The organism is Pseudomonas sp. Z5-35, from assembly GCF_051131945.1.
GTDB lineage: Bacteria > Pseudomonadota > Gammaproteobacteria > Pseudomonadales > Pseudomonadaceae > Aquipseudomonas > Aquipseudomonas marvdashtae.
In genome coordinates this window covers 4,312,342-4,424,101 of the sequence record NZ_CP071640.1, presented here as the reverse complement: position 1 = coordinate 4,424,101, position 111,760 = coordinate 4,312,342, and the positions used below count along the sequence as shown (strand labels likewise).

Annotated in this window: 109 protein-coding genes and 3 pseudogenes (2 of these 112 running past the window's edge); 82 read left to right on the top strand and 30 right to left on the bottom strand. The window is 60.8% G+C overall.

Annotated features, from left to right (window positions below):
• The 12 genes from J3P95_RS20325 to J3P95_RS20270 form a co-directional block, all read left to right on the top strand.
• Positions 1-1,020: the 3' portion of a CheR family methyltransferase gene (locus tag J3P95_RS20325; protein ID WP_434579921.1), read on the top strand. It extends 243 nt beyond the left edge of the window; only the last 1,020 of its 1,263 coding nucleotides appear in the window; its start codon lies off the left edge, out of view; the stop codon is at positions 1,018-1,020.
• A complete protein-coding gene (locus J3P95_RS20320; protein ID WP_434579922.1) occupies positions 1,020-1,691 on the top strand; it encodes a chemotaxis protein CheW in 672 nt (223 codons plus the stop codon). Before J3P95_RS20325 ends, J3P95_RS20320 begins: the two co-directional genes overlap by 1 nt.
• The gene (locus tag J3P95_RS20315) at positions 1,688-3,952 is read left to right on the top strand and encodes a hybrid sensor histidine kinase/response regulator (protein ID WP_434579923.1); all 2,265 of its coding nucleotides are present in this window, start codon (positions 1,688-1,690) and stop codon (positions 3,950-3,952) included. The genes J3P95_RS20320 and J3P95_RS20315 overlap by 4 nt, the downstream gene beginning before the upstream one ends.
• Entirely contained in the window at positions 3,949-4,959 is a 1,011-nt protein-coding gene (locus J3P95_RS20310; RefSeq protein WP_434579925.1) for a chemotaxis response regulator protein-glutamate methylesterase, read from the top strand. Before J3P95_RS20315 ends, J3P95_RS20310 begins: the two co-directional genes overlap by 4 nt.
• Before the next feature lie 39 nt (positions 4,960-4,998).
• On the top strand, positions 4,999-6,000 hold the full coding sequence (locus J3P95_RS20305) for a diguanylate cyclase (protein ID WP_434558479.1): 1,002 nt from the start codon (positions 4,999-5,001) through the stop codon (positions 5,998-6,000).
• A 269-nt stretch (positions 6,001-6,269) separates the two neighbouring features.
• A protein-coding gene (gene prfB, locus J3P95_RS20300) for a peptide chain release factor 2 (protein ID WP_186611153.1) occupies positions 6,270-7,365 on the top strand; the annotation gives its coding sequence in 2 pieces (ribosomal slippage) (positions 6,270-6,341 and positions 6,343-7,365; 1,095 coding nt in all).
• A 108-nt stretch (positions 7,366-7,473) separates the two neighbouring features.
• Positions 7,474-8,976 (top strand): lysine--tRNA ligase, encoded by a 1,503-nt coding sequence (gene lysS / locus J3P95_RS20295; protein WP_434558478.1) that lies wholly within the window; start codon positions 7,474-7,476, stop codon positions 8,974-8,976.
• Between the two features lie 100 nt (positions 8,977-9,076).
• Positions 9,077-9,793 (top strand): TetR/AcrR family transcriptional regulator, encoded by a 717-nt coding sequence (locus J3P95_RS20290; protein WP_434558477.1) that lies wholly within the window; start codon positions 9,077-9,079, stop codon positions 9,791-9,793.
• Between the two features lie 27 nt (positions 9,794-9,820).
• Positions 9,821-10,375 (top strand): hypothetical protein, encoded by a 555-nt coding sequence (locus J3P95_RS20285; protein WP_434558476.1) that lies wholly within the window; start codon positions 9,821-9,823, stop codon positions 10,373-10,375.
• A 36-nt stretch (positions 10,376-10,411) separates the two neighbouring features.
• Positions 10,412-11,689 (top strand): flavohemoglobin expression-modulating QEGLA motif protein, encoded by a 1,278-nt coding sequence (locus tag J3P95_RS20280; protein WP_434558475.1) that lies wholly within the window; start codon positions 10,412-10,414, stop codon positions 11,687-11,689.
• Between the two features lie 62 nt (positions 11,690-11,751).
• On the top strand, positions 11,752-12,657 hold the full coding sequence (locus J3P95_RS20275; protein ID WP_434579929.1) for an alpha/beta hydrolase: 906 nt from the start codon (positions 11,752-11,754) through the stop codon (positions 12,655-12,657).
• The gene (locus J3P95_RS20270) at positions 12,654-12,983 is read left to right on the top strand and encodes a hypothetical protein (RefSeq protein WP_186611159.1); all 330 of its coding nucleotides are present in this window, start codon (positions 12,654-12,656) and stop codon (positions 12,981-12,983) included. The genes J3P95_RS20275 and J3P95_RS20270 overlap by 4 nt, the downstream gene beginning before the upstream one ends.
• A 77-nt stretch (positions 12,984-13,060) precedes the next feature.
• Here the strand turns inward: J3P95_RS20270 and J3P95_RS20265 are convergent, their stop codons facing one another.
• The 3 genes from J3P95_RS20265 to J3P95_RS20255 all read right to left on the bottom strand — a co-directional run bounded on the left by J3P95_RS20265 (position 13,061) and on the right by J3P95_RS20255 (position 14,946).
• Positions 13,061-13,852 carry an OmpA family protein gene (locus tag J3P95_RS20265; protein ID WP_434558473.1) on the bottom strand — a complete coding sequence of 264 codons (792 nt, stop codon included), beginning with the start codon at positions 13,850-13,852 and terminating at the stop codon, positions 13,061-13,063.
• A 49-nt stretch (positions 13,853-13,901) separates the two neighbouring features.
• Positions 13,902-14,315, bottom strand: coding sequence for a DUF4398 domain-containing protein (locus J3P95_RS20260; RefSeq protein ID WP_014336761.1), 414 nt, complete (start codon positions 14,313-14,315; stop codon positions 13,902-13,904).
• Between the two features lie 286 nt (positions 14,316-14,601).
• Entirely contained in the window at positions 14,602-14,946 is a 345-nt protein-coding gene (locus J3P95_RS20255) for a pilin assembly protein (protein WP_186611161.1), read from the bottom strand.
• A 193-nt stretch (positions 14,947-15,139) separates the two neighbouring features.
• Here J3P95_RS20255 and ppc point away from each other — a divergent pair, with 193 nt between their 5' ends.
• The 7 genes from ppc to J3P95_RS20220 all read left to right on the top strand — a co-directional run bounded on the left by ppc (position 15,140) and on the right by J3P95_RS20220 (position 22,553).
• Positions 15,140-17,770, top strand: a complete 2,631-nt coding sequence (gene ppc, locus J3P95_RS20250) for a phosphoenolpyruvate carboxylase (RefSeq protein WP_434558472.1) — start codon at positions 15,140-15,142, stop codon at positions 17,768-17,770.
• Between the two features lie 290 nt (positions 17,771-18,060).
• The gene (gene adk, locus J3P95_RS20245) at positions 18,061-18,711 is read left to right on the top strand and encodes an adenylate kinase (RefSeq protein ID WP_434558471.1); all 651 of its coding nucleotides are present in this window, start codon (positions 18,061-18,063) and stop codon (positions 18,709-18,711) included.
• Between the two features lie 94 nt (positions 18,712-18,805).
• The gene (gene tsaB / locus J3P95_RS20240) at positions 18,806-19,486 is read left to right on the top strand and encodes a tRNA (adenosine(37)-N6)-threonylcarbamoyltransferase complex dimerization subunit type 1 TsaB (protein ID WP_434579932.1); all 681 of its coding nucleotides are present in this window, start codon (positions 18,806-18,808) and stop codon (positions 19,484-19,486) included.
• A 329-nt stretch (positions 19,487-19,815) separates the two neighbouring features.
• The gene (locus J3P95_RS20235) at positions 19,816-20,124 is read left to right on the top strand and encodes a hypothetical protein (RefSeq protein WP_434558469.1); all 309 of its coding nucleotides are present in this window, start codon (positions 19,816-19,818) and stop codon (positions 20,122-20,124) included.
• Positions 20,124-20,984, top strand: coding sequence for a DUF72 domain-containing protein (locus tag J3P95_RS20230; RefSeq protein ID WP_434579934.1), 861 nt, complete (start codon positions 20,124-20,126; stop codon positions 20,982-20,984). The genes J3P95_RS20235 and J3P95_RS20230 overlap by 1 nt, the downstream gene beginning before the upstream one ends.
• A gap of 32 nt (positions 20,985-21,016) precedes the next feature.
• The gene (locus J3P95_RS20225) at positions 21,017-21,838 is read left to right on the top strand and encodes an isocitrate lyase/PEP mutase family protein (protein ID WP_434579936.1); all 822 of its coding nucleotides are present in this window, start codon (positions 21,017-21,019) and stop codon (positions 21,836-21,838) included.
• Positions 21,839-21,854: 16 nt separating this feature from the next.
• On the top strand, positions 21,855-22,553 hold the full coding sequence (locus J3P95_RS20220) for an extensin-like domain-containing protein (protein WP_434579938.1): 699 nt from the start codon (positions 21,855-21,857) through the stop codon (positions 22,551-22,553).
• Positions 22,554-22,556: 3 nt separating this feature from the next.
• On the opposite strand, the gene J3P95_RS20215 is transcribed toward J3P95_RS20220, so the two are convergent.
• Complete coding sequence (locus J3P95_RS20215) at positions 22,557-23,177, bottom strand: energy transducer TonB (RefSeq protein ID WP_434558465.1); 621 nt, start codon at positions 23,175-23,177, stop codon at positions 22,557-22,559.
• A gap of 91 nt (positions 23,178-23,268) precedes the next feature.
• Here J3P95_RS20215 and J3P95_RS20210 point away from each other — a divergent pair, with 91 nt between their 5' ends.
• Positions 23,269-24,051: a class I SAM-dependent methyltransferase gene (locus J3P95_RS20210; RefSeq protein WP_434579940.1), complete on the top strand. Its 783-nt coding sequence runs from the start codon at positions 23,269-23,271 to the stop codon at positions 24,049-24,051.
• Positions 24,052-24,065: 14 nt separating this feature from the next.
• Here the strand turns inward: J3P95_RS20210 and J3P95_RS20205 are convergent, their stop codons facing one another.
• Positions 24,066-24,701 carry a TetR/AcrR family transcriptional regulator gene (locus J3P95_RS20205; protein WP_434558463.1) on the bottom strand — a complete coding sequence of 212 codons (636 nt, stop codon included), beginning with the start codon at positions 24,699-24,701 and terminating at the stop codon, positions 24,066-24,068.
• A 94-nt stretch (positions 24,702-24,795) separates the two neighbouring features.
• On the opposite strand from J3P95_RS20205, the gene J3P95_RS20200 reads away from it, so the two are divergent.
• Both J3P95_RS20200 and J3P95_RS20195 read left to right on the top strand, forming a co-directional pair.
• The gene (locus J3P95_RS20200) at positions 24,796-25,896 is read left to right on the top strand and encodes an efflux RND transporter periplasmic adaptor subunit (protein WP_434558462.1); all 1,101 of its coding nucleotides are present in this window, start codon (positions 24,796-24,798) and stop codon (positions 25,894-25,896) included.
• A gap of 6 nt (positions 25,897-25,902) precedes the next feature.
• Positions 25,903-28,968 carry an efflux RND transporter permease subunit gene (locus tag J3P95_RS20195; RefSeq protein ID WP_434579942.1) on the top strand — a complete coding sequence of 1,022 codons (3,066 nt, stop codon included), beginning with the start codon at positions 25,903-25,905 and terminating at the stop codon, positions 28,966-28,968.
• A 139-nt stretch (positions 28,969-29,107) separates the two neighbouring features.
• Here J3P95_RS20195 and J3P95_RS20190 read toward each other — a convergent pair whose 3' ends face one another.
• The 4 genes from J3P95_RS20190 to plsB form a co-directional block, all read right to left on the bottom strand.
• A complete protein-coding gene (locus J3P95_RS20190) occupies positions 29,108-29,797 on the bottom strand; it encodes a DUF4197 domain-containing protein (RefSeq protein ID WP_434558460.1) in 690 nt (229 codons plus the stop codon).
• Between the two features lie 32 nt (positions 29,798-29,829).
• Positions 29,830-30,234, bottom strand: a complete 405-nt coding sequence (locus tag J3P95_RS20185; protein ID WP_434558459.1) for a YbaY family lipoprotein — start codon at positions 30,232-30,234, stop codon at positions 29,830-29,832.
• A 93-nt stretch (positions 30,235-30,327) separates the two neighbouring features.
• Positions 30,328-30,702, bottom strand: coding sequence for a hypothetical protein (locus J3P95_RS20180; RefSeq protein ID WP_434558458.1), 375 nt, complete (start codon positions 30,700-30,702; stop codon positions 30,328-30,330).
• Positions 30,703-30,891: 189 nt separating this feature from the next.
• Positions 30,892-33,390, bottom strand: a complete 2,499-nt coding sequence (gene plsB, locus J3P95_RS20175; protein WP_434558457.1) for a glycerol-3-phosphate 1-O-acyltransferase PlsB — start codon at positions 33,388-33,390, stop codon at positions 30,892-30,894.
• A 238-nt stretch (positions 33,391-33,628) separates the two neighbouring features.
• Between plsB and J3P95_RS20170 the strand changes: the two genes are divergently transcribed.
• Positions 33,629-33,838 (top strand): cold shock domain-containing protein, encoded by a 210-nt coding sequence (locus tag J3P95_RS20170; RefSeq protein ID WP_434558456.1) that lies wholly within the window; start codon positions 33,629-33,631, stop codon positions 33,836-33,838.
• 88 nt (positions 33,839-33,926) lie between these two features.
• On the opposite strand, the gene J3P95_RS20165 is transcribed toward J3P95_RS20170, so the two are convergent.
• The 3 genes from J3P95_RS20165 to dapE all read right to left on the bottom strand — a co-directional run bounded on the left by J3P95_RS20165 (position 33,927) and on the right by dapE (position 36,347).
• Positions 33,927-34,304, bottom strand: coding sequence for a hypothetical protein (locus tag J3P95_RS20165; protein ID WP_434558455.1), 378 nt, complete (start codon positions 34,302-34,304; stop codon positions 33,927-33,929).
• Between the two features lie 82 nt (positions 34,305-34,386).
• Entirely contained in the window at positions 34,387-35,196 is an 810-nt protein-coding gene (locus J3P95_RS20160; protein ID WP_434579945.1) for a putative RNA methyltransferase, read from the bottom strand.
• Positions 35,196-36,347 carry a succinyl-diaminopimelate desuccinylase gene (gene dapE, locus J3P95_RS20155; protein WP_434558453.1) on the bottom strand — a complete coding sequence of 384 codons (1,152 nt, stop codon included), beginning with the start codon at positions 36,345-36,347 and terminating at the stop codon, positions 35,196-35,198. The genes J3P95_RS20160 and dapE overlap by 1 nt, the downstream gene beginning before the upstream one ends.
• A 196-nt stretch (positions 36,348-36,543) precedes the next feature.
• Here dapE and tcdA point away from each other — a divergent pair, with 196 nt between their 5' ends.
• Entirely contained in the window at positions 36,544-37,356 is an 813-nt protein-coding gene (gene tcdA, locus J3P95_RS20150) for a tRNA cyclic N6-threonylcarbamoyladenosine(37) synthase TcdA (protein WP_434558452.1), read from the top strand.
• A 101-nt stretch (positions 37,357-37,457) separates the two neighbouring features.
• On the opposite strand, the gene J3P95_RS20145 is transcribed toward tcdA, so the two are convergent.
• The 4 genes from J3P95_RS20145 to J3P95_RS20130 form a co-directional block, all read right to left on the bottom strand.
• On the bottom strand, positions 37,458-37,862 hold the full coding sequence (locus J3P95_RS20145) for a SufE family protein (protein WP_434558451.1): 405 nt from the start codon (positions 37,860-37,862) through the stop codon (positions 37,458-37,460).
• The gene (locus J3P95_RS20140) at positions 37,859-39,064 is read right to left on the bottom strand and encodes an aminotransferase class V-fold PLP-dependent enzyme (protein WP_434579947.1); all 1,206 of its coding nucleotides are present in this window, start codon (positions 39,062-39,064) and stop codon (positions 37,859-37,861) included. The genes J3P95_RS20145 and J3P95_RS20140 overlap by 4 nt, the downstream gene beginning before the upstream one ends.
• A gap of 70 nt (positions 39,065-39,134) precedes the next feature.
• Entirely contained in the window at positions 39,135-40,169 is a 1,035-nt protein-coding gene (gene dapD / locus J3P95_RS20135) for a 2,3,4,5-tetrahydropyridine-2,6-dicarboxylate N-succinyltransferase (RefSeq protein WP_434579949.1), read from the bottom strand.
• Positions 40,170-40,202: 33 nt separating this feature from the next.
• Positions 40,203-40,565, bottom strand: coding sequence for an ArsC family reductase (locus J3P95_RS20130; protein WP_434558448.1), 363 nt, complete (start codon positions 40,563-40,565; stop codon positions 40,203-40,205).
• A 369-nt stretch (positions 40,566-40,934) separates the two neighbouring features.
• Here J3P95_RS20130 and J3P95_RS20125 point away from each other — a divergent pair, with 369 nt between their 5' ends.
• Together J3P95_RS20125 and J3P95_RS20120 are read left to right on the top strand one after the other, a co-directional pair.
• Positions 40,935-42,098, top strand: coding sequence for a type III effector protein RopAA (locus J3P95_RS20125; protein WP_434558447.1), 1,164 nt, complete (start codon positions 40,935-40,937; stop codon positions 42,096-42,098).
• Positions 42,099-42,281: 183 nt separating this feature from the next.
• Positions 42,282-43,928, top strand: coding sequence for a Na+/H+ antiporter (locus tag J3P95_RS20120; protein ID WP_434579952.1), 1,647 nt, complete (start codon positions 42,282-42,284; stop codon positions 43,926-43,928).
• 134 nt (positions 43,929-44,062) lie between these two features.
• On the opposite strand, the gene J3P95_RS20115 is transcribed toward J3P95_RS20120, so the two are convergent.
• Positions 44,063-44,434: a helix-turn-helix domain-containing protein gene (locus J3P95_RS20115; protein ID WP_434558445.1), complete on the bottom strand. Its 372-nt coding sequence runs from the start codon at positions 44,432-44,434 to the stop codon at positions 44,063-44,065.
• Positions 44,435-44,439: 5 nt separating this feature from the next.
• On the bottom strand, positions 44,440-44,742 hold the full coding sequence (locus tag J3P95_RS20110) for a type II toxin-antitoxin system HigB family toxin (RefSeq protein ID WP_434558444.1): 303 nt from the start codon (positions 44,740-44,742) through the stop codon (positions 44,440-44,442).
• A 559-nt stretch (positions 44,743-45,301) separates the two neighbouring features.
• Here J3P95_RS20110 and J3P95_RS20105 point away from each other — a divergent pair.
• Positions 45,302-45,664 (top strand): annotated as a pseudogene (locus J3P95_RS20105) (DUF6124 family protein); the annotation flags it as partial.
• Positions 45,665-45,909: 245 nt separating this feature from the next.
• On the opposite strand, the gene J3P95_RS20100 reads toward J3P95_RS20105, so the two are convergent.
• From J3P95_RS20100 to map, 5 genes are all read right to left on the bottom strand, one after another.
• A complete protein-coding gene (locus tag J3P95_RS20100) occupies positions 45,910-46,212 on the bottom strand; it encodes an XRE family transcriptional regulator (protein ID WP_057448352.1) in 303 nt (100 codons plus the stop codon).
• A gap of 10 nt (positions 46,213-46,222) precedes the next feature.
• A complete protein-coding gene (locus J3P95_RS20095) occupies positions 46,223-46,564 on the bottom strand; it encodes a type II toxin-antitoxin system RelE/ParE family toxin (protein WP_434558443.1) in 342 nt (113 codons plus the stop codon).
• Between the two features lie 167 nt (positions 46,565-46,731).
• Positions 46,732-47,931 (bottom strand): succinyldiaminopimelate transaminase, encoded by a 1,200-nt coding sequence (gene dapC / locus J3P95_RS20090; RefSeq protein WP_434579955.1) that lies wholly within the window; start codon positions 47,929-47,931, stop codon positions 46,732-46,734.
• Positions 47,932-47,970: 39 nt separating this feature from the next.
• Positions 47,971-50,673 carry a [protein-PII] uridylyltransferase gene (locus J3P95_RS20085; protein ID WP_434579957.1) on the bottom strand — a complete coding sequence of 901 codons (2,703 nt, stop codon included), beginning with the start codon at positions 50,671-50,673 and terminating at the stop codon, positions 47,971-47,973.
• Positions 50,674-50,721: 48 nt separating this feature from the next.
• Positions 50,722-51,504: a type I methionyl aminopeptidase gene (gene map, locus J3P95_RS20080; protein ID WP_053118843.1), complete on the bottom strand. Its 783-nt coding sequence runs from the start codon at positions 51,502-51,504 to the stop codon at positions 50,722-50,724.
• A gap of 373 nt (positions 51,505-51,877) precedes the next feature.
• Here map and rpsB point away from each other — a divergent pair, with 373 nt between their 5' ends.
• From rpsB to ispD, 23 genes and pseudogenes are all read left to right on the top strand, one after another.
• Positions 51,878-52,615 carry a 30S ribosomal protein S2 gene (gene rpsB / locus J3P95_RS20075; protein WP_186635005.1) on the top strand — a complete coding sequence of 246 codons (738 nt, stop codon included), beginning with the start codon at positions 51,878-51,880 and terminating at the stop codon, positions 52,613-52,615.
• 192 nt (positions 52,616-52,807) lie between these two features.
• Positions 52,808-53,671 carry a translation elongation factor Ts gene (gene tsf, locus J3P95_RS20070; protein WP_024619613.1) on the top strand — a complete coding sequence of 288 codons (864 nt, stop codon included), beginning with the start codon at positions 52,808-52,810 and terminating at the stop codon, positions 53,669-53,671.
• A gap of 210 nt (positions 53,672-53,881) precedes the next feature.
• A complete protein-coding gene (pyrH, locus tag J3P95_RS20065) occupies positions 53,882-54,622 on the top strand; it encodes a UMP kinase (protein ID WP_434558440.1) in 741 nt (246 codons plus the stop codon).
• On the top strand, positions 54,622-55,179 hold the full coding sequence (gene frr, locus J3P95_RS20060) for a ribosome recycling factor (protein ID WP_434558439.1): 558 nt from the start codon (positions 54,622-54,624) through the stop codon (positions 55,177-55,179). The genes pyrH and frr overlap by 1 nt, the downstream gene beginning before the upstream one ends.
• A gap of 13 nt (positions 55,180-55,192) precedes the next feature.
• Positions 55,193-55,948: a polyprenyl diphosphate synthase gene (gene uppS, locus J3P95_RS20055; RefSeq protein ID WP_434558438.1), complete on the top strand. Its 756-nt coding sequence runs from the start codon at positions 55,193-55,195 to the stop codon at positions 55,946-55,948.
• Positions 55,948-56,754 (top strand): phosphatidate cytidylyltransferase, encoded by an 807-nt coding sequence (locus J3P95_RS20050; protein ID WP_434558437.1) that lies wholly within the window; start codon positions 55,948-55,950, stop codon positions 56,752-56,754. The genes uppS and J3P95_RS20050 overlap by 1 nt, the downstream gene beginning before the upstream one ends.
• Complete coding sequence (gene ispC, locus J3P95_RS20045) at positions 56,751-57,941, top strand: 1-deoxy-D-xylulose-5-phosphate reductoisomerase (protein ID WP_434558436.1); 1,191 nt, start codon at positions 56,751-56,753, stop codon at positions 57,939-57,941. Before J3P95_RS20050 ends, ispC begins: the two co-directional genes overlap by 4 nt.
• Before the next feature lie 52 nt (positions 57,942-57,993).
• On the top strand, positions 57,994-59,346 hold the full coding sequence (gene rseP, locus J3P95_RS20040; protein WP_434579960.1) for an RIP metalloprotease RseP: 1,353 nt from the start codon (positions 57,994-57,996) through the stop codon (positions 59,344-59,346).
• 74 nt (positions 59,347-59,420) lie between these two features.
• Entirely contained in the window at positions 59,421-61,796 is a 2,376-nt protein-coding gene (bamA, locus tag J3P95_RS20035; protein ID WP_434558434.1) for an outer membrane protein assembly factor BamA, read from the top strand.
• A 45-nt stretch (positions 61,797-61,841) separates the two neighbouring features.
• On the top strand, positions 61,842-62,345 hold the full coding sequence (locus J3P95_RS20030) for an OmpH family outer membrane protein (protein ID WP_434558433.1): 504 nt from the start codon (positions 61,842-61,844) through the stop codon (positions 62,343-62,345).
• Positions 62,346-62,348: 3 nt separating this feature from the next.
• Positions 62,349-63,404 carry a UDP-3-O-(3-hydroxymyristoyl)glucosamine N-acyltransferase gene (lpxD, locus tag J3P95_RS20025; RefSeq protein ID WP_434579961.1) on the top strand — a complete coding sequence of 352 codons (1,056 nt, stop codon included), beginning with the start codon at positions 62,349-62,351 and terminating at the stop codon, positions 63,402-63,404.
• Positions 63,405-63,509: 105 nt separating this feature from the next.
• On the top strand, positions 63,510-63,950 hold the full coding sequence (fabZ, locus tag J3P95_RS20020) for a 3-hydroxyacyl-ACP dehydratase FabZ (RefSeq protein ID WP_003184897.1): 441 nt from the start codon (positions 63,510-63,512) through the stop codon (positions 63,948-63,950).
• Positions 63,947-64,723, top strand: coding sequence for an acyl-ACP--UDP-N-acetylglucosamine O-acyltransferase (gene lpxA, locus J3P95_RS20015; protein WP_434579962.1), 777 nt, complete (start codon positions 63,947-63,949; stop codon positions 64,721-64,723). The genes fabZ and lpxA overlap by 4 nt, the downstream gene beginning before the upstream one ends.
• A 2-nt stretch (positions 64,724-64,725) precedes the next feature.
• Positions 64,726-65,856 (top strand): lipid-A-disaccharide synthase, encoded by a 1,131-nt coding sequence (gene lpxB, locus J3P95_RS20010; RefSeq protein ID WP_434579964.1) that lies wholly within the window; start codon positions 64,726-64,728, stop codon positions 65,854-65,856.
• Complete coding sequence (rnhB, locus tag J3P95_RS20005; protein WP_434579966.1) at positions 65,853-66,491, top strand: ribonuclease HII; 639 nt, start codon at positions 65,853-65,855, stop codon at positions 66,489-66,491. The genes lpxB and rnhB overlap by 4 nt, the downstream gene beginning before the upstream one ends.
• Before the next feature lie 103 nt (positions 66,492-66,594).
• A complete protein-coding gene (dnaE, locus tag J3P95_RS20000) occupies positions 66,595-70,116 on the top strand; it encodes a DNA polymerase III subunit alpha (RefSeq protein ID WP_434579967.1) in 3,522 nt (1,173 codons plus the stop codon).
• Between the two features lie 150 nt (positions 70,117-70,266).
• Positions 70,267-71,214, top strand: a complete 948-nt coding sequence (locus tag J3P95_RS19995) for an acetyl-CoA carboxylase carboxyltransferase subunit alpha (RefSeq protein WP_434558427.1) — start codon at positions 70,267-70,269, stop codon at positions 71,212-71,214.
• Positions 71,215-71,283: 69 nt separating this feature from the next.
• Positions 71,284-72,610, top strand: a pseudogene (gene tilS, locus J3P95_RS19990) (tRNA lysidine(34) synthetase TilS).
• Positions 72,611-72,884: 274 nt separating this feature from the next.
• On the top strand, positions 72,885-74,516 hold the full coding sequence (locus tag J3P95_RS19985) for a CTP synthase (RefSeq protein WP_186611207.1): 1,632 nt from the start codon (positions 72,885-72,887) through the stop codon (positions 74,514-74,516).
• A 4-nt stretch (positions 74,517-74,520) separates the two neighbouring features.
• On the top strand, positions 74,521-75,366 hold the full coding sequence (kdsA, locus tag J3P95_RS19980; protein WP_434579969.1) for a 3-deoxy-8-phosphooctulonate synthase: 846 nt from the start codon (positions 74,521-74,523) through the stop codon (positions 75,364-75,366).
• A gap of 154 nt (positions 75,367-75,520) precedes the next feature.
• On the top strand, positions 75,521-76,810 hold the full coding sequence (eno, locus tag J3P95_RS19975; RefSeq protein WP_186611208.1) for a phosphopyruvate hydratase: 1,290 nt from the start codon (positions 75,521-75,523) through the stop codon (positions 76,808-76,810).
• Between the two features lie 171 nt (positions 76,811-76,981).
• The gene (gene ftsB, locus J3P95_RS19970) at positions 76,982-77,260 is read left to right on the top strand and encodes a cell division protein FtsB (RefSeq protein WP_024779031.1); all 279 of its coding nucleotides are present in this window, start codon (positions 76,982-76,984) and stop codon (positions 77,258-77,260) included.
• Positions 77,257-77,964, top strand: a complete 708-nt coding sequence (gene ispD / locus J3P95_RS19965; RefSeq protein ID WP_434558426.1) for a 2-C-methyl-D-erythritol 4-phosphate cytidylyltransferase — start codon at positions 77,257-77,259, stop codon at positions 77,962-77,964. The genes ftsB and ispD overlap by 4 nt, the downstream gene beginning before the upstream one ends.
• A gap of 59 nt (positions 77,965-78,023) precedes the next feature.
• Here the strand turns inward: ispD and J3P95_RS19960 are convergent, their stop codons facing one another.
• Complete coding sequence (locus J3P95_RS19960) at positions 78,024-78,920, bottom strand: LysR substrate-binding domain-containing protein (RefSeq protein WP_434558425.1); 897 nt, start codon at positions 78,918-78,920, stop codon at positions 78,024-78,026.
• Positions 78,921-79,027: 107 nt separating this feature from the next.
• On the opposite strand from J3P95_RS19960, the gene J3P95_RS19955 reads away from it, so the two are divergent.
• The 8 genes from J3P95_RS19955 (at position 79,028) to rpoS (ending at position 86,250) form a co-directional block, all read left to right on the top strand.
• Entirely contained in the window at positions 79,028-80,140 is a 1,113-nt protein-coding gene (locus J3P95_RS19955; RefSeq protein ID WP_025212132.1) for an S-(hydroxymethyl)glutathione dehydrogenase/class III alcohol dehydrogenase, read from the top strand.
• A gap of 91 nt (positions 80,141-80,231) precedes the next feature.
• Positions 80,232-81,077 (top strand): S-formylglutathione hydrolase, encoded by an 846-nt coding sequence (fghA, locus tag J3P95_RS19950; RefSeq protein WP_434558424.1) that lies wholly within the window; start codon positions 80,232-80,234, stop codon positions 81,075-81,077.
• A gap of 43 nt (positions 81,078-81,120) precedes the next feature.
• Positions 81,121-81,594, top strand: coding sequence for a 2-C-methyl-D-erythritol 2,4-cyclodiphosphate synthase (gene ispF / locus J3P95_RS19945; RefSeq protein ID WP_434558423.1), 474 nt, complete (start codon positions 81,121-81,123; stop codon positions 81,592-81,594).
• Positions 81,591-82,649 (top strand): tRNA pseudouridine(13) synthase TruD, encoded by a 1,059-nt coding sequence (gene truD, locus J3P95_RS19940; RefSeq protein WP_434579972.1) that lies wholly within the window; start codon positions 81,591-81,593, stop codon positions 82,647-82,649. The genes ispF and truD overlap by 4 nt, the downstream gene beginning before the upstream one ends.
• Entirely contained in the window at positions 82,637-83,386 is a 750-nt protein-coding gene (gene surE / locus J3P95_RS19935; protein WP_434558421.1) for a 5'/3'-nucleotidase SurE, read from the top strand. The genes truD and surE overlap by 13 nt, the downstream gene beginning before the upstream one ends.
• A 41-nt stretch (positions 83,387-83,427) precedes the next feature.
• Positions 83,428-84,063 (top strand): protein-L-isoaspartate(D-aspartate) O-methyltransferase, encoded by a 636-nt coding sequence (locus tag J3P95_RS19930; RefSeq protein ID WP_161796107.1) that lies wholly within the window; start codon positions 83,428-83,430, stop codon positions 84,061-84,063.
• Between the two features lie 226 nt (positions 84,064-84,289).
• A complete protein-coding gene (locus tag J3P95_RS19925; protein ID WP_434558420.1) occupies positions 84,290-85,135 on the top strand; it encodes a peptidoglycan DD-metalloendopeptidase family protein in 846 nt (281 codons plus the stop codon).
• Positions 85,136-85,242: 107 nt separating this feature from the next.
• Entirely contained in the window at positions 85,243-86,250 is a 1,008-nt protein-coding gene (rpoS, locus tag J3P95_RS19920; protein ID WP_186611216.1) for an RNA polymerase sigma factor RpoS, read from the top strand.
• Between the two features lie 488 nt (positions 86,251-86,738).
• Here the strand turns inward: rpoS and fdxA are convergent, their stop codons facing one another.
• From fdxA to J3P95_RS19905, 3 genes and pseudogenes are all read right to left on the bottom strand, one after another.
• The gene (fdxA, locus tag J3P95_RS19915; protein ID WP_030139464.1) at positions 86,739-87,062 is read right to left on the bottom strand and encodes a ferredoxin FdxA; all 324 of its coding nucleotides are present in this window, start codon (positions 87,060-87,062) and stop codon (positions 86,739-86,741) included.
• A gap of 142 nt (positions 87,063-87,204) precedes the next feature.
• A complete protein-coding gene (gene mutS, locus J3P95_RS19910; protein ID WP_434563919.1) occupies positions 87,205-89,772 on the bottom strand; it encodes a DNA mismatch repair protein MutS in 2,568 nt (855 codons plus the stop codon).
• 405 nt (positions 89,773-90,177) lie between these two features.
• Positions 90,178-90,530, bottom strand: a pseudogene (locus J3P95_RS19905) (DUF6124 family protein).
• A 555-nt stretch (positions 90,531-91,085) separates the two neighbouring features.
• Here J3P95_RS19905 and J3P95_RS19900 point away from each other — a divergent pair.
• From J3P95_RS19900 to J3P95_RS19820, 17 genes are all read left to right on the top strand, one after another.
• Positions 91,086-91,820 (top strand): LexA family transcriptional regulator, encoded by a 735-nt coding sequence (locus J3P95_RS19900; protein ID WP_434563917.1) that lies wholly within the window; start codon positions 91,086-91,088, stop codon positions 91,818-91,820.
• A 553-nt stretch (positions 91,821-92,373) separates the two neighbouring features.
• Positions 92,374-92,724, top strand: a complete 351-nt coding sequence (locus tag J3P95_RS19895) for a phage holin family protein (RefSeq protein ID WP_434558419.1) — start codon at positions 92,374-92,376, stop codon at positions 92,722-92,724.
• 46 nt (positions 92,725-92,770) lie between these two features.
• Complete coding sequence (locus J3P95_RS19890) at positions 92,771-93,283, top strand: hypothetical protein (protein ID WP_434558418.1); 513 nt, start codon at positions 92,771-92,773, stop codon at positions 93,281-93,283.
• 3 nt (positions 93,284-93,286) lie between these two features.
• The gene (locus J3P95_RS19885) at positions 93,287-93,898 is read left to right on the top strand and encodes a phage baseplate assembly protein V (RefSeq protein ID WP_434558417.1); all 612 of its coding nucleotides are present in this window, start codon (positions 93,287-93,289) and stop codon (positions 93,896-93,898) included.
• 10 nt (positions 93,899-93,908) lie between these two features.
• Positions 93,909-94,241, top strand: coding sequence for a phage baseplate protein (locus J3P95_RS19880; protein ID WP_434558416.1), 333 nt, complete (start codon positions 93,909-93,911; stop codon positions 94,239-94,241).
• On the top strand, positions 94,238-95,233 hold the full coding sequence (locus J3P95_RS19875; protein WP_434558415.1) for a baseplate J/gp47 family protein: 996 nt from the start codon (positions 94,238-94,240) through the stop codon (positions 95,231-95,233). The genes J3P95_RS19880 and J3P95_RS19875 overlap by 4 nt, the downstream gene beginning before the upstream one ends.
• Positions 95,230-95,865, top strand: coding sequence for a phage tail protein I (locus tag J3P95_RS19870; RefSeq protein ID WP_434558414.1), 636 nt, complete (start codon positions 95,230-95,232; stop codon positions 95,863-95,865). Before J3P95_RS19875 ends, J3P95_RS19870 begins: the two co-directional genes overlap by 4 nt.
• Entirely contained in the window at positions 95,866-97,404 is a 1,539-nt protein-coding gene (locus tag J3P95_RS19865) for a phage tail protein (RefSeq protein ID WP_434558413.1), read from the top strand.
• Between the two features lie 81 nt (positions 97,405-97,485).
• Positions 97,486-97,923, top strand: coding sequence for a phage tail protein (locus J3P95_RS19860; RefSeq protein WP_434558412.1), 438 nt, complete (start codon positions 97,486-97,488; stop codon positions 97,921-97,923).
• 89 nt (positions 97,924-98,012) lie between these two features.
• Positions 98,013-98,222 carry a hypothetical protein gene (locus tag J3P95_RS19855; protein WP_434558411.1) on the top strand — a complete coding sequence of 70 codons (210 nt, stop codon included), beginning with the start codon at positions 98,013-98,015 and terminating at the stop codon, positions 98,220-98,222.
• Between the two features lie 2 nt (positions 98,223-98,224).
• The gene (locus J3P95_RS19850) at positions 98,225-99,391 is read left to right on the top strand and encodes a phage tail protein (protein ID WP_434558410.1); all 1,167 of its coding nucleotides are present in this window, start codon (positions 98,225-98,227) and stop codon (positions 99,389-99,391) included.
• Complete coding sequence (locus J3P95_RS19845; protein ID WP_434558409.1) at positions 99,391-99,897, top strand: phage major tail tube protein; 507 nt, start codon at positions 99,391-99,393, stop codon at positions 99,895-99,897. The genes J3P95_RS19850 and J3P95_RS19845 overlap by 1 nt, the downstream gene beginning before the upstream one ends.
• 80 nt (positions 99,898-99,977) lie before the next feature.
• Complete coding sequence (locus J3P95_RS19840; RefSeq protein WP_434558408.1) at positions 99,978-100,553, top strand: phage tail assembly protein; 576 nt, start codon at positions 99,978-99,980, stop codon at positions 100,551-100,553.
• 212 nt (positions 100,554-100,765) lie between these two features.
• Positions 100,766-102,730 (top strand): phage tail tape measure protein, encoded by a 1,965-nt coding sequence (locus J3P95_RS19835; protein ID WP_434579977.1) that lies wholly within the window; start codon positions 100,766-100,768, stop codon positions 102,728-102,730.
• Positions 102,730-103,113 (top strand): phage tail protein, encoded by a 384-nt coding sequence (locus J3P95_RS19830; protein ID WP_434558406.1) that lies wholly within the window; start codon positions 102,730-102,732, stop codon positions 103,111-103,113. The genes J3P95_RS19835 and J3P95_RS19830 overlap by 1 nt, the downstream gene beginning before the upstream one ends.
• Complete coding sequence (locus tag J3P95_RS19825; protein ID WP_434558405.1) at positions 103,106-103,318, top strand: tail protein X; 213 nt, start codon at positions 103,106-103,108, stop codon at positions 103,316-103,318. The genes J3P95_RS19830 and J3P95_RS19825 overlap by 8 nt, the downstream gene beginning before the upstream one ends.
• 9 nt (positions 103,319-103,327) lie before the next feature.
• Positions 103,328-104,344: a phage late control D family protein gene (locus J3P95_RS19820; protein ID WP_434558404.1), complete on the top strand. Its 1,017-nt coding sequence runs from the start codon at positions 103,328-103,330 to the stop codon at positions 104,342-104,344.
• A gap of 82 nt (positions 104,345-104,426) precedes the next feature.
• Here J3P95_RS19820 and J3P95_RS19815 read toward each other — a convergent pair whose 3' ends face one another.
• The gene (locus J3P95_RS19815; protein ID WP_434558403.1) at positions 104,427-105,236 is read right to left on the bottom strand and encodes a lipopolysaccharide biosynthesis protein; all 810 of its coding nucleotides are present in this window, start codon (positions 105,234-105,236) and stop codon (positions 104,427-104,429) included.
• A gap of 63 nt (positions 105,237-105,299) precedes the next feature.
• On the opposite strand from J3P95_RS19815, the gene J3P95_RS19810 reads away from it, so the two are divergent.
• The 5 genes from J3P95_RS19810 to recX all read left to right on the top strand — a co-directional run bounded on the left by J3P95_RS19810 (position 105,300) and on the right by recX (position 108,541).
• A complete protein-coding gene (locus tag J3P95_RS19810) occupies positions 105,300-105,845 on the top strand; it encodes a glycoside hydrolase family 19 protein (RefSeq protein ID WP_434558402.1) in 546 nt (181 codons plus the stop codon).
• Positions 105,842-106,357, top strand: coding sequence for a lysis protein (locus J3P95_RS19805; protein WP_434579979.1), 516 nt, complete (start codon positions 105,842-105,844; stop codon positions 106,355-106,357). Before J3P95_RS19810 ends, J3P95_RS19805 begins: the two co-directional genes overlap by 4 nt.
• Before the next feature lie 71 nt (positions 106,358-106,428).
• Positions 106,429-106,929 carry a CinA family protein gene (locus J3P95_RS19800; protein WP_434558400.1) on the top strand — a complete coding sequence of 167 codons (501 nt, stop codon included), beginning with the start codon at positions 106,429-106,431 and terminating at the stop codon, positions 106,927-106,929.
• Between the two features lie 83 nt (positions 106,930-107,012).
• A complete protein-coding gene (recA, locus tag J3P95_RS19795; protein WP_186635122.1) occupies positions 107,013-108,065 on the top strand; it encodes a recombinase RecA in 1,053 nt (350 codons plus the stop codon).
• An 8-nt stretch (positions 108,066-108,073) separates the two neighbouring features.
• The gene (recX, locus tag J3P95_RS19790) at positions 108,074-108,541 is read left to right on the top strand and encodes a recombination regulator RecX (RefSeq protein ID WP_186611241.1); all 468 of its coding nucleotides are present in this window, start codon (positions 108,074-108,076) and stop codon (positions 108,539-108,541) included.
• Positions 108,542-108,586: 45 nt separating this feature from the next.
• Here recX and J3P95_RS19785 read toward each other — a convergent pair whose 3' ends face one another.
• Together J3P95_RS19785 and J3P95_RS19780 are read right to left on the bottom strand one after the other, a co-directional pair.
• A complete protein-coding gene (locus J3P95_RS19785) occupies positions 108,587-109,705 on the bottom strand; it encodes a TIGR00730 family Rossman fold protein (RefSeq protein WP_434558399.1) in 1,119 nt (372 codons plus the stop codon).
• A gap of 330 nt (positions 109,706-110,035) precedes the next feature.
• Complete coding sequence (locus J3P95_RS19780) at positions 110,036-110,458, bottom strand: quorum-sensing-regulated virulence factor family protein (RefSeq protein WP_186611243.1); 423 nt, start codon at positions 110,456-110,458, stop codon at positions 110,036-110,038.
• 183 nt (positions 110,459-110,641) lie between these two features.
• Between J3P95_RS19780 and J3P95_RS19775 the strand changes: the two genes are divergently transcribed.
• Entirely contained in the window at positions 110,642-111,385 is a 744-nt protein-coding gene (locus J3P95_RS19775) for a tRNA-uridine aminocarboxypropyltransferase (protein WP_434558398.1), read from the top strand.
• A gap of 216 nt (positions 111,386-111,601) precedes the next feature.
• A protein-coding gene (erdR, locus tag J3P95_RS19770) for a response regulator transcription factor ErdR (protein ID WP_434558397.1) crosses the window boundary here: on the top strand, positions 111,602-111,760 show its beginning. The gene runs 495 nt beyond the window's last position; the window shows 159 of its 654 coding nt (coding positions 1-159); its start codon is at positions 111,602-111,604; the stop codon falls past the right edge of the window.

Genomic DNA, 111,760 nt, shown 5'->3' with positions numbered 1-111,760 from the left:
GCCCGGCTGGCCACCCAGCGTCTCGCCGAGATCAAGCATCTGCGGGCGCTGCGCATTCTCAGCCTGCCGTGCTCCACCGGCGAAGAACCCTACTCGATCGCCATGGCCTTGCTCGACGCGGGGCTGGGACCTCATCAATTCAAGGTCGATGGGATGGACGTCAGCCCGCTGTCGATTGAAAAGGCCAGGGGGGCGCGTTACGGCAGGAACTCCTTCCGTGGCGCCGACCTGGGTTTTCGCGAGCGCTATTTCAGTGCCGAAGCGGACGGTTATAGCCTTGACGAGCGTGTACGCGGGCAAGTGCGCCTGCAAGTGGGAAATCTTCTGGATCCGTCCCTGCTGGTAAACGAGGCCCCCTACGATTTCGTGTTCTGCCGCAACCTGCTGATCTATTTCGACCAGCCGACCCAGCAGCAAGTGTTCGCGGTTCTCAAGCGCCTGACCCATGAGGACGGCGTGCTGTTCATTGGTCCTGCCGAGGGCAGTCTGTTGGGGCGCCTGGGCATGCGCTCGATCGGCATCGCCCAGTCGTTTGCCTTCAGCCGCCAGGGCGCGCCGGAGCCGCAACCGCTGCCGGCCCTGATGCCGACGCCGCTGCCGATTCGCCAACCGCCACCGCGAGTCGCTCCGCCGGTGATTCGGCCCCGGCCGTTTGCTGGCGGGGTCACGCCAATTGCCGCACCGAAAAGCAGCGACGCCGCGACCTTGTTGGCCAATATTGCCGCCCTGGCCAACGGCGGCAAAAGCGCCGAGGCCCGCGCCGCCTGCGAACAGTACGTGGGCAGCCATGCGCCAAACGCCCAGGTCTTCTATTGGCTGGGCTTGCTCAGCGACATGGCCGGCAGTGCACTCGAGGCCCAGGGTTTCTATCGCAAGGCGCTGTATCTTGAGCCGCAACACGCCGAGGCGTTGGTGCACTTGGCGGCGCTGCTGGCTTCCCAGGGAGACGCGGCCGGTGCCCGTCGATTGCAGGAGCGCGCGGCACGCAGTGGGCGCGCGGCTGACAGTGAGCGTAGATGATGAGCGGTTCGGCTTTCTATAACGTGACCCATGACGATGCCCAGGCCATCGATGACTGCTGGAACCGCATCGGCGTTCACGGCGACAAGTCTTGCCCGCTGCTGGTTGAGCATATTCACTGCCGCAATTGCTCAGTGTATTCGGCCGCCGCCACCCGTTTGCTCGACCGTTACGCCCTGCGCCAGGACGCCCGTGACTTGGCCTATGCCCCGGTGGACGCCGATGTCGTCACGCGCTCGCTGCTGATGTTCCGCCTGGGCGAAGAGTGGCTGGGCCTGGCTACCCGCAGCCTGGTGGAAGTGGCGCCGTTGCAGCCGATCCATTCGTTACCTCACCAGCGCTCCCGGGCCTTGCTCGGGGTTGCCAATGTGCGCGGGGCCTTGGTGGCTTGCCTGTCGCTGGTTGACTTGCTCGGGCTGGAGCCCGGCTCGGCGGCGCCCTCGGGAGGTCGGGTCATGCCGCGCATGCTGATCGTCGGCGCGCAAGGCGGGCCGGTGATGATGCCGGTCGATGAGGTGGACGGGATCCATGCCATTGATGAACGTATCCTGGCGAACGCTTCGCAATCGACCGGCAAATACACCCGTGGTGTGTTGCAGTACAACGGCCGTAACCTGCGTTGGCTCGATGAAGAACAGCTGTTGTCCGCCGTGTCCCGGAGCTTGTCATGACCCCCGACCAGATGCGCGACGCCTCGCTGCTGGAGCTGTTCAGCCTGGAAGCCGAAGCCCAGACCCAAGTGCTGAGTGCCGGCCTGCTGGCGCTGGAACGTGATCCGACCCAGGCCGACCATCTGGAATCGTGCATGCGCGCGGCTCATTCCCTCAAGGGTGCCGCGCGGATCGTCGGGGTCGATGCCGGGGTCAGCGTGGCTCATGTGATGGAAGATTGCCTGGTCAGCGCCCAGGAACGGCGCCTGGTGTTGCGCGCCGAACACATCGATGCCTTGCTGCAAGGCACTGATCTGTTGACCCGTATTGCGACGCCCGGCAACAGTGTCGGCGCCGAAGACGTCGAGGCCTATGTCGCACTGTTGGGCCGTTTGCTTGACCCTGCCGCGACGCCGGCGCCGACGGTCGCGTTGCCGAAGGCCGACCTATCCGCCGAGCCCATTGCTTTCGAAATGGCCGAGCCCGCGCCCACGGAGCCCGTAGGACCGCCCACCAAGAAAAAGCGCGTCACCGAAGAGGGCGAACGGGTCTTGCGAGTCACCGCCGGGCGCCTGAACAGCTTGTTGGACCTGTCGAGCAAGTCCCTTGTGGAAACCCAGCGCCTCAAGCCTTGGCTGGCGACCATGCAGCGGCTCAAGCGCCAGCAAGGCAACGGCCTGCGCGCCTTCGAAGACTTGAATGTGCACCTCAAGGACCACGTCCTGAGTTTGCAGGCCCAAGAGGCCCTCGGCGATGCCCGGCGCCTGCTGGCCGAGACCCAGCAATTGCTGGCGCAGAAAATCGCTGAACTGGACGAGTTCGCCTGGCAGGCCAGCCAGCGGGCGCAAGTGTTGTACGACACAGCGCTGGCCTGTCGCATGCGCCCGTTTGCCGATGTGCTTTCGGGGCAGGCGCGCATGGTTCGCGACCTGGGCCGCAGCCTGGGCAAACAGGTACGCCTGGAAATCGAGGGTGAGAAAACCCAGGTCGATCGCGACGTACTGGAAAAACTCGAAGCGCCGCTGACTCACTTGCTGCGCAACGCCGTGGACCATGGCATCGAGACGCCGGAACAACGAGTGTTGGCCGGCAAACCCGCCGAAGGCCTGATCCGCCTGCGGGCCTCGCACCAGGCCGGCCTGCTGGTGTTGGAACTGGCGGACGACGGTGGCGGCGTGGACCTGGAGCGGGTACGCCGTAGTGTCGTGGCGCGCGGCCTGTCCCCCGAGCACACCGCCGCCAGCCTGAGTGAAGAAGAGCTGCTGGCGTTTCTGTTCCTGCCCGGCTTCAGCCTGCGGGACAAAGTGACCGAAGTGTCCGGGCGCGGTGTCGGCCTGGATGCGGTCCAGCATATGGTCCGGCAGTTGCGCGGCGCGGTGGTGCTGGAGCAGACGGCTGGTCAGGGCAGTCGTTTCCACCTTGAAGTACCGCTGACGCTTTCGGTGGTGCGCAGCCTGGTGGTGGGAGTCGGCGGCGAAGCCTACGCATTTCCCTTGGCCCATATCGAACGCATGTGCGACCTGGCGCCCGAGGACATCGTCCAGGTCGAAGGCCGCCAACATTTCTGGCACGAAGGTCGCCATGTCGGCTTGGTTGCCGCCACTCAACTGCTCAATCGCCCGGCGACGCCGAACAGCGACCAGACCCTCAAGGTCGTGGTGATCCGTGAGCGGGAGGCGATTTATGGCGTGGCGGTGGAACGGTTCATTGGTGAGCGGACCCTGGTGGTCCTGCCCCTGGACGAGCGCCTGGGCAAGGTCCAGGACATTTCCGCCGGCGCCTTGCTGGACGACGGCTCGGTGGTGTTGATTGTCGATGTCGAAGATCTCTTGCGCTCCGTGGAGAAGCTGCTCGATGCCGGCCGACTGGAGCGCATTGCCCGGCGGAGCGACGCCCAGTCGCCGCGCAAGCGGATCCTGGTCGTCGATGACTCGCTGACCGTGCGTGAGCTGGAGCGCAAGCTGTTGCTCAATCGCGGCTACGACGTGGCCGTGGCCGTCGACGGCATGGACGGCTGGAATGCGTTGCGCGCGGAAGATTTCGACCTGCTCATCACCGACATCGACATGCCACGCATGGACGGTATCGAGTTGGTGTCGCTGCTGCGACGCGACAGCCGCTTGCAGTCGCTGCCGGTGATGGTGGTTTCCTACAAGGATCGCGAAGAAGATCGTCGCCGTGGCCTCGACGCCGGGGCCGACTATTATCTAGCCAAGGCGAGTTTTCACGACGACGCCTTGCTGGATGCCGTGGTCGAATTGATCGGAGGAGCACGGGTTTGAAGATCGCCATCGTCAATGACATGCCCCTGGCGGTCGAGGCCCTGCGCCGCGCGCTGGCGTTAGAGCCTGCGCATCAGTTGGTCTGGGTGGCCGCCAATGGCGCTGACGCTGTGCAGCGGTGCGCCGAATACACCCCCGACCTGATCCTGATGGACCTGTTCATGCCGATCATGGATGGCGTGGAAGCGACGCGGCGGATCATGGCCGACACCCCGTGCGCCATCGTGGTCGTGACCGGTGACAGCCAGCAGAACGTCCATCGGGTATTCGAGGCAATGGGCCATGGCGCCCTCGACGTGGTCGATACGCCGGCCCTGGGCGTCGGCAGGCCGGAGGACGCCGCGGCACCGCTGTTGCGCAAGATCGCCAACATCGGCTGGCTGATCGGCGAGCGCGGGAACGCTGAGCGCGCCATGCCGGCCGCACAACGAGCGCCGTTGTCACGCAACAGCCTGGTGGCGATCGGCTCGTCGGCGGGTGGCCCGGCTGCGTTGGAAGTGCTGCTCAAGGGGCTGCCGCGTGACTTCGCCCCAGCCATTGTGCTGGTCCAGCACGTGGACGAAGTGTTTGCCGCCGGCATGGCCGAATGGCTCAGCGGCGTGTCGGGCCTGGACGTCCGGTTGGCCCGGCATGGCGAGACGCCGCAAGGCGGCACGGTGTTGCTGGCGGGAACCAACCACCATCTGCGCCTGCTGAAAAACGGCACGCTTGCCTACACCGCCGAGCCGGTCAATGAGATCTATCGACCCTCCATCGATGTGTTTTTTGAAAGTGTCGCGCATTACTGGAACGGCGATGCGGTGGGGGTATTGCTCACCGGCATGGGCCGCGACGGTGCGCAGGGGCTTAAACTCATGCGCCAGCAAGGCTGCGTGACCATCGCCCAGGACCAGCAGAGCAGCGCGGTGTATGGCATGCCGAAGGCGGCGGCTGCCATCGACGCGGCGGCGCAAATTCTCGCGCTGGATAAAATAGCGCCACGCTTGGCGGAGATTTTCACCCAATGACCAACCCCCGCACCCCAGGCAGTATTCAGGTGAGCCTCCATGAATGATTTACAACTCGACGATTTCAAGCGCGACGAGAACGCCGCGATGGTCTTGCTCGTCGACGACCAGGCGATGATCGGCGAGGCAGTGCGGCGCGGGTTGTCGAATGAGCAGAACATCGATTTCCACTTCTGCTCCGACCCTCACCAAGCCATCGCCAACGCCGTTCGTATCAAGCCGACGGTGATTCTCCAGGACCTGGTTATGCCAGGCCTCGACGGCCTGAGCCTGGTGCGGGAATACCGCAACCACCCGGCGACCCGTGACATCCCGATCATTGTCCTGTCCACCAAGGAGGAGCCGCTGGTCAAGAGCGCGGCGTTTGCCGCCGGGGCCAATGATTACTTGGTCAAGTTGCCGGATAACATCGAGCTGGTGGCGCGCATCCGTTATCACTCTCGTTCCTACATGATGCTGTTGCAGCGCGACGCAGCTTATCGCGCCTTGCGGATCAGCCAGCAGCAGTTGCTTGACACCAACCTGGTGTTGCAACGGCTGATGAACTCCGATGGCCTCACGGGGCTGTCCAACCGCCGGCACTTCGATGAATACCTGGAGCTGGAATGGAGGAGGGCGCTGCGGGACCAGACCCAGCTGTCGCTGTTGATGATCGACGTGGACTACTTCAAGTCCTACAACGACAACTTCGGACACCTGGAGGGCGATGAAGCCCTGCGCAAGGTCGCCACGGCGATCCGCGAGTCGTGCAGCCGCCCCTCTGACCTACCGGCCCGCTATGGCGGCGAGGAGTTCGCCCTGGTTCTGCCGGGCACCGCGCCGGGCGGCGCCCGGTTGATGGCCGAGAAACTGCGCCAGAGCGTGGTCGCCCTGAAAATCCCTCATGCCACGCCTGACGGTGGCGCGAACCTGACCATCAGCATTGGCGTCTCGACCTTCACCCCACAGCAGGGCGGCGATTGCCGGCAACTGATTTCGGCGGCGGACAAGGGGCTGTACCTGGCCAAGCACAATGGGCGTAATCGGGTGGGGGTTGAATAAATCCCTGCTTGGCGAGATTGCTTTTGTGGCGAGGGAGCTTGCTCCCGCTGGGGCGCGCAGCGGCCCTGAAACCAGTTGGCTCGGTGTGCCAGGTCGATTGAGGGGGCCGTTTTGGGGCTGCTGCGCAACCCAGCGGGAGCAAGCTCCCTCGCCACAGGGGCCGTACGCTCAATCTCATTCCCCCTAAAGCCGCCAGGCGGGCTGCCGCTGGCGCTTGATTACGTTATACTCGCCGGCTTTCAAAAGTTCGCCAACGAGTGCTGCCCGCCATGGAAATCAACCCGATCCTGAACACCATCAAGGACCTGTCCGAGCGCTCCGAAACTATTCGGGGGTATCTTTGACTACGATCAAAAGCATGAGCGCCTGACCGAAGTCAATCGCGAGCTTGAAGATCCGAATGTCTGGAACAACCCTTCCTACGCCCAGGAGCTGGGCCGCGAGCGCTCTGCGCTGGCGCAGATCGTCGAGACCCTGGACGAGATGTCCAGTGGCCTGGCCGATTGCCGCGACCTGCTGGACATGGCCGTCGAAGAGAATGACGAAGGTGCGGTCGGCGATGTTGTCGCCGAACTGACACGTCTCGAAGAGGCCCTGGCCAAGCTGGAATTCCGTCGCATGTTCAGCGGCGAGATGGACATGAACAACGCCTACCTGGACATCCAGGCCGGCTCCGGCGGCACCGAAGCCCAGGACTGGGCCAACATCCTGCTGCGCATGTACCTGCGCTGGGCTGACAAACGCGGTTTCGACGCCACCATCATGGAACTGTCCGCCGGTGAAGTCGCCGGGATCAAGGGCGCCACCGTGCACATCAAGGGCGAATACGCCTTTGGCTGGTTGCGTACCGAGATCGGCGTGCATCGCCTGGTGCGCAAGAGCCCGTTCGACTCCGGCAACCGTCGGCACACCTCCTTCTCGGCGGTATTCGTCTCGCCGGAAATCGATGACAACATCGAAATCGAGATCAACCCTGCCGATCTGCGCATCGACACCTACCGCTCCTCCGGTGCCGGTGGCCAGCACGTCAACACCACCGACTCGGCCGTACGGATTACCCACGTACCGACCAACACCGTGGTCAGTTGCCAGAACGAACGCTCCCAGCACGCGAACAAAGACACCGCGATGAAAATGCTGCGGGCGCGTTTGTACGAGCAGGAAGTGCAGAAGCGCAATGCCGCGTCCCAGGCCCTGGAAGACACCAAGTCGGACATCGGCTGGGGTCACCAGATCCGTTCGTACGTGCTCGACGCTTCGCGGATCAAGGATTTACGCACCAGCATCGAACGCAGCGACTGCGATAAAGTGCTCGACGGCGATATCGATGAGTACCTGATCGCCAGCCTCAAGCAAGGGCTGTAACGCGACACCCACGCGGCGGGCAGGCACGCTTCCTCGGGAGCGAGGCTTGCCCGCAAACTCCGGCCCCGGGGCCGGGGGCAACGAACCTGTGATGGAAACCTTAAAGACATGAGCGACCTAGAACTCGACCCGCAAGCCCTGCAACAGGAAGAAAACTCCCTGATCGCCCTGCGCAAGGAAAAGCTTGCTGCCGAGCGCGCCAAGGGCCAGGCCTTCCCTAACGACTTCCGCCGCGACGCGTATTGCGACGTCCTGCAGAAGAAGTACGCGGACAAGACCAAGGAAGAGCTGGCCGAGGCGGCGATTCCAGTAAAGGTCGCCGGTCGCATCATGCTCGATCGTGGTTCGTTCCTGGTGATCCAGGACATGACCGGTCGCATCCAGGTCTACGTCAACCGCAAGACCCTGCCGGAAGAAACCCTGGCGGCCGTCAAGACCTGGGACCTGGGCGACATCATTGCCGCCGAAGGCACCCTGGCCCGTTCCGGCAAGGGCGACCTGTACGTCGAAATGACCAGCGTGCGCTTGTTGACCAAGTCCCTGCGCCCGCTGCCGGACAAACACCACGGCCTGACCGACACCGAGCAGCGCTATCGCCAGCGCTACGTCGACCTGATCGTCAACGAAGACGTGCGCCACACCTTCCGCGTGCGCTCGCAGGTCATCGCCCACATCCGCAGCTTCCTGATGAAGCGTGACTTCCTCGAAGTCGAGACGCCGATGTTGCAGACCATTCCTGGCGGCGCGGCGGCCAAGCCGTTCGAGACCCACCACAACGCCCTGGACATGGAAATGTTCCTGCGTATCGCGCCGGAGCTGTACCTCAAGCGGCTTGTTGTCGGTGGATTTGAAAAGGTCTTCGAGATCAACCGCAACTTCCGTAACGAAGGCGTCTCGACCCGGCACAACCCCGAGTTCACCATGCTCGAGTTCTACCAGGCCTACGCTGACTACAAAGACAACATGGACCTGACCGAAGAACTGTTCCGCGAGCTGGCGCAGTTGGTATTGGGCACCACCGACGTGCCGTACGGCGACAAAGTGTTCCACTTCGGCGAGCCGTTCGTGCGCCTGTCGGTGTTTGATTCGATCCTCAAGTACAACCCTGAGATCACCGCCGCCGACCTGCAGGACATCGACAAGGCCCGTGCCATCGCCAAGAAGGCCGGCGCCAAAGTCCTTGGCTTCGAAGGCCTGGGCAAGCTGCAAGTGATGATTTTCGAAGAGCTGGTCGAGCACAAGCTGGAACAGCCGCATTTCATTACCCAATACCCGTTCGAAGTCTCGCCGCTGGCCCGTCGCAACGACGAGAACCCAAGCGTGACCGACCGTTTCGAGCTGTTTATCGGTGGTCGTGAAATCGCCAACGCCTATTCCGAGCTCAACGATGCCGAAGACCAGGCCGAGCGCTTCATGGCCCAGGTGGCCGACAAGGACGCGGGTGACGACGAAGCCATGCACTACGACGCCGATTTTGTCCGTGCCCTGGAGTACGGCATGCCGCCGACGGCTGGCGAAGGCATCGGGATCGATCGCCTGGTGATGTTGTTGACCAACTCACCGTCGATCCGGGATGTCATCCTCTTCCCGCACATGCGGCCCCAAGCGTAAGTGTTTCAGTTAAAAAGCCGCCTCGATGGGCGGCTTTTTATTGCCTGTCTGGTACAAACGTATCAAATGGTTACTTCTGACTAGCGAGGAAAGACCTGTCGTGAATCGTGCAATGGCTCCAGAAGGTGCAGCGGGCGTCGCCACTGCTGTCGCTGAAAGTGTTCAGTACCAGGGCCGCAAGGCCAGCCGACAGGGCAGTGAACAGCGCCGCCAGGAGATTCTCGACGCGGCCATGCGCATCGTGGTGCGCGATGGCGTGCGGGCGGTGCGACACCGCGCGGTGGCTGCTGAAGCGGGCGTGCCGCTGTCGGCCACCACTTACTATTTCAAGGACATCGATGACCTGCTCACCGATACCTTCGCTCAATACGTGGAACGTAGCGCGGCCTTCATGGCCAAGCTGTGGACCAACAATGAAGGCCTGTTGCGCGAAATGGTCGCCTATGGCGACGGCAGCGCGGCAGCACGCTCGCAGCTGGCGGACGACATCGCGCGGATGACGGCGGACTACGTGCAGCATCAATTGCAGAGTCGTCGCGATTACCTGATGGCCGAGCAGGCGTTCCGCCAGGAAGCGCTGCTCAACCCGCGCCTGGCCGAACTGGTACGCTCCCATCAGCAAATCCTGCTGCACGGGACGTGTCAGTTTTTCCAGGTTTTGGGCTCGCGTGAGCCGCAACAGGATGCCAAAGTGTTGACGGCGATTATCGGACGGATGGAATATCAGGGCTTGCTCAATGGCGCCGAGCCGGTAGCCGATGAAGACATGCTTGGCATCCTGACCCGTTACATGCACCTGGTACTGGCGTCGGTGTAACCCGAACTGTTGCCATAGGGAGTTCAAATGAAAGCCTGGCGTGCCGTCGTGCTGGCCGTGTCGTTGCTGTTGCTCAGTGGTTGCCTGGTGTCGTTCAAGGCGCCGTTGCCCGACAGCGAAGCCGCGCCCAATGGCCTGCTTGGCCAGTGGACCAGCACCAATGCCTGGGGTGAACCGCTGAACCTGGAGCTGACGGAGGTCGGCAAGCATCGCTATCAGGCGATCAGCTACTTCAGGGCCAAGCCCCAGGAGCGCGAAGCCATTCCCCTGACCGTCTCCCGTCACGGCAGCCGCTGGTACCTGTCGGCCAAGGTGCCGGCCCGGTATGGCGGACATTTTGTCATCGCCGGCTTCGAACTGACCGACAAGCAGGAACTGGTGGTCTACAACCTGGACTTGGACCAAATCAACCAGGCGATCAGCCAGAAGATCCTCAGCGGCCAGCCGAACCAGAGCGAGGAAGGCGACGGCGTGTTGGTGGACAGTGACATGGACAAGGTCTTCAGCTATCTCGACAACCCGGCGAACTCCGATGTGTTCTCGGAAGCCGTGCGCTACCAACGACTGACCCAACCCCAATAACTGCAACAAACGGACGTTTTTTCACAGGAGTTCCGGGTGGACGATTACCAGCAGACGATACGCAACTTGTCCGATCGCATTGTGCTGGCGCAAACGCCGATTCGCATTCTCGACGCGGTGAAGTGGGACGAGAGCATCCGCAAGGGCTTTCTCAAGGCCAAGGGCAAGGAAATGCCTGCCGTGGACCGCGACTATTACCTGAACCGACCGCTGGCGTTCGATTCGAGCAAGGTGAAGCTGGAATTCCAGAACATCGAGCGCGACATCACCCGCCAGCTTGGGCAGTTCAACCCGGTGGGCCAGATCATGCGGCGCATGTGCAAGGAGTACCGCATGGTGGTGCGCATGCTCGAAGCGCGCGGCACCGAGGATTTCGGGCTAATTTCCCAGGAACTGTACGGCGCCGCCTCCGACGCCTTTCATGCCGGTGACCCGACCCTGGCCGACCTGGGCCTGATGCTCTCCGATTATCTGAATAACATCGACGGCCGTGGCGACCTCAAGGACGAACCCAAGGAGCTCAGCGCCAAGGAAGCCGTCAGCCTGTTGCAACACCGCCTCAACCGGGTGTTTGGCGAAGCCGAGGAAACCATCCGCGTGTTCGAGTCCGACGGCATCGTGGCCGACGCGGCGGCGGGCGCCGACTACATCAAGATTCGCACCGATGCGATGTTCAATGAGCGAGACGTGCGGGCCCTGGAAGTCCATGAGGGATTGGTGCACGTCGGCACCACCCTGAACGGTTTGAACCAGCCGATCTGCACCTTCCTGTCCAAGGGCCCACCCTCGTCGACGGTGACCCAGGAAGGCCTGGCGATCCTGATGGAAATCATCACCTTCGCCTCTTACCCGAGTCGCCTGCGCAAGCTCACCAACCGCACCCGCGCCATTCACATGGTGGAGGAGGGGGCCGATTTCCTGCAGGTGTTCGAGTTCTTCCGCGAGCAAGGTTTTGAAATGGCCGATAGCTATGGCAACGCCAGTCGGGTTTTCCGTGGCTCGGTGCCGACCGGTCTGCCATTCACCAAGGACTTGTCCTACCTCAAGGGCTTCATCATGGTTTACAACTATATTCAGCTGGCCGTGCGCAAAGGCAAGCTGGAGCAAGTGCCGCTGCTGTTCTGCGGCAAGACCACCCTTGAGGACATGCGCACGTTGCGGCAACTGGTGGACGAAGGCCTGGTCGTCCCGCCCAAGTACCTGCCCGAACAATTTCGCGACATGAACGCGCTGTCGGCCTGGATGTGCTTCTCCAACTTCTTGAACCATCTGAGCCTGGACCGGATCGAAGCGGATTATTCCAACATCCTTTAAGCATCACGAAGTCCAACCACAGGGGGACTGCGTTCAACTTCTGACTTGCGAGGCTGCACCGGATGCGAACCCTCGGCATCATTTGCCTGTTGTTGGCCCTGAGCGGTTGCAGCTCCCTGCTGTTCTACCCGGAGCGCGGCCTGCCTTTCACGCCGGAGCGGGCCAAGCTCGAATACCGCGACGTCACCCTGACCACCGCTGACGGCCTGAAGCTGCGCGGTTGGTGGTTACCGGCCAAGCCGGGCGTCGAGGTCAAGGGCACGGTGCTGCATCTGCACGGCAATGGCGGCAACCTGGCCTGGCACCTGGGCGGGAGCTGGTGGTTGCCCGAGCAGGGGTATCAAGTCTTGATGATCGATTACCGTGGCTATGGCGTCTCCGAAGGTGAGCCGAGCCTGCCGGCGATCTACCAGGACATCGACGCGGCGTTCCAATGGCTCGACCAGTCGCCCGACGTCCAGGGCAAGCCGCTGGTGTTGCTCGGCCAGAGCCTGGGCGGCGCGCTGGCGGTGCATTACCTTGTCGAACATCCCCAGCGCCAGCGGCAGCTCAAGGCGGTGGTGCTCGACGGCGTGCCCGCCAGTTATCGCGACGTCGGCCGTTTTGCCTTGGGCACGTCATGGCTGACCTGGGCGTTGCAAGTGCCGCTGTCATGGTGGGTGCCGGACGGTGACAGCGCCATCGGCTCGATGGCGCAACTGACTGGCGTGCCGAAACTGATCTACCACAGCCTCGACGATCCCATCGTGCCCCTTTCCAATGGCATCCGCTTGTATCAAGCTGCGCCGCCACCCCGGGTCCTGCAATTGACGCGGGGCGGGCATGTACAAACCTTCGCCGACCCGACCTGGCGAACCGTGATGCTGCGTTACCTCGACGATCCCCAGCACTTCGACGGCCTGCGCCTCCTGGGCGAGGTTGCGAATTACCCGAAATCATCCGTTGAATCACCCGAGAACCCGCAATGAGCGAAGAACGTAACGCCATCCCCCTGATCATCACCGGCATCTGCAGCATCCTCGGCACCGTCGCGGTGCTCTGGTATTACGGTTACCTGCATTTCGCCAAGCCCGAGGATGCGTTGCTGCTCGACCAGTTCACCATGCTCAAGACCGTCCCGGGTGAAGATTACAAAGTCGCCCTGGAGCCTGCGCCACAGGTCGCCCAATGTATCGATGGCGTGCTGGTGTTGTTCGACACCGAGCAGAAAGGCCTGACTGGCGTGCTGATCAACCAGAAGAAGCGTGCCGTGCGCTGCATGGGCCAGGAAACGCCGCAAAAACTGCAGCCCTGAGCGACTCCATTGTGTGAGCAATAAAAAGCCCCGCCTGAGCGAACCCAGGCGGGGCTTTTTGTCATGCGGTCAGCCGATCATTGCGCGCTCATGGTCGAACGCGGGGCGACTGGCTGGTTGTCGTTGGAGATGGTCACTTCCACACGACGGTTCATGGCACGGCCCGAGACGCTGGTGTTGTCTGCCACCGGGAATTCCTTGCCGTAGCCCTGGGTCACGATGCGGGCTGGGTCGACGCCCATTTTTACCAGGGCGGTACGCACGGAACTGGCGCGGCGCTCGGACAGCGACTGGTTGTACGCGTCGGAGCCGGTGCTGTCGGTATAGCCTTCGATGATCACTTTGCGATCCGGGTTTTCCTGGAGGAACTGCGCCAGTTTGCTCACGTTGGTCATGCCGCTGGTGCGCAGGTCGGACTTGTTGGTGGCAAACAGCACGTCGCCGAAGGTCACCAGCGTACCGCGCTCGGTCTGCTTGGCGTTGAGGCTGTCCTGCAGCTGCTTGATCTGCGCGTTACGTGCGTCGAGCAGGGCGCGGGCGCGTTCGTCACCGGCGTTTTTCAGCTCGGCTTCGGCGTTGCGCAGGGCGATGGTCTGCTTGGCCACCTCGACACGCTGGTTGGTCAGGTAGGCCAGTTGGTCAACCTTGGCTTCGTCTTCCTTGTCCAGGTAGGCCTTGTCGGCCTTGGCCAGGAATTCGGCGGCGTCCTTGGTTTCCAGGGCGGCGACTTTAGTGGCGGCTGGATCGGCCTGCAGGCCGTTGTAGTTGGTGCGGGCCTGTTCCAGGTTCGCGTTCGGGTCGTGGGAGCAAGCGGCCAGGGCTACGCAGGCGGCGAGCAGGGCGGGCATCATGAAATGTTTGTGCGTCATAGTCTGTCGTCCTTTTATCGTTGAGAAGTACGTCGTGGCGTGGACAGGTTTACTGAACCTTGTTCATGCCTTCCTGACGCAGTTCCTGAACCCCTTTCTGGGAATCCTTGAGTGCTTGTTCGGCTTTGGCGGCCTGGGCCTTGCGCTCGGCGACGCGGGCGTCCCACTCGGCCTGTTCGGCCAGACGCTTGGCCTCTTCGTAATTCTCGTCGTGCATGGCGATCTCGGCCTGCTTGAGCTTGTCCTGGGCCGATTTCATTTCCACTGCAGCGAACTCGGTACCGCCGGCGCTGACGGCGCTGTTGACCGCCGATTGCGTGACTGCGTACTGCTCAGAAGGTGGATTGCCGGCACAACCGGCCAGGATGAAGCTGCTACCGATAGCCAGGGCAGCCAACTTCAGGCCGCGCAGGCCAGTGGATGAGGGTTTGGCAGTGCAGGTATTCATAGGCTTCAACTCCATTGGAAAACTCCTGAAAAAAACACTTATCCATGCTGGGACCGAAGCCGTGACGTCTGTTTTGGCGCTGGCGCCAGGGCGCGTTTATTTAAACGGCCGTTCCAGTATGGTTACTCGGTGTGACCCGAGGCGTTTTTCAAAAGTTCAGGCAGGGATGGCCAATCGCCAAAAGAAATGCTGACTGATCGGTCAGGCGCGAAAAAGCTGAACTTTCACGGCATGCGGCGGTATGCCCGGCACCTTGAAACCCAGTGCAGTGCCGGGAATCGCGCAAAAATGGAGGAGGGGATCAGTGCCTGGACTTGTCGTTCTGCGAAGAAAGTTGCTGCAAGTGACGGCGGGACAGCGCGAGAAAGCGCGGGGTTGGCCCGACATCTTCATACAGGGGGTCGCCTTCCTCGTCGGTGGCGACGACGTGTGAACCCTTGATGTAGGGAAAGCTCGCTTCGAGCTCCTCCAGCGCAGCGCCGATCAATTCACCGAGCAGTTCCTCAGGCTGGCGCTTGGGATACATGTCGCAGATCGCCGCCAGTCGCGCAGCGGCCTCCACGTCCAGATGAATCGAGTAGCCGGTCTGGGTCAGGTGACCCTTGGCGTTTTCTTCCCAATGCTGGGCGAGTTCACGGATTTTCATGATGGCCTCAGTGGGCCTGCTCGTGGCAGGCGCGATAGTGACAAGCCGTTGTGTGGCTTATTCATGAGACTAGCTTTGTCCGACAAGGTTTAAAGTCCCTTCGTCGCTTGTCATAAACGACCGGCATCGGCACTCTCTTCTCAGGAGCTGTCTTCTACAAAGCTGTCCGGACCTTTTTGCTGGAGAACTGCCGATGACCGATATCGATGCCCGCTTGCGTGAGGATGTCCACCTGCTTGGCGAACTGCTGGGCAACACCATTCGCGAGCAGTACGGGGACACCTTTCTCGACAAGATCGAGCAGATCCGCAAGGGCGCGAAGGCTGACCGTCGCGGCTCCATGGACGCCGAGCTGAGCGCCAGCCTCAACCAATTGAGCGAGGATGAGCTGCTGCCGGTGGCGCGCGCGTTCAACCAGTTTCTCAACCTGGCCAACATCGCCGAGCAGTACCAACTGATCCATCGGCGCGAAGAATCCAAACCAGCTCCGTTCGAAGCAAGGGTGCTGCCCGAATTGCTGGCGCGCCTGCGAGCCGAAGGCCATGGCGCCGAATCCCTGGCCCGGCAGTTGGCGCGGCTGGATATCGAACTGGTGCTCACCGCCCACCCGACGGAAGTGGCCCGACGTACGCTGATCCAGAAGTACGACGCCATCGCTGCGCAGCTGGCAGCCCAGGACCACCGCGACCTCACCAGCGCCGAGCGTGCGCAGATCCATACGCGCTTGCAGCGGTTGATCGCTGAGGCCTGGCACACCGAAGAAATCCGCCGGACCCGACCCACGCCGGTGGACGAGGCCAAGTGGGGCTTCGCGGTGATTGAGCATTCGCTGTGGCACGCCATCCCCAATTACCTGCGCAAGGCTGACCAGGCCCTGCACGCCGCCACCGGGCTGCGCCTGCCACTGGAATCCGCACCGATCCGCTTTGCTTCGTGGATGGGCGGCGACCGGGATGGCAACCCGAACGTCACCGCCGCGGTCACTCGCGAGGTGTTGCTGCTGGCGCGCTGGATGGCGGCGGACCTGTATTTGCGCGACGTCGACCATCTGGCCGCTGACTTGTCCATGCAGAAAGCCAGCGAGGCCTTGCGCGCCCAGGCCGGTGACAGCGCCGAGCCCTATCGCGCTGTGCTCAAGCAATTGCGCGAACGCCTGCGGGCCACGCGCAATTGGGCCCAGGCTTCCTTGAAGGCCACGACGCCGGCCACCGCCGAGGTGTTGCAGGACAATCGTGAACTGCTCGATCCGCTGGAGCTGTGCTACCAGTCGCTGCATGACTGCGGCATGGGCGTGATCGCCGACGGACCGCTGCTCGATTGCCTGCGTCGGGCGGTGACCTTCGGCCTGTTCCTGGTGCGCCTTGACGTGCGCCAGGACTCGACGCGCCATACGGCGGCGATGACCGAAATCACCGATTACCTGGGACTGGGGCGTTACGAGGAATGGAACGAGGAACAGCGCATCGGTTTCCTGCTTGATGAGCTGAACAACCGTCGTCCCCTGTTGCCGCCCTATTTCCAGCCATCGGCCGACACTGCCGAGGTCCTGGCGACATGCCGGGAAGTCGCGGCGGCGCCAGCGGCGTCCCTGGGTTCCTACGTGATCTCGATGGCCGGCGCGGCTTCCGATGTGCTGGCGGTGCAGTTGCTGCTCAAGGAAGCCGGTGTGCTGCGACCGATGCGGGTGGTGCCGCTGTTTGAAACCCTCGCTGACCTGGACAACGCCGGGCCGGTGATCGAAAGGCTGTTGCTGCTGCCGGGCTATCGCTCGCGCCTGCAAGGACCGCAGGAAGTCATGATCGGTTACTCCGACTCGGCCAAGGACGCCGGGACCACGGCGGCGGCCTGGGCGCAATACCGCGCCCAGGAGCGGTTGGTGGACATCTGTCGCGAGCAGCAAGTCGAACTGCTGTTGTTCCATGGTCGCGGTGGCACCGTCGGCCGTGGTGGCGGCCCGGCGCATGCGGCGATCCTGTCCCAGCCGCCGGGTTCGGTGGCCGGACGTTTCCGCACCACCGAACAAGGCGAAATGATTCGTTTCAAATTTGGCCTGCCGGACATCGCCGAACAGAACCTCAATCTGTACCTCGCCGCGGTGCTCGAAGCGACCCTGTTGCCACCGCCGCCGCCCACGCCCGAATGGCGGCACCTGATGGACGAACTGGCCGCTGACGGCGTCAATGCCTACCGCGCCGTAGTGCGGGAGAATCCGCAATTCGTCGAGTATTTCCGCCAGTCCACGCCGGAGCAGGAGCTCGGCCGGCTGCCGTTGGGCAGCCGTCCGGCCAAGCGTCGTGCCGGTGGTATCGAAAGCCTGCGGGCCATTCCGTGGATCTTCGGCTGGACCCAGACCCGCCTGATGTTGCCGGCCTGGCTCGGCTGGGAAACGGCCCTGGGCAAGGCGCTGGAGCGGGGCGAGGGCCAACTGCTCGCGCAGATGCGCGAGCAATGGCCGTTCTTCCGGACTCGCATCGATATGCTGGAGATGGTGCTGGCCAAGGCCGACGCCGACATCGCGCTTTCCTACGACGAGCGCTTGGTGGAGCCGGCGCTGTTGCCGCTGGGTGAGCATTTACGCGACCTATTGTCGCAGGCCTGCTCCGTGGTCCTGGGGTTGACCGGCCAGTCGCAGCTGCTGGCACATAGCCCAGATACCTTGGAATTCATCAGCCTGCGCAATACCTACCTCGACCCGCTGCACCTGTTGCAGGCCGAGCTGCTAGCCCGTTCGCGGCAACAGGATGTGGCTCAAGGCAGCCCCGTGGAACAGGCGTTGCTGGTGTCTGTGGCAGGGATTGCCGCCGGTTTGCGCAACACCGGCTAACTCCCGAAGGGTCAAAAAACCGCGCGCCCGGCATGTCCGGGCATCGCTGTTTGCAGGGGCAGGGAGGTCGACCAGGCGACAGTTTGTTGCCCGGTTGCGACGCTCATCACCCCCTACGAAGGTCGCGTGCGGCGCGGGTTACTCCGACTTTCGGCGGCTTGTGTGGGTCGGGCCCGCTGTGTATCTTGATCAGCCTTTGGCCGTTTGGGCGGTCACGATCAAGTTTTTCGAAGATTGGCCCCACGAGGCGAATCCGAGCGTTTTACATAAAAAAATTGAGGAGCACATCGATGCGCGTCATTCTGCTGGGAGCTCCCGGGGCCGGTAAAGGTACTCAGGCAAAGTTCATCACCGAAAAATTCGGTATCCCGCAAATCTCCACTGGCGACATGCTTCGCGCCGCGGTCAAGGCTGGCACTCCATTGGGTGTTCAGGCCAAGAGCATCATGGATGCCGGCGGCCTGGTATCGGATGACCTGATCATCGCCTTGGTCAAGGATCGCATCGCTCAACCCGACTGCGCCAATGGCTTCTTGTTCGATGGTTTTCCGCGCACCATTCCGCAGGCTGATGCCCTGGTGACGGCGGGTGTCGAGTTGGATGCGGTGGTTGAAATTGCCGTTGAGGACGAGGAAATCGTCCAGCGTATTGCCGGTCGACGCGTGCATGAGCCTTCCGGTCGCGTCTACCACATCGTCTACAATCCGCCGAAAACCGAAGGCAAGGACGACGTGACGGGTGAGGAGCTGGTGCAGCGCAAGGACGACACCGAAGAAACCGTGCGTCATCGCCTGTCGGTCTACCATTCGCAGACCAAGCCACTGGTAGAGTTTTACCAGAAACTGTCCGCCAAGAACGGCGGCAAACCGAAATACAGCCATATCCCGGGCGTCGGTTCGGTTGAAGCGATCACTGCCAAGGTGCTTGCAGCCTTGAGCTGAAAAGCCTGATCAGTTGCATCAATTCCGGCCCGCTTGCGGGCCGGAGTTGTTTATACTGGCGCACTTTTTTCCCGCCTGATTTACGGACACATCGATGAGCACCTTGCTGGCCCTGGACACCGCGACTGAAGCTTGCTCCGTTGCCCTGCTGCATGACGGCAAGGTCACGAGCCATTACGAGGTGATCCCACGCCTGCATGCGCAAAAATTGCTGCCGATGATCCAGCAATTGCTCAGCGATGCCGGAATCACCTTGCAAGCCGTGGATGCGATCGCCTTTGGTCGTGGCCCGGGGGCGTTTACCGGCGTGCGCATCGCCATTGGCGTCGTGCAGGGCCTGGCCTTTGCCTTGGAACGCCCAGTCTTGCCGGTGTCGAACCTGGCGGTGCTGGCCCAGCGGGCCCTGCGTGAGCACGGCGCGCGTCAGGTGGCAGCGGCCATCGACGCGCGCATGGACGAGGTGTATTGGGGCTGCTACCAGGACGTCGACGGCGAGATGCGCTTGCTAGGCCGCGAAGCGGTACTGCCACCGCAGGTCGCCTCGTTGCCGGAAGGCGCTCAGGGTGATTGGTTCGGCGCCGGGACTGGCTGGGGCTACGGCGAGCGAATCGGCCTCAGCGTTATCGCCCAGGACACCTCGATGTTGCCTCATGCCGAAGACCTGCTGACCCTGGCACGCTTCGCCTGGGAGCGCGGCGAAGCCATCCCGGCCGATGAAGCGCAGCCGGTGTATTTGCGCGACAAGGTCGCCACGCCCAAGTCCGAGCGGCCCTGATCTCATTTTCAAGTGAAAGCCCTTGTGGCGAGGGAGCTTGCTCCCGCTCGAGTGCGTAGTGCTCGCAAAGTGGTGGGTCATACACTTAGCTGAGGGCTGCTTCGCACCCCAGCGGGAGCAAGCTCCCTCGCCACAAGGGCATCGACTTATCTCTGGCAAGGTCAAAAAGTTACTCCCCCATCCATAAGTCACACCCAACATTGCCAGTCGTCACTTTTTTCGCCGGTTTTTAAACCTTTTTGCCTTTATGTGTTCTAGTTATCACTTGCGCATTTGCGCGGCTGTGAAAGTGCCGCTAAATTGCCATCATTGATACCGAGCATTCTGTTATGCGTATAGACGGCGTTTCATCCCAGTCCTACCCCATCAAGCGTCGGCCTCGTGCGGGTAAAGCCGCTGAGCCGGAAAACTTCGATGATATCGAGGGTGAACTGGAGTTTCCGTCTGAGGAGCAGTCGGCCGCCCGTGCCGCGAAAGCCTCTGCGCAGCGCTTGGGCAATCTTCCCGCTCGCCAGCAAGACATGCTGTATCACCGCGCCATGAGCCGCAGCGTCGCCACCGCGCTGGCCAGTTACCTGAGCACCGCCGGTTTCGTCGATTGGGATATGGAAGTGCTGGGGCTCGACCTCTACATCTGATGCGGTTGCCTTACTACCTGGGCTGCCCGTCCTGGAGCGAAAGCGCCTGGCGCGATTATCTTTATCCCCAGGACGCCAAGAGCACCGATTTCCTCAATCTCTACTCTCAAGTATTCAACGCCGTGGAAGGCAACACGACCTTCTACGCGAGCCCGTCCGTGGCCACTGTGCAGCGCTGGGCCGAGATCATGCCCGCGCACTTTCGCTTCACCGCCAAGATCCCCGGTGACATCAGCCACGGCGGCGATTTGCGCGAACATCTGACTGCTACTGAAACCTTTATCCAATTACTGAGCCCCTTGGGCGAGCGGGTTTCGCCGTTCTGGCTGCAACTGTCCAAGGCGTTCACGCCCAATCGCCTGCCGGAGCTGGCGGCGTTCATCGATGCGTTTCAACGGCCGCTGGCCGTCGAGGTGCGTCACCATGAGTTCTTTGCCAAGGGCGACGTCGAACGCCGCCTCAACCGCCTGTTGCTCGATCGCGGCGTCGAACGCATTTGCCTCGACCCGCGGGGCCTGTTCAGTTGCGCTTCGACCGCCCCTTCGGTCATCGACGCGCAATACAAGAAGCCACGGGTGCCGACGCGGCCGGCGGCGTTCACGCAGTGCCCGCAGGTGCGCTTCATCGGGCATCCGGTTGTGGAGGCCAACGAGCCGTTCCTCGCGCCGTGGGTCGAGAAAATCGCCACGTGGATCGAAGAAGGGCGCACGCCCTATATGTTCCTGCACACCGCCGACAACCTCCTGGCGGCAAAGCTCGCGATGCATTTCCACAGCCGATTGATGGATCGTTTGCCTGGCTTGCCGGCCCTGCCTGAGCTATATAGAGAACCCGCCGCTGAGCAACTGGGATTGCTCTGAGGCGACTCTTCCACAGCTCAGGAGCGACTTTCATGGATGCGCAAACCCGGCGAGCCCAGGCGTTCAAGGCCCTTCACGAACGCGAAGGGGCGTTTGTCATCCCCAATCCGTGGGATGCGGGTTCAGCGAAGATGCTGGCCAGCCTCGGCTTTGAAGCATTGGCGACGACCAGCGCCGGTCACGCTTTCTCGTTGGGACGGCCCGATGGCGCTTTGGGGCTGGACGATACGTTGGCCAATGTCCGGGCGATCGTGGCGGCCACCGACTTGCCCGTGGCGGTCGATCTGGAGAACGGTTTTGCCGACGCGCCCCAAGCATGTGCCCAGAGCCTGCTGCGTGCGGCGCAAGCCGGTGCGGTGGGCGGCTCGATCGAAGATGCCACGGGTCGCTCGGACAGCCCGATCTATGCTTTCGAGCACGCGGTGGCGCGGGTCAAGGCTGCGGCCGATGCGGTGCGCAGCCTGCCTTTTCCTTTTCTCTTGACCGCCCGGGCGGAGAATTTCCTGCACGGCAACCCCGACCTGGACGACACGATTCGGCGCCTGAAGGCGTTTGCCGACGCCGGTGCCGACGTGCTCTATGCACCCGGCTTGAGCAGCGCCGAACAAGTCCTCGCGGTGGTACAGGCCGTGGCGCCCAAGCCCGTCAATGTGTTGATGTCCGGCGCGCTGGACCTCACTGTGGAGCAGTTGAGCGAACTGGGGGTCAAGCGCATCAGCGTCGGATCGGCCCTGGCCTTGGCGGCGTTCGGCGAGTTCTTCCGCGCTGCCGAGGAAATCCAACAGCAAGGCACCTTCACCTTTACCCGTCGTTCAATGCCTTTCAACCAGGCCAATCAATTATTCAAGGGCTGATGCCCGAGGCGTTGTCGTGCGGTTTTTGAAAGGACTGATGGTATTGGCGCTGATCATTGGCGTCGCGGTGTTGGCGGTATGGCGCGGCGGGTTGTCGGTGCCGCCGCAATGGAATCCCTGGGCGCCGCTGGACGTCGGTGCTCCACCCAATCTGCTGACTCGCTACAAGCTGATGGCCCTGCGCAACGATCCGCAGCTGTGCGACCAGGCGCTCGCGACGTCGGGGCTTCGGACGGCTCGCCAGGCGAACAGCGGCGCGAATACTTCGTGTCCGTTGACCAACGTGTTGCGGGTGCAGGGCGGGGAGGTGGCGCTAAGCAGCAGTTTTCTCGCCAGTTGTCCGCTGGCGGTGGCCTTCGCGCTGTTCGAGCGACACGCGCTGCAGCCGGCAGCGGCGACGGTGTACGGGCAGAAAGTCACGCGGGTCGATCACTTGGGCAGCTTTGCCTGCCGCAACATGTACGGCCGTGAAACGGGCGCGCGTAGCCAACACGCCACTGCCAGCGCGCTGGACATTGCCGGGTTTCGCCTGGCTGACGGGCGGACGGTCAGCGTGCTCCGGGATTGGCCGAAGGAGGGCACCGATGCGCAATTCCTGCGTCAGGTGCGCGACGGCGCCTGCGACATGTTCAGTGTGGTCTTGAGTCCGGACTACAACGCCGCACACCGCAACCATTTCCACTTGGATGTGGGGCCATGGTGGATTTGTCGGTAGGAATCAGGCAGCGATACGCAGGTTCTGCAGCACGATCGGGCGTGCCCAGCGGGTATCGAAGTCGAGTTGTTTCTGTTGCGCCACCAATTCTTCTTCCGGGAACGGCGGGAACGGCTTGTCCAGCAGGTCGAGTTCGAACTCGGCAATTGGCAGGTGCAATGGACGCGGCTGCGGCGCCGGGCCGGGCTCCGGCAGCGGTTGGCCGGCGGTAAGGACGAGTGGGCGAACCCAGCTGCTTTCGAAGGTCTGTTGTTTTTGCTGGGCGACGATTTCTTCCGCTGGGAAGGGCGGGAAGGGCTTGTCGAGCAGGTCGAGTTCGAATTCGGCGATCGGCAGGAACAGCGGTTCAGGCGGCTTGACCTGGGTTTCGGTCACGTCGCAGGTGCGCTGGCTGATGATGTGCTCCAGCAACTCGGCGCCGAGGGTCGGTTCAACCGCTTCATCGAGGGGCACTGGCTGGTAGCTGCCAGGTGCCGGTGCGTCATCACCCAGTTGATCGGCCAGGGCCCGGGCAAAAAAATCCTGCCACAGGTGACTGACGCCGCTCAGCGCTTGGGTGTTACGCAGGCTGTAATCGCCGTAAGGGGAGATAACGCCTATCGATGTGGATTGAATGTCTGACATTTTTCTCGGTCGACGCTCAGCTCTGGCAAAATGCCGTTCACCGTTGTTATCGGCCGTTTTTGCCGATCCTTAATTTTTTGAGCGTGTTTTCATGATCGAGCAATCCGCAGCCTGCTGCATCCACGTCGAGGCCTTGGCCCCGGCGTTCCAGCCCCGCGCCGAGTATTGGGCCGGGCAGCTAGGCCTGCCGTTGCAGATGGAGGACGGCGACTTTGCCCTGCAGGTCGGTGAGCAGGGCTTGCAACTGCAGCAACTGGGGCCGGAGGCGCCGGGGCCGGTGCGGGTGGACTTCGTCGAGGGCGGCGCGGCCCATCGTCGCTTGTACGGCGGCGGCAGCGGCCAGATGATCGCCAAGGCGGTCGGTATCGCCCAAGGCGTGCGCCCGCGAGTGCTGGATGCCACGGCCGGGTTGGGCAAGGATGCGTTTGTGTTGGCGAGCCTGGGCTGCGAGATGAACTTGATCGAGCGCCAGCCATTGATCGGCGCATTGCTGGAGGATGGCTTGGCTCGCGGCGCGGAAGATTTCGACGTCGCGTCGATTGTGGCGCGGATGCGCTTGCTCAAGGGCAACGCCATCGAGGTGATGCGCGACTGGCAAGGCGAGCCGCCCCAGGTGATCTACCTGGACCCGATGTTTCCTCATCGAGAGAAAACCGCCCTGGTGAAGAAGGAGATGCGCCTGTTCCGGCCTTTGGTGGGTGATGACTCTGATGCCCCGGCGCTGCTCGCCGCGGCGCTGGCCCTGGCGACCCACCGCGTGGTGGTCAAGCGCCCGCGCAAGGCTCCGTGCATCGAAGGGCCGAAGCCGAGCCATGGGCTCGAAGGCAAGTCCAGTCGCTACGACATCTACCCGAAGAAGGCGCTCAAGGCCTGAAACTGGCGCGATGGCTAAGGCCGATACGCTCGCAAGAACAACGCCACCACTTCCTGCACATGGGCCTCGGCCGCTTCGGCGTCTTGCGGCCCGTCGCAGCCATATAGCAACCGGAAGTTGGCCGCGCCCTTGATCAGGCAGAAGAAATGCTCGGCGGCATTTCGAGGTCTGTCGATGCTCAGCGCACCGCTTTGGTTGACCTTGGCCAGCAGCCTTTCCATGCCTGACAGCATTCGCTGTGGGCCGGCCTCATAGAAAATGCTCGAGAGCTTCGGGTCCTGGCTGCCCAAGGTCAACATCAACCGATGCAGGTTGACCGATTCATCGCTGTTGATCAGTTGGTTGAAACCACGGGCGATGTTCAGCAACACGTGTTCAATCGAAACGCCATCGGCCCATTCAAAGAACAGCAGCGGTACCTGTTCCTCGCACTTGGCGATCACCGCAGCGCAGAACAGCGTTTCCTTATCGTTGAAGTGGCTATAGACCGTCAGCTTCGACACGCCGGCCTCGGTCGCCACCGCGTCCATGCTGGTGCTGGCGTAACCCTGGCTGAGAAACAGGCTTTTCGCCGCATCGAGGATGGCTTGGCGCTTGGCCAGATCCTTGGGGCGACCGGGCCCGCTGGGAGGGGAAAGATTGTTCGACATTATTCGCTTTTAATACTGGACTGGTGAGTTTGCTATTAATAACATACTGGCCAGTATAATTATTCCAAGCATCATTAGCGAAAGGTCATCCACCATGTTCCGCTATGTCCTGCCCCTCGCCCTGCCAGTCAGCCTGGCTTTTTTATTGTCTGCGTGTGGCCATGACGAGCCGGTGCCAGTCGCCGTGCGCCCTGCCATGGTGATCAAGCCCGAGCCGTCGGCCCAGGCGATGGACAGTTATCCCGGCGAAGTGCGGGCGCGGTTCGAGCCGGACCTGGCCTTTCGCATTGGCGGCAAAGTGAGCCGACGGCTGGTCGAAGAGGGGCAGCGGGTCAAGGCCAACCAAGCCCTGGCGGAACTCGATCCCGAGGACGTGCGCCTGGAACTGGAAGCGAGCCGTGCCCAGGTCGCCGCCGCCGAGGCCAACCTGAGCCTGGTGCGCGCCGAACGTGACCGTTACAAGACCTTGATGGAACGGCAGATGGTCAGCCGTTCCCAATACGATAATGCCGAGAACCTCTATCGCTCCGGTGCCGCGCGGCTCAAGCAGATCAAGGCGCAATTCGACGTCGCCAGCAATCAGGCCAGTTATTCGGTGCTGCGTGCGCCCCAGGACGGCGTAGTCGCCCGCCGCTCCGTGGAAGTCGGGCAGGTGGTGTCCGCCGGACAAACGGTGTTCACGCTCGCTACCGACGGCGAGCGTGAGGTGCTGATCAGTCTGCCTGAACAAGGTTTTGGCCGGTTCAAGATCGGCCAGCCGGTTTCAGTGGAGCTGTGGAGTCAGCCAGATCAACGCTTCAGCGGACGCATCCGCGAACTCTCCCCGGCGGCCGATCCGAAATCCCGCACCTTCGCTGCTCGCGTCGCCTTCACTGCTGGCAGTGTCCCGGCGGAATTGGGCCAGAGCGCCCGGGTGTTTATCCAGGCTACCGACGAGGTGCCGCTGTCTGTGCCTTTGTCGGCCCTGACGGCTGAAAACGGTGCGACGTATGTCTGGGTGGTCAACGCCAACAGCACCTTGAAAAAAGTCCCGGTGCGGGTCGGTGCGTTCGGCGAAAAGACCGTGCCGGTGCTCGAGGGCCTCAACCCCGATGATTGGGTGGTGGCTGCAGGTGTGCATGTGCTCCTCGACGGCCAGCAGGTGCGGCCGGTGGATCGCTCAAACCGTTTGGTCAACCTGACGGCCAAGGAGTAATCCGCGATGGGCTTCAATCTTTCCGAATGGGCGTTGCGCAATCGCCAGATCGTACTGTTTCTGATGCTGTTGCTGGCCATCGTCGGCGCGCTTTCCTACACCAAGCTCGGCCAGAGCGAAGACCCGCCGTTCACCTTCAAGGCGATGGTCATTCGCACAGTTTGGCCGGGGGCGACGGCCGAGGAAGTGTCACGCCAAGTCACCGAGCGCATCGAAAAGAAGCTGATGGAAACCGGCGATTACGAAAAGATCGTCTCGTTCTCCCGCCCGGGCGAATCCCAAGTGACTTTCGCGGCGCGCGACTCCCTGCATTCGGCGCAGATTCCCGAGCTGTGGTACCAGTTGCGCAAGAAGATCGGCGATATCCGCCACACCCTGCCGCCGGATGTCCAGGGGCCATTCTTCAACGATGAATTCGGGACCACCTTCGGCAATATCTACGCGCTGACCGGTGATGGCTTCGACTACGCCGTGCTCAAGGACTACGCCGATCGCATCCAGCTGCAGCTGCAACGGGTCAAGGATGTAGGCAAAGTCGAGCTGATCGGTTTGCAGGACGAGAAGATCTGGATCGAATTGTCAAACGTGAAGCTGGCAACCCTCGGCCTGCCGTTGGCGGCGGTCCAGCAGGCCCTTGAAGAGCAGAACACAGTCTCCACCGCAGGCTTCTTCGAAACGGGCAGCGAGCGATTGCAGCTTCGGGTTTCGGGGAATTTCCAGACGGTGGAAGAAATCCGCAATTTCCCGATCCGGGTCGGCGATCATACGTTCCGTATCAGCGATCTCGCGGATGTGCGCCGCGGTTTCAACGACCCGCCGGCGCCACGCATGCGCTTCATGGGCGAAGACGCCATTGGCCTGGCCGTGGCGATGAAACAAGGAGGGGATATCCTGGTTCTGGGCAAGGCCCTTGAGGTCGACTTTGCCCGTATCCAGAACACCCTGCCGGCCGGCATGCAATTGCGCAAGGTGTCGGACCAGCCAGCCGCGGTGAAGACCGGCGTCGGCGAGTTCGTCCAGGTGCTGGTGGAAGCACTGACGATTGTGTTGCTAGTGAGCTTCTTCTCCCTGGGGCTGCGCACCGGGATGGTAGTGGCCCTGGCGATTCCGCTGGTACTGGCGATGACGTTCGCGGCGATGTATTACCTGGGGATCGGCCTGCACAAGATTTCCCTCGGCGCGCTGGTATTGGCCTTGGGGCTGCTGGTGGATGACGCGATCATTGCGGTGGAGATGATGGCGATCAAGATGGAGCAGGGCTTCGACCGGATCAAGGCCGCCAGCTTCGCCTGGACCAGCACCGCGTTCCCGATGCTTACCGGTACGTTGATCACAGCGGCCGGCTTCCTGCCGATCGCCACCGCGCAATCGGGCACCGGTGAATACACCCGCTCGATTTTCCAGGTCGTGACCTTGGCGCTGGTCGCCTCCTGGGTGGCCGCCGTGGTGTTCGTGCCTTACCTGGGGGAAAAATTCCTGCCGGACCTGGCGAAAATTCACGCGGCCAAACATGGCACGACTGACGGCCAGACCGACCCTTACGGCACGCCGTTTTATCAGCGTGTCCGGCGGATGGTGGAGTGGTGCGTGCGTCGCCGCAAAACCGTCATTTTGCTGACCGTGCTGTTGTTCGTCGGCTCGGTGGTGTTGTTCCGTTTCGTGCCGCAGCAATTCTTCCCTGCATCGGGGCGGCTGGAATTGATGGTCGACCTGAAGCTGCAGGAAGGCGCCTCCCTGAGCAACACCGCCGAGCAGGTCAAGCGCCTGGAAGCGCTGCTCAAGGACCATGCCGGCATCGATAATTACGTGGCTTATGTCGGCACCGGTTCACCGCGTTTCTACCTGCCGCTGGATCAACAACTGCCCGCCTCCAGCTTCGCGCAGTTCGTGGTGCTGGCCAAGACCATCGAAGACCGCGAACCGTTGCGCAGTTGGTTGATCTCGACCCTGAACGAGCAGTTCCCGACCCTGCGCTCGCGGGTCACGCGCCTGGAGAACGGCCCACCCGTCGGTTACCCCGTGCAATTTCGCGTCACGGGCGAACACATCGAGGAAGTCCGGGCCCTGGCGCGGAAAGTGGCGACGAAAGTTCGCGAAAATCCCCACGTGGTCAACGTGCATCTGGACTGGGAAGAGCCGAGTAAGGTGGTGTACCTGAACGTCGACCAGGACCGCGCTCGGGCGTTGGGTGTCAGCACGGCCCACTTGGCGAGTTTCCTGCGCAGCTCCCTCACCGGCTCCAGCGTCAGCCAGTACCGGGAAGACAACGAACTGATCGAGATCCTGCTGCGCGGTACGGTGCACGAGCGCAACGAGCTGTCGTTGCTGCCGAGCCTGGCAGTGCCGACCGACAACGGCAAAAGCGTTGCCCTGTCACAGATCGCGACGTTGGAGTACGGCTTTGAAGAGGGCGTGATCTGGCATCGCAACCGCTTGCCGAGCGTGACGGTACGGGCTGATATCTACGGCAAGGAACAACCGGCGACGCTGGTGCAGCAGATTTTCCCGACCCTGGAGCCGATTTGCGCGCAACTGCCGGACGGTTATTTGCTTGAAGTGGGCGGCACCGTAGAGGACTCGACCCGCGGCCAGAAGTCGGTTAACGCCGGTGTGCCGCTGTTCATCGTGGTGGTGTTGACCTTGCTGATGCTGCAACTGCGCAGCTTTTCACGCACGGCCATGGTGTTTCTCACCGCGCCGCTGGGGTTGATCGGTGTCACGCTGTTCCTGCTGGTGTTCCGCCAGCCGTTCGGTTTCGTTGCGATGCTGGGCACGATCGCGCTGTCGGGGATGATCATGCGCAACTCGGTGATCCTGGTGGACCAGATCGAACAGGACATCAAGGCGGGACTCGCGCCGTGGCAGGCAATCATCGAAGCGACCGTGCGACGTTTCCGCCCGATTGTGCTCACTGCGCTGGCGGCGGTGCTGGCGATGATCCCACTGTCGCGCAGCCTGTTCTTCGGACCCATGGCGGTGGCAATCATGGGTGGCTTGATCGTGGCGACAGCGTTGACACTGCTGTTCCTGCCGGCGTTGTATGCAGCGTGGTTCAGGGTCAAGAAAACCTGATCAACAGGGGCACACCGAACCTGTGGCGAGGGAGCTTGCTCCCGCTGGGCTGCGCAGCGGCCCCTAGCTTTTGCGGTTGCTGCGCAACCCCAGCGGGAGCAAGCTCCCTCGCCACAGGAGCGCGGGAACGATCTCTAACTCAGAGAGTACCGAAAACCTTCTTCGCCAAACTGGTCGCCGCGGCCGCCGGGTTCTGGCGGATGGTGGCTTCCTGCTTGCCGATCATTTCGAACAAGCCGTCCAGCGCCTGCTCAGTCACGTAGTTTTCCACGCTGGCGCTTTTGGCATCCAGCACCCCGAGCGTTGCAGCCTGACCGGCGAAGGCGTTGTATTTTTGAGCCAGGCCGACCTTGTCGGTGGCTTGCTTGACGATGGGCAGGAACTTGGCGCGGATCTGCTCACGGCTGCTTTTGTTCAGGTATTGGGTGGCCGATTCGTTCCCACCGCTCAAGATACCCTTGGCATCGGTCACGCTCATGTTCTTCACCGCGTCGACCAGGATCGGCTGGGCCTGGACCACTGCGGCTTCGGCAGCCTGGTTCATGCTGGTTTCCAGTTGATCGACCTGGTCGCCCATGCCGAAGGCCTTCATCTTGCTGGCGACTTTACCGAGCTTGCCGGGCAATTCGATCTTCACGTCCGGGTTGTTGCTGAACCCGCCCGGAGTGCCCAATTGCTTGACGGCGATCTGGGCGCCTTGGGTCAATGCGTCCTTGAGGCCGCCCGTGGCGTCTTTCTGGGAAAGATCACTCAGGGACAGGGCCATGGCGTTGGCGCAGACCAGCAGGCCGGCGCATAGACTGGTGAAGCGAAGGGTAGAGCGGAGCATGACAGCGTCCTTGAACAAGGTTTGGAAAGGAATCAGGGGGTGGCGTTGACGCGAATCTTCAACGGCTGCGGATCTTTGCCATCGAGCAGTACGGCGTGCTGTTCGGTGGTGATGAACATCAACTGGCCGTCCACTTCGATGCGGGCGCTCACGGCATAACGATGGCCGGGCTTGACCTGGTTGGGATCATAACTGAGGTGGAACGGCAACGGGACCTGGCCTTTGACTGGGCCGCGCTGCTCATCGAGCACCACCGCGGGGGCGTCGGCCAGGGAAACGTCCTGCAGGCTCACGCTCAAGGTGGCGTTGGGCGGCAAGGCGATGCGTTGCAGATAGTAGACTTCGCCATCGAGGCTCGCGACGGAGGCGGCGGGTGGCGTTGATGATTGGCACGCAGCCAGCAGTGAAGTAAATGCAAGCAAAAGGATCTTTTTCATTTGGAAGTACCTTTCCTTTGACGCCAGCAACACGCTGGCGACAAAGGGAATCTGGAGGATTCGGCAGCAAAAATCCAGCCGAAACGTAACGACTCAGACGTTGGGTGCGATCGGATGATCAGTTTCAAGGGCGAACGATGGCGCCAGGCTCAGATCAATGTCGACATCTTGATTGCCTCCATTCCAAATGAAGGCGTGTTCGTTGTCTGCTAGAAGGTCAGTGCCTTCATGGTTGATCTGCATCTTCACCGAGAACTCATCCCCAGCGACAGCCGGGTCGAAATCGGGAACGATGTGGAAGGAAAAGACCAGAGGTGATCCCACCGGAAGCACGTTAGAGCTGATGCCGGGATAGGCGCCTGGCAGGCCGGTCGTTTTGTTGATGGAAATTGCATAGTCACCTGCGCCTGTTTGCGGGACTTGATAATCGTCTGGCAGACGCAGTGTTACGTTGATTGCGTGTTTCATGAATGAATTCCTTTTCAATACGTCAACATTGACGTGAACCCATCCTAGAGAGCTCTTCCAAAGTTCTCTGTAGGTCTTTTCTTCGTTTGACGTCGCCTTGGCCGCTGCGCAACGTCGGAGTACGCCTGGCGATTGACCCATCCACTCACCGGAACCGTTCCAGGGTCCACGGTGAGTGATCGGCCAAGGTCAACGGTCGGGGCTGACGGCGACCTCCGCGGCATCTTCACTGCGATGCAACGCCACCTGGCGAATCGACAAGCGAATCTCCGCCGGCAGTACCCGCTTGGCCGCGCCTTCGGCCAGTTCGCCGAGCAGTTCGTGGTAGCTCAGCTTGCCCGCTTCATCACGGCGCAGCACGTCGAGGTCGAGCATGGTCTGGATGAAGTGTCGGAATAGAGTCTTGTCGAAGAACTCCGGCGCGTTCAGCCCGTGCAGGATCGACAGGCGCTGGGCCATGACGGTGCAGAGGTCTTCCAGCTCTTCGGCGCTGACGGTGTTCTGGCCGCTGTTGAGCAGCAGCGAGACGGTCATGTAGAAGCGCTGCAAGGTCTGGGCGATGCTCTTTGACAGCAGGGTCAACAGCACGAAGTGCCGCGAACTCGGTGCCGGCCGCAGGTACAGGTCCTTTTCGAAACGCAGCAGGCCTTGTTCGACGAACGCGTCGAGCCACTGGTCGACCACGGCGTCCAGTTCTTCCAGCGACCAGCGAATGAACAATTCCGATTGCAGGTACGGGTACAACGCATGTGTATAGCGCAGGAGCTGCTCGCGATTCATGCGTGAGCTGCTCTGGAAGAAACTCGCCAGCAATGCCGGCAAGGCAAAGATGTGCAGGACATTGTTGCGGTAGTAGGTCATCAGGACTGCATTCTGCTCATCCAGATACAGAATCTTGCCCAAGGCATCGCTCTGTTCCGACAGCAGGTCCATGCCCTTGACGTGGTCGATCAGCGCTCGGCCGTCACCTTCGGGCAGGGTGGTATGAGGTGAATACGGCACTTTGCGCAGCAACGCCAGATACAAATCGAGCACGCGGGCCATGGCCTGATCGTCCAGGGCCAGGCGGCTGGTGGACAGCAGCGCCAGGGCGACGAGGTTGACCGGGTTGATAGCGGCAGCCTCGTTCAAGTGCCGGGCCACGCGTTCGCCGAGGCGGTGGGTGGTCGCGTTGAGCCAGGCCGGCTTGAACTGCGGGCCCAGCTCCTGCTCGCGCCAATCCGGCTGCTCGCTGTCGAGGAACTCCGCGAGTTTGATCGGCTCGCCGAAATTCACCGCGACTTGGCCGAAGCGCTGCTTGAGGGCACCGATGACCTTGAAGATGTCGAAAATCGATTCTTTCTTCTTGCTGGCCCCGCGCAGTTCGCCCAGGTAGGTTCGGCCTTCCAACACCCGCTCATAACCGATGTAGACCGGCACGAACACGATCGGCATGCGCGACGAACGCAGGAAGCTGCGCAGGGTGATGGCGAGCATGCCGGTCTTGGGTTGCAGCATGCGTCCGGTACGCGAGCGACCGCCCTCGACGAAGTACTCCACCGGGAAACCTTTGGTGAACAGCATGTGCAGGTATTCGTTGAACACCGCGGTGTAGAGCGGGTTGCCCTTGAAGGTGCGGCGCATGAAGAACGCCCCGCCACGGCGCAACAGGCCGCCAATCACCGGCATGTTGAGGTTGATGCCGGCGGCGATGTGCGGTGGTGTCAGGCCGTTGCGAAATAGCAGGTACGACAGCAGCAGGTAGTCGATGTGGCTGCGGTGGCACGGCACGTAGATGATTTCGTGGCCCTGGGCGACGTTCTGCACGCCTTCGATGTGGTTGACCTTGATGCCGTCGTAGATCTTGTTCCAGAACCAGCTCAGCACCACTTCCAGGAAACGGATCGCGGTGTAGGTGTAGTCCGAGGCGATCTCGTTGCCGTAGCGCAGGGCCTGGGCCTTGGCTTTTTCCGGGGAGATCTTTTCCCGTTCGGCTTCCTCGGCAATCGCCTGCTTGACCAGTGGCTGGTTCAGCAGGCCCTTGACCAGGTTGCGCCGGTGGGAGATGTCGGGGCCGATGACCGCAGCTTTCAGATTGCGGAAATGCACCCGCAGGATCCGCTGGGCCATGCGCACGGTGCGCTCGTGGCCCTTGTCATGTTCGATCAGCTCGCGCAGGTGGATCGGCGCGGAGAATTGCACGCGGGTCTTGCGGCCCAGGATCATGATGCTCAACAGGCGGCGCAGGCGCCCGGTGACGGCCCAGCTGTCGGCGAACAACAGCTTCCAGGGGCTGGATTCGCTGTCGGGCGACTGCCCCCAGAACACGCTGACCGGAATGATCTGCGCGTCTTCGGCGGCGTTGTGGGTCAGCACATCGACCAGCCGGGTCAGGGTGGGGGGCGCGCCGCGTTTGTCCTGGCGCCCGAGCCAGTCCGGCGCCGGCGTGAGGTAAAAGAACGCCGCTGGTTCCAACAGGTCGCCTACCGATACGGGCAGGACGGGGCGCGGCAGGCCGGCCTTGGTGCACTCGGTGTCGAGCACCGCCAGGTCGGTGAGCGACGGGTCTTGCAGAACGTAAAATACCGGACGGCTGCGGTCGAGGTTGAGGGTGAAGGACGACTGGTTGATCGTCTCGGAGCGAACCCAGAGGTACAACAGTCGGCGCAAGGTGCCAAACACAAGACGGCGGAACGGGGAACGGGTCATACGGCTTCTGCATGAGTGGATAAGAACAAGCGGCGCTAGTGTGCCGGATTCACCGAAAATCGGCAAAAAAGCGCCGAAGTAAAGTCAGTTGAGAGTTTTTCCGGGTGCCATATACTCGGCCGTTACTGCCCTGGCCTCCTTCATGGACGGCCGGACGGTGACTGAAGTTCGTACGGCTTTGCCTTTTGCAACTGAGCAGGAAAAGCCGACCTAACAATAAGAAATGGGAGTGAGCATCATGGCAGCACGGGAAACCGGCAATGTGAAGTGGTTCAACGACGCCAAAGGCTATGGCTTCATCCAGCGTGAAGACGGGAAGGACGTGTTCGTGCATTACCGCGCGATCCGGGGCGACGGCCACCGTTCGCTGACTGAAGGCCAGCAGGTCGAATACGCAGTGGTGGAAGGGCAAAAGGGCTTGCAGGCTGAGGACGTGGTGGGGTTGTAACTCGCCTCGGTAGCCATGAAAAAATCCCCTGGGGGCGAACAGACTCGCTCCCCAGGGGATTTATACGGTCATATGCCCACCGGGGCGATCAGGCCGTCTTCCAGGTAATCTCTTCTTCGCCATCGGCACTGATCCGGATCCAGCGATCCGCCGATTCCTCGCCTTCTTCCTCGACCCAAGAGCCCGGCGCGCAGCGCACTTCCACGTTCAGTGCGGCGAAAGCGGCGCGGGCGCAGGCGATGTCGTCGTCCCATGGGGTCTGGTCGCTTTCCAGGTACAGGCTGTTCCATTTACCCACAGCCTTGGGCAGCCAGGTCACCGCAATGTTTCCAGCCTTGCATTTGTAGGTCTGGCCTTTCTGGACCCAGTCGCTGCACGGGCCCAGGGCCTGGCCGAGCCAGCCGGCGATAGCCTTGTGGTCGACGTCGGCGTCCTTGAGGTAAATCTCGATATCGGGTTGGCGCATGGATGTCCTCGCTGCGGTCTTGAAAAATCCATTCGCGGATTTAACGGGTCCCGAGCGGTTGCCCGGGACCGGAATCAAAAGGTTATTGAAGAACGAAATAATCGTAGCGCATCGACACCGTGACCTCGAACGGATCGGCCTGCTCGATCACGCTGGCGCGGCGTTCGGCACTGGCGCGCCAGCCGTGGGGCGTCATCGCCAGCAGGTTGGCGCGGTCCTGGCCACTGTCGAGCGTCAGCTTGAATTCGAGGGTTTCACTGTGATTGAGCACCATGCCCGTCGGCACCAAGGCCAGGTGCTTGTCATCGGTGTATGTGCGCACTTCGTCGTATAGCCGCTCACGCAACTCCATCAGATGGCCGGCGGTAGGGCCGACTTTCATCAGGCCGCCGCCGGGGCTGAGCAAGCGCTTGGCTTCTTGCCAGTCCAATGGGCTGAACACGCTGGCCAAGAATTGGCAGCAGTCATCCGCCAGCGGCACCCGGGCCATGCTGGCGATCAACCAAGTCAGTTGCGGGTTGCGCTTGCAGGCGCGCTTGACCGCCTCGCGGGAGATATCCAGCGCGTAGCCGTCGGCGTTGGGCAATGCCTCGGCGATTTGCGCCGTGTAATAACCCTCGCCACAACCGATATCCAGCCAGCGCCCGGGCGCGCGTTCAACGGCCAGTTCGGCCAGGCGCCGGGCGACCGGGGCATAGTGCCCGGCGTTGAGAAAGTCGCGGCGAGCTTCGACCATGGCCTGGTTGTCGCCGGGGTCGCGGCTGTTCTTGTGCTGCACCGGCAGCAGGTTCAGGTAACCCTGGCGCGCGCGGTCGAAACGATGCCCGGCCGGGCAGACCACGCCGTTGTCCACCGCGTTCAGCGGTTCGCTGCAGATCGGGCAGGCGAGCATCAGGCGAGCAACTTGATCAGCGTCTTGTAGTAGATCTCGGTCAACACGTCGAGATCGGCCGCCAGCACGCGCTCGTTGACCTGGTGGATCGTCGCATTGACCGGGCCCAGCTCCACGACCTGCGTACCCATGGTGGCGATGAAGCGACCGTCGGACGTGCCGCCGCTGGTGGACGCCTGGGTCTCGCGACCGGTGACGTCCCTGATGCTCGACGACACGGCATCGAGCAGCGCACCCGGTTCGGTGAGGAACGGCAGGCCGGACAAGGCCCAATCGATGTGCCAGTCCAGTTGATGCTTGTCGAGGATATCGGCGACGCGCTGTTGCAGGCCTTCGACGGTGGACTCGGTGGAGAAGCGGAAATTGAAGACCGCCTCCAGGTCACCCGGGATCACGTTGGTCGCGCCGGTGCCGGAGTTGAGGTTGGAAATCTGGAAACTGGTCGGCGGGAAGAAGTCGTTGCCATGGTCCCAGTGCTCGGCAGCCAATTCGGCCAAGGCGGGCGCGGCGAGGTGGATCGGGTTTTTCGCCAAGTGCGGGTAGGCTACGTGGCCTTGCTTGCCGCGCACGGTCAGCTTCGCGCCGAGGGAACCGCGCCGGCCGTTCTTGACCACATCCCCCACCAAGGTGGTGCTCGACGGCTCGCCGACGATGCACCAGTCCAATCGTTCCTGGCGAGCCTTGAGGCGCTCGACCACGGCTTTTGTGCCATGGTGGGCCGGGCCTTCTTCATCGCTGGTAATCAGGAACGTCACCGTACCCTTGTGGTCCGGGTAGTCGGCGACGAATCGTTCGGCCGCCACGACCATCGCCGCCAGGCTGCCTTTCATGTCCGCCGCGCCGCGGCCGCAGAGCATGCCTTGTTCGTCGATGACGGCATCGAACGGGTCGAGCTGCCAAGCTTGTACCGGACCGGTCGGCACCACATCGGTGTGCCCGGCGAAGCACAGCACCGGTCCGTCATGCTTGCCATGGCTGGCCCAGAAGTTATCCACATCCTCGATGCGCATCGGCTCGAGCTTGAAACCCGCGTCGCCCAGGCGCTGCATCATGATTTTCTGGCAATCGGCATCCACCGGCGTCACGGACGGGCGGCGGATCAGGTCGCAGGCGAGTTGCAGGGTCGGCGAGAGGTCGGCGTGGGCCGTCATGAAAGCTCCGGGATATAGTGTGAACGCAAGGCTTGTATGAGCGCGGGCTGGCGCGCGCGAAATGGCGGTTATCTTATAGCAAAACGATAACGGTGGGCTCAGGTGCCGGTCAGTTTGGCCACAAAATCCACGGAGGTTTTGCTTAAATTGCTCAGGCAAAGCCCTATAATGCGCGCCGGTTTTCGGGGTGACGGTCATGAGTACAGAAGATCCACGGTTTGCCGGCATTGCCCGGTTGTATGGCATTGAAGGCTTGGAGCGCCTGCGGGCGGCCCATGTGGCGATTGTCGGCGTCGGCGGCGTCGGGTCCTGGGCGGCGGAAGCCATTGCCCGCTGTGGCGTGGGCGAGATCTCGCTGTTCGACCTGGACGACGTCTGCGTCAGCAACGCCAACCGCCAGTTGCACGCCCTGGACAGCACCGTCGGCAAGCCCAAGGTCGAGGTCATGGCCGAGCGGCTGCGCGGGATCAACCCCGACTGCACGGTGCACGCGGTGGCGGACTTCGTTACGCGCGAGACCATGGCCGAGTACATCACCCCAAATATCGACTGCGTGATCGACTGCATTGACAGTGTCAACGCCAAGGCCGCGCTGATCGCCTGGTGCAAGCGTCGCAAGATCCAGATCATCACCACTGGTGGCGCGGGCGGGCAGATCGACCCGACGTTGATCCAGGTCTGCGATCTGAACCGCACGTTTAATGATCCGCTGGCCTCCAAGGTGCGCTCGACCTTGCGCCGCGACTACGGTTTTTCCCGCACCGTCACCCGTCATTACAGCGTGCCCTGTGTGTTCTCCACCGAACAGCTGCGCTACCCGAAACCGGACGGTAGTATTTGCCTGCAGAAGAGTTTTGTCGGCGATGGCGTCAAGCTCGACTGCGCCGGTGGGTTTGGCGCGGTGATGATGGTCACGGCGACGTTCGGCATGGTCGCGGCGACCAAGGCTGTGGATAAGATCGTGGCGGGGGTGCGGCGACCGGCGGATAGGCTTAAGCCCGGCCGATAACCGCTCTTGTGGCGAGGGAGCTTGCTCCCGCTTGAGCGCGAAGCGCTCATAAAAACGGGTCTGCTGCGCAGTCCAGCGGGAGCAAGCTCCCTCGCCACAGGTTATTGCGTCAGTTCGCGCATCCGCTTTAGCACCGCATTCAACCCATTGCTACGCGACGGCGACAGCTGCCGCGACAATCCCAGCTGATTGAACCAATCCGGCAAATCCACCTGCTGCAACTCTTCAGCGGACAGCCCGTTGACCCGCGCCAGCAACAACGCCACCAACCCGCGGATCAACCGTGCATCACTGCTGGCCGAAAACTGCCAGTGCCCGTCGTGCAAATGACCCACTAGCCAAACCTGGCTTTCACAACCACTGACGAGGTTCGCATCGCATTTGGCCTCGTCGCTCAATGGCGCCAGGCGCTCGCCCCACTGCATCAACAGCCGCGCGCGTTGCTCCCAGCCTGACGCGTCCTGGAAAATCTGCAGCGCGGCGTCGGCGTCGACCGGCAGTTTCATCGCAGCATCTCCAGGGCCTGATCCAGCGCGTCGAAGAACCGTTCAATGTCGGCGGAGTCGTTGTACAGCGCCAGCGAAACCCGGATCGCCCCGGACAGCTTCAGGTGCTTGAACAATGGCATGGCGCAGTGATGCCCGGCGCGCACGGCAATGCCTTGCTCGGTCAGCAGGTGCGCCAAGTCAGCGTTGTGGATGCCATCGACCACAAAGCTGACCAAGGCCTGTTGCGGCTCGCCCACCAAACGAACGCCGTTGCGCGCTCGCAGGCCGTGAAGCAAATAGTCATGCAGCGCTCTTTCATGATCGATGACCGCTTGCTCGTCGATATCGGACAGGTAATCGAGCGTCGCCCCCAAGCCGATCACGCTGGCGATGGGCGGTGTACCTGCCTCAAAACCCAGCGGTGCCGGGCGGAACGTGGCGTTGCGGTAATCGGCTTGCTGGACCATTTCGCCGCCGAACTGCCAGTGGCGCAGTTCGCCCAGCGCTGCGGTGCGACCGAACAGCACGCCCAAGCCTTCGGGACCATAGAGCTTGTGGCTGGAAAACACATAGAAGTCGCAGCCCAGCGCGTCCACGTCATGACGGCCATGCACGATGCCTTGGGCACCGTCGACCACCGTCAGCGCGCCCTGGGCCTTGGCCATCGCCAGCAATGCCGGCAATGGTTGCCAGGTTCCCAGGACATTCGACAACTGACTCACCGCGAGCAGGCGGGTACGCGGGCCGATCAGCTCGGCGGCAGCGCTCTTGTCAATCACCCCATCGGCATCCAGCGGCAACACCACCAGCGACAACGAGCGGCGCTCGGCCAGTTGTTGCCAGGGCAGCAGGTTGGCGTGATGTTCCAGGGCGCTGATGACAATTTCATCGCCTGGGTTGAACAGGTGTTCCAGCCCGTAGGCCAACAGGTTCAGCGCCGAAGTCGCGCCATGCGTGAAGATGACCTGGCCGCAGTCCACCGCATTGAGCCACTGGGAAACCTTGAGGCGACTGTCCTCGAACGCCTGGGTGGCGAGGGCGCCCGGCAAGTGTTGCGCGCGGTGCACGTTGGCCGCGCCATTGGCATAGTAATGCGCCAGGGCGTCCAGCAAGGCTTGGGGTTTCTGTGTGGTGGCGGCGTTGTCCAGGTAGGTCTGGCCTTGCCGTTGCAAGGCGGCGATGGCCGGGAAGTCGGCACGCCAGGGTGAGGGCAGGAACATGGTGATCAGGACTCGTTTGGGCGGGCCGGGCGTCGATGATACGCGCCCGGCCGCTCCATTGGCACGGGGCTTAGTTGTGCGCGTGCAGTGCTTCGTTCAACTCGATGGCGGATTTGTGGGTCTTGCATTCCACCGCGCCGGTCTCGGAATTGCGGCGGAACAGCAGGTCGGGCTGGCCCGCCAGATCGCGCGCCTTGACCACCTTGACCAGTTGGTTGTTTTCATCCAGCAGCGCGACCTTGGTACCTGCGGTCACGTACAGGCCCGACTCCACGGTGTTGCGGTCGCCCAGCGGGATGCCGATGCCGGCGTTGGCGCCGATCAGGCAACCTTCGCCGACCTTGATCACGATGTTGCCGCCACCCGACAGGGTGCCCATGGTCGAGCAGCCGCCGCCCAGGTCCGAGCCCTTGCCGACGAACACGCCCGCCGAGACACGGCCTTCGATCATGCCCGGGCCCTCGGTGCCGGCGTTGAAGTTGACGAAACCTTCATGCATGACGGTGGTGCCTTCGCCGACATAGGCGCCCAGGCGCAGACGCGCGGCGTCGGCAATACGCACGCCGGCCGGGACCACGTAGTCGGTCATCTTCGGGAACTTGTCCACCGAGAACACTTCCAGCAGCTCGCCACGCAGGCGGGCTTCGAGCTGATGCTCGGCCAGTTCGGCCAGGTCGATCGCGCCCTGGCTGGTCCAGGCCACGTTCGGCAGCAGCGGGAAGATACCGGCCAGGTTCAGGCCGTGGGGCTTGACCAGGCGATGGGACAGCAGGTGCAGCTTGAGGTAAGCCTCAGGCGTGGACGTCAGTTGTGCGTCTTCGGCCAGCAGGGTGGCAACCAGCGGCTTGTGGCTTTCGGCCAGGCGGGTCAGCAGCTTGGCTTGCGCGGCATCGACGCTGCGCAGCGCCTCAGCCAGCTGCGAGGCCTGGGTCGTGGTGAACGCGATGGCCTGGTTGCCTTCGCTGTAGCCGAGAATCGGCGCGATGGCGGCGACGATCTCAGCCGACGGCTTGAGCAGCGGCTGTGCGTAGAACACTTCCAGCCAGGCGCCTTCGCGGTTTTGAGTGCCGACACCAAAGGCCAGGCTGAACAGGGTCGTGGACATGGAAATTACCTCTACAAAATGGACTGGGCAGGCTTACTTGATTTCTGCCGCATAAATATCTGGCTTGAAGCCAATCAGGGTTCGGTCACCGAGATCGAGCACCGGGCGCTTGATCATCGAGGGTTGGGCGAGCATCAGTTCGATGGCTTTCGTCTGGTCGAGATCGGCTTTACGTTCGTCGTCGAGTTTGCGAAAAGTCGTACCGGCGCGGTTCAACACCACCTGCCAGCCATGTTCGTTGCACCATTGGGTCAGGTGCTCACGGTCGATGCCGGCGGTCTTGTAGTCATGAAAGTCGTAGTGCACAGCGTGTTCATCGAGCCAGGTGCGCGCCTTTTTCATCGTGTCACAGGCTTTGATGCCGAACAGCTGTAAGTGCTTGTTTTCATTGGGCATGAATGCTCCCCCAAAACGTTCCCGGTATCGTCCTGAAAATCAGCCGACGATTATGCCACGTCGTTCCAATCAGTGCCTCGACTGTCGCGGCGGATCGGACGAGGCGGAACCGATGGCGCGGTGGCGGCCACACAGCTCAGGTAAATCCCGCACTTCTGCGCACAAGAGGCCCCGCCCATGGATTCCATCCCGCTGACACCGCGCCCTACATTGACGAATCAATCGCAAGAAACACTCCCGCCCCTTTCACCAAGATCTACCACCGGGACCGCCGCATCCGTCCCGATCGGCCCTGTCACGGCTGCACAGGACCTGGCAAATCGCACGGGTGAAATCAAGGCCCAGCTCACCAGGGTATTCGAACCGCATATGAACGGCGCCAATCGCGAGGCCTTCGAGGCATTGATAGACGATCGTTCGCGAACCTTGGCCAATGATGGCGAAACCGCGCAAAGCGTCGATGCCGTGCTGACCAAAGGCTCGCGGCTGGATCGCGCGGCCCATGACACTGTCGGTTTCCTTCGTTCGGTTCCCTTCGGCGCGGCCTCCATCGCGCTGGACTTCGCCCCGGCGGTGACCGGCAATGGCTCGATTACCGCTCCGTTGGCGCTGTCGGCGATTGCCGGCCTGGTCAGCAGCGCCTCCGACACGGTCGGTAATGGCCTGATCAAGCGCGCCACCAGCGACACCCAGTGGCTGGTGGCCGAAAATGCCGACTTGGAGCCCGTCATGCAGGAAGCCGCCCAGGCGGTGAAGCCGAGCCTGACGACCCAGGCTGTCGAAGGCAGCCTGACTTTCCAGACCTTCACTGCGCGAAACGTGTTGCGCACGGTTATCCAACCCGTTGTGACGAAGACCGTCGATGCGCAAACGGGCAGCAAGGTGGATTCTGTAATAGCTGCCATCGGTTCTCCGCTGTCGGGCATGGCCGCCTATGACCTGCAACATTCCATCGATAAATCGAAACACCGGGTTGGTCCGGAATACCTGTTGGGGCGCCAAGACTGGCATCAGCGTTACAAGGACCTCAAGAATTATGGCGTAGGAAGTGCTGCGATGGGCATTGCGAAGCGGGTCGGCAGCCTGCCGCTGGACGTGATACGCGATGGCAGCAAATCGCTGCAAGGCTTGGTTACGCCGACTGGCCTGGTCAGTGGTCTTGGAGCGTTGGCCGGCGGTATTACTGCGATCGGCATGGCCCAGACCGCTGCTGTCAACGCGGCCAGGGACGCCGGGTTCTCGCCTGCCGGTGTTGCGGCGGCTGGCAAGGCGACTGTCACGGCGACGATGGCGCCGGTGCTCGCCGCCTGGGTGACAACGGGAGTGATGACCCAGCCGTTGGCGGACAAGGCTTCCGCCGCGTTGGATAAGCTATCCGCCGGTCCCGCCCATCCGGATGAGCTGCAGGGGATGTTGCCCTTGGTCGAAGCGTCGACGGCCGAACGGATCGGGGAAGATAGCGACAATGAGGGCGACAGCGTCGATTTTGTTTCGGCCCGCTCGACCCTCAGTGCCGCTGAGCGAGCTGTTTAACTGCGGATGATCGCCGGTCGCTCCTGCCGCGAGGAGGTTAGGAGCGGCCAACGGACGGCTGCGCATTCAAGCCGCTGAGGTGCGACCAATGTGCAAGGGCAGCGGTCCACCTCGGCAGTTAATATGGCACTTCACCGGCCAGCTGTTGCCGGAGATGTGTATGGCTGTCATTGGAAGTCCGTTATGCAAAGCGCCTATACCGTCCTGATCCTGTTGATGTTGGTGGGCGTTTCGCGCCTGATCGGACGGCTGGTCCCGCTGCCGTTGCCCCTGGTGCAGATCGGCGCCGGTGCCTTGTTGGCCTGGCCGTCCCTGGGGCTGCATGTGGCGCTCGATCCCGAGTTGTTCCTGTTTCTCTTTCTTCCGCCGCTGCTGTTCTCCGACGGTTGGCGCATGCCCAAGCGCGAGCTCTGGCGCTTGCGCGGGCCGATCCTGACGCTGGCGGTGGGGCTGGTGTTGTTCACGGTGGTGGGCGCCGGCTATTTCATTCATTGGCTCTTGCCGAGTATCCCATTGCCAGTGGCCTTCGCCCTGGCGGCCGTGCTGTCGCCGACCGACGCCGTGGCGGTCTCGGCGATTGCCCGGGACCGCCTGCCTGCACCGCTGATGCACATGCTCCAGGGCGAAGCCTTGATGAACGATGCCTCGGGCCTGGTGACATTCAAGTTTGCGTTGGCGGCGGCCATCACCGGTGCCTTTTCCTTGGCGAACGCCAGCCTGGCGTTCGTCCTGGTCGCGCTCGGTGGCCTGCTGGTGGGCGTGGCCCTTAGTTGGGTGGTGGGGCGCTTGCGGGCGTGGATGGTGGCCCGCGGCTGGGACGATCCAGCCACCCATGTGGTGTTCATGTTGCTGCTGCCGTTTGCCGCTTATGTGCTGGCCGAGCGACTCGGCGCGTCCGGAATTCTCTCGGCGGTGGCGGCCGGGATGATGCAGAGCTGGCTCGACCTGCTGCCGCGCCAGACCGGCACGCGGCTGCTCAATCGCAGCGTCTGGGCGCTGTTGGAATTCGCCTTCAATGGCTTGATCTTCCTGCTGCTGGGCTTGCAACTGCCGGACATCATCAAGGCCGTGGCCAGCCACGAAACGACGTTGTGGCCGACATTGTTCTACCGCTGCCTGGATGTGGTGGCGATTTTCCTGGTGTTGCTGGTGCTGCGGTTTGTCTGGGTGCAAAGCATCTGGCGTTTGTCGGGGCTGTTGCGGCGTTGGCGCGGCAAGGGCGAGCTGACCTTGGTGCCGACCGCGCGTTCTTGCTGGCTGCTGACGTTTGGCGGGGTGCGCGGGGCGGTAACACTGGCGGGCGTGCTGTCGGTGCCATTGCTGCTGGGGGCGGGCGAGGCGTTTCCCGAGCGGGACTTGCTGATCTTCATCGCCGCTGGGGTGATTCTGTTGTCGCTGATTGCGGCCTGCATCGCCCTGCCGCTGTTATTGCGAGGCATCGAGAAAAGCCCCGACGACAAACGCCGCAACGAAGTTCGCGAGGCCTGGCGCAAAACCGCTGAAGCGGCGATTCATGCGTTGGAAGTGGAGGAGCCGGCCGAGCTGCCCAGCACACCCGATGCCGCCCAGGCGGCACTGGCGACTGAGGTCAAGGCGCGGCTGATGTCCGAGTATCGCCACCAGCTCGACGTCTTCAACGACTCCGCCGAAGCCCAGGCCCTGGCGTTCGAAATGGACCTGCTGGAACGCCGGCTGCGCTTGAAAGCCTATCGGGCGCAGCGACTGGAGCTGTATCGCCTCAGTCGTGAACACCAGATTGGCGATGACGTGTTGCGTGAGGTGCTGGGGGAGCTGGATTTGGCGGAGGCGAATTTGGGGTTGGGGAAATAGATATCGGCCTCATTGTCCAGAAGGGTCTGGGATCGATCACGAGTTCTATGAACATACCTTGCTCGCGATGGGTAAAGTCAAATACGAATGGTGGGCGATCCTGGTTTGAAAAAGCCCGGCGGGCCGGGCTAGTATCAGGCAGCTTTTACTGGCTTTATCAGGCTTTCTGCTGGGATGCCGAACATATCGTGAAGCTTCCAGATCATGGGCAGAGTTAACGAGCGCTTACGGTTGAGCACCTCGTATACGCGGTTCGTTTTTCCGATAGCGGGAGCAAGATCGGCTGCAGTGAGTCCAGATTGCTCCATGCGAAACTTGATGGCTTCAATTGGGTCAGGCAGATCAACCGGGAAGTTCTTGGTTTCGTAGGCCTCGATCAGAGTGACCATGACTTCAAAAGCATCGCCTTCCGGGGTGCCAAGTTCAGGCTCATTCTCAAACAGGGGAGAGATCTCTTTGAGAGCTACCCGGTATTCTTCATCGGTGCGGATTGGGCGAATGTTCATGATGATTACTCCATTTCCACGGTGTTTGCGTCGATCTCATCGTACCGACGATGAGTGCCGACAAACTTGATGTACACAGCGCCGAAGCGGTAGGCAATGGCGACCACCAGGCGGTAGTCGTTACCCTTGATGTTGAACACCACGCGGCGACTCTTGAGAATGCTTGCGTTACCGTATTGCGCCTTGATGTCGTTTGGGTTGGTCCAAGTGGCTTTTTCGGCATCGTCAAGCCAAGCCTTAAGCTGCTGTTCGGAATCTGGGTATTTCTCCCAGAAGGCTTTCAGATGACTGATGGCGATAATTCTCATGGGTGAGAATTTAGTCCCGTGGTGGGACTTTTGCAAGCATTCACAAGCAACAGCTTGCAGTCCTGCCGGACACTCATCCTTAACCTCATAAAAAGCAAAGCCGCCCGAAAGGCGGCTTCAATCGACACGCAACTGAGCTTGCTCTGCCCCGTCTGCGTGGCTGGGTCAACCCGGAGAGGGATCCAGACTCCTGCCAGCGTTCACTGGTGACGGGGCGATCATGGCTGCCGGTAATAGCGAATTCAAGCCAGCTTGATTCTTGAAACAGGGCTGCAAGTGATCTGTTGAGGTGCTAAACCTGTGAAATCAATGGCTTGCTTTAGGGAGACGCGTTTTATTTCTTTTCTTGTCTGAGCAGACAGATTGGCGTCTGTCAGACGCGCCGAAGTTTCCGACAAGTTTTTAAGGTTGTCCGTCGGAAGCGTGGGCTCTAGCCTCTGGGTGTCGCTGCCAATTCAGCGACCGGACGTGAGAATCCGAACAACACCTCTAGGAGCACGGGCTTCTGCGCTATCCAAGCGCGGGGCTTTACATACTTCAGCTCTAGGGAGCAATTTTGATGGACAAGAAAGAGACTCAAAACGCACCAAAGCCAGCCTCCACTTTCCCCTACGCTGACTATGCCCCCGAAAAGCTGCAAGAGGCAGCCGATCGTGTGTTGGATCAATATCTCAAGCCTGATGACGACAGCAAGTCAGAACCCAAGCCCTCAGTACAGTTATTCACTGTGGCTGACGGTATCGACACCGAAGTGTTGCTCGCCAACCTCAGCGAAACCCTGGCTTCGGCCAATGCGATGCTCAACGACCTTGCCTTCGATCAGGACGGCTCGCGACGGCATGTAGCATTGGGAGTGGCCCAGATGATTGAGTTGGGGATGTTGTTGGCGAACAAGTGCCTGGACCGGGTAGAACTTCGGACTTGGTGTAATAAATGCCGGCCTCATCGCGAGCAAGTTCGCTCCCACGGGGGATTTGTGGTGTTCACAGATATAGAGTCGACACCGAGCTCCTGTGGCGAGGGAGCTTGCTCCCGCTGGGCCGGGCTGGCGCTCCAGCGCGAAGCGGCCCTAAACCCGGGCAACGCGGTACGTCAGACAGATTGAGTTGACTGCTTTGGGGCCGCTGCGCAGCCCAGCGGGAGCAAGCTCCCTCGCCACAACAGCGCTTATGCGTGAGCCTCTTCCTGCTCAGGCACCAACCGTACTTCCACCCTCTGACCCAACGCACGCGCTGCGCTGGCAAGCGTTGCCAGCGTCATTCCCGCATCGTTCTGGTCCAGTGCGCGATCAACAGCAGTGCGACTGGTGTGCATCCGCTGTGCCAAGGCTTTTTTGGTCACTTTCTGAAGCTTCATCGCTTCGGCAATCTGCCAGGCAATAACGCGTTTGAGCGCAGCTGCGGAAACTTCTTCGGCGATACCTTGCTCGGCGAGGAAGTCGTCAAAATCAGATCCGATGTGCTTGTTCATTTGCTGTGCCTCATAGTCTTGCTTTGCGCTGCTTGGCGGTTGCCATATCGGTGGTTGGCGTTTTTTGACTCTTCTTTATGAAAGCGTGGAGTAGAACCATGTCAGAGCCCACCACAGTAAAGAGAACGCGGGCGATGGTATCTCCAAGGTCAATTCTGACCTCCCATAGCCCAGTGTCCAGCTTGCGAACCACCGGCATACCTATAGGCCAACCAATCTGAACGGTCTTGATGTCAGTTCCGATCATTCGTCTATGCTCGCGAGGCAGGTCAGTCAGCCATTCGCGAACGGGCTCATTCCCGGCGTCGGTGCGGAAGAAATGTACGTTCAGTATGGGGGCAATATCAACCATGAACGGAGTGTACCGAAATAGGTGCATTGCGCAACCCAGGTATTACTGAGGATTTGTACAGGGGGGGCGGGTGGTTGATACGGATGCTGCTGTTGGGGCCGCTGCGCAGCCCAGCGGGAGCAAGCTCCCTCGCCACGACAGCGGTCCGCTTCAGCGCGATACGGTCATCAGCCCCGACGCTGGATGAACGCGCGGATCCGCTCCGCCGCTTCCACGCATTCAGCCAATGGCGCGACCAGGGCCATGCGCACGCGGCCGGCGCCTGGGTTGACGCCGTCCACGTCGCGGGACAGGTACGAACCCGGCACGACGGTCACGTGTTCCTGTTCGAACAGGTCACGGCAGAACGCCGCGTCATCGCCCGCCACATTTGGCCACAGGTAGAAGCTGCCATCGGGGCGTTGCACGTCCAGCACCGGGCTGAGGATTTCCAGCACGGCGTCGAACTTCTCCCGGTACAGCGCGCGGTTGGCGCGGACGTGCACTTCGTCGTTCCACGCGGCGATGCTCGCCAGTTGGGTTTGAACCGGCATGGCGCAGCCGTGGTAGGTGCGGTACAGCAGGAAGCCCTTGAGGATGTCCGCATCGCCGGCCACGAAGCCGGAGCGCAGGCCGGGCAGGTTGGAGCGTTTGGACAGGCTGTGGAACACCACGCAGCGCTTGAAATCCTTGCGGCCCAGTTCGACGCAGGCGCTGAGCAGCCCTGGCGGCGGGGTTTGTTCGTCGAAGTAGAGTTCGCTGTAGCACTCGTCCGCTGCGATGACGAAGTCATGTTCGTCAGCCAGGGCGATGAGTTTCTTCAGCACCTCCACCGGGATCAACGCGCCGGTTGGGTTGCCCGGGGAGCAGAGGAACAGGATCTGGCAGCGCTTCCAGATGTCCGGCGATACCGCATCGAAATCCGGGTTGAAGCCGTTCTCGTCCAGGCACGGCAGGTAGTGCGGCTTCGCTCCGGCCAGGAACGCCGCGCCTTCATAGATTTGATAGAAAGGGTTCGGACTCACCACCAGGGCATCGTCGGCCCGGTTGACCACGGTCTGGGTGAAGGCGAACAGCGCCTCGCGGGTGCCGTTGACCGGCAGTACGTGGCGCGCCGGGTCGAGCCAGCCGTTCGGCACGTTGAAGCGTCGTTCGCACCAGCCGACGATGGCCTCACGCAACTCCGGGATGCCGAGCGTCGTCGGGTACACGGCCATCTTTTCCAGATTGCTGGCCACGGCTTCAGCCACGAAGCTCGGCGAACGATGCTTGGGCTCGCCGATGGACAGCGCGATCGGGCGCTTGTCCGGGTTGGGCGTGACGCTGCCGAGCAGGGCGCGCAATTTTTCGAACGGGTAGGGCTGGAGCTGGTTCAGGGCGTTGTTCATCGTTGCGCAATCTCTCAAAACGGCTGAATCATGACGCAATCAGATGCTGATGCGCGTCAGGTTGATGTCGGGTTCCTGGTTGACGCTCAAGTGCCGGACGATCGCTTCCTGCAAGCGGCTGCATAGCTGCGGATCGGACAGCGGCTGGTTGTGAGCGTCGGTGATAAAGAAAACGTCTTCCACCCGCTCGCCGAGCGTTGCGATCTTGGCGTTCTGCAGTGACAGGTCGAACTCCAGGAAGATATGGCCGACCCGCGCCAACAGGCCCGGCCGGTCCGGAGCGCTGAGTTCCAGTACCGTGACCTGGCGCTGGGCGTCGTTGTGGATCGTCACCTGGGGCGCAAAGGCGAAGTGCTTGAGCTGGCGCGGCACCCGGCGCTGGATGATGGTCGGGTAGTCCGCCGGGTTGCGCAGGGCTTCGGTGAGGCCGTCGCGAATCTGCTTGACCCGCGCCGGGTTGTCACCAATCGAGTCGCCGTCGGTGTCGAGCACGATGTAGGTGTCGAGGGTGAACTGGCTGCTGGACGTGATGACCCGGGCGTCGTGAATGTTCAGGTTAAGCTGGTCCATCGCCGCCACGGTCACGGCGAAGAAGTCGTGCTGGTCCGGGGCATAGATGAAGATCTGCGTGCCGCCCTCGAACTCGCGCTGGGTGGTTTCCTTGATCAGCACCAACGGCCCGCCATCGGCTGGCTGCTGGAGGATCGCATCGCTGTGCCAGGCCACGTCGCCGGCGGTGTGGCGCAGGAAATAATCATCGCCCAATTGCGACCAGAGCTGCTCGACGTCGTCCGGATCGGTGCCGCCGCGGACCAGAATGTCCAGCGCCGCGCTTTGGGTGCGACGGATCTGCTCTTCGCGGTCCACCGGATTTTCCAGGCCGCGGCGCAAGGCACGCTTGGTCTCGGTGTAGAGCTGGCGCAACAGGCTGGCGCGCCAGGAATTCCAGAGGCTCGGGTTGGTGGCATTGATGTCGGCCACGGTCAGCACGTAGAGGTAATCCAGGCGGGTTTCATCGCCGACGATCTGGGCGAAATCGTGGATCACCTGCGGATCGGACAAATCCTTGCGCTGGGCGGTGGTCGACATCACCAGGTGGTTCTGCACCAGCCAGACGATCAGCCGGCTGTCCCACAGGGGCAGTTGATGGCGCTGGCAGAACGCCTCGGCATCCACCGCGCCGATTTCGGAATGATCGCCTTGGCGGCCTTTACCGATGTCGTGATACAGCCCTGCCATGTAGATCAGCTCGGGCTTGGGCAACTTGGCCATGAGCTTGCTGGCCAGGGGGAATTTTTCCGAGACCTGGGTGTACTGCAGCTTACGCAGGTGCTTGATCAGGTTCAGGGTGTGGGCATCGACCGTATAGATGTGGAACAGGTCGTGTTGCATCTGTCCGACAATGAAGCCGAATTCTGGCAGATAACGCCCGAGGATCCCGTAGCGGTTCATCCGCCGCAGATTGCGGTGCACGCCGATCTTGCACTTGAACAACTCGATAAACAGGCTGGTGTTGCGGATGTCGTGGCGGAAATCTTCATCGATCAGGTGACGATTTTCCCGCAGCAGGCGGATGGTGTCGGCGCGTACGCCCTTGATTTCCGGCTGCTGGGCCATGAGCACGAAGATTTCGAGCATGGCAAAGGGCGTGCGACGGAACACATTGGCGTTGCGCGCTTCGATGTAGCCGTCGTGCAGTTGGAAACGTGAGTTGATCGGCTGCGGAGGTTCTTCGTCTTCGGGGGCGAGGATGACTTCCTCGAAGTGCTGGATGATCAGCTCGCTGAGTTGGGCAATGCTCATCACGACGCGGTAATACTGTTGCATGAAGTTTTCGATGGACTGCTTGGCATCCTGTCCTTCGAAGCCCAGCAGGCCGGCGATGGAGCGCTGATGATCGAACAGCAGACGGTCCTCGGAACGTCCGGCGAGCATGTGCAGCGCATACCGGACCTTCCACAGGAACTCCTGGGACGACGCCAGCAAGGCGTTTTCGCTTTCCACCAGGAAGCCTTCACCGGCCAGGGCCCGCAGGTTCAGCGTGCCGTACTGGCGGCGGGCGACCCAGAGGATGGTCTGGATGTCCCGCAGCCCGCCCGGCGAGCCTTTGACGTTGGGTTCCAGGTTGTATTCGGTGTCGTTGTACTTGTGGTGGCGGGCCTTCTGCTCGGCGTGCTTGGCCAGGAAGAAATCCTTGCTCGGCCACATGTGCGCCGTGCTGGTGACATCGAGCATGCGCTGGCGCAGCCGCTCAGGGCCGGCGATGGTGCGACTTTCCATCAGGTTGGTGATCACCGTGAGGTCGGCGCGGGCCTCTTCGGCGCATTCCTGCACCGAACGCACACTTTGGCCGACCTCCAGGCCGATGTCCCACAGCAGCGTCAGGAAACGCTCGATAGAGTCGCGGAAGATTTCATGGTCGGCGCTGTCCAGCAGGATCAGCAGGTCGATGTCCGAGTAGGGGTGCAGTTCGCCACGCCCGTAGCCGCCAACCGCCACCAGGGCAATGTCGGCATCCTCGCTCCAGTTGAACTGTTCCCAGGCCTTTTGCAGGATGTTATCGACGAACCAGGCGCGATCCTCGATCAGCCGGCGAATATCCCTGCCGCTGCGAAAGCGCTGGTCGAGCACTTCGTGGGCCTGGCGGATCGCTTTCTTGAACGCCGATATGGGGCTTGCCTTCAGGGCCAGTTCAGCCTGGAACTGGCCGCGGTCGAAGAGTTCGGGATCCACCTGCGGCATCGAATGGCTTTCCTTTCTATCTATCTATAGCTATAGGCTGGGTTCGAATCAGGCGGAAACGCGAGCAATGGTGTCATCGCTGCGCAGGGTAAAGATCTCGTAGCCGGTCTCGGTCACTAGCAACGTGTGCTCCCACTGGGCCGACAGCTTGCGGTCCTTGGTGATGGCAGTCCAGCCGTCGCCCAGTACCTTGGTGTCGGCGCGACCCTGGTTGATCATCGGCTCGATGGTGAAGGTCATGCCCGCCTGCAGTTCCATGCCGGTGCCGGCGCGGCCGTAGTGCAGGATCTGCGGTTCTTCGTGGAACACCTTGCCAATGCCGTGGCCGCAGAATTCGCGCACCACCGAGAAACCGTTCTTCTGCGCGTGCTTCTGGATCACTTCGCCGATGTCGCCAAGGCGGCAACCCGGTTTCACCAGTTCAATGGCCATGTACATGCATTCCTGGGTGACCTTCGACAGACGCTGGGCCCACTCCGGGACGTTGCCGACATGGAACATGCGGCTGGTATCGCCGTGGTAGCCATCCTTGATGACGGTGACGTCGATGTTCAGGGTGTCGCCATCCTTCAACGGTTTTTCGTTGGGAATGCCGTGGCAGACCACGTGGTTGATCGAGGTGCAGATCGACTTGGGGAAGCCTTTATAGTTGAGCGGCGCGGGGATGGCTTTCTGCTCATTGACGATATAGTCGTGGCAGATGCGGTCCAGCTCTTCGGTGGTCACGCCCGGCTTGACGTAATCGGCGATCATTTCCAGCACTTCGGCGGCGAGTTTGCCGGCGACACGCATTTTTGCGATGTCCTCGGGAGTCTTGAGGGTAACGGTCATACAGGCTCTCTCTGCGCCCGACGGCGCTGTTCAAAACGAAATGGGCGGCGGATGATGGTCGGTGCGGCCCTGAAAGAGGCGATTCTAACAGACGCTCGCGCAAAACCGCGCCTGCGTGCATCGCTTCTCTCTATAAGGGGCTGTTGCCACAGCCAATGAATGGGCTGCATAACGGCGCTTCGCCGGGTTTTCAGAATCCGGGTTTCGTTTTCATCCTTGCTGTGGTATAAAATGCGCCGCTTTCCGGGGATGACCCCGTGAGCTTAAATCCACACACGTGTCGACACGATGGCCTGGGTGCCTTCGGCTTATTCAGCCGCTGGTTGGTCATTGGGATACGTGGAGGCCAAACCCGACTTATCAAGGAACTATCATGTCCCAAGTCAACATGCGCGATATGCTGAAGGCCGGTGTGCACTTCGGTCACCAGACCCGTTACTGGAACCCGAAAATGGGTAAGTACATTTTCGGCGCGCGCAACAAGATCCACATCATCAACCTTGAAAAAACCCTGCCGATGTTCAACGAAGCACTGACCTTCGTAGAGCGCCTGGCCCAGGGCAAAAACAAGATTCTGTTCGTCGGCACCAAGCGTTCCGCTGGCAAGATCGTTGCTGAAGAAGCAGCACGTTGCGGTTCGCCGTACGTCGATCACCGCTGGTTGGGCGGCATGCTGACCAACTTCAAGACCATTCGCGCTTCCATCAAGCGTCTGCGTGACCTTGAAGTCCAGTCCGAAGACGGTACTTTCGCCAAGCTGACCAAGAAAGAAGCGCTGATGCGTACTCGCGATCTTGAGAAGCTGGACCGCTCCCTGGGCGGTATCAAGGACATGGGCGGTCTGCCTGACGCACTGTTCGTGATCGACGTTGACCACGAGCGCATCGCGATCACCGAAGCCAACAAGCTGGGTATCCCGGTCATCGGCGTTGTCGATACCAACAGCAGCCCGGAAGGCGTTGACTACATCATTCCAGGCAACGATGACGCCATTCGCGCCATCCAGCTGTACATGGGTGCGATGGCTGACGCTGTCATCCGTGGTCGCAACAATGTAAATGGCGGCACCGAAGTCTTCGCTGAAGAAGCTCCGGCAGCAGCCGCTGAGTAACTGACGCCCTGGCGTTGACTCAGTAAGCAAAAAGGGGGCTTGGCCCCCTTTTTGCCACCTCGAAAACCATTTGTGGGCAGCGCAGCTACAGCATCTGTAACGTGCAGCCGCTAACAAAGGGTGTTTCAGGAAGAATTGATCGCCCGTTCGGTCGGGTGGAATGGTTGAAAACCTATCCAAGAGGATTTTGAAATGGCAGAGATTACTGCAGCGTTGGTCAAAGAACTGCGCGAGCGTACCGGCGAAGGCATGATGGACTGCAAGAAAGCCTTGACCAAGGCTGGCGGCGACATCGAGAAAGCCATTGATGACATGCGTGCCTCGGGCGCCATCAAGGCTGCCAAGAAAGCCGGCAACATTGCCGCTGAAGGCGCGATCGGCATCAAGGACGACGGTAAAGCTGCCGTTATCATTGAAGTCAACTCGCAGACCGATTTCCTGGCCCTGCAAGACGACTTCAAGGCATTCGTTGCCGCCAGCGTCGAAAAAGCATTTGCCGACAAACTGACCGACGCAGCTCCGCTGATCGCCGCTCAGGAATCGGCTCGTGAAGCCCTGGTTGCCAAAGTGGGCGAGAACGTCAACATTCGTCGCTTGGTTCGCGTTGAAGGCGATGTTGTCGGTTCTTACCTGCACGGCAACAAGATCGGCGTAGTCGTGGCCCTCAAAGGCGGCAACGTCGAGCTGGCCAAGGACATCGCCATGCACGTCGCTGCCAGCAACCCTGAGTTCCTGCTGCCGTCGGAAGTTTCCGCTGATGCCATCGAACGCGAGAAAGCCGTGTTCATGCAGCTCAACGAAGACAAGATCAAGGGCAAGCCAGCCGAAATCGTTGAGAAAATGGTTGCCGGTCGTATCACCAAGTTCCTGGCTGAAGCCAGCCTGGTTGAGCAGGCGTTCGTCAAGAACCCTGAAATCAAGGTCGGCGAACTGGCCAAGAAGGGCGGCGCTGAAATCGTTTCCTTCACTTACTTCAAGGTGGGTGAAGGCATCGAGAAGCCAGTAGACAACTTCGCTGAAGAAGTGGCTGCTCAGCTGGCTGCCAGCAAGCAATAAGACGGTTTCACGACTGTCGCCCAGAAGAGGCTGCCCGCTCACGCGCGCAGCCTCTTTTCGGATGGGGATGCCGATTTATATTGGTTTCCCGCCGGAACTGGCTTACAAAGCCGTGTTCCGATGGCGCGGTTTCAGCGCCAAGCTAGAGTGAAGGCAGGCTGCAAACAGCCTCAAAGAATTTTCGAAAATACGCCGCAGGAGAGATTCGCAATGGCTCAGCAGGGCAGTGGTTATCAGGCTCGCTATAAACGCATTCTACTCAAGCTTAGCGGCGAGGCCCTGATGGGCTCGGAAGAGTTCGGGATCGATCCGAAGGTGCTGGATCGCATGGCGCTGGAAGTTGGCCAGCTGGTCGGGATCGGCGTTCAGGTCGGCCTGGTCATCGGCGGCGGCAACCTGTTCCGTGGCGCGGCGCTGAGTGCGGCGGGCATGGATCGGGTCACGGGCGACCACATGGGCATGCTGGCCACTGTGATGAACGCCCTGGCTATGCGCGACGCGCTGGAGCGTGCCAATATCTCCGCCATCGTGATGTCGGCCATTTCCATGGTCGGCGTGACCGATCACTACGATCGCCGCAAGGCCATGCGCCACCTCAGCGCCAAGGAAGTGGTGATTTTTGCCGCCGGTACCGGCAATCCGTTCTTCACCACGGATTCGGCCGCGTGCCTGCGAGCGATCGAGATCGACGCCGATGTCGTGCTCAAGGCTACCAAGGTGGATGGCGTGTATACCGCTGACCCGTTCAAAGACCCGCATGCCGAGAAGTTCGATCATCTGACTTACGATGAAGTGCTGGATCGCAAGCTGGGTGTAATGGACCTGACCGCTATCTGCCTGTGCCGCGACCACAAGATGCCGCTGCGCGTCTTTAACATGAATAAACCCGGTGCCCTGCTCAACATCGTGCACGGTGGCGCCGAAGGAACTCTGATCGAGGAAGGCAAGTAATGATCAACGAAATCAAGAAAGACGCTGAAGAGCGCATGAAGAAGTCCTTGGAGTCTCTGAACCACGCATTCGGTCAGATTCGTACCGGCAAGGCTCACCCGAGCATCCTCGGTAGCGTCATGGTGCCTTACTACGGCACTGACACACCGCTGAGCGGCGTCGCCAACGTCACCGTGAAAGATTCGCGCACCCTGCAGGTCGTGGCTTTCGAGCGCAACATGCTCGCTGCTGTAGACAAGGCGATCCAGAGCGCCGGTCTGAATCTCAACCCAACTAACCTGGGTGAGCTGCTGCTGATCCCGATGCCGGCCCTCACCGAGGAAACGCGCAAAGGCTTCACCAAACAGGCTCGTAGCGCAGCGGAAGACGCGCGTGTTGCCGTGCGTAATATCCGTCGTGACGCGTTGGGTGAGCTGAAGAAGCTGGTCAAGGATAAGGAAATCAGTGAAGACGAAGAGCGTCGTGCCGTCGCTGATATCGATAAGCTGACCAAAGAATCCGAGGCCCAAATCACCAAGGCCACGGACGAGAAAGAAAAAGACCTGATGGCCGTATAAGGGTCTCGTTTTCATGGATAAGACCAAGCAGGCCGTGCCGTTCGCGGTGCCGCGCCATGTGGCGATCATCATGGACGGCAATAACCGCTGGGCCAAGAAACGCTTTATGCCTGGCGTTGCCGGGCACAAGGCAGGGGTCGATGCGGTTCGTGCTGTCATCGAGGTGTGCGCCGAGGCTGGGGTCGAGGTGCTCACTCTGTTCGCCTTTTCCAGCGAAAACTGGCAGCGTCCCGCCGATGAAGTCAGTGCCTTGATGGATCTGTTCCTCAAGGCCCTGCGGCGCGAAGCCAAGCGGTTGGACGAGAACAGGATCTGCCTGCGGATCATTGGTGATCGCTCGCGTTTCCATCCTGAACTGCAAGCCGCAATGCGTGAGGCTGAGGCCGCCACGGCTGGCGCCGATCGGTTTGTGCTGCAAATCGCTGCCAATTATGGCGGCCAGTGGGACATCGCCCAGGCGGCCCAGCGCCTGGCGCGGGAAGTCCAGGCCGGCCACCTGCGGCCCGAGGACATCACGCCCGAGCTGTTGCAAACCTGCTTGGCGACCGGCGACTTGCCGTTGCCGGACCTGTGCATCCGTACCGGCGGCGAACATCGCATCAGCAATTTCCTGCTCTGGCAGCTGGCCTACGCCGAGCTGTACTTCTCCGACCTGTTCTGGCCGGACTTCAAACACGAAGCCATGCGCACCGCACTGGCCGATTTCGCTTCCCGTCAGCGTCGTTTCGGTAAAACGAGCGAGCAGATCGAAGCTGGAGCCCGGGTTTAATGCTAAAACAACGAATCATCACCGCCCTGATCCTGTTGCCCATCGCCTTGGGTGGTTTTTTCCTGCTCGAAGGGGCGGGCTTTGCCCTGTTCATCGGGCTGGTCGTGACGCTGGGTGCGTGGGAATGGGCGCGGCTGGCAGGTTTTGCCGCGCAGTCGGCGCGCGTGACCTATGCGGTGGCGGTCGCCGCCATGTTGTTCGTCATGTACCTGGTGCCTGGCATCGCGCCGTGGGTGCTGGGGGCGGCGGTGCTGTGGTGGGCGACGGCGACCTTCCTGGTGTTGACCTATCCGCGCACCACTCATCACTGGTCCAATGCCGCGACCAAGCTGATGATTGGTCTCCTGATCCTGCTGCCGGCCTGGCAGGGGCTGATCTGGATCAAGCAGGGGCCGCTGGGAAACTGGCAAATCATGGCAGTGATGGTGCTGGTCTGGGGCGCTGACGTCGGCGCTTATTTCTCCGGTCGTGCCTTCGGCAAGCGCAAGCTGGCGCCAAGGGTCAGTCCCGGCAAGAGCTGGGAAGGCGTCTATGGTGGGCTCGCCTTGAGCCTGGTGATCACCGCCGTGGTTGGCTTCGTGCGCGACTGGACGGTCGCGCAGCTGCTGATGGGCCTGATCGGCGCCGCGCTCATTGTATTTGTATCGGTGGTCGGCGACCTGACCGAAAGCATGTTCAAGCGCCAATCCGGGATCAAGGACAGCAGTAACCTGCTGCCGGGCCACGGTGGCGTGCTGGATCGTATCGACAGCCTGACCGCCGCGATCCCGATCTTTGCAGTGCTGTTGTGGATGGCGGCATCGTGAGTCGTCCCCAGCAGATTACCGTCCTCGGGGCCACCGGTTCGATCGGTCTCAGTACTCTGGATGTCATTGGCCGGCATCCAGAGCGCTACCAGGTGTTTGCCCTCAGCGGTTTCACGCGCCTGAGTGAATTGCTGGCGCTGTGCGTACGCCACGCGCCGCGGTTTGCCGTGGTGCCCGAGGCGGCTGTGGCGCAGGCGCTGCAGGACGACCTGCGCGCAGCCGGTTTACAGACGCGTGTCCTGGTGGGGGAGGAGGGCTTGTGCCAGGTAGCCTCCGATCCCGAGGTCGATGCTGTGATGGCGGCAATTGTCGGCGCTGCGGGCTTGCGTCCGACGCTGGCTGCGGTGGAAGCGGGCAAGAAGATCCTGTTGGCCAACAAGGAAGCGCTGGTGATGTCCGGCGCACTGTTCATGCAGGCGGTGCGCAAAAGTGGCTCGGTGCTGCTGCCCATCGACAGCGAACACAATGCGATTTTTCAATGCATGCCGCGGGATTTCTCTCGCGGCCTGGGCGTGGTGGGTGTACGGAGGATTCTTCTGACAGCCTCCGGCGGTCCATTCCGGCAGACGCCGCTGGAAGAATTGGTGCATGTTACGCCCGAGCAGGCCTGTGCCCACCCGAACTGGTCCATGGGGCGCAAGATTTCCGTGGATTCGGCCAGCATGATGAACAAGGGGCTGGAGCTGATCGAGGCCTGCTGGCTGTTCGATGCCCGGCCGTCCCAAGTCGAAGTGGTGATTCACCCGCAAAGCGTGATTCACTCGCTCGTGGATTACGTCGATGGGTCCGTTCTGGCCCAGTTGGGCAACCCGGACATGCGCACCCCGATCGCCAATGCCCTGGCCTGGCCGGAGCGGATTGATTCGGGCGTGGCGCCGTTGGACCTGTTCGCCATTGCGCGCCTCGATTTCCAGGCGCCCGATGAGCAGCGCTTCCCCTGCCTGCGCCTGGCGCGACAGGCAGCCGAGGCGGGCGACAGTGCACCGGCCATGCTTAATGCCGCCAACGAAGTAGCGGTCGCGGCGTTTCTCGACGGGCGTGTCCGTTACCTCGAGATCGCGAGTATCATCGAAGAGGTCTTGAATCTTCAGGCCGTGGTTTCACTCGATGACCTCGACGCAGTCTTCACCGTGGATGCCAGGGCTCGAGAGCTGGCGGGGCAGTGGTTGGGGCGTCACGGACGTTGAGGCAGCGGTACGTTAGCCAGGGTTGTCCTGGACAGGATTGTGGAGAAAACAGATGAGCGCGCTCTATATGATTGTCGGCACCCTGGTTGCGCTGGGGGTGCTGGTCACTTTTCACGAATTCGGCCATTTCTGGGTCGCGCGTCGCTGTGGCGTCAAGGTCCTGCGTTTTTCCGTCGGCTTCGGCATGCCGTTGCTGCGCTGGCATGACAAGCAGGGGACCGAATTTGTCGTGGCGGCCATCCCACTGGGCGGCTACGTCAAGATGCTCGATGAGCGTGAGGGTGAAGTGCCCGCCGATCAACTCGACCAGTCCTTCAATCGCAAAACCGTCCGTCAGCGTATCGCTATCGTTGCGGCCGGACCTATCGCCAACTTCCTGCTGGCCATGGTGTTTTTCTGGGCGCTGGCGATGTTGGGCAGCGAGCAGGTGCGGCCGGTTATCGGTGCGGTCGAGGCGGGCAGCGTGGCGGCTCGCGCCGGATTGAGCGCTGGGCAGGAAATCGTTGCCATAGACGGTGAGCCGACCTCGGGCTGGGCTGCCGTCAACCTGCAATTGGTCCGTCGCCTGGGTGAAAGCGGTTCGTTGCAACTGCTGGTACGTGAGCAGGGATCGACGGCGGATTTGCCCCGGGAGCTGATGCTCGATAATTGGCTCAAGGGTGCGGACGAGCCGGACCCGATCCGCTCCTTGGGGATTCGCCCATGGCGTCCGGCGTTGCCGCCAGTGGTGGCTGAACTTGATCCCAAAGGCCCGGCTCAGGCCGCTGGCTTGAAGGCCGGTGACCGCTTGCTGGCTTTCGATGGCCAGTCGGTCAGTGACTGGCAGCAGGTAGTCGACTCGGTTCGTGTACGTCCTGATACCAAGATTGTGCTGCGTGTAGAGCGCGACGGTGCTTCAATCGACGTCCCGGTGAACCTGGCTGCCCGTGGCGAAAGCAAGGCGCCGACCGGTTATCTGGGCGCTGGCGTCAAGGCTGTCGAATGGCCAGCGGAAATGATCCGCGAGGTCAGCTTCGGTCCTGTCGCGGCCATTGGAGAGGGTGCGCGGCGTACTTGGACCATGAGTGTCCTGACCCTCGACTCGCTCAAGAAAATGTTGTTCGGCGAGCTCTCGGTAAAAAACTTGAGTGGACCGATAACCATTGCTAAAGTGGCGGGCGCTTCTGCCCAGTCGGGCGTCGCTGATTTCCTGAATTTCCTTGCTTATCTGAGCATTAGCCTGGGGGTTCTGAATTTGCTGCCCATTCCGGTACTGGATGGGGGGCATCTGCTGTTTTATCTGATCGAGTGGGCGCGTGGTCGTCCCTTGTCGGATCGGGTGCAGGGTTGGGGGATACAGATCGGTATCAGCTTGGTGGTCGGGGTGATGTTGCTTGCCTTGGTCAACGATCTGGGTCGTCTGTAACGCTTCGCTGAATTGCGAATCTGCCGCATTTTGCGGCAGTTTGTTTATTGCCAGTTGGAATAAGAAAGGACTTCATGAAACGTCTGCTGCTAACTGCGGTTCTCACCGTATTGATGATCGCCGAAGTTCACGCCGAGTCCTTCACTATCTCTGATATTCGCGTCAACGGCCTCCAGCGGGTTTCCGCGGGTAGCGTCTTTGGTGCCTTGCCGCTCAACGTCGGCGAGCAAGCGGATGATCGGCGCCTGGTGGAATCCACTCGCGCTCTGTTCAAGACCGGCTTCTTTCAAGATATCCAGCTGGGCCGTGACGGCAATGTTCTGGTCATCACGGTCGTCGAGCGCCCGTCGGTCGCCAGTATCGAGATCGAAGGCAACAAGGCGATCTCCACTGAAGACCTGATGAAAGGCCTCAAGCAATCCGGCCTGGCCGAAGGCGAGATCTTCCAGCGCGCCACCCTCGAAGGTGTGCGCAACGAGCTGCAACGCCAGTACGTTGCCCAAGGCCGCTACTCGGCTACCGTCGACACCGAGGTCGTGCCGCAACCGCGCAACCGCGTCGGCCTGAAGGTGAACATCAACGAAGGCACCGTTGCGGCCATCCAGCACATCAACGTGGTGGGCAACACCGTCTTCCCCGATGAAGACCTGATCGACCTGTTCGAACTCAAGACCACCAACTGGTTGTCGTTCTTCAAGAACGACGACAAGTACGCCCGTGAAAAACTCTCCGGTGACCTGGAGCGCCTGCGTTCCTACTACCTGGACCGTGGCTACATCAATATGGACATCGCCTCGACCCAGGTGTCCATTACTCCGGACAAGAAGCACGTCTACATCACCGTCAACGTCAACGAAGGCGAGAAATACACCGTTCGTGACGTCAAGCTCAGTGGTGACCTGAAGGTTCCTGAAGACCAGGTCAAGTCGCTGTTGCTGGTGCAGAAGGGCCAGGTTTTCTCGCGCAAGCTGATGACCACCACGTCTGAACTGATCACCCGTCGCCTGGGTAACGAGGGCTACACCTTCGCCAACGTCAACGGCGTGCCGCAGCCGCACGATGAAGACCATACCGTCGACATCACCTTCGCCGTGGACCCGGGCAAGCGCGCCTACGTCAACCGCATCAACTTCCGTGGCAACACCAAGTCCGAGGACGAAGTGCTGCGCCGTGAAATGCGCCAGATGGAAGGTGGCTGGGCGTCGACCTACCTGATCGACCAGTCCAAGACCCGCCTGGAGCGCCTGGGCTTCTTCAAGGAAGTCAACGTCGAGACTCCGGCTGTACCGGGCGTCGATGACCAGGTCGATGTGAATTACAGCGTTGAAGAGCAAGCTTCCGGCTCGATCACCGCCAGCGTCGGTTTCGCCCAGAGCGCGGGCCTGATCCTGGGTGGTTCGATTACCCAGAACAACTTCCTGGGTACCGGTAACAGGGTCAGCGTCGGCCTGACCCGCAGCGAATACCAGACCCGTTACAACTTCGGTTTCGTGGACCCCTACTGGACCGCGGACGGTGTGAGCCTGGGCTACAACGCCTTTTATCGCACCACCGACTATGACGAGCTTGATTCCGATGTATCCAGCTATGCGGTAGACAGCTTGGGTGCCGGCGTCAACGTGGGTTATCCAATCAGCGAGACTTCGCGGCTTACATTCGGTCTCACTGCCCAGCAGGATGAGATCAGCACTGGCCGCTATACCGTTGACGAGATCTTCGATTTTGTCGAGAAGGAAGGCGACAAGTACCTGAACTTCAAGGCCTCTGTCGGCTGGTCCGAATCGACCCTGAACAAAGGCGTACTGGCGACCCGCGGCCGTTCCCAGAGCCTGGTCCTGGAAACGACTACACCTGGCAGCGACCTGTCGTTCTTCAAGATCGATTATCGTGGCCAGCTGTTCCAGCCGTTGAGCGATAACTACACCATGCGCCTGCACACCGAGCTGGGCTATGGCGATGGTTACGGCTCGACTGATGGCCTGCCGTTCTACGAGAACTACTATGCTGGTGGTTTCAACTCGGTACGTGGCTTCAAGGACAGTACCCTGGGCCCGCGCAGTACGCCGAGCCGAGGCACCAACCCAGGCACCATTGCCGACCCGGATCAGGATCCGCTGCCGTTCGGTGGCAACGTGCTCATCCAGGGCGGCGCCGAACTCCTGTTCCCGATGCCGTTCGTCAAGGATCAGCGCTCCCTGCGTACCTCGGTATTCTGGGATGTGGGTAACGTATTCGACTCCAGTTGCGATGACACCACCAACGCCAACGGCACCCGATCCAACACCAAGTGCAACGACATCAGCCTGAGTAACCTCGCCAGCTCCGTCGGTGTCGGCGTGACCTGGGTCACCGCGCTGGGCCCATTGAGCTTCGCGTTGGCGATGCCGATCAAGAAACCGGATGACGCTGAAACCCAAGTGTTCCAATTCTCCCTCGGCCAGACGTTCTAAGCGTCTGACCCAAGATAACGACAATGGATTTTGTAGGAGTACATCGTGCGTAAGTTGACTCAATTGGTTCTCCTGGCGACCGTACTGGTCGCAGGTCCGGCTTTTGCCGACATGAAAATCGCCGTTCTGAACTATCAGATGGCCCTGCTGGAATCCAACGCGGCCAAAAAATACGCCGTGGACGCCGAGAAGAAGTTCGGCCCGCAACTGACCAAGCTCAAGGGCCTGGAAAGCAGCGCCAAGGGTATCCAGGATCGTCTTGTTGCCGGCGGCGACAAGATGGCCCAGGGTGAACGCGAGCGTCTGGAACTCGAATTCAAGCAGAAGGCCCGAGACTTTCAGTTCCAGTCCAAGGAGCTGAACGAAGCCAAAGCTGTTGCCGACCGTGAAATGCTCAAGCAGCTCAAGCCGAAACTCGACAGCGCCGTGGAAGAAGTCATCAAGAAAGGTGGTTTTGACCTGGTGTTCGAGCGTGGTGCAGTAATCGATGTCAAACCTCAATACGACATCACGCGCCAGGTTATCGAGCGCATGAACCAGCTGAAGTAATCCATGACAGCGACTATCAAGCTCGGCCAATTGGCCGAGTTCCTCGGCGCCACCCTGCGTGGCGACCCGGAGAAGGCAATTACTGGGCTAGCCACTTTGCAAGAGGCTGGCCCAGCTCAGTTGAGCTTCCTGGCAAACCCTCAATACCGCAAGTACCTGGCTGACAGCCGGGCTGCCGCGCTGTTGCTCAAGGCTGGCGATGCCGAAGGGTTTGCCGGCGATGCGCTGATAGTGCCCGATCCATACCTGGCGTATGCGCGCATTTCCCATTTGTTCGATCCCAAGCCGAAGTCGGCTGCTGGCGTTCATCCCAGTGCGGTGATCGCGGCGGATGCGGCGGTTGACCCCACGGCCAGTATCGGTCCCTTTGTCGTCATCGAAAGCGCGGCCCGAATCGGTGCCGGCGTCACGCTGGGCGCCCATTGCGTCATTGGCGCGCGTAGCGAGATTGGCGAAGGCGGCTGGTTGGCGCCACGCGTTACCCTGTACCACGATGTGCGCATCGGCAAACGGGTGGTGATTCAGTCCGGCGCAGTGCTGGGCGGTGAAGGGTTCGGTTTCGCCAATGAGAAAGGCATCTGGCAGAAGATCGCCCAGGTCGGCGGTGTCACCGTTGGCGATGACGTGGAAATCGGCGTCAACACCGCGATCGACCGTGGTGCACTGGCCGATACCGTAATAGGCAATGGCGTAAAGCTCGACAACCAGATCCAGATCGCCCACAACGTCCAGGTCGGTGATCACACCGCCATGGCTGCCTGCGTGGGCATCTCCGGCAGCACCAAGATCGGCAAGCATTGCATGCTGGCCGGTGGCGTAGGGCTGGTGGGACATATCGATATCTGCGACAACGTTTTCCTGACCGGCATGACCATGGTTACCCACTCGATTACCGAGCCGGGTGCCTATTCTTCCGGTACGGCGATGCAGCCGGCGGCTGAATGGCGAAAGAGCGCGGCGCGTATCCGCCAGCTCGACGACATCGCCCGGCGCCTGAAACAGATGGAAAAGCGTGTAGGGGACGTGACCCCTGGCGGCAATGCTTCATCAGATGGCTGATACCATTTCCATATCAAGTGTGCACAGCCGTTAGGGCATCTTGATTTGCTAGCGGAGTGCGCGTCACTCGTGCGCTCCCAATCTTTACATAGGCTTCCCCCCGAAATGATGGACATCAACGAGATTCGCGAATACCTGCCTCACCGTTACCCGTTCCTGCTGGTGGATCGGGTCGTGGACCTGGATGTTGAAGGCAAGCGCATTCGCGCCTACAAGAATGTCAGCATCAACGAACCATTCTTCAATGGTCACTTCCCCGCGCATCCAATCATGCCGGGCGTTCTGATCATCGAGGCGATGGCTCAGGCTGCCGGGATCCTTGGTTTCAAAATGCTCGACGTCAAGCCTGCCGATGGCACGCTTTATTATTTTGTCGGCTCCGACAAGCTGCGCTTCCGCCAGCCTGTCACCCCGGGCGATCAGTTGATCCTCGAGGCCAAATTCATCAGCTGCAAGCGCCAGATCTGGAAATTCGAGTGCCAGGCTTCGGTCGACGGCAAGCCGGTCTGCTCCGCTGAAATCATCTGCGCGGAACGCAAGCTATGAATTTGATTGACCCTCGCGCAATCATCGATCCGACGGCCGTTCTGGCCGCCGATGTCGAGGTTGGCCCTTGGTCGATCATCGGCGCAGGTGTGGAAATCGGCGAGGGCACGGTGATCGGCCCCCACGTAATTCTCAAGGGACCGACCCGGATTGGCCGGCACAATCGCATCTACCAGTTTTCGTCGATAGGCGAGGACACGCCCGATCTCAAGTACAAAGGTGAAGAAACGCGTCTGGTCATCGGCGATCACAACGTGATCCGCGAAGGCGTGACGATTCACCGTGGCACCGTTCAAGACCGTTCCGAAACGACCCTGGGCGACCACAACCTGATCATGGCGTATGCCCACATCGGTCATGACAGCGTTATCGGCAACCATTGCATCCTGGTCAACAACACCGCGCTGGCCGGCCACGTGCATGTGGACGATTGGGCGATCCTGTCCGGGTTTACCCTGGTCCATCAGTATTGCCATATCGGCGCCCACAGTTTTTCCGGCATGGGCACCGCCATCGGCAAGGACGTTCCAGCCTACGTCACCGTGTTCGGCAACCCGGCCGAAGCCCGCAGCATGAACTTCGAAGGCATGCGCCGTCGTGGTTTCAGCGAAGAGGCAATTACCGCGCTGCGTCGGGCCTACAAGGTGGTGTATCGCCAGGGCCTGACCGTCGAGCAGGCGCTCGCCGAGCTGGCCGAGGCTTCGCGGCAGCACCCGGAAGTCGCGATCTTCCGCGATTCCATCCAGTCTTCGACCCGCGGCATCACTCGCTGACCATGGTTAACGTGCGCGTTGCACTGGTGGCGGGAGAGGCTTCCGGTGACATCCTGGGGGCCGGCCTGATGCGCGCGCTCAAGGCGCAGCATCCCGCGGTGGAGTTCATCGGGGTCGGCGGGCCGTTGATGCAGGCCGAGGGCCTGACCTCCTATTTCCCGATGGAACGCCTGTCGGTGATGGGGCTGGTGGAGGTGCTCGGTCGCCTGCGCGAGTTGCTGGCTCGGCGCAAGAAGCTGATCCAGACCCTGATCGACGAAAAACCGGACGTGTTCATCGGCATCGACGCTCCGGATTTCACCCTCAATATCGAACTCAAGCTGCGCCAGGCCGGCATCAAGACGGTTCATTACGTCAGCCCTTCGGTCTGGGCGTGGCGGCAGAAACGCGTATTGAAGATTCGCGAGGGCTGCGACCTGATGCTGACGCTGCTGCCATTCGAAGCCAGGTTCTACGAAGAAAAGGGCGTGCCCGTGCGGTTTGTCGGTCACACTTTGGCCGACACCGTTCCGCTGGAGGCGGACCGCGCGGCGGCGCGCCAAGCGTTGGGCCTGCCCGACGGTCCGTTGGTGGCCTTGATGCCCGGCAGCCGGGGTGGCGAGGTGAGTCGCCTGGGGGGCTTGTTCTTCGATGCCGCCGAACGTCTGCAAGCGATGCGTCCTGGCGTCAGGTTCGTCTTGCCGTGCGCCAGCCCTCAGCGGCGGGTCCAGCTTGAAGCGCTGCTGGCCGGGCGCGATTTGTCGGTGACGCTACTCGACGGTCAATCCCATCAGGCGCTAGCGGCCTGCGATGCCGTGTTGATTGCGTCCGGCACTGCTACCCTTGAGGCATTGTTGTTCAAGCGCCCAATGGTGGTCGCCTATCGCCTGGCGCCGCTGACATTCTGGATTCTCAAGCGCATGGTCAAGAGCCCTTACGTCTCGTTACCGAACCTGTTGGCCCAGCGCCTGTTGGTGCCTGAATTGCTTCAGGACGACGCAACGGCCGAGGCGCTGGCCAAGACGCTTTCGCCGCTGATTGATGGCGGTGAAGAGCAGACGCGAGGCTTCGATGAGATTCACCGTACCTTGCGCCGCGATGCCTCCAACCAGGCGGCGGACGCGGTATTGACCTTGATTGGCGCAAAACAATGAATCATGTGAAGCAGATGGGCCTGGACTTCAACCTGGTCGCCGAAGTCGAAGAACTGGTGGCCGGTGTCGACGAGGTCGGTCGTGGCCCGTTGTGCGGAGCCGTGGTGACGGCTGCGGTGATTCTCGACCCGAACCGGCCGATCATTGGCCTCGATGATTCGAAAAAACTCACCGAGGCCCGTCGTGAAAAGCTCTACGACGAAATCTGCGAAAAAGCGCTGAGCTGGTGCATCGCCCGGGCCGAGGTCGAAGAGATTGACGAGTTGAACATCCTGCACGCCACCATGCTTGCAATGCAGCGTGCGGTACAAGGCCTGCATATCACCCCGAGACTGGCGATGATCGACGGCAACCGCTGCCCCAACCTGTCGATGCGCGCCGAGGCGGTCATTCAGGGCGACGGCAAGGTGCCCGCCATCGCGGCGGCTTCGATCCTGGCGAAAGTCAGCCGTGACCGGGAAATGACCGCTTTCGAATTGATCTACCCGGGCTACGGGATCGGCAGCCACAAGGGCTATGCGACGCCGGTTCATCTGGAGGCCCTGGCGCGCCTCGGACCAACGCCCATCCATCGACGCTCCTTCGCCCCGGTGCGGCTGGCTTATGAAGCCCGTGATGGCTTGATCGAAATCTAAGGTTCATTCCTCAGGTGGACAGCATGAGTTGCTGGCTGATGTTTTACCCAAGGCCCGGTACAATCCGGGCCTTGTTGTTTTCATGACTTAACGCAGGATCACTATGCCGGCTTCATTCGTTCATCTACGCCTGCACACTGAATATTCCCTGGTCGACGGCCTGGTGCGGATCAAGCCACTGGTCAAGACCCTGGTGGGCATGAACATGCCTGCCGTGGCGGTCACCGACCAGAACAACATGTGTTCGCTGGTCAAGTTCTACAAGGCCGCCATGGGCGCCGGGATCAAGCCGATCTGCGGCGCCGACCTGTGGCTGTCGAACAAAGACCCGGACGCGCCGCTGAGCCGTATCAGCCTGTTGGTGATGAACGCCCAGGGTTATCGCAACCTCACCGAGCTGATCTCCCGTGGCTTTATCGATGGCCAGCGCAACGGCTCGATCATCATCGAGCGCAAGTGGGTGGCCGAGGCCAGTGAAGGGCTGATCATGCTGTCGGCGGCCAAGGAGGGTGAAATCGGCCTGGCCCTGCTCAGTGGCAACCCCGACGAAGCCGAGATCCTGGCCCGTGACTGGATGGCGGTGTTCCCGGACCGTTTCTACATCGAGGTGCAGCGCACCCGCCGCCCCAACGACGAAGAACACCTGCACGCCGCCGTGGCCCTGGCTGACAAGATCGGCGCGCCGCTGGTGGCGACCAACGACGTGCGGTTCATCAAGCAGGAAGATTTCGAAGCCCACGAAACCCGTGTCTGCATCGGTGAGGGCCGCGCCCTCGACGACCCGCGTCGGTCGAAGAACTACAGCGACCAGCAATACCTCAAGAGCGCCGAGGAAATGGCCGAGTTGTTCAGCGACTTGCCCGAGGCGTTGGAAAACACCGTCGAGATCGCCAAGCGCTGCAACATCGAAGTGAAACTGGGCAAGCACTTCTTGCCCAACTTCCCGATTCCCGATGGCATGACCATCGACGAATATTTTCGCAAGGTCTCGTTCGACGGCCTGGAAGATCGCCTCAAGGTCCTGCTGCCCAAGGACACCACCGAAGACTACGAAGCCAAGCGCCAGGTCTATGTCGACCGGTTGAATTTCGAGCTGGATATCATCATCCAGATGGGGTTCCCCGGTTACTTCCTGATCGTGATGGACTTCATCCAGTGGGCCAAGAACAACGGCGTGCCGGTTGGGCCTGGCCGTGGATCGGGCGCCGGGTCGCTGGTGGCCTACGTACAGAAGATCACCGACCTCGACCCGCTGGAATATGACCTGCTGTTCGAACGTTTCCTCAACCCGGAACGGGTCTCCATGCCCGACTTCGACGTCGACTTCTGCATGGATGGTCGTGACCGGGTGATCGACTACGTGGCCGAAAAATACGGCCGCAACGCCGTAAGCCAGATCATCACCTTCGGTTCCATGGCCGCCAAGGCTGTGGTACGTGACGTGGCGCGGGTGCAGGGCAAATCCTACGGCCTGGCGGATCGCCTGTCGAAAATGATCCCGTTTGAAGTCGGCATGACCCTGGAGAAGGCCTACGAGCAGGAAGAAATCCTGCGGGACTTCATCAAGGTCGATGAAGAGGCCGCGGAAATCTGGGAGATGGCCCGCAAGCTTGAAGGCGTGGTGCGTAACGTCGGCAAGCACGCCGGTGGCGTGGTGATCGCGCCGACCAAGCTGACTGACTTTTCGCCAATTTATTGCGATGAAGAAGGCGATGGCCTGGTGACCCAGTTCGACAAGGACGACGTCGAGGCGGCAGGCCTGGTGAAGTTCGACTTCCTCGGCCTGCGGACCCTGACGATCATCGACTGGGCGCTGAAGACCATCAACCGCGACCGGGCCAAGGTCGGTGAAGAACCGCTGGACATCGCGTTCATCCCGCTGGATGACAAGCCGACCTACAGCCTGCTGCAAAAAGCCGAAACCACGGCGGTGTTCCAGCTTGAATCCCGCGGCATGAAGGAACTGATCAAGAAGCTCAAGCCCGACTGCCTGGAAGATCTCATCGCCCTCGTGGCCCTGTTCCGTCCGGGCCCCCTGCAATCGGGCATGGTGGATGACTTCATCAACCGTAAGCACGGTCGCGCCGAGCTGGCGTACCCGCACTCGGATTATCAGTACGAAGGCTTGAAGCCAGTGCTGGCACCGACTTATGGCATCATCCTGTACCAGGAACAGGTGATGCAGATTGCCCAGGTGATGGCTGGCTACACGCTCGGCGGCGCGGACATGCTGCGTCGGGCCATGGGTAAGAAAAAACCCGAGGAGATGGCCAAGCAGCGCGGCGGCTTCATCGAAGGTTGCGCGACCAACGGCATTGACCCTGACCTGGCCGGGAACATTTTCGACCTGGTGGAAAAATTCGCCGGTTACGGCTTCAACAAATCCCACTCCGCCGCCTACGGCCTGGTCTCGTACCAGACCGCCTGGCTGAAGGCGCATTACCCGGCGCCGTTCATGGCCGCGGTACTGTCGGCGGATATGCACAACACCGACAAGGTCGTGACCTTGATCGAAGAAGTGCGCACCATGAAGCTGCGCCTCGACGCACCCGACGTGAACGCTTCGGAGTTCAAGTTCACGGTGAACGACGAAGGCCGCATCATCTATGGCCTGGGCGCGATCAAGGGCGTGGGCGAAGGGCCAGTGGAAGCCATCACCGAAGCGCGCCAGGACGGGCCGTTCAAGGACCTCTTCGATTTCTGCGCCCGGGTCGACCTCAAGCGCATCAACAAGCGCACCCTTGACGGCTTGATCCGCAGTGGCGCGCTGGACCGCCTGGGCCCTTACTTCCAGGACGAGCCCAAGGCCTACCAGGCCAACATCGACCGCAACCGCGCAGTGTTGCTGGCCGCCATGGAAGAGGCGATCAAGGCCGCCGAGCAAACGGCGCGTACCCACGACAGCGGTCACGCCGATCTGTTTGGCGGGCTGTTCGTCGAAGAAGACGCCGATGTCTACGCCAACCATCGCAAGGCCAAGGAACTGACCCTCAAGGAACGCCTCAAGGGTGAGAAAGACACCTTGGGCCTGTACCTGACCGGTCACCCGATCGACGAGTACGAAGGGGAGATCCGTCGTTTCGCCCGCCAGCGCATCATCGACCTCAAGCCTGCTCGCGATACACAAACCGTCGCCGGTATGATCATTGCCCTGCGGGTGATGAAAAACAAAAAGGGCGACAAGATGGGCTTCATCACCCTCGACGACCGCTCCGGGCGCATCGAGGCTTCGTTGTTCGCCGATGCGTTCCATTCGGCGCAGTCGCTGTTGCAGACCGACGCGATGGTGGTGGTGGAGGGCGAAGTCAGCAACGACGACTTTTCCGGTGGCCTGCGGCTGCGGGTCAAGCGGGTGATGAGCATGGAGGATGCTCGTACCAACCTGGCGGAAAGCCTGCGCTTGAAGTTGCAGACCCAGGATCTGAAGGGCGATCAGCTACGCTGGTTGGGCGAATTGTTCAAACGCCATCGCGGTGCGTGCCCGATTACCATGGAGTACGTGCGACCCGACGCCAAGGCCGTGTTGCAGTTCGGCGAGGGCTGGCGGATCGATCCGGCGGATGCGTTGATTCAAGCCTTGCGTGACCAGTTCGGCAAAGACAACGTCTTCCTCCAATACCGTTGACGGCCAGGTGCCACTCTTGAACCCAGAGCGCCCCTGACCTCGACTCGAATTTTTAATCTCGACCTGAACGCGCCTCTCCCTTAAGGTAGGGCGCGAATAGACAACCGGCCGGCCCAAGCTCTCTTGGACGTCGACCCAAGACGGACGCCTATGAACCCGAATTTTCTAGATTTCGAACAGCCGATCGCCGACCTTCAAGCCAAGATTGAAGAGTTGCGCTTGGTCGGTAACGACAATTCGCTGAATATCGGCGATGAAATCTCTCGGCTGCAGGACAAAAGCCGCACGCTGACCGAGGACATCTTCGGCAAGCTGACCAGCTGGCAGATCGCGCGTCTGGCGCGTCATCCGCGTCGCCCCTACACCCTGGACTACATTGAACACATCTTCACCGAGTTCGATGAGCTCCACGGCGACCGCCACTTCTCCGACGACGCCGCGATCGTCGGCGGTGTCGCTCGCCTGGACGACCAGCCGGTCATGATCATCGGTCACCAGAAGGGCCGCGAAGTGCGCGAAAAAGTGCGCCGCAACTTTGGTATGCCGCGTCCGGAAGGCTATCGCAAGGCCTGCCGCCTGATGGAAATGGCCGAACGCTTCAAGATGCCGATCCTGACGTTCATCGACACGCCGGGCGCCTATCCGGGCATCGACGCCGAAGAGCGCAACCAGAGTGAAGCGATCGCTTGGAACCTGCGCGTCATGGCACGCCTGAAAACGCCGATCATCGCCACGGTGATTGGCGAAGGCGGTTCCGGCGGTGCATTGGCCATTGGCGTCTGCGACCAGTTGAACATGCTGCAATATTCCACCTACGCGGTGATCTCGCCGGAAGGCTGCGCCTCGATCCTGTGGAAAACCGCCGAGAAGGCACCGGATGCCGCTGAGGCCATGGGCATCACCGCCGAGCGTCTCAAGGGCCTGGGCATCGTCGACAAAGTGATCAGCGAGCCGGTGGGCGGCGCCCATCGTGACCCAGCGGCGGCCGCGGCACTGATCCGCGCCGAGCTGAGTTCGCAGCTGTCGATGTTGAAGAAGTTCGACAACGATGAACTGTTGACTCGTCGCTATGAGCGGTTGATGAGCTACGGTCTCTGATCTGAGCGCTATATCCATGTGGGGCGAGCTGTCTCGCTTCCACATGGGCTCGTACCAAGGCTGAATCCTATGAACCCCAGCGCGGATCTGCCCTCCCGTCTCCTCGTACAGCTAGCCCCTCGGCGCAACGCCGCCAACTGGCGCATCGCCTTCTCCGGTGGTCTCGACTCCACCGTCCTGCTGCATCTGCTCGTATCCCTGGCAAAAAACCAAACCTTGCCTGCGCTAAGCGCTATCCATGTGCATCACGGCCTCCAAGCTGTGGCCGATGCCTGGCCGGACCATTGTCGACGGGTTTGCGAAGCGCTTGGAGTGCCGCTGCAGGTGGTCAGTGTCCAAGTCCGTCCCGGCGCCAGCGTCGAGCGCGCTGCCCGGGACGCACGTTATGGCGCTTTCATCGCGGCGACACATGATAACGACGTGCTGCTCACCGCCCAGCACCGGGACGACCAGGCCGAAACCTTGCTGTTTCGCTTGCTGCGCGGAGCGGGGGTGAGAGGCTTGTCGGCAATGCCGAGGCAGCGTCCCTTGGGGCAGGGCTACTTGCTGCGGCCGTTGCTCGATGTGTCCCGCGCCGAGCTGCAAACCTATGCCGCGCTACAGGGCCTGAGCTGGGTCGAGGACCCTTCCAACGATGATCATCGCTACGCGCGCAATTACCTGCGCCAGCGAGTTTTTCCGGCACTGACCGAGCAATGGCCCCAGGCATCGATGACTCTGGCCCGCAGTGCCGCGCATCTGAGCGAGGCCCAAGGTTTGCTGGAAGAATTGGCGCAGATCGATCTGGAGCGCGCCCGGACGCCTGGCGCGTTCGACTGGCTTGGATTGCGATCGCTTGAACTGGCGCCATTGCAGGCCCTGTCACCGGCCCGCCAGCGCAATGTCCTGAGCCATTGGTTGGCCTCGGTGACGAGGCTTCCCGACAGCGATCATTGGGCCGGCTGGGATTCGTTGCGTGATGCAAAGGAAGATGCCCATCCGGTCTGGCGATTGGCGGATGGCGAGTTACACCGTTCAGGCGGACGAATCTTTTGGTTATCCGACCGTTGGTTGCGCGCGGTCGCGGGTCCCATTCAATGGCCGCGGATCGACTTGCCATTGCTGCTGCCGGGCAATGGACGGGTGATGCTGCGCGGCGAGATTCCCGCCGGTCCGCTCTGCATCCGTTATCGCCAGGGCGGCGAAGTCATGCAATTGCCGGGGCGCGGCCACCGTGATCTCAAGCGTCTGTTCAACGAAAGCGGCGTGCCCGCGTTCGCTCGCGGTCGATGGCCGCTGCTCTACCGGGGCGAGCAATTGCTGGCGGTGGCGAGCCTTGCGGGGCTCGACGGCAGTGCTGATAGCGGTTGGCAGTTGATCTGGCAGCCATGAAAGCCAAGATCTGGGTTTGAGCTGAAAGGGGCTTTCCGGTAGACTACGCTCCCTTCTTGATACAACTTCTGTGGATTCGCCTGAATTGCAGAAGTTGCCGATTACCAAGCAGTCTTTGCTGGGCGATTCCAAAAAATGTGTAGCGAGCAACGTACCGGTGATTTCACCTCCGGTCTGTCCCGACGCGGCGGTTTTTTTGAAAGGTGCACTGTGATTAATGCAGGTGATCGGGGGCTTCGGCCTTCCTTCGCTTTCCCCGGCGGCTCGGACCGCTTTAACGCAGACTTCTAGGGTTTTTCATGACGCGCTACATATTCGTCACGGGCGGTGTTGTTTCTTCATTGGGGAAAGGCATTGCCTCGGCTTCATTGGCGGCCATCCTGGAGGCGCGGGGACTTAAGGTCACCATGCTCAAGCTGGACCCGTACATCAACGTCGACCCGGGTACGATGAGCCCGTTCCAGCACGGTGAAGTGTTCGTCACCCATGACGGCGCCGAGACCGACCTGGACCTGGGCCACTACGAGCGGTTCATCCGCACGACCATGACCCAGAACAACAACTTCACCACCGGCCGTGTCTACGAGCACGTGCTGCGCAAAGAGCGCCGTGGTGATTACCTGGGCGCGACCATCCAGGTCATCCCGCACATCACCGACGAGATCAAGCGCCGCATCATCAAGGGTGCCGGCGACGCCGACGTGGCGATGGTCGAGATCGGCGGCACCGTGGGCGATATCGAGTCCCAGCCGTTCCTCGAGGCTATCCGCCAACTGCGTTTCGAAATCGGCGCCAAGCGCGCGATGTTGATGCACTTGACACTGGTGCCGTACATCGCCACCGCCGGCGAAACCAAGACCAAGCCAACCCAGCATTCGGTCAAGGAGCTGCGCTCCATTGGCCTGCAGCCGGACGTGCTGATCTGCCGCTCCGATCACCCGATCGACATTTCCTCGCGTCGCAAGATCGCCCAGTTCACCAACGTTGAAGAGCGTGCGGTCATCGGCCTCGAAGACGCCGACACCATCTACAAGATCCCGGGCATCCTGCACGCCCAAGGCCTGGACGACTTTGTCGTCGAGCGCTTCGGTCTGCAGTGCGCGAGCGCCGACCTGTCCGAATGGGAAGCCGTGGTCGATGCCAAGCTCAACCCGGAGCACGAAGTCACCATCGCCATGGTCGGCAAGTACATGGAACTGCTGGATGCCTACAAATCGCTGATCGAAGCGATGAGCCACGCCGGTATCAGCAACCGCACCAAGGTCAACCTGCGCTACATCGATTCCGAAGACATCGAGAACCAGGGCACCGGCCTGCTCGAAGGCGCCGATGCGATCCTCGTGCCGGGCGGCTTTGGCCTGCGTGGTGTAGAAGGCAAGATCACCGCGGTGCAATACGCTCGTGAAAACAAGGTGCCGTACCTGGGCATCTGCCTGGGCATGCAAGTGGCGGTCATCGAGTTCGCCCGTAACGTGATGGGCTGGAAAGACGCCAACTCCACCGAGTTCGATCGTGCCAGCGGCCACCCGGTCGTAGGCCTGATCACCGAGTGGGAGGACGCCACCGGTGCCGTGGAAGTGCGCACCGAAACTTCGGACCTGGGCGGCACCATGCGCCTCGGCGCCCAGGAATGCCTGCTTGAAGCCGGCTCCAAGGTGCACGATTGCTACGCCAAGGATGTGATCGTCGAGCGCCATCGTCATCGCTACGAAGTGAACAACAACCTGCTGCCGCAACTGATCGAAGCCGGCCTGAAGATTTCCGGCCGCTCCGGTGACGGCGCGCTGGTTGAAGTGGTCGAGGCGGCGGATCATCCATGGTTTGTCGCTTGCCAGTTCCACCCGGAGTTCACCTCGACACCGCGCGACGGCCATCCGTTGTTCAGCGGTTTCGTGAAAGCCGCTTTGGCTCAACACCAGAAAAAGGCATAAGACCATGGCCCAGAAGATCATCCGCGTCGGCGACATCGAGATTGCCAACGACAAGCCCATGGTGCTGTTTGGCGGCATGAACGTGCTGGAAAGCCGCGACATGGCGATGCAGGTCTGCGAAGAATACGTGAAGGTCACCCAGAAACTGGGCATCCCTTACGTTTTCAAGGCCAGCTTCGACAAGGCCAACCGCTCGTCGGTCACTTCCTACCGTGGCCCGGGCCTGGAAGAAGGCATGCGGATCTTCCAGGACATCAAGCAAGCCTTCGGCGTGCCGATCATCACCGACGTCCATGAGCCGGCCCAGGCCGCGGTCGTCGCCGAGGTCTGCGACATCATCCAGCTGCCAGCCTTCCTGTCGCGCCAGACCGACCTGGTGGTGGCGATGGCTAAGACCGGCGCGGTGATCAATATCAAGAAGGCCCAGTTCCTCGCGCCCCAGGAAATGAAGCACATCCTGAGCAAGTGCGAGGAAGCCGGGAATGACCAGTTGATCCTCTGCGAGCGTGGTTCGAGCTTCGGCTACAACAACCTGGTAGTGGACATGCTCGGCTTCGGCATCATGAAGCAGTTCGAGTACCCGGTGTTCTTCGACGTGACCCATGCGTTGCAAATGCCGGGCGGTCGTTCCGACTCCGCCGGTGGTCGTCGCGCCCAGGTGACCGACCTGGCCAAGGCAGGCATGAGCCAGTCCCTGGCGGGCCTGTTCCTCGAAGCCCACCCTGATCCGGACAACGCCAAGTGTGACGGCCCTTGTGCCTTGCGCTTGAACAAGCTGGAACCTTTTCTGTCTCAGCTCAAGTCGCTGGACGAGCTGGTCAAGGGTTTTCCGACGATAGAAACCGTGTAAGACGGCTTTCTCCGGTAAAGTACCGCTCGATAAACGCTCTGGCCTGCGGGCCGGGCGTTATCGTCGGCAAGCCTGCCCGCTGCTTTCTGCCCGCCGACGGTAAAAGATTTCCTCTCGCTGCGTCGTTTTCGTCAACTTTGGAGTGTTTACAACAATGGCAAAAATCGTCGACATCAAAGGTCGTGAAGTTCTCGACTCCCGTGGCAACCCCACTGTCGAAGCGGACGTGCTTCTCGACAACGGCATCATCGGCAGCGCCTGCGCGCCGTCCGGTGCTTCCACTGGCTCGCGCGAAGCGCTGGAGCTGCGTGATGGCGACAAGAGCCGTTACCTGGGCAAGGGCGTGCTGAAAGCTGTCGCCAACATCAACGGTCCGATCCGCGACCTGTTGCTGGGCAAGGATCCTGCCGACCAGAAAGCCCTCGATCAGGCCATGATCAAGCTCGACGGTACTGAAAACAAAGCCACCCTGGGCGCCAATGCGATCCTCGCCGTTTCCCTGGCCGCTGCCAAGGCTGCCGCCCAGGACCAGGACCTGCCGCTGTATGCACACATCGCCAACCTGAACGGTACGCCGGGCGTCTACTCGATGCCGGTGCCGATGATGAACATCATCAACGGCGGCGAGCATGCCGATAACAACGTCGACATCCAGGAATTCATGGTGCAGCCGGTCGGCGCCAAGACCTTCTCCGAAGGCCTGCGCATGGGCACCGAGATTTTCCATCACCTGAAGGCCGTGCTCAAAGCCCGTGGCCTGAGCACTGCGGTGGGTGACGAGGGCGGCTTCGCGCCGAACCTGGCGTCCAACGAAGACGCACTGAAAGTGATCTCCGAAGCCGTGGCCAACGCCGGCTACAAACTGGGCACCGACGTGACCCTGGCCCTGGACTGCGCCGCCAGTGAATTCTACGAAGACGGCAAGTACAACCTGTCCGGCGAAGGCCAGGTGTTCACTGCCGAAGGTTTTGCCGACTATCTCAAGGGCCTGACCGAACGTTACCCGATCATCTCCATCGAAGACGGCCTGGACGAGTCCGACTGGGCCGGCTGGAAAATCCTCACCGACAAGATCGGCGAAAAAACCCAGCTGGTGGGCGACGACTTGTTCGTGACCAACACCAAGATCCTGAAAGAAGGCATCGACAAGAAGATCGCCAACTCGATCCTGATCAAGTTCAACCAGATCGGCACCCTGACCGAAACCCTGGAAGCCATCCAGATGGCCAAGGCCGCCGGCTACACCGCCGTGATCTCCCACCGCTCCGGTGAAACCGAAGATTCGACCATTGCCGACCTGGCCGTGGGCACCGCGGCGGGCCAGATCAAGACCGGTTCGCTGTGCCGTTCCGACCGCGTTTCCAAGTACAACCAACTGCTGCGTATCGAAGAGCAGTTGAACGGCAAGGCCAAGTACAACGGTCGCGCCGAGTTTCGCGGCTAAGCGGTAAATGGTAAAAAGACAGCTGATTTTGTCGCAAAGGTCGCCATGACGGCGGTTTTGCCTCTAATCTGATGCCTTATCAAGCACAAGCCTGGGTTCTCCAGGCTTCGTGCTATCAGACGCTTCAAAGTTTGGCATGGCGGTCTTTTTTCACTGGATACCTGATATTCGATGCGCAGTCCCAATTGGTTGTTCCTTGTCTTGCTCTTGTTGCTGGCCGGCCTGCAGTACCGCCTGTGGGTGGGTAACGGCAGCTTGGCGCAAGTGGCCGACCTGACCCAGCAAATTGCCGATCAGCACGCTGAAAACGAAGCACTGCTGGAGCGCAATCGGGTGATGGACGCCGAAGTGATGGAACTGAAGAAAGGCATGGAGACCGTGGAAGAGCGGGCCCGTCATGAGTTGGGCATGGTCAAGGAGGGCGAAACCCTCTACCAGCTCGCCCAATGAGTATTCGTCTCCCGGCCTTCTGGGCCGTGATTCCTGCCGCGGGCGTTGGCGCCCGAATGGCCGCGGACCGTCCCAAGCAATATTTGCAACTGGCCGGGCGCACTATTCTCGAACACAGCCTTGGCTGTTTCCTCGATCACCCGACCGTCAAAGGCGTGGTGGTCAGCATTGCCCACGATGACCCTTACTGGCCGACCCTGGCTTGTGCCGGCGACCCGCGCATCCAGCGTGTGGACGGAGGTGCGCAGCGTTCGGACTCGGTACTCAATGCCTTGCTGCATCTGCACGAACAGGGCGCCGATGACCATGATTGGGTGCTGGTACACGATGCCGCCCGGCCGAACCTGGCCCGGGAAGACCTGGACACTTTGTTGGGCGAGCTGTCGATCGATCCGGTCGGCGGTCTGCTGGCCGTCCCGGCGCGCGACACCCTCAAGCGCGTCGATAAACAGGGGCGCGTGCTGGAAACCGTTGATCGCAGCGTGATCTGGCAAGCCTATACACCGCAGATGTTCCGCCTCGGTGCCCTGCATCGGGCTTTGGCCGACAGCTTGGTGGCCGATGCGCTGATTACCGACGAAGCGTCCGCCATGGAATGGGCGGGGCAGGCGCCTCGGTTGATCGAAGGGCGGGCCGACAACATCAAGGTCACCCGGCCGGAAGACCTGGAGTGGTTGCGTCAACGTTGGGCGAATCGCCGTTAGCCCGCTCAGGGGGGCGAATCCGCTAAACACCGGCTCACTGCTCATGAAACCGCCGGCTCCTAACCGCGGTATTCTGGCCGCTGCGCCAACCCTTCCTTCAAGTAATCCACCAACTTGCGCACCTTCGGCGACAAATGCCGCTGCTGTGGATACAGCGCCCACACCGCTGTGTTGGGGGGCTGATGGGTCTCCAGCAGGGAAATCAATGCACCGCTTTTCAAGTGCTCCAGCACGTAATAATCCGGAAGCTGGCACAGCCCCACGCCTTGCAGCGCAGCGTCCAACACCGCCTGCCCACTGTTGCAACGCCAGTTTCCCTGTATCCGCTGCGAAAATTCCCGGCCGTTCTGTTCCAACTGCCAGAGGTCCGAGCTGCCGATCAGGCAGTTGTGGCGACTCAGTTCAGACAAACTGTGGGGCCGGCCGTAGCGTTCCAGATAGGATGGTGACGCACACAGGTACATTTGCCGTGGCGCCAGGCGCGTGGCCACCAGGCGCGAGTCCTGCAACCGGCCGAGGCGAATCGCCAGATCCAGGCTTTCGTGCACCAGGTCCAGCGGCCGATTGCTCAGGTCGATGTCCACCCGCAACTGCGGATAAATCCCCATGAACCGCGTCACCAACGGCACGATGAACCGTTCGCCGTAGGCCACGGCGCAGGTCATTCGAAGCATGCCCTTGGGTTCGCTGGTCAGGTCGCCCACCGCCCGCAATGCTTCTTCGCGTCCGTCCTGGAGGCGCTGGCAATGCTGCAAGAAGGTTTGGCCGGCTTCGGTCAGTGTTACCCGGCGAGTGCTGCGATAGAGCAATCGTGTTTGAAGACGCTCTTCAAGCCGTACGATTTGGCGACTGATATGGGACGAAGAAACCCCAAGGCGTTCGGCGGCGGCGGTGAATTGGCTGCATTCGGCCACGGCGACAAACTCGTCGATTCCTTCCCAGCGGCTATCGGACATTGAGGATTATCCCTATACAGCAATAATGTTTTGCTTTCGGCCGGATTATTCATCGTCCGGTGGAGGATTACACTCCCTGTCTCGTTTTTATTTACCGGAGTATTCGAATGATCAAGTCGCGCGCCGCCGTTGCCTTCGAGGCCAAGAAACCGCTGGAAATCGTCGAAGTCGACGTCGCCATGCCCAAGGCAGGCGAAGTGTTGCTGCGCGTAGTGGCTTCGGGTGTTTGTCATACCGATGCCTACACCTTGTCCGGCGCCGATCCGGAGGGGATTTTCCCGTCGATCCTCGGCCACGAAGGCGGCGCGATTGTCGAAGCCATCGGTGAGGGCGTGACTTCGGTAGCGGTGGGCGACCACGTGATTCCGCTCTACACCCCGGAGTGCGGCCAGTGCAAGTTCTGTAAGTCGGGCAAGACCAACCTGTGTCAGGCGATTCGCGCTACCCAGGGCAAGGGCTTGATGCCGGATGGCACTTCGCGTTTTTCCTACAAGGGCGAGACGATTTTCCACTACATGGGTACTTCGACGTTCTCCGAGTACACCGTGTTGCCGGAAATCTCCGTCGCGAAGATTCCAAAAGAAGCGCCGCTGGAAAAGGTTTGCCTGCTGGGTTGTGGCGTCACCACGGGTATCGGCGCGGTGCTCAACACCGCGAAGGTCAAGCCGGGTGACACCGTGGCCATTTTTGGCCTGGGCGGCATCGGCCTGTCAGCGGTGATTGGCGCCGTGAAAGCCAAGGCTTCGCGCATCATCGCCATCGACATCAACCCGGCCAAGTTCGAAATTGCCAAGCAGCTCGGTGCCACCGACTGCGTCAACCCGAAAGACTTCGACCGTCCGATCCAGGAAGTCATCGTCGATATGACCGACGGCGGCGTGGACTTTTCCTTCGAGTGCATCGGCAATGTTCAACTGATGCGTGCCGCGCTGGAATGCTGCCACAAAGGTTGGGGCGAGTCGGTGATCATCGGCGTGGCCGGGGCCGGCCAGGAAATCGCCACCCGCCCATTCCAGTTGGTGACCGGGCGCGTCTGGCGCGGTTCGGCATTTGGTGGTGTGCGCGGTCGCAGCGAGTTGCCAAGCTACGTGGAAATGGCCGAGAAGGGCGAGATCCCGCTGGACACGTTCATTACCCACACCATGGGCCTGGAAGACATCAACAAAGCCTTTGACCTGATGCACGAGGGCAAGAGCATTCGTACCGTTATTCATTTCTAAGGAGCAGCCATAAGCTTCAAGCTACAAGCTGCAAGTCGGTTCACCCCCACTTGCAGCTTGAAGCTTGAAGCTTGCCGCTGAAGTATTGCCCATGAACCTTGAAAACATTTCCTGCCAGAAAAGCTTTGGCGGCTGGCACAAGCGTTACCGGCACCGTTCCGAAGTGCTTGGTTGTGACATGGTGTTTGCCGTCTACCTCCCGCCGCAGGCGGAGCAGGGCGGCAAGTTGCCCGTGTTGTACTGGTTGTCCGGACTGACCTGCACCGACGAAAACTTCATGCAGAAGGCCGGGGCCCAGCGCTTGGCTGCCGAGTTGGGGCTGATCATTGTCGCGCCGGACACCAGCCCCCGTGGCGCCGACGTGCCGGGCGATCCGGATGGCGCCTGGGACTTTGGCCTCGGCGCGGGCTTTTATGTCAACGCCACGCAGGAACCTTGGGCGCGGCACTACCGGATGCATGACTACGTCGTGCAGGAATTACCGACGCTGGTCGAAGCCCATTTCCCGGCATCCGATAAACGAGGCATCAGTGGTCACTCCATGGGTGGGCATGGCGCGCTGGTCTGCGCGTTGCGCAACCCCGGGCGTTACCGCTCGGTATCGGCGTTTTCGCCGATCAACAACCCCATGGATTGTCCATGGGGGCAGAAGGCCTTCTCCCGCTACCTGGGAGAAGACCGCTCGAAATGGCGTGAGTGGGATGCTTGTGCGTTGATCGCCGAGGCCGGCGAAAAGCTGCCGCTGCTGGTGGACCAGGGTGATCGTGACGATTTCCTGGCCAACCAGCTCAAGCCCGAAGCCTTGCAACAAGCCGCCAAGGCGGCCGGCCATCCGTTGGAACTGCGCCTGCAACCGGGCTATGACCACAGCTACTTTTTCATCGCCAGCTTCATCGATGAACACTTGCAACATCATGCACGCGCCCTGAACGGCTAATGCAGGTAGAATCACGCCCTGACAAAAATCGGGGCGTTTTTTTATGCGTATTGGCCACGGCTACGATGTTCACCGTTTCGCTGAAGGCGACTTCATTACTCTGGGCGGCGTGCGTATCGCACACGGCTTCGGGCTGCTCGCGCATTCAGACGGTGACGTTTTGCTGCACGCCTTGAGCGATGCATTGCTTGGCGCGGCCGCCTTGGGCGATATCGGCAAACACTTCCCGGACACCGACCCGCAATTCAAGGGCGCCGACAGCCGCGTGTTGCTGCGTCACGTGGTTTCGTTGATCCACGCCAAAGGCTGGAAAATCGGCAACGTCGACAACACGATCGTTGCCCAGGCGCCCAAGATGGCGCCACACATCGAAGCGATGCGCCAGCAGATTGCCGAGGATCTGCAGGTTGACCTTGACCAGGTGAACGTGAAAGCCACCACCACCGAGAAGCTTGGCTTCGTCGGTCGCGAAGAAGGTATTGCCGTCCATTCCGTTGCGTTGTTGCTGCGCCCATGACCGAACTCGAACTATTGGGCCCGCGGGCCTACGGTGAGTCGCTGGGCAGCGCGGTACTCAAGGCCACGGCGGAAGATTTCCAGGTCGATGAAGTGCTCGACATTCCGTTGAGTGGCGATGGCGAGCACCTGTGGATCTGGGTTGAAAAACGTGGCCTGAACACCGAAGAAGCGGCCCGGCGCCTTGCCAAGGCTGCCGGGGTACCGTTGCGCACGGTCAGCTATGCCGGGCTCAAGGATCGCCAAGCCCTGACTCGCCAGTGGTTCAGCGTGCAGCTGCCAGGCAAGGCCGACCCGGATTTGTCGGCGGCGGAAAATGAAACGCTGAAGATCCTCAAGATCGGTCGCCATCGGCGCAAGCTGCAGCGCGGCGCGCATTCGGCCAATGGTTTCACCCTGCGCCTGACCCAGTTCAAGGGCGACAAAGAGGCTATCGAAGCGCGTCTGCAACAGATTATTCGCCAAGGCATTCCGAACTATTTCGGCGTCCAGCGTTTTGGCCATGACGGCGCAAACGTCGTTGATGCCCGTGCCTGGGCTGCTCGCGGGGCATTGCCGGAGCAGCGCAACGTGCGTTCGCGCCTGCTGTCCACGGCCCGTAGCTTTCTGTTTAACAAGGTGCTGGCGGCCCGGGTGGCCGATGGCACCTGGCAAACCGCCCAAGTAGGCGATTTGCTGGCGTTCACCGACAGCCGCAGTTTCTTCCCGGCGGGCGAAGCTGAATGCAGCGATCCGCGCCTGGCAATCCTCGACCTGCATCCGACCGGGCCTCAGTGGGGCGAAGGCCCTTCGCCCACCGCTGGCGCGGTATTCGAGCTCGAGCAAGCCGTCGCCGAAAGCGAGGCCTCATTGCGAGACTGGTTGATAACCGCGGGAATGAGTCACGAACGTCGTATCCTGCGACTGCCCATCGGCGGGCTGTCGTGGCATTATCCCTCGCCTGACATTCTGCAATTGGAATTCGTCCTGCCGGCCGGATGCTTCGCCACTGTCTTGGTGCGCGAACTCGTCGATCTGGTGCCGGTAGGGCAGACGGACAGCCCATGCGTATTCTGATTTCTAACGACGATGGGGTGACAGCACCCGGCCTTGCCGCGCTTTATGCTGCGCTGGCGGATTTTGCCGAATGCGTGGTCATCGCCCCGGACCAGGACAAGAGCGGCGCCAGCAGTTCGCTGACGATCGACCGTCCGCTGCACCCCTGTTACCTTGAAAACGGTTTCATCAGTCTCAACGGCACGCCGACCGATTGTGTGCACCTGGGCCTTAACGGCCTGTTGGAGCGCGAGCCGGACATGGTGGTCTCAGGTATCAACCTGGGCGCTAACCTGGGCGACGACGTGCTGTATTCCGGTACTGTCGCGGCAGCCCTGGAAGGTCGTTTCCTGAACCAGACCTCGTTTGCCTTTTCGTTTGTTTCACGGCAGGTCGATAACTTGCCCACCGCCGCCTACTTCGCCCGTAAACTGGTGCAGGCCCACGGCGCGCTGGACCTGCCGCCGCGCACGGTGCTGAATGTGAACATCCCGAACCTGCCGCTTGACCATATTCGCGGCATCCAGCTGACCCGCCTGGGCCATCGTGCCCGCGCCGCCAAACCGATGCACGTCGTCGACCCGCGCGGCAAGGCTGGCTACTGGATCGCAGCCGCCGGCGATGCCGAGGACGGCGGGCCTGGCACGGACTTTCATGCGGTCATGCAAGGCTATGTCTCGATCACGCCCTTGCAGTTCGATCGGACCTTCAACGATGCCTTCCTACATCTCGATGGCTGGCTGGAGGGGCTGCGCTGATGGCTCGCGAACAAGACGATATGCTCCGCCGCGGAATCGGCATGACCTCCCAGCGTACCCGGGAGCGACTGATCCAGCGGCTGTACGAAGAAGGGCTGTCCAACGCCCAAGTGCTGGAAGTGATCCGTCGCACGCCACGGCATTTGTTCGTCGATGAGGCCTTGGCCCATCGTGCCTACGAAGACACCGCGTTGCCAATCGGCCACAACCAGACCATTTCCCAGCCTTATATGGTCGCTCGCATGAGCGAGTTGCTGCTTGAGGCGGGGCCGTTGGACAAGGTGCTGGAGATCGGCACGGGGTCGGGTTACCAGACCGCGGTATTGTCGCAACTGGTGGAGCGGGTGTTTTCCGTGGAGCGCATCAAGGTGCTGCAGGATCGCGCCAAGGAACGCCTGGTGGAGCTGAACCTGCGCAACGTGGTGTTTCGCTGGGGCGACGGTTGGGAAGGCTGGCCGGCGCTGGCGCCTTATAACGGCATCATTGTCACGGCCGTTGCCACGGACGTGCCGCAGGCCTTGCTGGACCAACTTGCCCCCGGCGGGCGCCTGGTCATTCCGGTAGGCGCGGGCGAAGTCCAGCAACTGATGCTGATCGTTCGCGAAGAGCACGGTTTTTCGCGACACGTTCTTGGGGCGGTGCGTTTTGTGCCGTTGCTCAATGGACCGTTGGCCTGAGCATTTATCAGCGAGCGCTGAATTCCATGGCATGGGCTGTGTCTTACGGCTGCACCGGTCAGTCAAGCGCTGGCCTGTCAAACGGCGTTCAACAGCGTCGAGCAAACGTGTGCGGCAGCCTTTCGCGCTTCCTTTATAGAGGAGCAGCATCGGCCAGCCACGCGACAACAGGTCTGCCTGGACAGGCAGCTGTCCATTTCTTCAGCCACCACAAAGGGAGCGGCGGGTGAGTCTCACAGTCATTGCGCAGCGTATGGGTATCACGAGCTTTAAGCGCCTGGTGACTGGCCTTCTCTTGAGTACCTTGCTGGTCGGTTGTTCCAGTACGCCATCGGGTAATGTCCGGGTGGTCGATCGCAACAATGCGACGCCACAACGTCCTACAGTGACGACCGGCCAGTATGTAGTCCGTCGCGGCGATACTCTTTTTTCCATCGCTTTTCGCTACGGCTGGGACTACAAAGCCCTCGCGGCCCGCAACAACATTCCTGCGCCTTATACGATCCATCCGGGTCAGACAATTCGCTTTGATGGTCGCAGCGGTTCAACGCCGACCGCGGTCGTCACGCAGTCGGGTTCGACCTCTTCATCCTCGAGCAAAACCACGGTCATCCGTCGTCCGGCCGGTGCTGCGGCGGCAACTGTACCGTCCGTCGCGAACAAGCCGGCGCCTGCGCCGATGCCTCCAGCAGGCCCCGCCCCGACCGGCTGGGGGTGGCCTTCTAATGGCGTTCTCATTGGAAAATTCTCTTCAAACGGTAGTTTGAATAAAGGAATTGATATCGCCGGGGATTTGGGACAGCCTGTTTTAGCCGCGTCTGATGGCACGGTTGTGTACGCCGGGAGTGGTTTAAGGGGCTACGGCGAACTCGTGATCATCAAACACAGCGATACCTACGTCAGTGCCTACGGTCACAACCGCAGGCTGTTGGTTCGGGAGGGGCAGCAGGTCAAGGTCGGACAGACAATTGCCGAAATGGGCTCGACGGGTACGGACCGGGTGAAACTGCATTTTGAGATTCGCCGACAAGGTAAGCCCGTAGATCCGCTGCAATTCCTGCCACGTCGTTGATTTCAGTTGTCAGCCTGTTCCGTCACGTAGAGGGAACAGGCTCCAGCGTTGCCAAGGATAAAGGCGTCGCTTGAGCTTGAGGTCGAACTCACCAAAGGACTATAACAATGGCTCTCAGTAAAGAAGTGCCGGAGTTTGACATCGACGATGAGGTGCTCCTGATGGACACCGGCATCGCTATGGATTCGATGTCGAATGATGAAGGGGCGACTCCACCTTCCGTTCGTGCCAAATCCAAACACTCCGCTTCACTTAAACAACATAAGTACATCGACTACACCCGGGCGCTGGACGCCACTCAGCTTTACCTCAATGAAATCGGCTTTTCGCCGCTGCTCTCCCCCGAGGAAGAAGTTCATTTTGCGCGCCTGTCGCAAAGCGGTGATCCTGCCGGTCGCAAACGCATGATTGAAAGCAACCTGCGCCTGGTGGTGAAAATCGCCCGACGTTACGTCAATCGTGGGCTTTCGCTGCTGGACCTGATCGAAGAGGGCAACCTGGGGCTGATTCGCGCCGTCGAGAAATTCGATCCCGAGCGCGGCTTCCGTTTCTCGACCTATGCCACTTGGTGGATTCGCCAGACCATTGAACGGGCAATCATGAACCAGACCCGGACCATCCGGTTGCCGATTCATGTGGTCAAAGAGCTGAATGTCTACCTGCGGGCCGCTCGTGAATTGACCCAGAAACTCGACCACGAACCCTCGCCCGAGGAGATCGCCAACCTGCTGGAAAAACCGGTGGGGGAGGTCAAGCGCATGCTTGGGCTCAACGAGCGTGTTTCTTCGGTAGACGTCTCGCTGGGGCCTGACTCGGATAAGACCCTGCTCGATACCCTCACCGATGATCGACCCACCGATCCGTGCGAGCTGTTGCAGGACGATGACCTGTCCCAGAGCATCGATCAGTGGCTCTCGGAACTCACGGACAAGCAACGGGAAGTGGTGATTCGCCGCTTCGGCTTGCGCGGTCATGAGAGCAGCACGCTTGAAGACGTCGGCCTGGAGATTGGATTGACTCGGGAGCGGGTCAGGCAGATCCAGGTTGAAGGCCTCAAGCGCCTCCGGGAGATCCTGGAGAAGAATGGGCTGTCGAGCGAATCGTTGTTTCAATAGCACCCGACGCAAGCACGGCAGGAAAAGCCCCGACTGGTTCGGGGCTTTTGCGTTTTGCGGCCGCAGTTTTAAGTCCTACCCAATTTGTAGTTCAGTTTGTAAGCCTTTGCCTAGTGTTACGTAAGTGTTCGGTTTCCCGCCGATAGGATAGATGGCTAAGAAAGGCGTAGATTTTTTCTATTTCATTGTTCTATAAGGATTTATTTTTTGTGTCTGAGGCGTTACAGCGGAAAAGGGGACGGACGAGTCTGATTGCACTACAGCAGGAAAATACTAATATCAGTCCTGTGTCGACGGACAGACACACCCGTCAAGGACGATGGGTAGGAAGGACATCGCAGGAGCGATTCATCAGGACGATGAAAAGGATTAAAGGGATTAGGGAAAAAATGTGGGCGGGTCAAACCGCCCCTTTTTTTGTCTGCGATTTGCCAGGCTCGAAAAAGCAAAAAGGCCCGCAAGGGGCCTTTTCAGCGAACGTCGAATGATCAGCGTTCCAGGTCGGCGATCTTGCCTGTCTTGCCATCCCACTCTTCGGCGTCCGGCAGGGCATCTTTCTTCTCGGTGATGTTCGGCCAGATGTCCGCCAGCTCGGCGTTCAGCTCGATGAAGTTCTCCATGCCAGCCGGCACTTCGTCCTCCGAGAAAATGGCATTTGCCGGGCATTCCGGTTCACACAGGGCGCAGTCGATGCACTCGTCCGGGTGGATGACCAGGAAATTCGGCCCTTCGTAAAAGCAGTCCACCGGACACACTTCTACGCAGTCGGTGTACTTGCACTTGATGCAGTTGTCGGTGACGACGAAGGTCATTTCTAATTCTCTCCTCAGGCGGCGGCAGCGGAACCCCTTCACGGTGGGCTCGCCAGGTTCGGGAGCGATGGTCTGCAGGCTAGGCTAATGGCCCGCAGCATCCCAAACCGCGCGAGATTCTAACAGCTTGAAAGCCTGTGCGTTAGATCCGTGTCTTCAATGTATAGAGCAATTCAAGTGCCCGGCGTGGCGTCAGGTCGTCCAGATCGACTTTGGCCAGTTCGTCGAGCACCGGGTGCGGCAGGCTGGCGAACAGATCGCTTTGCTGCGGCACGGCTGGCTTGCCTTTGGTCGGGCGCGGCGCCTCGTGCGGCAGGCTGGTGGTTTCCAGGCGACTCAGGTGCTCGCGGGCACGGGTGATGACGTCGCTTGGCACGCCGGCCAGTTGCGCCACTGCCAAACCGTAGCTCTGGCTGGCCGGGCCGGGCAGCACATGGTGCAGGAACACGATGCGCTCGTTGTGCTCGGTGGCGTTGAGGTGGACGTTGGCCACCAGTGGCTGGCTTTCCGGCAACACCGTCAGTTCGAAATAATGCGTGGCGAACAGCGTGTAGGCCCTTAACTGGGCCAGGCGTTCGGCCGCCGCCCACGCCAGGGACAGGCCGTCGAAGGTGCTGGTGCCACGGCCGACTTCGTCCATCAGCACCAAACTGCGCTCGGTGGCGTTGTGCAAGATGTTCGCGGTTTCGCTCATTTCCACCATGAAGGTCGAACGCCCGCCGGCCAAGTCGTCGCTGGAGCCGATCCGGGTGAAGATGCGGTCCACCAGGGACAGCTCGCAGCTCGCCGCCGGCACGAAACTGCCGATATGTGCCAGCAACACGATCAGCGCGGTCTGGCGCATGTAGGTCGATTTACCGCCCATGTTCGGACCGGTGATCACCAGCATGCGGGTGTTGTCGTCCAGGCTCAGGTCGTTGGCCACGAACGGCGTGGTCAGTACTTGCTCGACGACCGGGTGACGGCCCTGGCTGATGCGCATGCATGGCTCGCTGACGAAGCGCGGGCAATTGAGGTCCAGGTTCAGTGCGCGCTCGGCCAGGTTGCTCAAGACGTCCAGCTCCGCCAGTGCGCCGGCGGTGTCTTGCAGTGGCGGCAGTTGACTGATCAAGTCTTCCAGCAGCGCTTCGTAGAGCATCTTCTCGCGGGCGAGGGCACGGCTCTTGGCCGACAGCGCCTTGTCTTCGAAGGCCTTGAGTTCTGGAGTAATGAAGCGCTCGGCGCCTTTGAGGGTCTGGCGACGGATGTAGTCGGCCGGGGCCTGTTCGGCCTGCTTGCTTGGCAGTTCGATGAAATAACCGTGGATGCGGTTGTAGCCGACCTTGAGGTTGGCCAGGCCGGTACGGGCTTTTTCCCGGGCCTCGAGGTCAATCAGGAACTGGCCGGCGTTTTCGCTCAGCGATTGCAACTCATCGAGTTCGGCGTCGTAACCGGTCTTCAACACGCCACCGTCACGGATCACCGCGGGTGGGTTGTCAATAATGGCTTTTTCCAGCAATGCCGCCAGCTCCGGGTAGGTGCTGGTGGTGCACGCCAGTTGTTGCAAATGCGGGGCTTCGAGGTCGGTCATTGCCTCCTGGAGAGCGGGCAGGGCGCCGAGGGCATCGCGCAAGCGCGCCAAATCGCGGGGGCGGGCGTTGCGCAGGCCGATACGCGCGAGGATCCGCTCGATGTCGCCGATATCCTTGAGCTGCGGTTGCAACTGCTCGAAGCGATAGCGGTCGAGCAGGCAGGTAATGGAGGTTTGGCGCGCCAGCAAAACGGTCAGGTCCCGCAGCGGACGGTTCAGCCAGCGGGTCAGCAAACGGCTGCCCATGGCGGTCTGGCATCGATCGACCACCGATTGCAGGGTGTTGTCGCGCCCGCCGGCCAAGTTGGTATCCAGCTCCAGGTTGCGTCGGCTCGCGCCGTCCAGCACGACCGTGTCATCCAGGCGTTCGTGACGCAGGCTGCGCAAATGGGGCAGGGCGGTACGCTGGGTTTCCTTGGCGTAGGCCAGCAGGCAGCCGGCGGCGCCGATGGCCAGGGTCAGGTTCTCGCAACCAAAGCCCTTGAGGTCTTGTGTGGAGAATTGCTGGCAGAGACTTTTCAACGCTGAGTCACGCTCAAAATCCCACGGCGCCCGACGACGTACGCCACGGCGTTTTTCCGCCGGCAAGTCTTTGGGCCAATCATCGGGAATCAACAGTTCCACCGGGTTGACCCGCTCCAGCTCCGCCAGGAGGTTTTCCCAGCCCTTGATTTCCAGCACCGAGAAATTGCCGCTGGTGATGTCCAGCACCGCCAGGCCGAACAGGCGCTCATCGCCCAGGACGGCGGCGATCAGGTTGTCCCGGCGTTCATCCAGCAGCGCTTCGTCACTGACCGTGCCCGGGGTGATGATCCTCACGACTTGGCGTTCAACCGGCCCTTTACTGGTGGCCGGGTCGCCTACTTGCTCGCAAATCACCACGGATTCGCCGAGCTTGACCAGCTTCGCCAGGTAACCTTCCGCCGCGTGGTAAGGAATCCCACACATCGGAATCGCCATGCCCGCCGATTGCCCACGCGCCGTCAGGGTGATGTCCAGCAACTTGGCGGCCTTCTTCGCGTCTTCATAGAAGATCTCGTAGAAGTCGCCCATGCGGTAGAACATCAGCTGGTCGGGGTGCTGATTCTTCAGGCGCCAGTACTGCTGCATCATGGGCGTGTGGGAGGACAGGTCGTTCACGGCGGTATTCATGGGTATCAGGGAAGCTCGTTGAAAGGTGTAGGGCAAAAGGAGGGGCATTGGCCCGGCTTTTCCGCGATGGGCGCAAGGTTAACATGGGGGGTGGGGGGCGACCCAGGGATGAGTGCTTCGATAAGGTTAGTGAAACTGGGCTTTTGTCCTCCAAATTTGCCCTACATGTGGCGAAAAAATATCTGTGAAGCACGAACCAGGCAAAAGAAAGCCCGACGCATGGTCGGGCTTCGCTTCAGTCTTGAAAACAGGCTCGTTTCGCCTCGGCCTGCATCATGACCAGGTTTTGCTGCTTGGTAGCTTCCATCAAACCCAACAAGCTCTTCGTCTTTCTTAAGTGAATACTACGGCTATACATACGGCCATTTTTTGTTTCTGTTCAAGCGGACCTGTTTACCTCACCTCAACCACATCCAACGCTCGATTCGCCAACAACTGGCTCAGCTCAATCATCTGCTGGACCCCCAGCGCGATATTTCGTCGCGAGCCCTTCAGGTCGAATGCCAGGTCGCTGACCATGGCGTTGGCCGAGGCCAGGGTTTCGCTGAGGTTGGCGAGCAGGCTTTCGACGTCGATGTTGGGGGCAATGATGAAAAGAGTATCAACCGGTTCGCCGGTTTCTTTGTCGGCTTTGGGTTGAGGTAGTAATCAAGGGCGCGGGTGGCCGCTTCGTCGAGTTTCTTAGCGTTGGCCGATTGAGCGCGGGAGATGTGGTCTTTCGGGGGATTCGGAGTTGGCTTGGACATAGTCTTGGATCCTTAAGTTGGAGCCGCTACCAATCCGCTACTAAACGAGATGGGTGGCAGCTGTACGCAGGTTAGTAGACCGGGGATCCAAGGAACCGGCGCGCCCGAGGGCGCCCTGCGCACAGCTACCATTGAGCACAGGTAAGAAACACCAGGCTGAATGGAGCAGTGAGCACCTTGGAATACCGAGCTACTAAACCCGATCACTGATGGGCAGTGATGGAATCAAGGTACCGGTGGGGCCCAAGGCGCACAAGCCGGCGGATTCTGGCGTAGTTGTAGGCAGAGGCGCAAGAAAACGTAGCCTTGCGTCACACATTTGAAGGACGGGGGCGGCGCATTTTCCTAAGGACTTGTAGGCCGATTCCGTGGCGAGGGAGCTTGCTCCCGCTGGGCTGCGCAGCAGACCCTTTTTTGTGAGCGCTTCGCACTGGAGCGCCAGCCCGGTCAAGCGGGAGCAAGCTCCCTCGCCACAATGAATGCAATTGGTTGGAATTGCATACTTATGCAAATCAGCATTTGTCTTCCGCAAAAAGAACAAGCATTATGCGCGTTATGCAAAAACGCAACGTTTCTACCGTATTAAGAGCATTGCTCGATCAGCACCGGATCTCCCCCACGGAGCTTCACCGGCGTACCGGCGTGCCTCAGTCCACCCTCTCGCGGATCCTCAGCGGCAAGATTGTCGACCCTTCGGATAAGCACATCTCGAAGATCGCCGAATACTTTGCCGTGAGCACCGACCAGTTGCGCGGGCGCGCCGACATTGCGTCGGCCGGCGGCAGCCGTCGCGAAGAGCCGCATTCCGAACTCAAGGACATAAGCCTGTGGGACGATGACACGCCCGTCGAGGAAGACGAGGTGTCCGTTCCTTTTCTGCGTGAGGTTGAATTGGCTGCTGGATCAGGAAGATTCGTCATCGAGGAAAGCGAGCGCTCCAGCCTGCGCTTCGGCAAGCGCAGCCTGCGCCATAACGGCGTGCAGTTCGACCAGGCCAAGTGCGTGACCGTGCGCGGCAACAGCATGTTGCCGGTGTTGCGCGACGGTGCGACGGTCGGGGTTAATGCGGGCAAGTGTGGGATCGGCGACATCGTCGACGGTGACCTCTACGCCATCAATCACAACGGCCAGTTGCGGGTAAAGCAGCTTTACCGCCTGCCCACCGGCATTCGCCTGCGCAGCTTCAACCGTGATGAACATCCGGACGAGGACTACACGTTCCAGGAGATGCAAGACGAACAGATCGTCATCCTCGGTCACGTCTTCTGGTGGGGCATGTACGCCCGTTAACCCCTGCGCTGTCAGATAAAACCCGCCACCGTGCGGGTTTTTTTTCACCTCCTGATAACCCGCGACCCCGTATCTGCAAGGGTTTCATGCATTAGCGCATTCGACATGCATAAATAAATGCATTTACGCATTGACTGTATATGCATACATGCATATCCTGTGTCCAAGCCGCTCGACAAAGCGGCTGGCAACGAAGCTCTTTAGTTCCACCAACAGGCAGCGATGAACCGGCCTTTAACGGTTCAGAGGGTTGGCAACTGACCCGGGTGTGCAGCGTAAAGCACCAGAAGCAGTTATCCGGCGGGCAGGGGCCGCGGTCGGAAGAACAATTTGAATGGATCCGTACCGCGCCAGTCGCGCCGAAAGATCAAGCGCATTACTGAAAAGCCTGGGCGACCGGGCTTTTTGGAATGCCTGTGCCGCGAGGTACTTCAAGCCGTCGTCAAGGGAAGGTAAAGAAGGCATTCCCCATTTCCCTGGCGCAACCATCCATCTTCTGACCCGGAAAAGATCCCGGTCCTACCCATCATCAATCACCCCCAGGAAGCCTGACATGACAAACGAGCAACAAGCGTTGCTGGACATGCCGATCTGGCTGGTCATCGTGCTCGCCCTGGTGGGCGGGGTGACTGGCGAGATGTGGCGTGCCGACAAGGAGGGCGCCCGTGGCTGGTCGCTGCTGCGGCGCCTGGCCCTGCGCTCCGGCGCCTGCATGGTCTGTGGCGTTTCGGCGATCATGCTGTTGTACGCCATGGGCCTGTCGATCTGGGCCGCCGGTGCCTTCGGCTGCCTGACCGCGATGGCCGGGGCGGACGTGGCCATCGGGCTTTACGAACGCTGGGCCGCCAAGCGGATGGGCGTCAGTGAGCTACCGCCGCGCGATTCCCGTTCCGACCGACATTAATCCCTCGCTGCTGACTTTCGTGCCGCCATAGAAACAGGAGGCCTAGATGCCTGCCGTCCTTGAAAAACCGTCGCAGCTGTTCTTCGCCATTGCCCAGACGCTGCGCGCCACTTATCCCGCGTTGAAAGTCGGTAGCCCTCAGGATTTCGATGGCACCGACGATCAACCCTGGGTGCTGATTGCCATTGAGCGTGATGCTCCCGGCCATCGCGCCAACGACGGACGCGTTGCTCATGCCCTGACGGTTTCCCTGCAAGTGGTCATGGCGGTGCCCGGATGGGACGCCTGTGACTTGGCCGCTGAGCTGAAACACCTGCTCATGGATAACCGCTGGGGCCTGCCGGGCGATCAATGCGACCTGCCCACGGAGCTCGACGGCATGCCGTCCACGTTCATTAACCCGGTACGAACCTACACCGCCTGGACCCTTTCTTTCAGCCAAACCCTGTACCTGGGCCCGACGCTGCTGGAGGACCCGCTGGGTATCCCGAAATTCGCCCGTACCTGGGAAATTTCGGACATCGACGACCCGGACCAATACACCGCACTCGAGGGCTGAACCATGTTTGATGCGCTGTTGCGGATGCATCTGGCGCCGATCATCGAGCGTCTGGCGCAGATGGAAACCGAATTCGAGGACTTGCATCGGCGTGCGGAGAGTTTCTGCCGCATCGGCGTTTGCCAGGAAGTCGATGCGGCCAGCAACACCTGCAAAGTCAGCCATGGTGGACTGCTGACTCCGGCGATCCGCTTTTTCAACCCGAGCGCCGGCGCCCAGAGCGAGTCGCGGATTCCGTCCGTGGGCGAGCAGTGCCTGTTGCTGAACCATGGCGGCGGCGAGAGCGGTGGGCAAGCCGTGGCGCTGTTCGGCCTTAACGGCGGCCAGTTCCCGCCCGTCTCGACAGAGGCTTCGCTGACGCGTCGCCTCTATCAGGACGGTACGGAAAACGGCTACGACCATGCCAGCCATGTCCTGCATTGGATGAACGGCCCGGCGACGTTCAGCGGTTCCCGTGAATCGCTCCAGTTGAGCATTGGCCCATCGAGTCTGGTGATGACGCCGCAAACCATCGAACTAAAACTGGGCGCCGTCGGCATTCGGCTCGACGCCTCCGGCGTGCATTTGAGCGGCCCGGTGGTAGATCACCAGGGGCGCGTCATCAGTACCGCATAAAGGATTTCCCATGATTGGAATCGATCGCAATACCGGCGCGACGGTCGACGACTGGCTGCAATTCGTGCAGCGCGCCACCCGTGCATTGACCACGCCGTTGGGCACTCGCCAGAAGCGGCCTTTGTATGGCTGCGCACTCACCCAGTTGCTCGGACAAAACCTCGGCGACGACCTGCTGATACTCGCCCAGAGCCACGCGGCCCAAGCGTTCTACAACCCGCACAACGGCATCGACGATTTTGAGCCGCAAGTCATCGTCGCCAATCGACAGGGCGCTGGTTTGTTGTTGCGCTTCGCCGGCACCTGGAAAAACCGCAAACAGACTTTCGAGGTGGTGACATGAGCATGTTGATACCCGGCCAGAACCAACTGGCCGAACCGGCCATCGTCACCGTCGAAGCGTTCGAGGACTTGCTCGCAGAGTTCAAGACCTTCGTGGTCGAGTACGTTGCCGCACGCTCTCCCGCCAGCGCTGCCAAATTGGTGGACAGCCTCGAAAACGAAAGCGAACTGCTGACCCTGGCCCTCGAGGCGTTCTGTGTCCGGCTGCAAACCCACGAACGCAAATACAACGCCCGCATCAAGCAGATGCTGGCATGGTGGGCCACGGGCACCAACCTCGACGCTCGCCTCGCGGACATGGGGCTTGAACGCCAATTGCTCGACCCGGGCGACCCGGCGGCGTTCCCGCCCGTGCCCCCGGTCTACGAGAGCGATGACGATGCGCGGTTGCGCTACTACCTGGCGCCTCACGCCCCGGCGGCCGGCTCGCGCATGCAGTATCGGCGGGAGATTTTTACCCTGGGGCAACGTCCCGTGGTGAAGGTCGAGAATGCCTCGGCGGGGGTGGTGACGGTCACCTATACCTTCGACCCGGACAGCTACGCCGCCCAGATCAAGGACGGTAACGGACGCCGTACCGCACCCGGAGAAGTCACGGTCACGGTGCTGTCCCGCGACGGCGATGGAACGCCGTCCGCAGCGTTGCTCGACGGCGTCCGCGAGCACTTCGCCCGACCGGATGTACGGCCCGAGACGGACTTGGTCATCGTGCAGGCCGCGCAAATCAAACCTTACAAAATCCGCGTCGTGGCGAAGATCAATCCCGGGCCTGACTCGGGCCTGACCCAGGCTGCCGCACAACAGCAACTGCTGGACTATGCCGAGGCGTGTCATCGCCTGGAAGGTCGAGTGGACCCGAGCTGGATCGACTACACGCTGCACAGCGCTGGCGCGGTTCAACTGCAGATTCTCGAACCGCTTGCGCCGATTGTGACGACGGCTTTCCAGGCGCCGTTCTGCACGGGCGTCGAGGTCGAGGTGGATACATTATGAGTGACGACACACCTCGCCCGGGCCTGCTGCCGGTCAACAGCTCACCGCTGGAGCGGGCGCTGGATCTCGGGTTTGCCCGGCTGCTGGAACGCATCGATCCGCCGTTTCCCGAACTGATGAATCCGCGTGGAACGACATTGGCGTTCCTGCCTTATCTGGCGGCGGATCGTGGGGTCAAGGAGTGGAGTTCCGAGGCTGCGGAGACGGAAAAACGCCTGACGGTCGAACTCGCCTGGCCTACCGCTCGACAAGCCGGTACACGAACGGCGCTGGAAAACGCGGCCAAGGGGCTGCGATTGAGGCCTGAAGTGCGGGCTTGGTACGAGCAAACGCCACCCGGGCCGCCCTACAGTTTTTCGGTCAGGGCGTTTACCGAGCAACCCTACAGCGAAGAAATCGACGCCCGTCTCGACCGTCGCCTGGCCGACGCCAAAAGCGAGCGCGACACCTTGACAGTTTCCGTCGGCTTGAGTGCCTTCGGCCGTCACGTTATCGGCGCCGCGACGCTGTGCGGTGAACTGACCACGGTTTATCCCGCCGTCATCGATGGCCTTGAAGCCTCGGGCCAAGCCTTCACCGCTGCCGGGCTCTACACCGTCGAAACCTCCACTATTTATCCACAGGGGTCCTAAATGGCCGACTACTACACCCTGCTCACTGACGCGGGGATTGCCTACGAAACCGCCTGCAAGGCAGCGGGCCTACCAATCAAACTGTCGCAGATTTCCGTCGGTGACGGCGGGGGTGCTGTCTACAACCCGGCGGCGACCGCCACCGCACTCAAGCGCGAGGTCTGGCGCGGACCACTCAATGCGCTGTTCCAGGACGAAAAAAACCCGAGTTGGCTGCTGGCTGAGGTGACCATTGCGCCTGATGTTGGCGGTTGGTATGTGCGCGAAGCCGGCATATGGACCGATACCGGGATTCTGTACGCGATCGTCAAATATCCAGAGTCGTTCAAGCCGGTGTTGGCCACCTCGGGCTCAGGGAAAGAGTTTTATATCCGTTCGATTTTCGAGACCAGCAATGCGGAACTGGTGACGTTGTTGATTGACGATACGGTGGTCAAGGCGACGCGGGCATGGGTCGCAAGTTATGTCGCGGATGAGCTTGCCAAGCTCGACAGGAAACAGTCTGTGCGGGTGGCGACGACAGCAAACATTGTGCTGAGCGGTGCGCAGACCGTCGACGGCGTTGCCGTGGTGGCTGGGGACCGGGTGCTTGTCAAGTCGCAGACGTTGGCGAAAGACAACGGTATCTACGTGGTTGCGAACGGTGCTTGGATTCGGGCTAAGGATGCTGATTCGAATGCCGATGTCACCTCGGCGCTTATTGTCTCCGTGGAAACGGGGGCTACGCTTGCCGATACGATCTGGCAGCTCATTACTGATGGCTCGATCGTATTGGGAACGACGTCGCTGACGTTCCAAGACATTACGGCAGGGTATGCCCGATTGTTGTCGCCAGCCTTTGGGGGCAATCCAACGGCGCCGACACCACCCCAGTTCGATAGCTCTCTCAGATTGGCGAGTACTGCCTTCGCAAAACGGATGGGTGTCGAATATTCGGTTTTTGTCCCGCTTACGGTCAGTACCGCACTCGGGGCGTCGTACGTAGGCGGCGTTGTATCCGTCTCATCCGCTACGCCGATCAACATTACGTTGCCTCCGACCACCGGGGTCGCTGAGGGCGCTACGGTCGAGGTAGTGAACGCTGGGGCTCCTGCCGTTACTGTCCTGGCGGCCGGCACTGACGTTTTGGCTTCCCCGCTCATGGCAGTGACTACGGTCGTTCTGGGTACGGGGGATAACGCCGAGTTCGTGAAAGTGTCAGGGACGTGGCGTTTGCGTGGTGGGGCTATGGCTCTTAAATACGCCTCGGTTTTTGGAGGTGCGTTGACAGCTAATGGGTATCAGAAGCTCCCAAGCGGTTTAATCATCCAGTGGGGCACTGCCGGGACTACAAATGGGTTTGGCACATGGACTTATCCAATAGCATTCCCTAATTCAGTGTTTCGTGTGTTCGCAAGCAATGACGCGTCGTCCTCTGGCACAAGCATGTATGCATGTGGTGCCCATCCCACTTCTGGAAGTCCTAATGTGTCAGCCACCTTGGCGAGTCAATTGGCGACGGGGGGTGATGCCATCTTTCTATTTGCCATTGGTTATTGAGGGACGGAAGAAAATGCCTAATCTATTAACGACCGACTCATCTGTCCCGGACATCGGTGCTATTGAGTACGGGGTGAGAAAATGACTCTTTATTCAAGCAAAACAACGGGTGGTTTCTACGATGACTCTATCCACTCCGCCGAGAAAATCCCTCCAGACGCGGTTGAAATAACCCAGAAGCTATATACAGAGCTTCATGAGGGGCAGTCGTTGGGGAAACGGATCTCCAGTGGCGAAGATGGTTATCCGATACTGGTCGATCCACCTGCGCAATCGCCTGAGTTTTTGGCAGCAATTGAGCGCCTGTGGCGTGATGGTCAGCTCGTTTTGACCGATGGCATGGTTGCCCGGCACCGTGACGAGTTGGAAGAAACACCGGAAACCACACTTTCTGTCGAGCAGTACTCGGAACTCCAGGCTTATCGTCGGGCGCTGCGTAAGTGGCCGGAGACGAGCGAGTTCCCACTGGTCGATCACCGTCCGATAGTCCCGTCCTGGTTGCCTGAGCAGTCCCAATAAACGCCCCGCACCGACGGGGCGTTTTCTTACCCACTCAAAACCAAAGCCCCTCCCCGTAGGGGCTTTTTCATACCCGGAGAAAACCAAAAATGGCACTACGCCAAACCTACACCGTGCTCCTCCCATTCCCCACCGGAGGCGGTCACTGGTCGACCACCGGCCAGGAACTGGACCTGCTCGACGTCGAGGCCAACGCCCTGCGCAGCGCCGGTCGCCTGGCGCTGAAGAAAACCGAAGCCGTCGAACCGGCTTCTACATCCAACCCGGCCAAAAAGGCCACCACCCAAAAGGCTGAATAACCATGGCTGAGGTTTTGAACTTCGAGCACAACGGCATCACCGTCAACGCTACTGAATCCCCTGAGGCCATGGGTGGCCTGGGTGACAACGTCATCGGGTTGGTCGGCACCGCGCCGAATGCCAACGCGCTGATTCCGAAAAATACCCCGTTCCGTATCAACAGCTTCACCACCCAGGCTCAGCTGGACCCGACTGGTGCCGAGGCGGGGACGTTGTTCCACGCGGTCTACCAGATCCTCAAAGTGGTCAAGGTACCGGTGTATGTGGTTATCGTCGAAGAGGGCGCGACCCTGGCCGACACGCAGAACAATGTGATTGGCGGCATCGAGGCGCAGACCGGACGCAAGTTGGGTCTGGCGGCGTTGAGTGGCGTCGCCGAAGACCTGACCATCATCGGCGCGCCGGGCTTCACCGGCACCAAGGCGGTGGCGAGCGAGTTCGCTTCGTTTGGCAAGCGCATCAAGGCCCGTGTGGTGCTCGACGGCAAGGACGTCTCGGTCGCCGATCAAGTGACTTACAGCCAGGAGCTGGGTGGCGCCGACCTCGGTTTTGACCGTTGCCTGGTGGTGCACAACATGCCGGCGGTGTATTCCAAGGCGGCGAAGAAAAACGTTTTCCTGGCGCCGTCGAGCCTGGCCATCGCTGCCCTCGCCAAGGTCAAGCAATGGGAGAGCCCGGGCAACCAGGTGACCTTCGCCGAAGACGTTTCCCGCACTGTGGAATACAACATCCTCGACACCTCCACCGAAGGCGATCTGCTCAACCGCTACGGCGTCAGCTATTACGCCCGGACCATCCTCGGCGGCTTCTCGCTGCTGGGTAACCGCTCCATCACCGGCAAGTTCATCAGCTACGTCGGCCTTGAAGATGCCATCAGCCGCAAGCTGGTGAAGGCCGGCCAGAAAGCCATGGCGAAGAACCTGACCAAGTCGTTCATGGACCAGGAGGTCAAGCGCATCAACGACTGGCTGCAAACCCTGGTCGCCGACGAAACCATTCCTGGCGGCAGCGTGTACCTGCACCCGGAATTGAACAGCGTCGAGAAGTACAAGAACGGCACCTGGTATGTGGTCATCGACTACGGCCGCTACGCGCCAAACGAACACATGATTTATCAACTCAATGCCCGCGATGAAATCATCGAGCAGTTCCTGGAGGACGTTCTCTAATGTTTACCAACCGCGTAAGACAGGCCATTGCGGCCACCCTGCAGGGCCTGCCGTTGTCGGCGACTGTGGAAGAATTCACGGCGCCGAAAATCGAATTCGAAATGGAAGAAATGCGCGGCGGGCGTTTCATCGGCGAGGAGATGGCCAAGAGCGGCAAGGCGCTGACGGCCAAGCTGGTGCTGCAAGGCGTCGGCCCGGAAATCATGCTGGCGCTGGGCGTGAGTGTCGGTGACGACATCCTGCTGAACGTGCGCGAAGCCGGTCAGGATCAGGACGGCAACACGTGGTTCACCTATCACACGGTGGGCGGCAAGTTGAAGTCCTTGGACGAAGCTGCGTTGAAGATGAACGAGAAACCCATCACCACGCTCGAGCTGGCCTGTCGTACCTACAACCGTCTGGAAAACGGCATCCCAGTGATCGACATCGATGTGCGCACCCAGAAGTTCGTGCTCAACGGCGTCGACATTCTTGGCGACGCCCGCCGTGCGGTATTGCTGCCTTAAGCCAGAAACCAAACGGCTGACCCGATCTGTGGACGCGTGTTCGTTCCACAGGTCGCTCGCCGATTCAGCAAGGAATACACATGTCCTGGACACCTCCTGTTCACGTCCTGTTGTCGCCGATCACGGGTGACGATGGGACGCAAATCGAACAGCTGCAACTCAAGCCGCTGTACTACTGCGCGCAAAAAGACGCCCTCGCCCGTGCGGGCGATGACGAAGACGATCAGTTCTTCGAACTGGCCAAACTGGCGACCGGCCTGTCACTCAAGGAGCTGGATCAACTCAAGCGCCCGGACTACGTGAGCATCGCGCAATACGTACACGAAATGTCCACGCGCCCGACTTCCCACTTTTCGGAACAGGTGGATGGCGGGCCCGCCGATCCCGACCAGATACAACTGCTGCAACCCCTCGACGTCGCGGGCCGCAGCCTGACCTCGTTGACCCTGGAAATGCCCGTGCTGCGGGCCACCAAGGCGATGAAAAAACTGAAGACGGCCAAGGAACGCGCCGAGTTCATCACGGCCCATTGCACTGGCCTGATGCTTCCCGACCTGGCCTCGCTGACCGTGCCCGACTGGACGCAACTTCAGGTACGCATCGACGATTTTTTAAACAAACCGGCGGACTTCTTTCGGAGCGCGACATCGAACTGATCCTCGATGTGGTGCCGCTCATTTACTCAGTAAGTGAAGCGGAGATCCTCGAGTGGGACGCCGGCAAGGCCTTGCGCCGATACGACATCGCGATCAGTCGCCTTGGTGTGAAACAGGAGTAGAGCGCAATGGCGGACGATAGATATTCCCTCAGATACGCAGCCTTCGATAAGAGTGGGTTAGCGGCCCCAAATGCCAGCCCCACGAGCAGTGTGATTATTTCCGCCGGCGATCGGCTGCCAGGATTCAACCTGGCGCTGGAAAACCTCGGGCTCAAGCTCGGCCTGCTGACCACGGCGGTCGAGTCGCTGACCTTGAAGCTTTCGGCGCAACGGGCGTTCTTCCAGACGATGGGCGCTGGCGCCGCAGGTGAGTCGGCCAATGATCCGAAGGGTAAGGCGGGCCGCGGTATCGAACCTCCGGCGCTGTTGAAACCCGCGATTGAAATGGATTCGGCCATGGCCGACCTCAAACAGGCCGGCCAATTCACGCCTCGCCAAATTGCCGAGATGGCTGAGCCAACCCAGCGTATCGCCAGCGCGCCACTGGTGGCGGCCGGTGGAACCACGGCGGTTGAGCTGGTGAGGATGCAAAGCCTGGCCGCTAGGAATGGAATTGGCAGTGAACTGCCCAATGCCCCGGACCGGCAATTGGCACTGTTGCGTTTTGCCAGTGATGCAGGCGTGACCGCCTCGACGTTCAGAATGCCGGCCATGGAAGCCGCCGAGATGCTGCTCGGTTGGCGTACTTCCATGAAGCTCAGCGCAGAGAAAGCGTTTGATCTGGCGGATGCGACCAACCATTTGGGCAAGATTAGCGGTGGTGCGAAAGCGTGTGATATCGGCACCGTGTTGCAACGTGACGGAGCGGCGGCGACTTCGGTAGGCCTGCAGCCAGCGCAAGCCGCAGCGTTGACGGCGGCGTTGCTCAATACCGGTTCGCAACAGGCTGAAGCTGGCGCGGCGCTTGGTAGTTTTACGACTGCGTTGGGCAAGGGCAATCAGGTCTCCGCGACCGAACAAGCGGCCTGGAAGCAACTGGGGCTGGATCCCAAAGCGGTGGCGAGCGGCATGCGCGACAAGGACGCCGCGCCGGGGACGGTGATGTCGGTGCTTGCAGCGTTGAACGCGCAACCGGCCGACAAACGCGCGAACCTTGCCTCTTCGCTGTTTGGTACGGGCAATGAGGCGGTGCTGCGCATGGCGCAGAAACTGGACGACGTGAATGCAGCCTTCTGGCAGGTGAAAACTCCAGGTCAATACGCCACTTCACAACTGGGCAATGACGGCTCGGTGAAGCAGGACGCGCTGGCGCTATCGAATACCCTGCAAGGCCGGTTGAACGTCCACAACGCCAGCAACGAACGTCTGTCGTTGGCCGCTGGCAATGCCGTGGCGCCTGTGATGGACAGCTCGCTGCAATGGCTCGGTTCGCTGAACGACGGCATGAGCGAGTTGGCCGAAACCTCACCTAAAGCCACCGCTGCCATTGTACTGGTCGGCGCGGCGCTCAAACCGCTGGTGGGAGCGTTGCTTAAAGCCATCACCGATGAGCTGAGTAATCGAACGGCCAAGCGGATATTGGAGCCGGCGAGCGCTGCGAAAGCCGAGGTTGGCGGGAGCGTTGGTCGTTCTCTGCAGGGCTTGAATACTTCAGCGCGCTCGCTGCGCTTTATGCCCGGAGCGCCTGTTCTCGGCGCTGGCCCTCAGCTAGTCGAAGGCGCAATGAACGGCGACGTCCAGATGATTGGCGCAGGCCTGGGAGCTGCGGGCGGCGGCTGGGCCGGGGCTTCGGCCGGTGCGACTGCGGGCGCCACGCTCGGCACCTTTTTCGGTCCGGGTATCGGCACCGCCATTGGTGGAGCCCTCGGCGCGATTGTCGGCGGTGTGGCGGGAAGCTGGATCGGCGGTGAGTCGGGTTCCTGGCTGGGCGAGAAGCTCGCCTCGCCCGTCGACAAACTCCCTCCTGCGGATCAAGCCACAAGGGATCTGCCCCAAGCCCAGGTCGCCACCCAGCAAAACGTCTTGACGGCGAACATCTACATCAATGGCCAGGACCAGGCCAGCGCCGCTCAATTGGCGAACCTGGTGGTGCAACAAATCACCAGCCAATTCCAACTCATGCCTAATTCACTTGCCATGCGCAGTGATGCGGCCCTGACCGACGGAGTGACCTGATGCGTCAGCAAATGGCGTTGGGCAGTTTCATTTTCGGGCTGTCTCGCAATTTCGCCTACCACTCCCTGGTTCGCACCTCGGACGGTGGCTGGAAAAGCATCGACATCCTCACTAGCAAACCCAAGTCCAGCCAGGTCGGCCAAGGCCTGCAAGGGCTGACCATTACCGGCAAGTCGATGTACGCGACCGCCATGGATCGACTCGATGAGCTGCGCGCATTGCAAGCGCTGCGCAGGCCTTTGCCGCTGGTGGACGGCATCGGCCGCAACTGGGGCTTGTGGCAAATCAACAAGGTCTCGGAAACCCAGACCGAGATCATCGACGACGGCACCGCGATGGTGGTTGGCTGGGTGATTGAATTGACGGAGTTCGCCAATGCGTAGGATTCGAAGCATCGCCGGCGACTCGGTGAATCTGTTGTTGTATCGCGAGCTTGAACGTTGTGATGACGCCGCCGAAGAAGCGCTCTGGCGGCTGAATCCGGGGCTGGCAGAATGGGGCCCGGTATTGCCTGCGGGCGTGTGGGTCGTCCTGCCGGAAGTGGAGCTCAAACCTGTTGCAACCCCACCGGTTTCGGCCTGGGATTAAGGAGGCGACATGTCATTGGGTTTTACGCCTGCGGTAGAAATTTATGGCGCGAACGCCGCGCTGCTCAACCAGCGATTGCTCAGTTGGACGCACATCGACGCAGCGGGTATCGAGTCCGATCAACTGACGCTCACGCTCAGCCTGGAAGGGCTCGAGGGGCTGCCCAGCCTTGAGGGAAAAATCGGCCTGCGGGTCGGTTATCAAGAGTCCGGGCTCGTGGATAAAGGTGAGTTCGTCGTGACGCGGCGCACCCCGACATTGTTTCCCCTGCGCCTGACATTGGTGGCGACGGCGGCGCCGTTCAGCGCGTCGGATCAGACCGGTTTCAAGCAGCGCCGATCTGTCAGTCACGGGCCGACGACTCTGGGGACGTTGTTTCGTCAATTGACGTCGAGGCACGGGTTTTCCCCTCGCGTTGCCCCCGAGCTGTCGCTGATCAAGATCGAGCACATCGACCAGTCCAACGAAACCGACATGGGATTCCTGACTCGGCTGGCCCATCGTTATGACGCGGTAGCGAAGCCGATCAACGAGTTGTATGTGCTGGCACGTCGCGGCCAGGCGAAATCGTTATCGGGCAAAATCCTTCCGGACACAAAGCTGTCGGTGACGACGAACAATCGTCCAGGAGACCAAGCCTTTATCTCTGCGGTTCTTGATGAAGCGGCCCGGGCGAAATACCAGGGCTGCAAGACGACCTGGTGGGATGCGGTGGCGGGCAAAGTGCGTGTCGAAGAAAGCGGTATCGCGCCATTCAAGACGCTGCGTCAACGCTTCCAAAGCGCAGACGATGCCCGCGCCGCCGCTGAAGGGGAGGTGCGCCGGATGATGCGCGAAGCCCTCAAGGTCACCATTGAATGCCCCGGCAATCCGGCGTTATCCGCAGAAGGCATCGTGCTGCTTGACCCAACCTGGCCGGATTTCATGCGCGGCCGCTGGTCGATCGACAAGGTCACCGCCAGCGGCGACCGGGAAAAAAGCTACCGCTGCAGGATCGAGGCGACTTGTCTGGATGCGAGGGGCTGACATTTGTTACCAGTGCACGTCGATCCAGCTAAAACGAACTGCTCGCGGTGTATGGAGTAATCAAGTGTCGGCTTGGCGGCGTTCACCTATTAAGCATCCGCCGCACGTCATCAAGACTGATCTTCTCAATAATACGTGCCGGAACCCGAGACTCTGCGGACAAGTTATAGACCTGAAAATTATCGTTAACGACATGTTTCGACATAAGTTTCAAGGAAGGCAATATCCGAGTGCCGTACTGCTGGTCCAGTCCGCAAGGCGAGGGTTTGCTGTCGGACGTTTCATAGAATCGGCCAGCCGCCTGATTCAAGTCGAAGCCAACCAGGAAGACCTTGTTGAAACCCAGATGGTAGGCAGTTTGTATGGCTAGGTACATGACGGTTCGAGCCTCGAAGTAGCCAAGGGTCATGTCTTTGCTGAAGCCAATATCTTTGCTTCGCTTGCTAAAAAGAGATCTGTCCCTGACTAGTGACTTCTGCGGGTTGAATAACGTTGTGAATATCGACGCCCTGGGGGCCTTTTTTAAGCTGAAGACTTTCCCGCTGGGCTTGGTTTGGACGATGTCAAACTGTTCCTCCCACACCGCAACGTTTTCACTGATTTGCATTGCGGTTGCGAAGAGTTCCGGCTGTTGAAGCGAGAAGTTGAGATCCGAGCATATATAGAAAAAGGGCTTGATGTCGGCTTGGCTGAACATTGATATAGCGCCGTTCATGGTAATCATCGGCACGGTGGGAAACTCTTGTAACGGAAAGTCTCTCGCCGAGGCGCCTGAAGCGATGATAAAAACCGGCCCACTTTTTACGTTTTTGCATTCACTGAAACTGGCCTTTTTCAATGACGTAGCTGCTTCTGTGATGAGCGCTTTGTCCAGATTTTTCGCCCTGCTCATGTACGTCCCTTTTCTTTATTCAAATGATTGATGATGCCTTCAACCGCGTTAAGGAAAATCGCCATGCCTATCACGCAAGCCCAACTGCTGCGTATCCTTCCAAACGCCGGCGCCAGTGCCGGCGTTTTTGCACCTGTCCTGAACACTGCCATGGGCCGTTACCAGATTGTCGGCCTCAAGCGTGTCGCCGCGTTTATCGCCCAGGTCGGCCATGAATCCGGCCAGCTGCGTTATCTACGCGAACTGGGCAACGATGTTTATTTGTCAAAGTATGACACCGGTCGGCTGGCTTCGCGCCTGGGCAATACTCCTGAAGTGGACGGCGACGGTCAACGGTACCGGGGGCGTGGGCTGATCCAGATTACCGGACGGGCGAACTACCAGGCTTGCGGTGAGGCGCTGGGCCTGGATCTGGTCGCGGAACCGACGCTGTTGGAGCAACCCCTGTGGGCCGCGCTTTCGGCTGCGTGGTTCTGGGCCTCACGGGGGCTTAATCCCCTCGCGGATGCCGGCGATTTCGTTACGATCACCCAGCGGATCAACGGCGGCCAGAACGGCGCCGCGGACCGCCAGGTTTTATATGGGCGAGCGCTGCGGGTGCTGGAATGAACCCGGCCCTGCTGAGGTTTGTGCCTCTCACCGCCGTGGTTTTTTTGCTGCTGACGACCAGCGTGACCTGGAAAATCCAGGATTGGCGTTACGGCAAGACGTTGGCCGAGCTGGCCAATTCCCACGCTGAAACCCTGAGAAAGATGAGCGTTGCAGCGGCCGCTTCGCAGCAAAGAGAAACAGAAAGACGCCTCGCCCTCGAACAGCAACTTTCCGCCAGCGAGCAAATTCATTATCGAGCCTTGAGCGATGCCCAACGTGACCAGGATCGCTTGCGCGATCGCCTTGCTACTGCCGATGTCCGGCTGTCAGTCCTCCTCGACGCCGACGATGTTGCCGCCGGCTGTGCAGTGCCTGCCGCCCCCGGCGCCGGCGGCATGGATCATGGTGCCCCACGCGCCCGACTTGACCCGTCGCATGCTCAACGAATTATCGCCATCACTGACGCGGGCGACCGTGGACTGATTGCGCTGCAGGCTTGCCAGGCTTACGTCAGGGCGCTGGGCCGGTGATCTGTCGAGCCTTGCATGCTTCGGATGGTCGTGTACGGTAGGCCCCAATCGCGTCGAATCAGGAGAGCTTCGTGGACGACATTACCGAACTGGCCGCTGAATTGGGCAGGCGCCTGCAGCTGCTCAATGCCCATGTCACCACCGCCGAGTCCTGCACCGGTGGTGGGATTGCCGAGGCGATCACTCGGATCCCAGGGAGTTCGGCCTGGTTCGAGGCAGGTTTTGTCACCTATTCCAATCGTCAGAAAACCCAGCAATTGGGCGTGCCCGACGGGTTATTCGAAAAGGTCGGCGCGGTCAGCCGCGAGGTGGTGGAGGCGATGGCGCGGGGCGCCCAGCAGGAAAGCCTGGCGCGTTTCGCCGTGGCGGTCAGCGGCGTGGCCGGGCCGGACGGGGGCTCGCCGAGCAAACCGGTGGGCACCGTATGGCTCGCCTGGGGCGTCGGCGAGGCGCTGTTCAGTGAGCAGCGATTCTTTCCAGGCAACCGCGACGAGGTCCGCCGACAAACGGTGAAGGCCGCGCTAGACGGGCTGTTACAACATGCCGCCGCAGAAATCTCAAATCAGGGGTAGGCGATCCTCAATCGCTGTGGAATAATACTGGCTACTTATACAGGTGTTGGCCGTCAGGCCTTATTGATTACGTGAGGACTTTAATGGACGACAACAAGAAGAAAGCCTTGGCTGCGGCCTTGGGTCAGATCGAACGTCAATTCGGCAAGGGTGCCGTAATGCGTATGGGCGATCAGGACCGCCAGGCGATTCCTTCCATCTCCACCGGCTCCCTGGGCCTGGACATCGCGCTTGGCATCGGCGGCTTGCCAAAAGGTCGTATCGTTGAAATCTACGGTCCTGAATCCTCCGGTAAAACCACGCTGACCCTATCCGTGATCGCCCAGGCTCAAAAAGCCGGCGCAACCTGCGCCTTCGTCGACGCCGAACACGCCCTGGACCCGGAATACGCCGGCAAGCTGGGCGTCAACGTCGACGACCTGCTGGTGTCCCAGCCGGACACCGGTGAGCAAGCCCTGGAAATCACCGACATGCTGGTGCGCTCCAACGCAGTTGACGTGATCATCGTCGACTCCGTGGCGGCACTGGTACCGAAAGCTGAAATCGAAGGTGAAATGGGCGACATGCACGTGGGCCTCCAGGCTCGCCTGATGTCCCAGGCCCTGCGCAAGATCACCGGTAACATCAAGAACGCCAACTGCCTGGTGATCTTCATCAACCAGATCCGCATGAAGATCGGCGTGATGTTCGGTAGCCCTGAAACCACCACCGGTGGTAACGCACTGAAGTTCTACGCCTCGGTTCGCCTGGACATCCGCCGTACTGGCGCGGTGAAAGAAGGTGATGAGGTTGTCGGTAGCGAAACCCGCGTCAAAGTGGTGAAGAACAAGGTGGCATCGCCGTTCCGTCAAGCTGAATTCCAGATCCTCTACGGCAAGGGCATCTACCTCAACGGCGAGATGATCGACTTGGGTGTGCTGCACGGCTTCGTCGAGAAATCCGGCGCCTGGTATGCTTACAACGGCACCAAGATCGGTCAGGGCAAGGCCAACTCGGCCAAGTTCCTGGCGGATAACCCGGAAGTTGCCGCTGCCCTTGAGAAGCAACTGCGCGACAAGCTGTTGAGCCCGGTTGCAGACGTCAAGTCCGTGGCCAATCGCGAAACTGCAGAGAACCTGGCTGACGCTGACATCTGATCGATCCGATGACCGCCGTACTCGATACCCTCGTCGCGGTGCGGCGAACCGCAATGGACCTGCTCGCCAGACGTGAGCACGGTCGAGTTGAGCTGACGCGTAAACTGCGTCAGCGCGGCGCCCCCGACGAGTTGATCGACACGGCCCTCGACCGTTTGACGGAAGAGGGTCTGCTGTCGGAGTCGCGTTACCTCGAAAGCTTTGTCTCTTACCGCGCCCGGTCCGGTTACGGTCCGATGCGGATTCGCGAGGAACTTGGCCAACGCGGCTTACAACGCCCGGATATCGAACTCGCCTTGCGCGAAAGCGGTATCGACTGGCAAGAACAGCTAACGGATACCTGGCGGCGCAAGTTTTCAGGGCATCTGCCCATCGATGCACGGGAGCGAGCCAAGCAAGGGCGTTTCCTGGCGTATCGAGGTTACTCCATGGAAATGATCAATCGCCTGTTCAGCGGTCGCAGCCTGGATGACTAAACAAAACGGCCCGCTATTTCGATAGCGGGCCGTTTTTTTATGGGTTTAGGAAACCTTGATCGGATCCCAGGTAAGGGGATGGACCTCGGTGGCGGGCTGGGCCCAGTTTTCCGACAGGTTGATATAATCCACCAGCTCTCTTAACCGGCCGTGATCACGGGCGTTGAAGGTAAATGCCAGTCGGGTCAGATGGCTGAACGGGGCTTCCTCCGGCTCCTCGCCGCTGTAGGCGTGCTGGTGGAAACAGTCGTTCAGGCACAGATCGGCAAAATCAGCCTGCATCCGCTGCAACGCTTGTTCATTGAGCGGGTGGTGCATACGGATCACGAACTGATGCTTGAGCCAACGGCTGGAGTGGAAGTTGCGGTAGAACTGGTTGATTTCTTCCACGGCGTCCTCGGCATTGTGCACCAGGCGCATCAGCTTCATGTCGGTTGGGAGGATGTAGCGATTTTCCTCGAGCTGTTCGCGGATGAAATCCAAGGCGCCTTGCCAGAACTTTCCCCCGGGAGCGTCCAGCAGCACTACCGGTACCAACGGGCTTTTACCCGTCTGCACCAGCGTCAGCACTTCCAACGCCTCGTCAAGGGTGCCAAACCCGCCTGGGCAGAGCACCAGGGCATCGGCTTCCTTGACGAAAAACAGCTTGCGAGTAAAGAAGAAGTGGAACGGCAGCAGGTTCTGCGTGCCCTCCACGGTGGGGTTCGCGTGCTGTTCGAAAGGCAGGGTAATGTTGAATCCCAGGCTGTGTTCCCGCCCCGCACCTTCATGGGCCGCAGCCATGATGCCGCCGCCCGCGCCGGTGATGACCATCATGTCTGACCGAGCCAGCGCCGCGCCCAGCTCCCGTGCCAAGCCATACAGCGGATGTTCGATGGGGGTTCGGGCCGAGCCGAAGACCGTGACTTTGCGCCGACCCTTGAATTGTTCGAGCGTGCGAAACGCATGTTCCAACTCGCGCAGCGCCTGGAGCGTGATCTTGGCGTTCCAGCGGTTGTGATCTTCCTGGGCCATGCGCAGCACGGTCAGGATCATGTCTCGATAAATGGGCAGGTTAGGGCTGTTGGGTGATACCAGGTTGAGTTGCTCTTCGACCTTGCGGGTGAGGTCGTGGCCATGGCTCTCAAAATGACGACTGAGCAGGTCATTCGGTTTGTACGGCATTCAGCTTCTCCTTCTGAACAGAACCCCCGGCCCGAACGAGAGATTCGTCAGGGCCACGACACGTCCTGTGTCGTTGTCAGTCCGGGCCTGTGTCCGGGCATCAAACTGGCTAGGCGCGATGTGCAGCAAGGCGGACAAGCCATCCAGCAGGTTCTGTTTTCTTCCCTTGGATGAAAAACAAACACACGTCACGGCGTTGGTGGCAGCCTCGTTCTGCCCGTTATAAAGCGATACTTTGAATCTAGTCCCTTGAGCTGATCTTTGCTTTCTCGATCATGATGTTCGAAAGTGCGCGCCGACGATGAACAACGGCGCTCTCGCTCGGGTTGATTATTTCTTGGTCTTGGCCGGTTTCGGGCAGTCCGATTCCTGGAAGCGTTCGGTTGCAACCGGGCGGTTGGTTTTCACTTCGGTGAACTCGTAGCGCATGGTTGCGCCCTTGGCCATCAGCTTGCGGAAACCCGGATTGGTACACACCGTGGAGCCCAGCTGGAAATAAACGGCCTTGGGGTCTGCGCGCATTTTCTGGGCATGGCTGCTTTGCACGCTGAGGTGATTGACCAGCTCGGTGCCTTCGACGGTATACCCTTGGTCGAGGATGTCTTCGTTGATGGCTCGCGGCGTGCCAACGCTGCTTTGCGTGGCTACGTTTTGCAGCATCTTGTTCAGTTCGAGTTCTTTCAGCGACGCAGCCTGAGCGCTGATGGACGTCGCCAGCAAAACGGCAACGGTAGGGACGATAAGGCGCAGCATGAAACTCTCCTGGTTCAGTAACTGGTGGTTCGACCGGTCACGTGACTGTGCGTTCAGTGGCGGCGATTATAGGGGAGCCTGGGGAGACGGTACAGGTTTGCGCGCTCTGGTAGACTGCCGGCCTTCATTGCCCTGCCGAGTGTTGTTCGTGTCGAGTTTTCCTGCCTGTGGGTGTTGCCCGCGATGAACCATGCCCCTAACGCCGTAGCCCGCCTGCGCGACCAACGCATCGATGAAGGCATCAAGCCAATTCAGGCCCGGGGCTGGCGCGCGCCCCGTTGCAGCGCATGCCGAGTGATTGTCAGCCATTGCCTGTGCGCCTGGCGCCCGAGCGTCGAGACCCGCTCCGGGGTCTGCCTGATCATGACCAACAAGGAAGTCTTCAAGCCGAGCAACACCGGTTGGCTGATTGCCGATGTGGTGCAGGACAATCATGCGTTCATATGGTCGCGCACCGAGGTCGATGAGCAATTGTTGGCGCTGCTGGGCGATCCGCAATGGCAACCATACCTGGTGTTTCCTGGCGAATACGTCGAACCGTCGCGAGTCACCCATACGGTTGATCTCGATCACTCCAGGCGTCCCCTGTTCATTCTCTTGGACGCGACCTGGACGGAAGCGCGGAAAATGTTCCGCAAGAGTCCTTATTTTGACCGTTTGCCCATCCTGAGCCTGCTGCCTGACAAGCTGTCGCGCTATCGCTTGCGACGTTCCACCCGTAGCGAGCACCTGTGCACCGCCGAGGTAGCGGCGCTGTGCCTTGAGCTGGCGGGAGACAGTGACGCGGCGTCGGCCCTGGACGCCTATTTCGATGTGTTCAGCCAGCATTACCTCGGTGCCAAGCGCCAGCAAGAGGTGAACGTATCGACCCCGGCCCATGCCGAGTTGCAGCTCTTTGTCCGTGCGGCTCACGAGGTGTTGGCCTAATAGTGGCCCATACTCGATACAGCAGTCGCCGTGCTGCTTGACCACCCCGGCTTCGCTGGGCATGCTTGGCGCCGACCAGGGTGCGGCCAAAAGTTTGAAACGCTGTGATTGGCGTTGAACGTGCCCCTGTGGATGCCGCTGCGTGGTGGTGTCTTGAGTTGTTTGGCGAGGCGCGAATGCATCGGGCCTGCCACTAAAAACAGGATCATTTGAAAAATGGCCACATACGAAATCCTGATTGCCGATGATCACCCGCTTTTTCGCAGCGCGTTGCATCAGGCAGTGACCCTGGGCCTTGGCTCGGATGTCCGGTTGACGGAGGTGGCCAGCATCGCGGAACTGGAAACTCGATTGGCTGAGAAGGCCGACTGGGAC

What these genes read in the sequence shown, in the direction of transcription:
- J3P95_RS20320 (WP_434579922.1), top strand. Translation starts at nt 1,020, where the DNA reads ATGAGCGGTTCGGCTTTCTATAACGTGACCCATGACGATGCCCAGGCC.
- J3P95_RS20315 (WP_434579923.1), top strand. Translation starts at nt 1,688, where the DNA reads ATGACCCCCGACCAGATGCGCGACGCCTCGCTGCTGGAGCTGTTCAGC.
- J3P95_RS20305 (WP_434558479.1), top strand. Translation starts at nt 4,999, where the DNA reads ATGAATGATTTACAACTCGACGATTTCAAGCGCGACGAGAACGCCGCG.
- lysS (WP_434558478.1), top strand. Translation starts at nt 7,474, where the DNA reads ATGAGCGACCTAGAACTCGACCCGCAAGCCCTGCAACAGGAAGAAAAC.
- J3P95_RS20285 (WP_434558476.1), top strand. Translation starts at nt 9,821, where the DNA reads ATGAAAGCCTGGCGTGCCGTCGTGCTGGCCGTGTCGTTGCTGTTGCTC.
- J3P95_RS20275 (WP_434579929.1), top strand. Translation starts at nt 11,752, where the DNA reads ATGCGAACCCTCGGCATCATTTGCCTGTTGTTGGCCCTGAGCGGTTGC.
- J3P95_RS20270 (WP_186611159.1), top strand. Translation starts at nt 12,654, where the DNA reads ATGAGCGAAGAACGTAACGCCATCCCCCTGATCATCACCGGCATCTGC.
- J3P95_RS20265 (WP_434558473.1), bottom strand. Translation starts at nt 13,852, where the DNA reads ATGACGCACAAACATTTCATGATGCCCGCCCTGCTCGCCGCCTGCGTA.
- J3P95_RS20260 (WP_014336761.1), bottom strand. Translation starts at nt 14,315, where the DNA reads ATGGAGTTGAAGCCTATGAATACCTGCACTGCCAAACCCTCATCCACT.
- J3P95_RS20255 (WP_186611161.1), bottom strand. Translation starts at nt 14,946, where the DNA reads ATGAAAATCCGTGAACTCGCCCAGCATTGGGAAGAAAACGCCAAGGGT.
- ppc (WP_434558472.1), top strand. Translation starts at nt 15,140, where the DNA reads ATGACCGATATCGATGCCCGCTTGCGTGAGGATGTCCACCTGCTTGGC.
- adk (WP_434558471.1), top strand. Translation starts at nt 18,061, where the DNA reads ATGCGCGTCATTCTGCTGGGAGCTCCCGGGGCCGGTAAAGGTACTCAG.
- tsaB (WP_434579932.1), top strand. Translation starts at nt 18,806, where the DNA reads ATGAGCACCTTGCTGGCCCTGGACACCGCGACTGAAGCTTGCTCCGTT.
- J3P95_RS20235 (WP_434558469.1), top strand. Translation starts at nt 19,816, where the DNA reads ATGCGTATAGACGGCGTTTCATCCCAGTCCTACCCCATCAAGCGTCGG.
- J3P95_RS20230 (WP_434579934.1), top strand. Translation starts at nt 20,124, where the DNA reads ATGCGGTTGCCTTACTACCTGGGCTGCCCGTCCTGGAGCGAAAGCGCC.
- J3P95_RS20225 (WP_434579936.1), top strand. Translation starts at nt 21,017, where the DNA reads ATGGATGCGCAAACCCGGCGAGCCCAGGCGTTCAAGGCCCTTCACGAA.
- J3P95_RS20215 (WP_434558465.1), bottom strand. Translation starts at nt 23,177, where the DNA reads ATGTCAGACATTCAATCCACATCGATAGGCGTTATCTCCCCTTACGGC.
- J3P95_RS20210 (WP_434579940.1), top strand. Translation starts at nt 23,269, where the DNA reads ATGATCGAGCAATCCGCAGCCTGCTGCATCCACGTCGAGGCCTTGGCC.
- J3P95_RS20205 (WP_434558463.1), bottom strand. Translation starts at nt 24,701, where the DNA reads ATGTCGAACAATCTTTCCCCTCCCAGCGGGCCCGGTCGCCCCAAGGAT.
- J3P95_RS20200 (WP_434558462.1), top strand. Translation starts at nt 24,796, where the DNA reads ATGTTCCGCTATGTCCTGCCCCTCGCCCTGCCAGTCAGCCTGGCTTTT.
- J3P95_RS20195 (WP_434579942.1), top strand. Translation starts at nt 25,903, where the DNA reads ATGGGCTTCAATCTTTCCGAATGGGCGTTGCGCAATCGCCAGATCGTA.
- J3P95_RS20190 (WP_434558460.1), bottom strand. Translation starts at nt 29,797, where the DNA reads ATGCTCCGCTCTACCCTTCGCTTCACCAGTCTATGCGCCGGCCTGCTG.
- J3P95_RS20185 (WP_434558459.1), bottom strand. Translation starts at nt 30,234, where the DNA reads ATGAAAAAGATCCTTTTGCTTGCATTTACTTCACTGCTGGCTGCGTGC.
- J3P95_RS20180 (WP_434558458.1), bottom strand. Translation starts at nt 30,702, where the DNA reads ATGAAACACGCAATCAACGTAACACTGCGTCTGCCAGACGATTATCAA.
- plsB (WP_434558457.1), bottom strand. Translation starts at nt 33,390, where the DNA reads ATGACCCGTTCCCCGTTCCGCCGTCTTGTGTTTGGCACCTTGCGCCGA.
- J3P95_RS20170 (WP_434558456.1), top strand. Translation starts at nt 33,629, where the DNA reads ATGGCAGCACGGGAAACCGGCAATGTGAAGTGGTTCAACGACGCCAAA.
- J3P95_RS20165 (WP_434558455.1), bottom strand. Translation starts at nt 34,304, where the DNA reads ATGCGCCAACCCGATATCGAGATTTACCTCAAGGACGCCGACGTCGAC.
- J3P95_RS20160 (WP_434579945.1), bottom strand. Translation starts at nt 35,196, where the DNA reads ATGCTCGCCTGCCCGATCTGCAGCGAACCGCTGAACGCGGTGGACAAC.
- dapE (WP_434558453.1), bottom strand. Translation starts at nt 36,347, where the DNA reads ATGACGGCCCACGCCGACCTCTCGCCGACCCTGCAACTCGCCTGCGAC.
- tcdA (WP_434558452.1), top strand. Translation starts at nt 36,544, where the DNA reads ATGAGTACAGAAGATCCACGGTTTGCCGGCATTGCCCGGTTGTATGGC.
- J3P95_RS20145 (WP_434558451.1), bottom strand. Translation starts at nt 37,862, where the DNA reads ATGAAACTGCCGGTCGACGCCGACGCCGCGCTGCAGATTTTCCAGGAC.
- J3P95_RS20140 (WP_434579947.1), bottom strand. Translation starts at nt 39,064, where the DNA reads ATGTTCCTGCCCTCACCCTGGCGTGCCGACTTCCCGGCCATCGCCGCC.
- dapD (WP_434579949.1), bottom strand. Translation starts at nt 40,169, where the DNA reads ATGTCCACGACCCTGTTCAGCCTGGCCTTTGGTGTCGGCACTCAAAAC.
- J3P95_RS20130 (WP_434558448.1), bottom strand. Translation starts at nt 40,565, where the DNA reads ATGCCCAATGAAAACAAGCACTTACAGCTGTTCGGCATCAAAGCCTGT.
- J3P95_RS20125 (WP_434558447.1), top strand. Translation starts at nt 40,935, where the DNA reads ATGAACGGCGCCAATCGCGAGGCCTTCGAGGCATTGATAGACGATCGT.
- J3P95_RS20120 (WP_434579952.1), top strand. Translation starts at nt 42,282, where the DNA reads ATGCAAAGCGCCTATACCGTCCTGATCCTGTTGATGTTGGTGGGCGTT.
- J3P95_RS20115 (WP_434558445.1), bottom strand. Translation starts at nt 44,434, where the DNA reads ATGAACATTCGCCCAATCCGCACCGATGAAGAATACCGGGTAGCTCTC.
- J3P95_RS20110 (WP_434558444.1), bottom strand. Translation starts at nt 44,742, where the DNA reads ATGAGAATTATCGCCATCAGTCATCTGAAAGCCTTCTGGGAGAAATAC.
- J3P95_RS20100 (WP_057448352.1), bottom strand. Translation starts at nt 46,212, where the DNA reads ATGAACAAGCACATCGGATCTGATTTTGACGACTTCCTCGCCGAGCAA.
- J3P95_RS20095 (WP_434558443.1), bottom strand. Translation starts at nt 46,564, where the DNA reads ATGGTTGATATTGCCCCCATACTGAACGTACATTTCTTCCGCACCGAC.
- dapC (WP_434579955.1), bottom strand. Translation starts at nt 47,931, where the DNA reads ATGAACAACGCCCTGAACCAGCTCCAGCCCTACCCGTTCGAAAAATTG.
- J3P95_RS20085 (WP_434579957.1), bottom strand. Translation starts at nt 50,673, where the DNA reads ATGCCGCAGGTGGATCCCGAACTCTTCGACCGCGGCCAGTTCCAGGCT.
- map (WP_053118843.1), bottom strand. Translation starts at nt 51,504, where the DNA reads ATGACCGTTACCCTCAAGACTCCCGAGGACATCGCAAAAATGCGTGTC.
- rpsB (WP_186635005.1), top strand. Translation starts at nt 51,878, where the DNA reads ATGTCCCAAGTCAACATGCGCGATATGCTGAAGGCCGGTGTGCACTTC.
- tsf (WP_024619613.1), top strand. Translation starts at nt 52,808, where the DNA reads ATGGCAGAGATTACTGCAGCGTTGGTCAAAGAACTGCGCGAGCGTACC.
- pyrH (WP_434558440.1), top strand. Translation starts at nt 53,882, where the DNA reads ATGGCTCAGCAGGGCAGTGGTTATCAGGCTCGCTATAAACGCATTCTA.
- frr (WP_434558439.1), top strand. Translation starts at nt 54,622, where the DNA reads ATGATCAACGAAATCAAGAAAGACGCTGAAGAGCGCATGAAGAAGTCC.
- uppS (WP_434558438.1), top strand. Translation starts at nt 55,193, where the DNA reads ATGGATAAGACCAAGCAGGCCGTGCCGTTCGCGGTGCCGCGCCATGTG.
- J3P95_RS20050 (WP_434558437.1), top strand. Translation starts at nt 55,948, where the DNA reads ATGCTAAAACAACGAATCATCACCGCCCTGATCCTGTTGCCCATCGCC.
- rseP (WP_434579960.1), top strand. Translation starts at nt 57,994, where the DNA reads ATGAGCGCGCTCTATATGATTGTCGGCACCCTGGTTGCGCTGGGGGTG.
- bamA (WP_434558434.1), top strand. Translation starts at nt 59,421, where the DNA reads ATGAAACGTCTGCTGCTAACTGCGGTTCTCACCGTATTGATGATCGCC.
- lpxD (WP_434579961.1), top strand. Translation starts at nt 62,349, where the DNA reads ATGACAGCGACTATCAAGCTCGGCCAATTGGCCGAGTTCCTCGGCGCC.
- fabZ (WP_003184897.1), top strand. Translation starts at nt 63,510, where the DNA reads ATGATGGACATCAACGAGATTCGCGAATACCTGCCTCACCGTTACCCG.
- lpxA (WP_434579962.1), top strand. Translation starts at nt 63,947, where the DNA reads ATGAATTTGATTGACCCTCGCGCAATCATCGATCCGACGGCCGTTCTG.
- lpxB (WP_434579964.1), top strand. Translation starts at nt 64,726, where the DNA reads ATGGTTAACGTGCGCGTTGCACTGGTGGCGGGAGAGGCTTCCGGTGAC.
- rnhB (WP_434579966.1), top strand. Translation starts at nt 65,853, where the DNA reads ATGAATCATGTGAAGCAGATGGGCCTGGACTTCAACCTGGTCGCCGAA.
- dnaE (WP_434579967.1), top strand. Translation starts at nt 66,595, where the DNA reads ATGCCGGCTTCATTCGTTCATCTACGCCTGCACACTGAATATTCCCTG.
- J3P95_RS19995 (WP_434558427.1), top strand. Translation starts at nt 70,267, where the DNA reads ATGAACCCGAATTTTCTAGATTTCGAACAGCCGATCGCCGACCTTCAA.
- J3P95_RS19985 (WP_186611207.1), top strand. Translation starts at nt 72,885, where the DNA reads ATGACGCGCTACATATTCGTCACGGGCGGTGTTGTTTCTTCATTGGGG.
- kdsA (WP_434579969.1), top strand. Translation starts at nt 74,521, where the DNA reads ATGGCCCAGAAGATCATCCGCGTCGGCGACATCGAGATTGCCAACGAC.
- eno (WP_186611208.1), top strand. Translation starts at nt 75,521, where the DNA reads ATGGCAAAAATCGTCGACATCAAAGGTCGTGAAGTTCTCGACTCCCGT.
- ftsB (WP_024779031.1), top strand. Translation starts at nt 76,982, where the DNA reads ATGCGCAGTCCCAATTGGTTGTTCCTTGTCTTGCTCTTGTTGCTGGCC.
- ispD (WP_434558426.1), top strand. Translation starts at nt 77,257, where the DNA reads ATGAGTATTCGTCTCCCGGCCTTCTGGGCCGTGATTCCTGCCGCGGGC.
- J3P95_RS19960 (WP_434558425.1), bottom strand. Translation starts at nt 78,920, where the DNA reads ATGTCCGATAGCCGCTGGGAAGGAATCGACGAGTTTGTCGCCGTGGCC.
- J3P95_RS19955 (WP_025212132.1), top strand. Translation starts at nt 79,028, where the DNA reads ATGATCAAGTCGCGCGCCGCCGTTGCCTTCGAGGCCAAGAAACCGCTG.
- fghA (WP_434558424.1), top strand. Translation starts at nt 80,232, where the DNA reads ATGAACCTTGAAAACATTTCCTGCCAGAAAAGCTTTGGCGGCTGGCAC.
- ispF (WP_434558423.1), top strand. Translation starts at nt 81,121, where the DNA reads ATGCGTATTGGCCACGGCTACGATGTTCACCGTTTCGCTGAAGGCGAC.
- truD (WP_434579972.1), top strand. Translation starts at nt 81,591, where the DNA reads ATGACCGAACTCGAACTATTGGGCCCGCGGGCCTACGGTGAGTCGCTG.
- surE (WP_434558421.1), top strand. Translation starts at nt 82,637, where the DNA reads ATGCGTATTCTGATTTCTAACGACGATGGGGTGACAGCACCCGGCCTT.
- J3P95_RS19930 (WP_161796107.1), top strand. Translation starts at nt 83,428, where the DNA reads ATGACCTCCCAGCGTACCCGGGAGCGACTGATCCAGCGGCTGTACGAA.
- rpoS (WP_186611216.1), top strand. Translation starts at nt 85,243, where the DNA reads ATGGCTCTCAGTAAAGAAGTGCCGGAGTTTGACATCGACGATGAGGTG.
- fdxA (WP_030139464.1), bottom strand. Translation starts at nt 87,062, where the DNA reads ATGACCTTCGTCGTCACCGACAACTGCATCAAGTGCAAGTACACCGAC.
- J3P95_RS19900 (WP_434563917.1), top strand. Translation starts at nt 91,086, where the DNA reads ATGCAAAAACGCAACGTTTCTACCGTATTAAGAGCATTGCTCGATCAG.
- J3P95_RS19895 (WP_434558419.1), top strand. Translation starts at nt 92,374, where the DNA reads ATGACAAACGAGCAACAAGCGTTGCTGGACATGCCGATCTGGCTGGTC.
- J3P95_RS19890 (WP_434558418.1), top strand. Translation starts at nt 92,771, where the DNA reads ATGCCTGCCGTCCTTGAAAAACCGTCGCAGCTGTTCTTCGCCATTGCC.
- J3P95_RS19885 (WP_434558417.1), top strand. Translation starts at nt 93,287, where the DNA reads ATGTTTGATGCGCTGTTGCGGATGCATCTGGCGCCGATCATCGAGCGT.
- J3P95_RS19880 (WP_434558416.1), top strand. Translation starts at nt 93,909, where the DNA reads ATGATTGGAATCGATCGCAATACCGGCGCGACGGTCGACGACTGGCTG.
- J3P95_RS19875 (WP_434558415.1), top strand. Translation starts at nt 94,238, where the DNA reads ATGAGCATGTTGATACCCGGCCAGAACCAACTGGCCGAACCGGCCATC.
- J3P95_RS19870 (WP_434558414.1), top strand. Translation starts at nt 95,230, where the DNA reads ATGAGTGACGACACACCTCGCCCGGGCCTGCTGCCGGTCAACAGCTCA.
- J3P95_RS19865 (WP_434558413.1), top strand. Translation starts at nt 95,866, where the DNA reads ATGGCCGACTACTACACCCTGCTCACTGACGCGGGGATTGCCTACGAA.
- J3P95_RS19860 (WP_434558412.1), top strand. Translation starts at nt 97,486, where the DNA reads ATGACTCTTTATTCAAGCAAAACAACGGGTGGTTTCTACGATGACTCT.
- J3P95_RS19855 (WP_434558411.1), top strand. Translation starts at nt 98,013, where the DNA reads ATGGCACTACGCCAAACCTACACCGTGCTCCTCCCATTCCCCACCGGA.
- J3P95_RS19850 (WP_434558410.1), top strand. Translation starts at nt 98,225, where the DNA reads ATGGCTGAGGTTTTGAACTTCGAGCACAACGGCATCACCGTCAACGCT.
- J3P95_RS19845 (WP_434558409.1), top strand. Translation starts at nt 99,391, where the DNA reads ATGTTTACCAACCGCGTAAGACAGGCCATTGCGGCCACCCTGCAGGGC.
- J3P95_RS19840 (WP_434558408.1), top strand. Translation starts at nt 99,978, where the DNA reads ATGTCCTGGACACCTCCTGTTCACGTCCTGTTGTCGCCGATCACGGGT.
- J3P95_RS19830 (WP_434558406.1), top strand. Translation starts at nt 102,730, where the DNA reads ATGCGTCAGCAAATGGCGTTGGGCAGTTTCATTTTCGGGCTGTCTCGC.
- J3P95_RS19825 (WP_434558405.1), top strand. Translation starts at nt 103,106, where the DNA reads ATGCGTAGGATTCGAAGCATCGCCGGCGACTCGGTGAATCTGTTGTTG.
- J3P95_RS19820 (WP_434558404.1), top strand. Translation starts at nt 103,328, where the DNA reads ATGTCATTGGGTTTTACGCCTGCGGTAGAAATTTATGGCGCGAACGCC.
- J3P95_RS19815 (WP_434558403.1), bottom strand. Translation starts at nt 105,236, where the DNA reads ATGAGCAGGGCGAAAAATCTGGACAAAGCGCTCATCACAGAAGCAGCT.
- J3P95_RS19810 (WP_434558402.1), top strand. Translation starts at nt 105,300, where the DNA reads ATGCCTATCACGCAAGCCCAACTGCTGCGTATCCTTCCAAACGCCGGC.
- J3P95_RS19805 (WP_434579979.1), top strand. Translation starts at nt 105,842, where the DNA reads ATGAACCCGGCCCTGCTGAGGTTTGTGCCTCTCACCGCCGTGGTTTTT.
- recA (WP_186635122.1), top strand. Translation starts at nt 107,013, where the DNA reads ATGGACGACAACAAGAAGAAAGCCTTGGCTGCGGCCTTGGGTCAGATC.
- recX (WP_186611241.1), top strand. Translation starts at nt 108,074, where the DNA reads ATGACCGCCGTACTCGATACCCTCGTCGCGGTGCGGCGAACCGCAATG.
- J3P95_RS19785 (WP_434558399.1), bottom strand. Translation starts at nt 109,705, where the DNA reads ATGCCGTACAAACCGAATGACCTGCTCAGTCGTCATTTTGAGAGCCAT.
- J3P95_RS19780 (WP_186611243.1), bottom strand. Translation starts at nt 110,458, where the DNA reads ATGCTGCGCCTTATCGTCCCTACCGTTGCCGTTTTGCTGGCGACGTCC.
- J3P95_RS19775 (WP_434558398.1), top strand. Translation starts at nt 110,642, where the DNA reads ATGAACCATGCCCCTAACGCCGTAGCCCGCCTGCGCGACCAACGCATC.